We start from the raw sequence: 115,343 nt of genomic DNA, 5'->3' as shown, positions 1-115,343 counted from the left end.
GTCGCCCTGGGCGATCTGGGATTCCAGGTCGAACGTGAAGTCGAAGGCGGCGCGCCATCCGGTGATGTCGCGCTGCAGCGCGTCGGACCCGATCACGGTCTCGTCCTCTTTGATGACGTCGTGGTCCCGGTAGTCGGACGCGAACACCTCGTCGACGGCGCCGAGGTTGCCCCCGGCGGCGATCTCGTGGAAGAACCGGCGGGCGGTTGCGGTGTTCAACTGCTCGTCCCGGACGACGTCGAGATCGGTGAAGGACGGCATCCCGTCGCAGAGCGCCACCATCTCCTGGAAGATCCGGTCGGTCTCCGGGAGGTGGGAGTTCTTCACCGCCTCTTCGTGCGAGGGGAATTCGACGATCTCGACGTAGTGGGAGGCGTCGGACCGGTCCTTGCCGACGACGCTGTGGGTGGCGGTCCGCCTGCCCTTGGTCTGCTCGACCCACTTGTCCATGAGTTCGTTCATGCCGTCGGGCCGCTCGGTCCGGTAATCGATTATCTGTACGAATTTCATGGCGCCTCCCGGGGTGGGTGGGACGCGTCCATTTTAGTGAGGAATGCCCAGTATCGTGCGGTCAGGCCGAACGGTCCCGGGCCGCCGGGTGCACCGGGTCCGCGAACGGCCGGCCGGCCGCGAACCGCGCCACCTCGTCCAGCGCCCGATCGGCCAGGCGGTGCAGTTCGCCGCCCAGGGAACCGGCGATGTGCGGGGTGAGCAGGACGTTCGGCAGGTCGTACAACGGGGAGTCGGGCGGCGGGAGTTCGGGGTCGGTGACGTCCAGGACCGCGTGCAGCCGGCCGGTCGCCAGCTCGGCGAGCAGGGCCGCTTCGTCGACGAGGGAGCCGCGGGCGGTGTTGATCAGGGTGGCGCCGTCCGGCATCAGCGCCAGCTCGCGGGCGCCGAGCAGGTGTCGGGTTGCGGGCAGCTCCGGGGCGTGCACGGTGACGATGGAGCTGTCGGCGCAGAGCGTGTCGAGGGGGACCGGCGCCACCCCCAGCCGGGCGGCCTCGGCGGCGTCGACGTACGGGTCGTACAGCAGGACGCGCAGGTCGAACGGGCGCAGCAGCTCGATGAGGCGGCGGCCGATGCGGGAGGCGCCGACGACGCCGACGGTGCGGTGGTAGTTGCCGTCGCCGGACAGCTCGTGCTGCCAGTCGTGCGGGGCGCGCAGGGCGCGGTAGCGGTGGGCGGCGTGCAGCACCCGCTTGTTGGCGAAGAGGATCGCGGCGAGGGTGAACTCGGCGACCGGCAGCGCGTTGACGGCGGCCGCCGAGGCGACGGCGATACCGCGCTGCCAGCACGCGTCGGTGATGTGGTGCTTGACCGAACCGGCGGCGTGCACGACGGCCCGCAGCCGCGGTGCGGCGGCCAGCACGCGCTCGGTCAGGGGCGGCGCCCCCCAGCAGGTGAGCAGCAGCTCGGCGTCGGCGAGGGCGGCGGCGACGGCGGGCGAGGGGTCGGCCAACTCGTGGGCGACGAGGCGGGAGTCGGTCTGGGCGAGGGCCGCGAGGCGGGCGTGGTGGCGGGCGTCGAGGAGCCGCTCGGCGATACCGGGGCCCATCGACAGCAGCACGTTCGGGCGCCTCGCCGTGCGCTCGGCCGTCCCGGCGGGGGGTGGCGTGGTCATGTGTTCTCCTTCGTGCTCCCTTGACGCCCGGTCGGCCGTACCCGAAGGATGCCCCGGCGGCCGGCCGTCATCCTCCGTCAGAGGGGAACCCATGTCTGCGCGTCACCCCCGCTCCCTCCCCTTCCCGCTGCCGCCCGAGGACCGTCGCCGCAGCCCGTACACCGGCTGGACCCGCGTCCACTGGGAGGCGGTGGCCGACGGCCTGCTGTGCGCCACCCGCCCCTACGCCTCCCCGGGCCTCGGCCTGATCGCCCTCCCCGGCGGCCGCCCCAGTTCCTCCGGCCCCCGCTCGGACGGCCTCGAAGGCTTCGCCCGTACCTTCCTGCTCGCCGCGTTCACCGTCGCCGGCAGCGGCGGCCGCGATCCGCACGCCCACCTCGCCCGTTACGCCGAAGGCCTGGCCGCCGGCACCCGGAACCCCACCGGCGACCGGGAGTCGACATCCGCCGACCCCGACTCCTGGCCCCGTATCGACGCCGTCCGCCAGGCCCGGGTCGAGGCGGCCTCCCTCGCGCTCGGCCTGCGCGTGACCCGCCCGTGGCTGTGGGACACCCTCGACGACGCGGTCCGCGCCCGCGTCGTCGACTGGCTGCTGCCCGCCCTCGGCCCGTCCCCGGTCGACAACAACTGGTGGCTCTTCGGCCTCACCGTCGGGGGCTTCCTGTGCGACGCGGGCATCGAGACCGTACGCGCCCGGGCCGCCGTCGACCGCGCACTGGCCCGCATCGAGGACTGGTACCGCGGCGACGGCTGGTACTCCGACGGCGACAACCGCGCCTTTGACCACTACAACGCCTGGGCGCTGCACTTCTACCCCGTCCTGCACGCCCACCTCGGCGCCGACCGCACGCTCCTGGCCGCCTACGGCGACCGCCTGCGCGCCCAACTGGACGACTACACCCGCCTCTTCGACACCAACGGCGCGCCGCTGCCCTTCGGCCGCTCGCTCACCTACCGCTTCGCCGCCACCGCCGCCCCCTGGCTGGGCGCCCTCACCGGCCACACCCCGCTTGCCCCGGGCGCCGTCCGCCGCCTCGCCTCCGGGGCCCTGCGCCACTTCCTGGACCGCGGTGCCGTCGGCGCCGACGGCCTGCTGCCGCTCGGGTGGTACGGGCCCTACGCGCCGATGCTCCAGAGGTACTCGGGCCCGGGCTCGCCCTACTGGGCGACCAAGGGCTTCCTCGGCCTGCTGCTCCCCCCGGACCACCCCGCCTGGACCGCTCGGGAGGCCCCGCTGCCCGCCGAAGCGGTGGACACCGTCAGGCCGTTGGGCGGTACGGGCCTGCTGCTGCACTCGACCGCGTCCGACGGCCTGGTCCGCGTCCACAACCACGGCAGCAACGCAACGCCCGGCGCCCCCGACCCGTACTACGCCCGCTTCGCCTACTCCACCCGCACCGGCCCCACCAGCGACGAAGCCGCCCTGCCGGACAACCACTTCGCCCTGCTCATCGACGGCCGCCCCACCACGCGGGGCCCGGCCGCACCGTGCGGCCACGGCCCCGACTGGACCGCGTCCACCCACACCCCGCGCCACGCCGACGGCACCGAGCCGGCCGGCATCCGGGTGCTGTCCGCCACCGTCGCCCACGGCCGCGCCGAACTCCGCGCCCACCTGGTCACCGGCGCCGCCCCCGGCACGCCCGTACGCCAGACGGGCTGGGCCGCCACCCCCGGCGGCCCGACCGCCCAACTCCACCCCGTGCACGGCTACGACACCCCGCGCGCCCGCCCCACCCCTACGGGCAGCACCCTCTTCGGCCCCCGTACCGAAACCGCCGTCCTGGAGGGCACCGTCGGCCCGGACGCCGAGGGGACGCTCTTCGTCGCCCTGGCCTCCCTCACCGGGGACCCGGCGCCCGCCCCCGTCCACACCCTGGCCACCACACGCCTCACCCGCCACGGCGGCCGTCACGCCCGCCACGTCCTCCACCTCACGTGGCACGACGACGGCACCACCAGCCACCTGGTCCTGCCCCCGCCCGCCGAAGGGCGCGCACCGGACCGGGCGGCGCGGCGGCGTCCTGGCTAACGGGGCCCGTACTTGCGCCCGGTGCGGGACGCGACCCCGCCCAGCACCGCGCGGGGCACCAGCTTCAGCGCCCCGGTCAGCGCCTTGTACCGCGGGTCGGGGATGGACAGCGACTTGCCCCGCATCAGGTCCTTCATCGCCGCGTCCACCAGCTTGTCCGCGTCCAGCCACATCCATCCGGGGATGTTGTCCGTGCCCATCCCCGCCCGCTGGTGGAACTCGGTGCGTACGAAGCCCGGGCACAGCGCCATCAGCCGCACCCCGCTGCCCGACAGGTCCCGCGCCGCGCCCTGGGTGAACTGCACGACCCACGCCTTGCTCGCGCCGTAGGTGCCGCGCGGCACGAACGCCGCCACCGACGCCACATTGACCACCGCGCCACGGCGCCGCTCCCGCATGCCGCGCACCGCGGTCGTGGTCAGCCGCAGCACCGCCTCGCAGTGCACCTTCAGCATCGTCAGTTCGTCGGCCAGCGGCACTTCGAGATACTCGCCCTTGTTGCCGAAGCCGGCGTTGTTCACCAGCAGATCGACCGGGTGCCTGGTGTCCGACAGGCGCGCCTCGACCGCGGCGATGCCGTCCTCGGTGGACAGGTCGGCGCTCAGCGCCTCCGCCTCGATGCCGTGCCGGTCGTGCAACTCGGTGGCCTGCTCGTGCAGTCGCTTCTCGTCGCGCGCCACCAGCACCACGCTGTGGCCGTCGCCGGCGAGCCGCCGGGCGAACGCCGCCCCGATGCCCGCCGTCGCTCCCGTGATCAATGCAGTCGTCATCGGGTCTCCTTCGTGGATATCCCCGGCTTCAGCCGGGGGAGGGGGTACCTCCCGCTTGCGGGGGAGAAACGAAGCTCCCGCGTGAGCGGGGCAGGGAAAGCCGATTCGCCGTCAGGGCGGATCGGCGCCCACCCGGGGACGAGGTGAGGCAGCCCCCAAAGGTCGGCGGCTCTCAATGTCAGTCCTCCCAGGTAGGTTCAGGGGTATGACGGCAGAAGCGATCACGGAGGCGACCGGGCATGCCCGGTACACCTTCCGTGTGCGTCTGTCGATGTCGGCCCGGCGTCAGCTTGAGGCCGAGTGGGACCGCTTGCGCTGGGTCTGGAATGAGTGCGTCGCCAAGTCCAAGGCCGTACACGTGTACAACCGGGAGACCGGCGAGAAAGCGACGCGTGGTCCGGTGCAGCTTGCGGCGATGCTAACCGAGGCTCGCAAGCGGACGCCGTGGCTGGCTGCGGGCGCGTGCGTGCCGCAGCAGCAGTTGATACGCGACTTCGGCAAGTCCCGCGCCAAGGCACTCAAGGACATCAAGAACCGACTGCCGATGCGGCAGCGGGCCGGGATGCCGAAGTACAAGAAGAAGCGCGAAGCACTGCCGACCCTCGAATACACCAAGCGCGGGTTCCGGTTGAGGGACGGCCGTCTTCACCTGGCGGGCGGGATCGTCGTACGCCCGGTGTGGTCGCGGGACCTTCCCCAGGCGCCGTCCAGCGTGCGCGTGTACCGCGATGCTGTGGGGCACTGGTGGGCGTCGTTCGTCGTGGCCACCATGACCGAACAGCTTCCCGAAACGGGGCGCGTGATCGGAATCGACTGGGGCGTCAAGGAGACCGCGACCACCACCAGCGACGACCACGACCTTCCGCACGCCCAGCACGGGAAGACCGCCGCGCAGAGACTCGCGCGCTATCAGCGGAAGATGGCCCGGCGCCGCCCGGCGAAGGGCCACGCCGGTTCGAGGGGCTACCGCGAGGCGAAGCGGCAGACAGCCAAGCTGTACAAGAAGATCGCGAACCAGCGGCAGGACACCGGCCGCAAGTGGGCCAAGCGCGTCGTGCGGGACCACGACGCCATCGCGGTCGAGGATTTCCGCCCGAAGTTCCTCGCCAGGACATCGATGGCTCGCAAGGCCGCAGACGCTGCCATCAGCGCCGCCAAGAAGGTCCTGGTCGAGATGGGCCGCAAGCACGGCCGGACCGTGCACCTGGTACACCCCGCGCACACCACCATGGACTGCGCACAGTGCGGAGCGAGAACCAAGCACGCACTACCTCTTTCCGAGAGAACGTATGCCTGCACCGCGTGCGGAGCCGTCTCCCCCAGAGACAAGAACTCCGCCCGCGTGATGCTCGTCCGGGCTGGTCTCGTACCCGGCTAGTGCTGATCGTGTAAGACCTGCTGGTCCGCCGGACCGCAGGCGACGTGAGCTAGGAATCCCCCTCGTTCACGAGGGGGAGGAGTCAAACCGGCACGCTATCCGCCCGGACGGCGGCACCCGAGACCCAGGGCGTGTCCGCGCCGACCCCCGCCGACGCCCCGCCGGCCCGGCCGCACCGCGCACCGCCGGCGCCGGACCGCCGGCGTCGCGACCGGGCGGACCGGCCCCCGCCGGCCGCCCGGTCAACCGCCCTGCCGCGCCAGATACTTCGCCACCACCTCCCGCGCCACCTCCGGAAGCGCCTCCCCGGCCTCCAGCAGCCGCGGCAGCAGCTCCCGCCGGGTCGTCAGTGCCCGGAACATCAGCTCGATCGTCACCTCGTGATCGGGGCGGTACACCCGCTCGACGCGGTCCCCGGCGCGGATCTCGCCCGGCTCGATCACCCGGAGGTAGGCACCGGGCACCGCGGCCCGGGTGAACCGCTTCATCCAGCCGCGCTCGCCGAGCCACCCCTGGAACGTGCGGCAGGGGATCCGCGGGCAGCTCACCTCCAGCAGCACCCGCGGGCCGATGCGCCAGCGCTCGCCGATACGGGCGCCGGTGACATCGACGCCCGAGGTGGTGAGGTTCTCGCCGAAGGAGCCGTTGGTCAGCTCGCGGCCCAGCTCCCGCTGCCAGAGGTCCAGGTCCTCGCGGGCATAGGCGTACACGGCCTGGTCGTCGCCGCCGTGATCGCGCAGGTTGACCACCGCGTCGCCGGCCAGCCCGCTGCCCCCGACGCCCGCGGGGCCGGGGGCGCCGACCGCCACCGGGCCCTCCACGGGCCGCTTGTCGATACCCGTGCCGCCCTCGGCGTCGGTGTACTCGGACGGCCGGGGCCGCCCCACATTGACGGTCAGCAGCTTCATACGGTCCTCCGCCGTTGCCGTGCCATGGATCGCGGAGCGCCCGGCCGGCGTCTCCGCCCCTGATCAAAGACCGCCTCGGCCGGGCAGGACAGACCATAGGGGCGCGTCCTGGCCACTCCGCCCAAAAGCGGCATCCTGATTTTCCCCGATCCACCCAAGACTCGCTTATGCTCGAAGCGTGATCGAGGCCCGTCATCTCCGTGTGCTGCGCGCCGTCGCGCGGACCGGCTCGTTCTCCGCCGCCGCGCGCGAGCTGGGCTGCACCCAGCCGGCCGTCAGCCAGCAGATGAAGGCGCTGGAGCAGTCCGCCGGCACCCCGCTGCTGGTCCGCGCGGGCCGCGAGATGCGGCTGACGCAGGCGGGCGCGGCGCTCGTACGGCACGCCGTCGGCATCCTGGCCGGGCTCACCGCCGCCGAGGAGGAGGTCGCGGCCATCGCGGGCTTGCGGGCGGGGCGGGTGCGGCTGGTGTCGTTCCCGTCGGGCAGCTCGACGCTGGTGCCCACCGCCCTGGCGAAGATGCGCGCCGCCCACCCGGGCACCCGGGTCTCGCTGGACGAGGCCGAGCCGCCGCGCTCGATCGAGATGCTGCGCAACGGGGACTGCGAGATCGCGCTGGCCTTCCGCTACCCGGAAGTGCGCGGCGCGGACCCGGAGGCCGCGGCGGAGTGGGACGACCTGGTGGTCCGGCCGATCCTGGTGGACCGGCTGATCGGGCTGGTGCCGGACGGCCACCGGCTGGCGAAGGCCGGCACCGCGGGGTTCGCGGAGCTGGCGGACGAGCCGTGGATCGCGGGCTGCCCGCGCTGCCGCAGGCACCTCGTCGAGGTCTGTGAGAGTGCGGGCTTCACCCCGCGCATCGACTTCGCCACGGATGACTATCCGGCCGTGATCGGCCTGGTGGGTGCGGGGCTGGGGGTCGCCGCGCTGCCGGAGCTCACGCTGGAGTCGGTGCGCCCCAAGGGGGCCACGGCGATACGGATGGAGCCGGCCGTGCACCGCGAGATCGTCGCGCTCACGCTGCCGGATCTGGCCCATGTCCCCGCCGTCGCGGCGACGCTCGATCAGCTGGCGGACGCGGCGGGCCGGAGCGGTCACGCGCGCTGAGGGGTCACGGGGTGCGCCGAGTGGCGGCGAGAGCAGCCCGCACCTCTGCTCCCCGCAGTCGAAGCTGCGAAGGAACGTTTCTTCAGGGAGTGGTCGCGCTCCCTGGGTCAGGCGCCTGAGGTGCCCGAGTTGCCGGTCATGGAGGTCGCGGGGATCAGCCGGTGGCGGGCCCGGCCCATGAGCTCCTCGCGTTCGTCCTCCGTCAGGCCGCCCCAGACCCCGTAGGGCTCGCGGACGGCCAGTGCGTGCGCCGCGCACTCGGCTCGCACCGGACAGCGCATGCAGACCTCCTTCGCCGATGTCTCACGCGCGCTACGGGCCGCTCCGCGCTCACCCTCGGGGTGGAAGAACAGGGAGCTGTCCACGCCACGGCAGGCGGCCAGCAGCTGCCAGTCCCAGAGGTCTGCGTTCGGGCCCGGGAGGCGGGAGAAATCTGCCATTGCTTGTCCCCTCGAAGCGATGCTGATTCGGGCTCGGTGCTCAAGACCGTACATCTACTATCGAAGTAGATGTAAATATGACTCATTGCGAATCTAGTCGCAGTCAACGCGAAAATGGAAGAAAGAGAGCCAAATAGGGCATAGGGTGCACGCGCGGATGCGGGCCGCCCGACGAGTCGTCTGCGTATCCGGCTCCTCACGGAGCGTGCTGAACTCGGTCACCGAAGCCGTAACTCTTTCGAGTGACCGTCGTTGAGTGTGCGGAGGCGATTGGCAGAGGTAGCCCTAGGGCACATGTCCGAGGCGGCCGTCAATCGCACAGGTGACGATATGTACCAGCCTGGAGGCTCAAGGTGACGCGCATCAGCTGCGGAGGGCGGTCATGACTTCCGTCCTCGTCTGCGACGACTCCCCGCTTGCCCGAGAGGCGCTCCGTCGGGCGGTTGCGACCGTACCCGGCGTCGAGCGTGTGACGACCGCGGCCAACGGCGAGGAAGTCCTCCGCCGCTGGGGTGCCGATCGTTCGGACTTGATTCTGATGGACGTGCGGATGCCCGGTCTCGGCGGTGTCGAGACCGTGCGCCGGCTGCTGTCCGCCGACCCCGGCGCCCGGATCATCATGCTCACGGTGGCCGAGGATCTCGACGGTGTCGCGCTCGCGGTCGCCGCCGGCGCCCGCGGCTATCTGCACAAGGACGCCTCGCGCGCCGAGCTGCGGGCGACGGTGACCCAGGCGCTGGCCGACCCGACGTGGCGGCTCGCCCCGCGCCGGCTGCGGTCCGCCGAGATGGGTGCCGCCCCGACGCTCACCGCCCGCGAGATCCAGGTGCTGGAGGGCATGAGCCACGGCCGCTCGAACGCCGAGATCGGCCGGGAGCTGTTCCTGTCGGAGGACACGGTCAAGACCCACGCCCGGCGCCTGTTCAAGAAACTCGGCGCCTCCGACCGGGCGCACGCGGTCGCGCTCGGCTTCCGCTGGGGACTGGTCCGCTGACCTGCTGTGCACACGGGGTTACGGCGCCCGCCCGCGGAAGCGGGTAGCGAACGTCGTAACCCCGCCGCGTCGACGCCCGGCGCCGAAACCTCACGGGATGCCGCATCCTTGGAGGTGTGACTCCTCCCCGGCGGAGGCCGGGGCTTCTCACTCGGCCAGAAGAGACCTCATGACGGACAAGGCCTGCCCGGCGCCGTACGGCACGCAGACAAGCTACCGGCGAGGGCTCGCGGTCGGTATGGGTACAACCCGAACGGGGGAGGCGTGGAACGTGGGCGCTAGCGCGACGGCTCGTAACGGTTCGGGGCACAACGACGGGGGCAGTGCCGCAGATCGTTCGGCACCAAGGCACCATGGACCGATGCGCGATGACGGGAAGCAGGAGATCGGCGATCTCGTCGCACGCGCAGTCGAGGGCGACCAGCGGGCCACCCACGACCTCCTGGCCCATGTGCACCCGCTCGCCCTGCGCTACTGCCGCACCCGTCTGTCGAGGCTGCCGGGTGACGCCCGGCACTTCGTCGAGGACCTGGCGCAGGAGGTGTGCGTCGCGGTGCTCTGCGCGCTGCCGCGCTACCGCGACACCGGCAAGCCCTTCGAGGCGTTCGTCTTCGCCATCGCCGGGCACAAGGTCGCCGATCTGCAGCGGGCCGCGATGCGGCACGGCAGCACGGCCGTGCCGTCCGACGAGATGCCCGAGCAGCCCGACGACTCCCTCGGCCCCGAGGAGCGGGCGCTGCTGAGCAGCGACGCCGAGTGGGCCAAGAAGCTGCTGGCGAACCTCCCGGAGAACCAGCGCGAGCTGGTCCTGCTGCGGGTCGCCGTCGGGCTGACGGCCGAGGAGACCGGCCAGATGCTGGGGATGTCGCCCGGTGCGGTGCGGGTCGCCCAGCACCGCGCGCTGAGCAGGCTGCGGGCGCTCGCCGAGCAGTAGGCGCGGGCCCGAAGGGGCGGCGTGAAGTCGCCGTAGAAATGCACAAGTGACGAGGCCCTCATCGCTCGTGGATTGGGACACTTCTCTAGGCCGTTAGCATGGGAGTCCGCGCTGAGGCAAGAGCATTGGGGAAGGTGTCATGAGTGACAACGTCGACGGTATGCCCGCCAAATTCGCCATGCTCGGGCTGACGTACGACGACGTGCTGCTGCTGCCCGGCGCGTCGGAGGTGCTGCCGAACGCGGTGAGCACCGCGTCCCGGGTTTCGCGCAACGTCACGGTGAACATCCCGCTGCTGTCCGCGGCGATGGACAAGGTCACCGAGGCGCGCATGGCCATCGCCATGGCGCGGCAGGGCGGCGCGGGCGTGCTCCACCGCAATCTGTCCATCGAGGACCAGGCCAACCAGGTCGACCTGGTCAAGCGCTCCGAGTCCGGCATGGTCACCGACCCGATCACGGTCCGCCCGGACGCCGACCTCGCCGAGGCCGACGCGCTGTGCGCCAAGTTCCGGATCAGCGGTGTGCCGGTCACCGACGCCGCGGGCAAGCTGCTGGGCATCGTCACCAACCGCGACATGGCCTTCGAGATGGACCGCCGCCGGCAGGTCCGCGAGGTCATGACGCCGATGCCGCTGGTCACCGGCAAGGTCGGCATCTCCGGCGAGGACGCCATCGAGCTGCTGCGCCGCCACAAGATCGAGAAGCTGCCGCTGGTCGACGACAACGGTGTGCTCAAGGGCCTGATCACGGTCAAGGACTTCGTCAAGGCGGAGAAGTACCCGAACGCCGCCAAGGACGCCGAGGGCCGGCTGGTCGTCGGTGCCGCGGTGGGCGTCGGCGACGCGGCGTACGACCGGGCGCAGGCGCTGGTCGAGGCCGGCGCGGACTTCCTCGTCGTGGACAGCGCGCACGGCCACAGCCGCGGCATCCTCGACATGATCGCCAAGGTCAAGTCCAACATCAGCGTCGATGTCGTCGGCGGCAACGTCGCCACCCGGGACGGCGCCCAGGCGCTGATCGACGCGGGCGCGGACGGGGTGAAGGTCGGCGTCGGACCGGGCTCGATCTGCACCACCCGGGTCGTCGCCGGCATCGGCGTCCCGCAGGTCACCGCGATCTACGAGGCCGCGCAGGCGTGTCACGCGGCCGGGGTCCCGCTCATCGGTGACGGCGGTCTGCAGTACAGCGGCGACATCGCCAAGGCCATCGCGGCCGGCGCGGACACCGTCATGCTGGGCTCGCTGCTGGCCGGCTGCGAGGAGTCGCCCGGCGAGATGGTCTTCATCAACGGCAAGCAGTTCAAGTCCTACCGCGGCATGGGCTCGCTGGGCGCGATGCAGTCCCGCGGCCAGGGCAAGTCCTTCTCCAAGGACCGCTACTTCCAGGACAACGTGCTCTCCGAGGACAAGCTGGTCCCCGAGGGCATCGAGGGCCAGGTGCCCTACCGCGGCCCGCTCGCCTCGGTCGCGCACCAGCTCATCGGCGGTCTGCGCGCCTCCATGGGCTACGTCGGCTCCGCCGACATCCCCGAGCTCAAGGAGAAGGGCCGCTTCGTGCGGATCACCACCGCGGGCCTCAAGGAGAGCCACCCGCACGACGTCCAGATGATCACCGAGGCGCCGAACTACGCACGGCGCTAGCCGCCGACCCTCGGGCCCCGCTCCGCTGGAGAGGGCCCGGCACGGCCTACCGTGGAGCCCGCGGCCGGACCCCGGCCGCGGGCTTCGGCGCGTCGGGGATACTGGAACGGCAGACAAAGAGGGAAAGGCCACACACGTGACTGAGATCGAGATCGGGCGCGGCAAGCGCGGCCGCCGGGCATACGCATTCGACGACATCGCCGTCGTACCCAGTCGCCGCACCCGCGACCCGAAGGAGGTCTCGATCGCCTGGCAGATCGACGCCTACCGCTTCGAGCTGCCGTTCCTGGCCGCTCCCATGGACTCGGTGGTCTCCCCGCAGACCGCCATCCGCATCGGTGAGCTGGGCGGCCTGGGCGTCCTCAACCTGGAAGGGCTGTGGACCCGCTACGAGGACCCGGAGCCGCTGCTCGCCGAGATCGCGGAGCTGGACGGCGTCGCGGCCACCAAGCGGCTGCAGGAGATCTACGCCGCGCCGATCAAGGAAGAGCTGATCGGCCAGCGGATCAAGGAGGTGCGCGACGCGGGCGTCGTCACCGCCGCGGCGCTCTCCCCGCAGCGCACGGCGCAGTTCTCCAAGGCCGTCGTGGACGCCGGTGTCGACATCTTCGTGATCCGTGGGACGACGGTCTCCGCCGAGCACGTGTCGTCGGCCGCCGAGCCGCTGAACCTCAAGCAGTTCATCTACGAGCTGGACGTCCCGGTGATCGTGGGCGGGTGCGCCACGTACACCGCCGCGCTGCACCTGATGCGGACCGGTGCCGCCGGTGTGCTGGTGGGCTTCGGCGGCGGCGCCGCGCACACCACGCGCAACGTCCTGGGCATCCAGGTCCCGATGGCGACCGCCGTCGCCGACGTCGCCGCCGCCCGCCGCGACTACATGGACGAGTCCGGCGGCCGGTACGTCCATGTCATCGCCGACGGCGGTGTGGGCTGGTCCGGTGACCTTCCCAAGGCGATCGCCTGCGGCGCCGACGCGGTGATGATGGGCTCCCCGCTGGCCCGTGCGACGGACGCGCCCGGCCGCGGCCACCACTGGGGCATGGAGGCGGTCCACGAGGACGTGCCGCGCGGCAAGCGGATGGACCTCGGTGTGGTCGGCACGACGGAGGAGGTGCTGCTCGGGCCGTCCACGACGCCCGACGGCTCGATGAACTTCTTCGGTGCGCTGCGCCGGGCGATGGCCACGACCGGGTACTCGGAGCTGAAGGAGTTCCAGCGGGTCGAGGTCACCGTCGCGCCGCGGCGGTAGTCCCCCCGTTCCCCCGCCTCGCAGAGCCCGGTCGCACCACGGTGCGGCCGGGCTTTCGCCTGTGCGGCACGGCGCGCGTCACAGCCGGTGGGCCGCGCCCGTGGGGGTGGCGCCCCGGGTATCCAGCAGGAGCTGGGCCTTCACCGACAGGCCCTGGAGGTCGTAGGTGCGGTGGGGCTGCAGCAGCACCGTCAGATCCGCGGCCGCGGCGGACTCGTAGAGCGAGTCGGCGCGGGGGACGGGGCGGTCCAGGACGGTCCAGCGGGGGACGTAGGGGTCGTGGTAGGTGATGTGCGCGCCGAGTTCCATCAGGCGGGAGGCGATCTCCCAGGCCGGGGAGCCCGCCTGGTCGCCGACGTCGGGTTTGTAGGTGACGCCGAGGAGCAGGATGCGGGCCCCGCGCGCGGACTTGCCGTGCTCGTTCAGCAGGGTGGCGCAGCGCTGGATGACATAGCGGGGCATGCGGCCGTTGACCTCCTGGGCGAGTTCGACCATGCGGAGCGGGTAGCCCAGTGAACGGCCTTTGTAGGAGAGGTAGTTGGGGTCCACCGCGGCGGCGTGGCCGCCGACGCCGGGGCCGGGGCGGAAGGACTGGAAGCCGAACGGCTTGGTCTCGGCGCAGCGGATGACGTCCCAGAGGTCGACGCCGATGTCATGGCAGAAGACCGCCATCTCGTTCATCAGGGCGATGTTGACGTGCCGGTAGTTGGTCTCCAGCAGCTTGGCGGTCTCGGCCTCGCGGGGGCCCCGGGCGCGGACGACCTTGTCGGTGAGGCGGCCGTAGAACGCCGCGGCGGCCTCCGTGCAGGCGGGGGTGAGGCCGCCGATGACCTTGGGCGTGTTGGCGTAGCGGTGGGTGCGGTTGCCGGGGTCGTGGCGGCCCGGGGAGCAGGCGAGGTGGAAGTCGCGTCCGGCGACGAGGCCCGAGCCCGCTTCGAGCAGGGGGCGCAGGAATTCCTCCGTGGCGCCCGGGTAGGCGCTGGATTCGAGGATCACCGTGGTGTGCGGGCGCAGTTGTGCGGCCAGGGTGCGGGCGGCGTCGGCGATGGCGGTGAGGTCCAGGGCGCGGTCCTCGCCCAGTGGCGTGGGCGCGCAGATGACGGCGGTACGGACCCGGCCGAGGGTGGTGGGGTCGGTCGTGGTGCGAAAGCCGGCCGAGAGCAGCCGGCGCAGTTCGGCGGCGGACAGCGGCCCGTCGGCGCCGGTGAGGGCGGCGGCGTGCGGGTCGGGGTCGTAGCCGAGGGTGCCGATGCCGGCGGCGGTGGCCGCCTGGGCGAGGGGGAGGCCGAGGTGACCGAGTCCGATGACGGCGAGATCTGCGGGCATGCTGCGGCCTTCCTTTCCGAGCGACTGCGGGTGGCGTATTCGGATGAGGATGCGGAAAGCGCATGACGGAGATGGATGGTGCATAAGTAGACTAAGCGGATATTTGGCCCAGAATAGGGATTGGTGGATCAAGGTGGCCGGGTGTTGCCACCGTGAGCGGAGGGTGGCTCGCGGCACGTAGCGCGGACAGAATCGACGGACGGGGGCGTGCCCCCGACCACAGTGGCCCCACGGCAACGGGAGGCAGCGGTGAAGACAGCGACACTGGGACCGGCGCAGCGGGCCGAGGCGCTCGCCCGAATGGCGGAGCGGGAGCTGGACATCCTCGTGGTCGGCGGCGGAGTCGTCGGGGCCGGGACCGCTCTGGACGCGGCGACGCGCGGTCTGTCCACCGGGCTGGTGGAGGCGCGCGACTGGGCCTCGGGTACGTCCAGCCGGTCGAGCAAGCTCATCCACGGCGGTCTGCGGTACCTGGAGATGCTGGACTTCGCGCTGGTGCGGGAGGCGCTGAAGGAGCGGGGGCTGCTGCTGGAGCGGCTGGCGCCGCATCTGGTCAAACCGGTGCCGTTCCTCTACCCGTTGCAGCACAAGGGCTGGGAGCGGTGGTACGCGGGATCGGGCGTGGCGCTGTACGACGGGATGTCGGTGTCGTCGGGACACGGCCGGGGGCTGCCCGTCCACCGCCATCTGTCGCACAAGCGGGCGCTGCGGGTGGCGCCCTGTCTGAAGAAGGACGCGCTGGTCGGCGCGCTTCAGTACTACGACGCGCAGATGGACGACGCGCGGTATGTGGCCACGATCGTGCGGACCGCGGCCGCCTATGGCGCGCAGGTCGCCAACCGGGCGCGGGTGGTGGGCTTTCTGCGCGAGGGCGAGCGGGTGGTCGGCGCGCGGGTGCAGGACGTCGAGGGGGGCGGCGACTACGCGATCCGGGCGCGGCAGATCGTCAATGCCACCGGGGTGTGGACGGACGACACCCAGGCGCTGATCGGTGAGCGCGGGCAGTTCCACGTACGGGCGTCGAAGGGGATCCACCTGGTGGTCCCCAAGGACCGGATCCACTCGACGACCGGACTGATCCTGCGGACCGAGAAGAGCGTGCTGTTCGTCATCCCGTGGGGGCGGCACTGGATCGTGGGGACGACGGACACGGACTGGGATCTGGACAAGGCGCACCCGGCGGCGTCCAGCGCGGACATCGACTATCTGCTGGAGCACGTCAACGAGGTGCTGGCGACGCCGCTGACCCGGGACGACGTCGAGGGGGTGTACGCCGGGCTGCGGCCGCTGCTGGCGGGGGAGTCGGACGCCACCAGCAAGCTGTCGCGCGAACACACCGTCGCGCATCCGGTGCCGGGCCTGGTGGTGGTCGCGGGCGGCAAGTACACGACGTACCGGGTGATGGCCAAGGACGCCGTCGACGAGGCGGTGCACGCGCTCGACCAGCGGGTCGCGGAGTGTGTGACGGAGGATGTGCCGCTGGTCGGGGCCGAGGGCTTCAAGGCGCTGTGGAACGCGCGGGCCCGGACCGCGGCGCGTACCGGACTGCATGTGGCGCGCATAGAGCATCTGCTGAACCGGTACGGGTCGCTGACCGAGGAGCTGTTGGAGCTGGTGGTGGCCGACCCCTCGCTGGGCGAGCCGCTGGCGGCCGCGGACGACTATCTGCGCGCCGAGGTGGTCTACGCGTGCACACACGAGGGGGCGCGGCACCTCGACGACGTGCTGACACGGCGGACCCGGATCTCGATCGAGACCTTCGACCGGGGCACCCGCAGCGCCCGCGAGGTGGCCGAGCTGATGGCCCCCGCGCTGGGCTGGGACGGCGACCAGGTCGAAAAGGAGATCGCGCACTACCAGAAGCGGGTGGAGGCGGAGCGCGAATCGCAGCGGCAGCCGGACGATCTGACGGCGGATGCGGCGCGGCTCGGGGCGCCGGACATCGTTCCGCTGTAGGCAGTGGGGGCGCCGAGGACCTCAGCTGCGCCGTCGCGCGCAGAACTCGGCCGTCAGCACGTCGGTGCCGTGCGCCGGGTGGGCCAGTGCGTCGGTGTTGACCCGGTAGCTGACGAGGTGGCGGCCGTCGGCGCTGCCCGCCGTCTGGGCGAAGGAGCCGTTGATGTCGCCGGTGTGCCCCCAGACGGTGACGCCGCAGGGCAGTTCGGTCGCGAAGAGGCCGAGGCCGTAGGCGCCGCCGGTGTGCTTCTCGCTGCGCAGCTGGGCCATCTGGCGCGGCGCCAGGAACTCGCCGCCGAGCAGCGCGGAGTAGAAGCGGTTGAGGTCGCCCAGTGTGGTGACCATCTCGCCGGCCGCGCCGGCCCGGCTGGGGTCCAGGGACGTGGCGTCCACCCGGCGGGCGCCGACGGCGGCGTACGCGCGCCCGTGCGGCGTGGGCAGCACCGGATCGGTGCCGGGGAAGGAGGTGTGGTCGAGGTGGGCGGGGACGACGATGCGGCGGTGGATCTCGGTGGCGTACGGATGGCCGGTGACCGCCCTGATGATCAGGCCGAGCACCAGGTAGTTGGTGTTGGAGTAGGAGTAGCGGGTGCCGGGGGCCGCCACCGGCGGGTGGCTCAGGGCGATCCGCAGCAGCTCGGCCGGGGTGTGGGTGTCGTAGCGGTGGGCGCCGAAGCCCTTGCCTTCGAGCTGCCGGGACAGCCGGGAGTCGTCGGTGTAGTTGAACAGGCCGCTCGTATGGTCCAGCAGCTGGCGGACCGTCACCGTCCGCAGGTCGCCGCGGTCGCCCGGCCCCGTGACCGGTATGTCCTTGGGCAGGTGCGCGGCCGCGGTGTCGTCCAGGGCCAGTCCGCCTTCGGCGACGAGCTGCAGGACCACGGTCGCGACCAGGGTCTTGGTGAGGCTGCCGGCCCGGAAGTGGTCCGACTCGCCCATCCTGCGGCCGCTGCGCAGATCGGCGACGCCGGCCGTGGAGAAGCGCGAGGCGGCGAAGCGGCCGTCGCGGGTGACGAGGGAGGCCGCGCCCGGCGCGCCGTCGGCGACCAGTCGGCGCAGCGCGGGCAGCGTCGTCGCCGACGGTTTCTGGGCGGTTCCCACCGGATGGACGGGGGCGACCTGACCGCGCGCGGCGCAGGCCGCCAGGGCCAGCGCGGCCAGGGCGGTGAGCGCGCCGGGACGCGCCGGCGCGCGGCGGCGGCCGGCCGGCCGCGGCGCCGGGCCGAGGGCGCCGGCCGGAACCGGGCGGGGCGGGCGCATCGTCATCCAGACTCCCGTTCGTCGCGGCCATCATGACGGGTGCGCGACGGTGACCGGCACCGACCCGGGCCTTCCGCACGGCCTCGGATGAGGGAGAATGAAGGCTCTGCCAGGGTGGGTTGTCCGAGTTGGGCCAGTTTGGTGATCGATGTGTCACAAAAGCTGCCAACTCGGCTGGATTGCAGAGGGGATTCAGTGGGCGACAAGGTCGAGATGGACGGCAAGGAGGGCAGGCTGCTCGCCGGCCGGTACCGGCTCGCCGATGTTCTCGGCCGGGGCGGCATGGGCACCGTATGGCGGGCACGCGACGAGGTCCTGGGCCGTACGGTCGCAGTCAAGGAGTTGCGCTTCCCGGGCGGGGTCGAGGAGGACGAGAAGCGTCGTCTGATCACCCGCACGCTGCGCGAGGCCAAGGCGATCGCCCGGATCCGGAACAACGGCGCGGTGACGGTCTACGACGTGGTCGACGAGGACGACCGGCCGTGGATCGTGATGGAGCTGGTCGAGGGCCGCTCGCTCGCCGAGGTCGTCCGCGACGACGGGCCGCTCACCCCGCGCCGCGCCGCGGAGGTCGGTCTCGCCGTGCTCGACGTGCTGCGCTCCGCGCACGGCGAGGGCATCCTGCACCGCGATGTGAAGCCGTCCAACGTCCTGATGTCCGACGACGGCCGGGTCGTGCTCACCGACTTCGGTATCGCCCAGGTCGAGGGCGACCCCTCCGTGACCTCGACCGGCATGCTCGTCGGCGCCCCCTCCTACATCTCCCCCGAGCGCGCCCGCGGCCAGAAGCCGGGCCCGCCGGCCGACCTGTGGTCGCTGGGCGGGCTGCTGTACGCCTGCGTCGAGGGCGTGCCGCCGTACGACAAGGGCTCGGCGATCGCCACGCTGACGGCCGTGATGACCGAGCCGGTCGAGCCGCCGAAGAGCGCGGGCGTGCTGGAGGAGGTCATCTACGGCCTGCTGGTGAAGGACCCGGCGGCCCGGCTGGACGACCAGGGCGCGCGGGCGCTGCTGCTGGACGTCGTGCACGCCCCGGAGCAGACCGTGCCGGAGCCCCCGATGGACGCCACCCGGGCGATGGTGCTGCCCACGGCGCCCGAGAAGCGCGGTGCGGCCAAGCCCAAGAGCACGGCCAAGCCGAAGGCCGCCCCGAAGACACGGGTGACGCGGCCGAAGGCGAAGCCGGCGGCCGGCCCGGTGGCGGAGCCCGGGGCGAAGAGCACGGCGGGTGCGAACGGCCACGGCGCGGCGGGTGCGGCCAAGGCCGCCGCCAAGACGGCGAGCGCTGCGGCGCGCGCACCCGAACGTCCGCGGAAGGCGGCCGAGGGCTCGGCCGCCTCGCGTACCTCGCGCTCCGGTGGCGCGACGGCGGAGGGCACCTCGTCCGCTCGTGGCGGCTTCGACACCGACGCCGCCAAGGAGCGGCTGCGCGGCGCCCTGCAGTCCGTACGCAACGCTGCCGCCGCCGCGGCGGCCCGCTCGGAGTCCAGACCCGGAGACGGGAACCGCCCGTCCACCGCACGCGCGTCGCTGACCGACGTCGTCCCGCGCCGCACGCTGGTCATCGTGGCCGTGGTCGTCGCCCTCGCGGTGCTGGGCACGGTCCTCGCCGTCGCGCTGAGCGGCGACGACGCGGGGGAGAAGGGCGGCAAGGCGTCCGGCGGCGGCGACAAGACCTCCTCCGCCGGCCGGTCCAAGCCCTCGTCCGAATCGGCCAAGGCCGACGACGACGAGAACGCCGGCGGCGACGGTGCGGAGCGGCCCGGCGGGCAGCCCGCCACCCCGGCCGCCGACAAGGGCGGCGAGAACGGCGGCAAGGGCGGCAAGGGCGACGGCAAGGCCGTGCCGGCCGGCTTCGCCGAGGTCTCCAACGGCGGCTTCCACTTCCGTATGGCGATGCCCAAGGGCTTCCACCAGACCGATACCGCGGGGGCGAACTCCGGCGCCATATACAGCGCCTCGGGCGGCTTCCCGCGCGTCCAGGTCGACTACAACGCCAAGCCCGGCGACGACGCCGCGGCGGCCTGGCGCAGCCTGGAGCCGAGCGTGCGCGGCTCCAGCGACGACTACCACCTGATCGGCATCAAGTCGGTGAAGTGGCGGGGCTATCCGACCGTCGCCGACTGGTCGTTCACCCGCAAGCAGAGCGGCCAGAAGGTGCGGGTCCTCAACCGCGGGTTCCGGGCCGACGACCAGCACGGTTACGCCATCATGATCACCTGCAAGGCGGACGCCTGGTCGGACAAGGCGTGCCAGGAGCTGATCGCGACCGCGTTTCGGACCTTCGCGGTGAAGGACTGAGCGAAGGGCGTGGTGGGTGCGGTGCCGGGCGGAGAGGGCGCGCGTCGTTCGGCCGAGCGGGCCGCAACCTCCGGTGCGGGCACGTATCGTGAGACATCTGAGACATCGAGACCGTACGCATCCGCAATCGGCGGGAACACGACCGGAAGTGACCATCGGCTTCGGTGCCGGCGGGCGGCTCCGGCGCGACGGTAGACACAGCGCGCGCTGCGGGGAGGCGTCGTGGACGAGTACGCAGGAAGGGTGCTCGCCGAGCGCTACCGCCTGCCCGCGCGGCCCCCGGGCGACGACGACTTCACCGAGACCCGGGCCTTCGACACCTACAGCGGGCAGGAGGTCCTGATCCGTCAGGTCCCGCTGCCGGAGGTCGTCGAGGCGGAGGTCGTGGGGGCACCGGCGGCCGGACACGCCGAGCAGCGTTCCGGCGGCACCCGCTTCGGCGGCGGGCAACCGGCGGGGGTGGCCGACCGCAGCCCCCGGGACCCCGCCGTGCGACGAGCGCTGGAGGCCGCCACGGCCGTGGCGCAGCTGCCCGACCACCCCCGGCTGGAGCAGGTCTTCGACGTCTTCGCGCAGGACGGCAGCCTGTGGATCGTCGGCGAACTGCTCGCCGCCCGCCCGCTGGCCGCGCTGCTCGCCGAGCGGCCGCTGTCCCCGCACCGCGCCGCGGAGATCGCCGCGGATCTGCTCACCGCGCTGCGGGTGCTGCACGCGGACGGCCGGCCGCACCGCAACATCACCACCCGTACGGTCCTGGTCTGCGACGACGGCCGGGCGATCCTGACCGGTCTGGCGGCGGGCGCGGCCCAGGAGGCGCTGTGCGGATACGATTCGCCGGCCGAGGCCGGGGTGACGCTGACCAAGTCCGCGGCGGCCGGCTCCGCCCCGGGCGGCGGCGCCACCGCCGACGACGGCGAGCCGGCCTCATACGGCCGTCCCACCAGCGCACTCGCCGCCGAGCGCGCGCGGCAGGCGCGGCTGACCGTCATCGGCCCGGTCACCGAGCGCTGGGCGCCGGAGCAGGCCGGACCGGTGCACGAGACATGGCAGTTGGCGCCGCCGGTCGGCCCGGCCACCGATCTGTGGGCGGTCGGCGCGCTGCTGTTCCGCAGTGTGCAGGGGCATCCGCCGTTCCCCGAGGACAGCGCCGTCGAACTGGCGCAGCTGGTCTGTTCCGAGCCGCCCGCGGTCGCCGAGGAGTGCGGGGCGCTGCGTCCGGTGGTGGAGTCCCTGCTGCGTCAGGACCCCGCCGACCGGCCCGACTTCGAGGAGCTGCGCGGCTGGCTGCGCTCGCTGATCCGTACGGCGCCGGAGCCGGCGGGCGGCACCCGGCTGGTGACGATGCCGGCGCTGGAGCAGGGCGGCGATCCACGGCGGCTGCCGATCCTGCGGCGCCGCGGCGAACTGGTCCGCAGGGGGCGGCACAAGAAGGGCCGGACCCCCCGGCGCGCCCAGCCCCACCCGGCGCCCGCCGCCCCGGCGCAGACCCCCGCCGGCGCACCGGTGCCGCCCCGCCGGACGGCGCCGGCCGCCGAGCAGACCTTCCCGCCCCCGAGCCCGAAGGAGCAGGGGGGACCGCCGTCGCCGCCGCCCCGCCTGGCCCGCCCCCCGAAGCAGCCCAAGCCGCTGCGGGAGCCCAGACCGGCCCGCACCGCCCGGCTCGGCAAACCGCCGAAGCCGCCGGGGCGGTCCAGGACCTCCGACCGGGACCTGTACGAGCAGCAGATGCTGGGCCAGGTGGGCGTGGCGGCCGAGGCAAGGCCGGCCCGGCCGCCGCGCGGCGCCCCGCGCAACCTCGGCCGGCTGCTGCTCACCGCGATCCTGCTGCTCCTGGTCTGCGCGGTGATCTACGCGATGGCGTTCCTGCCGAAGGCCGGCGAGGACGCCGGGGCCGGACGGGTCGGCGCGGACCGCACGGCCACGTCCGGCGCGGCGCCCGACGCCGGCCGCACACCGTCCGGCGACCCCGACGGCGGCGCGCCCGGCACCGCGGCACCGGGGACCACCGCGCCGGCGGAGGTCGCCGAGGGCTTCGAGGTGCGCACCGACCCCAAGGGCTTCCAGGTCGCGGTCCGCAAGGGCTGGCAGCGGCGCGGTGCGAACGGCCAGGGCCAGGTGCGCTACGTCGGCGGCGACTACGAGCTGCTGGTCGTGCCCGGCCGCGACACGACGGCGAAGTACGGCGCGGACCCGATGGCGTATCTGCAGAACAAGGAGCCCGAGCTCGCCCCGTACCGCGCCTCCAGCTGGGCCTCGGCCTCCGGCCTGCGGCGGATCGACGTCGGCCGGACGGCGATGGCGGAGGGCACGTTCTCGTGGCGCGACGGCAGCGGCCGCGAGGTCTACGTACGCAACCTCGCGATGATCCACCAGGGCCGCTACCACCTCGTGCTGGTCATCGGCCCGGACGGCGGGCGCCGCGAGGTGGACCGGCTCTACGAGCAGGCGACGAGCGCGTACCGGCCGGGCTGAGCCGCGCGCGTCAGCGGCGCCGCGCCGGCGCGCGGGTGATGGCACGATGGCGATGTGACGACGCAAGACGGGACGACTGCCGAGCGCCGGGCGGCGGATGCCGCGAGCACCTGGCCGGGCGCGGGGCCGATGCACGACGAGCTGCTGGCGGCGCGGGCCTCCGTCTACGACCCGTGCGGATTTCGCTGCTCACGGCCGGTGCCCGAGGCGGAGAGCGCCGAGTACGGTGCGCACGCCTTCACCGTGGACGGCCGGGCCGTCAGGTTCCGGGTGGGCAAGACCACCCCGACGAAGGTCGGCCAGTTCGTCACGGTGTGGAAGCGGTGCGACGGCGGCCCGATCCAGCCCTTCGACGCCGCCGACGCCGTCGACCTCTTCGTCATCAGCAGCCGGGAGGGAGCGCACTTCGGGCAGTTCGTCTTCCCGCGCGAGGTGCTGGCCGAGCGGGACATCGTGTCGCGCGACGGCACCGGCGGGAAGCGGGGCTTCCGCATCTACCCGCCGTGGGTCACCACGACCAGCCGCCAGGCCCGTAGCACCCAGAAGTGGCAGACGGCCCACTTCCTGACCGTCCCGGAAACCGGATCGGTCGATCTTGCCCGGGCCCGGGCGCTGTACCGCGCCTAACAGGTGCCCCCGAGCCGGTCCCGCAGCTCCCCCTTCAGCACCTTTCCCAGGGTCGCCCCGCGGGGCAGCGCGTCCAGTACCTCCAGCTGCTCGGGGAGTTTGTGCGGGGCGAGCCCCTGGGAGCGCAGATGGGACACGACCGCGGTGAGCGTCAGCCGGGCGGTTCCCGGGGGCTGTTCGACGACGGCGCAGACCCGTTCGCCGCGTGCCGGGTCGGGCAGGCCGACGACGGCCGCGCCGGCCACGTCCGGGTGCCGGTGGAGCAGCTCCTCGATCTCCTGGGCGGAGATGTTCTCGCCCTTGCGGATGATGACGTCCTTGAGCCGGCCGGTGACCACGAGGTGGCCGGTGGGGGTGAGCCGCCCGAGGTCGCCGGTGGGCAGGAAGCCGTCGGCGTCGAAGGGGGAGGGCTCGCCGAGGTAGCCCCGGCAGACCGCCGGGCCGCGCAGCAGTATCTCCCCGGTGCCGGGGGCGATCCGGAGCTGCATGCCGGCGGGCGGGCGGCCGGCGGTCGTGGCGAGCCGGCCGGGGCTGTCGAGGGGATCGCCCATGGTCACCATCGGGGCCTCGGTCATGGCGTAGCCGTGGGCGAGCCGGCAGCCGAGGGCCGCGACGACCTCGTGGTACAGCGCGGGCGGCAGCGGCGCACCGCCGCCGGCCAGCAGCCGCAGCGACGGCAGCAGCCGGTGCCCCGGCGGCAGCTTGCGCGCCTCGGCGAGGAAGAGGGAGTAGAAGGCGGTGGAGCCGCCGGCGACGGTGACCTGGTGGCGGCGGTAGGCGGCGAGTGAGGTGGGCGGTTCGAAGCGCTCCAGCAGCAGCGCGGGGATGCCGCGCAGCAGGAGCATGACGGTGTAGTCGGGGCCGGCGACATGGGCGTACGGGAAGGCCATCGAGCCGATGTCGGACGGGCCCAGCCGCAGTGCGTCGGCCAGCTGGCGGCCGGCCGTGCGCAGGCTGCGGTCGGTGTGCAGGACGCCCTTGGGGCCGGCGGTGGTGCCGGAGGTCCAGTAGATCCAGCGGACCTCGTCGGCGTCGGTGGGCGGCGGGGGCAGCACGGCGGGGTCGGCGTCGGGGAGGCTGCCGGGACTCTCGTCGTACGCCGTGACGACGGTGGGCGGGCCGGGCAGGGCGGCGGCCAGACGGTGTGCCATCGCGCCGTGGTCGAAGCCGCGCCGGACGCCGGGGACCAGGTAGAAGGCCGCCGCGGTCCGGCGCAGCACCTGGCCCACCTCCAGGTCGCGGTAGAGCGGGACGACCGGGCTCTGCACGGCGCCGATCCGGGCCAGCGCGAGGCTGAGCAGCACGGTCTCGATACGGGTCGGCAGCTGCCAGACGACCCGGCTCCCGGGCCGTACCCCTCGCTCGTACAGGCCGGCGGCCACCCGTTCGGCGCGCCGGTGCAGCGCGCCGAAGGTGATCCGCCGCTCGTGCCGGGCCGCCGCCGCTCCCTGGACGAGGGCGGCGGCGCCGGGGGTGCGGGCGGCCCGCCACGCCACCAGGTCCCACAGGGTGCCACCGGTCATCCGCCACCCCTTCCGCATGACTGACGGCGCGTCAGATTCGGTGCAGAGGTTAGGGGTCGGCGCCTTGTCGGTCCAGAGGGGGCGGGGCTAGCCTCTTTTCTGACGGTGCATCAGATACGGCTGAACCCGGCCGCCCGGACACGGGGTGAGGGGACAACGATGGGGAACCCGATGGAGCTACCGCGCATCATCAGCGTCGACGACCATGTGATCGAGCCCGCGCACCTCTTCGAGACCTGGCTGCCGAAGAAGTACCGGGACCGGGGGCCCAGGCCGCTGACCGCCGGCATCGGCGACCTCGCGTACGTCGGGGGCAAGTACCAGATCACCATGGACCCGGACGGGCCGCCGGCGGACTGGTGGATCTACGAGGACCTGAAGTTCCCGTACAAGCGCAACATCGCCGCCGTCGGCTTCGACCGGGACGACATGACGCTGGAGGGGATCACCCGCGCGGAGATGCGGCCCGGCTGCTGGGACCCGGCCGAACGCCTCAAGGACATGGACCTCAACCACGTCGAGGCGTCCCTGTGCTTCCCGACCTTCCCGCGCTTCTGCGGCCAGACCTTCGCCGAGGCGCACGACAAGGAGGTCGCCCTGGCCTGCGTGCGCGCGTACAACGACTGGATGGTCGAGGAGTGGTGCGGCGCCAGCGGCGGCCGCCTCATCCCGCTGTGCCTCATCCCGCTGTGGGACATCGACCTGGCCGTCGCGGAGATCGAGCGGAACGCGGCGCGCGGGGTCCGTGCGGTCACCTTCTCCGAGATCCCCACCCACCTGGGGCTGCCCTCGATCCACTCCGGCTACTGGGACCCCTTCTTCGCGGCCTGCCAGGAGACGGGCACGGTCGTGAACATGCACATCGGCAGCAGCTCCCAGATGCCGGCCGCGTCCCCCGACGCCCCGCCCGCCGTGCAGGCCTCGCTCTCCTTCAACAACGCGATGGCCTCGATGATGGACTTCCTCTTCAGCGGGGTCCTGGTGAAGCACCCGCGCCTGAAACTCGCCTACTCCGAAGGGCAGATGGGCTGGATCCCCTACGCCCTGGAGCGCGCCGACGACGTCTGGGAGGAGCACCGCGCCTGGGGCGGGGTGCGCGACCTGATCCCCGAGCCGCCGTCCACGTACTACTACCGGCAGATCTTCTGCTGCTTCTTCCGCGACAAGCACGGGGTGGCGTCGCTGGACGTGGTCGGCCGGGACAACGCGACCTTCGAGACCGACTACCCGCATGTCGACTCGACCTTCCCGCACACCAAGGAGGTCGCCCTGGAGCATGTGAAGGGCCTGGACGACGAGACGGTCCACAAGCTCATGCGGGGCAACGCGATCCGCATGCTCGGCCTGGACCTCGACGACACGGTCCGCTGATGGACCTGGCCTACGCGCCGGAGGAGGAGGACTTCCGGGCGCGGCTGCGGGCGTGGCTGGCGAAGGTGCTGCCGACGCTCCCCGCCAGGCCCGCCGCGACCGACTGGCCCGGCCGGCGGGCGTACGACACCGCCTGGCAGCGGATGCTGTACGACGCCGGATACGCCGGGCTGCACTGGCCGCGGGACGCCGGCGGGCAGGGCGCCACCCCCACCCAGCACCTGATCTTCCTGGAGGAGACCGAGCGCGCCGGCGCCCCCTATGTGGGCGCCGGCTTCGTCGGGCTGCTGCACGCCGGGCCGACCATCGCCGCCGAGGGCACCGCCGAGCAGCGCGCCCGCTGGCTGCCGCCGATCCTGCGCGGCGAGGAGGTCTGGTGCCAGGGCTTCAGCGAACCGGACGCCGGGTCCGACCTCGCGGCGCTGCGCACCACGGCGGTACGCGACGGCGACAGCTACGTCGTCAGCGGCGCCAAGATCTGGACCTCGCACGCAGAGGTCGCCGACTGGTGCGAGCTGCTGGTCCGCACCGATCCCCAGGCGCCCAGGCACCGCGGCATCAGCTGGCTGGCGATGCCCATGGACGCGCCCGGGGTGACCGTCCGGCCGCTGCGCACCCTCGCCGGGTCGACGGAGTTCGCCGAGGTGTTCCTCGACGAGGTCCGGGTGCCGCTCTCCCACCGGATCGGCGCCGAGAACGACGGCTGGCGGGTGACCATGGTGACGCTGTCCTTCGAGCGCGGCACCGCCTTCGTGGGAGAGGTGGTGGCCTGCCGGCGGGTGCTCGGCGCGCTCGCCCGCACGGCCCGCGCCAACGGCCGCTGGGACGACGCCGTGCTGCGCCGCAGACTCGGCCGGCTGAGCGCGGACTTCGCGGCGCTGTGGCGGCTGACCCAGTGGAACGTGAGCGCGGCCCAGCGGGGCGGCGGCGTCCCCGGGACCGGCGGCTCGGTCTTCAAGCTGCGCTACTCGCACGCCCGCCAGGAGCTGTACGACGCGGCGGCCGAGGTGCTGGGCGCCGGGGCGCTCGACGCCGACCAGGAGTGGATCGCCGACCGGCTGTCGTCCCTGTCGTACACCATCGCGGCCGGTACCTCGCAGATCCAGCAGAACATCGTCGCCGAGCGGATCCTCGGCCTGCCGAAGGGGCGGTGAGGCGCCGGTGGACTTCCAACTCACCGACGACCAGCGGGCGTTGCGCGACGGTATGCGGGAGCTGCTGGCCGGCCGGTTCGACCGGGAACGGCTGCGGGCGGCCGTCGACGACCCGGCGCTGGACCGTGCGCTGTGGCGGGAGCTGGGCGCGGCCGGCCTCTTCGCGCTGCGGCTGCCGGAGGCGGCCGGCGGGGTGGGGCTCGGACTGCCGGAGGCGGCGTTGGTCTTCGAGGAGGCCGGGCGGGCGCTGCTGCCCGGGCCGCTGGTGGCGTGCCAGCTGCTGGCCGGGGCGGTGGACGGCGTCGCGACCGGTGAGCGGATCGTCGGGCTGTGCGACGGCGCGCGGGAGCCGGCGCTGTGGGAACACCCGGGCGACTGCGACGAGTTGGTCGTCGTGGCGGGGGACGCGGCCGGCGCGGGAGCGGTCGCGGGGGGCGCACAGGGGCGCACGGCCGGCGCGTACCGTAGCGCGCCGGACCAGGTGTCCTGCGCTCCATTTGCCTCCGTCGATCCGCTCACCCCGCTCGCCCGCATCGCGCACGCCCCGCTCACGGCCCCCCTCGCCGGCCTGGACCTGCCCCGGCTGCGGCGCGAGGCCGCGCTGCTCACGGCGGCCCAGCAGCTCGGCAGCGCGGCCCGCACGGTCGAGATGGCCGTCGCCCACGCCCGCGAGCGGGTGCAGTTCGGCGCGCCCATCGGCTCCTTCCAGGCCGTCAAGCATCTGTGCGCGCAGATGCTCGTACGTGCAGAAATCGCCCGAAGCGCGGTGTATGCCGCGTCGGTCACGGGCGGTGGCGCGGACGTGACGGGCGCCAAGCTGCTCGCCGACGAGGCCGCGGTGCGCAACGCGCGGGACTGTCTGCAGGTCCACGGCGGGATGGGCTTCACCTGGGAGGCCGATGTCCATCTGCACCTCAAGCGGGCCTGGCTGCGGGCCGAGTGCTGGGGCACGGCGGCCGAGGCGGAAGAGGCGCTGGCGGCGGGCCTGATCGGCTGACGGCGGGCGGGCGCGGCGGCGAGGACGGTGAGCGATGGACGGCGATGTCAGACTCTGGCAACCCGTGTGCGAAATGTCGGACCCACCACACAGAAGCGGTCACGGAGGGTCGATATCGGGTTGTGTCCTAGGTGTGACTCGTCACAGGGGGGAGTCGGCGTTCCGCTCGGGTACTCTCCGTTGGGTGCGAGTGGTTCTGTGGCGCAACGAACCCGGTGCCGTCGGAGCGACGGTTCCGGGGTGCGGACTGCGCGCCGCTCGCCTTGGGCAGGGGCCCGGTAATCCCCCTTGTTCGACTCCCCGCAAAGTGCGTCGCACAGTATGCAGCACGCATACTCCCTTGCGCTGGAATATGCCCGAAGCGCTTGTTGGGGTGACTGAACGTCAACCATGCTGTGCTTCACCGGGGTCACGCACCGTGACTCCGTGGAGGCGCGAGGCGATGTTTCCGCCGGTTCGGATGGTGTGAGCGGTGCAGGTGCTTCAGGTGCAGTTGGACGTACGACCCGACCCCGCGGAGGTCGGCAGAGCCCGGCGGTGGGCCCGCTCGCGGCTCGTGGGGTCCGGCATAGGGCCCGATGAACCACTTGCCGAGACGTTGATCCTGCTGATCTCCGAACTCGTCACCAACGCCGTGGTGCACACCGGTGCGGCGGCCGAGCTGCGGATGTGCTTCTCCGGCTCGGGCGCGGTGGTGGGGACGGTCCGGGTGGAGGTGGTGGACGCCAGTGCCCGCCCGCCGCGCCAGCGGCACGCCGACGGCGACGACACCAACGGGCGCGGCCTGGAGCTGGTCGACGGCCTGGCGGACCGCTGGGGTTGGCAGCCCGAGGGTGCCGGTAAGCGCATCTGGTGCGAAGTGGACCGCGGCCGGCCGCTGCTGATGGCGACCGGTACGGATCTGGGGCATTTGAGCCCCATTGCTCCGTGATGAATCCGGATCAAGGTGAATAAATCGGGCACGACGCGCCGAGCTCCGGGAATTTAGTCCAGACCAGGTGTTGACGTGGCGTGCCCAGTTGATCACTCTTGGGTGGAGCGATTCGCAGGAGGGGACGTCGAGGGTGTGGGGGGAATCGGGTGTGTGCCCGGTCCTGGCCTCGGCGAGTGCGGATCGCGGCCTGGTGGGTGGCGGTCCGCGGTGCCGTGCTCGGGGCGCGCATGAGCGCACCGCCACCTGGCCGGCCGGATGCCGGTCGAGCGCCGGGCGGTGTCAGAGGATCGCGACCGGCGCGACCGGTGCGCCGGATCCGCCGACGAACGGCTCGGCCGGCGCCGACAGGAAGAACGCATAGCGCCCCGTCTCCGCGCAGGCCGTCGACAGCTCCTCCAGGTTCCAGTTCTGGCCCTGCAGCATGCCCATCTCGACGAGGTGCAGCGCATGTACCGGCAGCCACAGGTTCTCGATCTCCGGCGGGAAGATCTCGAAGGTCAGGGTGTCGTTGGCGACCGCCGCGACATCGCGCGCACGGAACCACTCCGGGGTGCGCAGCGACAGTCCGGGCGAGGGGAACGCGTAGGCCTGCCGGTCGCCGTCCAGGTAGTGCCGCAGCTGCCCGGTCCGTACCAGGACGATGTCGCCGGTCCGGACCGTCGTGCCGGCCAGCTCCTCGGCGGCGTCCAGGTCCTGCGGGGTGACGGCGTGCCCGCCGGGCAGTCGGTCGGTGCCGTGTGCGCGGGCCACGTCCAGAAGGACGCCGCGGGAGGCGATCGGGGTGGCCTTCTCGATGCCGAGGGCGGTGGCCCCGTGGTGGGCGGTGACCGAGTCGGCGGGGCGGTTGTTGTACAGGCGCCCGGAGTGTGAGACGTGGGTGAGGCCGTCCCAGTGGGTGGCGGCCTGGAGGCCCATGGTGACCGCGTCGTCCGAGGTGGCGACCGTGTCCGGGCCGAAGATCTCCTGGTTGATGGCGGTCATGGTGTGCAGCGGGTTGACCCGGCCCGGGATCATGCCGGTCTGTACGCCGTCCTGCTGGAGCGGGAGGGCGAGGGGGATCCGGCGGCCGCTGCGGACGCAGCCGGCGGCCTCCCGTACGACCTGCTCGGTGATCAGGTTGAGGGTGCCGATCTCGTCGTCCGCCCCCCAGCGCCCCCAGTTGTTCACGCGCTTGGCGATGTCGTGGAAGTCCTGCGGCAGGGGCATGGCGGCCTCCGGGGTCTTGTGTTTGACGCACGGCTGCCCAAAAATCTAACGGTCCGTCAGAAACTGCGGGAAGGGGCGCGGCATGGGGAACTTCTTGGCCGGCAAGGTGGTCGCCGTCACCGGCGCGGGACGCGGCATCGGGCGCGCCGTCGCGCTGGCCTGCGCCGCGCACGGCGCCCGCGTCGTGGTCAACGACTACGGCGTCTCGATCGACGGCGGCGCCCCGAGCAGCGAGGTCGCCGACGCGGTGGTCAAGGAGATCGAGGCGGCGGGCGGGGAGGCGGCCGCGGTCGCCGACGACGTCTCCACCATGGCCGGCGGCCAGCGGATCGTGGACACCGCGCTGGCGCGGTACGGGCGGATCGACGGCGTGGTGTGCGTGGCCGGGATCCTGCGCGAGCGGATGCTGTTCAACATGTCCGAGGAGGAGTGGGACCCGGTGGTCGCCACGCACCTCAAGGGCACCTTCACCGTCTTCCGGGCGGCGGCCGCGGTGATGCGGCGCCAGGGGTCGGGGACCCTGGTGGGCTTCGCCAGCGGCAACCACCAGGGGTCGGTCTCCCAGGCCAACTACGCCTCCGCGAAGGGCGGGATCATCTCGCTGGTCCGCAGTGCCGCGCTGGGCCTGCACAAATACGGGGTGACCGCCAACGCGGTGGCGCCCGTCGCCCGTACGCGGATGTCGGCGAACGTGCCGATGGAGCTGAAGGAGATCGGCGAGCCGGAGGACGTGGCGGCGTTCGTCGTCTATCTGCTCAGCGAACGGGCGCGCGAGGTCACCGGCCAGGTCTACACGGTGGCGGGCCCGAAGATCGCGGTGTGGGCCCAGCCGCGGGAGCTGCGCTCGGTGTACGGGGACGGCGGATGGACGCCGGAGAAGGTCGCCGAGGTGGTTCCCGGGGCGGTGGGGGTCGATCCGATGCCGATGCTGGAGCAACTGGAGCAGATGGCGGCCGCCGCGGCGGCCAAGGCCCGGCCCAACCGGTAGCGGGCCGACCCGTGTTGACGGGTGGCGGGACGGGGCTTTCGACGTCGGGAGGTCGGCGTGGACTTTGAGTTCGGGCGGGCGGACGAGGAATTCCGGGCCGAGGCCCGCGCCTGGCTGGCGGGGCGTCTCGTGGGGCCCTACGAGACGCTGGCGGGCCGGGGCGGCCCCGGCAGCGAGCACGAGGCACCCGCGGCGCGCCGCGCGTGGGAGCGGGAGCTCGGGGCCGGCGGATGGATCGGCATCGGGTGGGACCGCACCCACGGTTCCTACGGCAACCGGGCGGCGAGCCTGACGCAGCAGGTGGTGTGGGCCGAGGAGTACGCGCGGGCCGCGGCGCCCGGGCGGGTGGGCCACATCGGGGAGAACCTGCTGGCGCCGACGCTGATCGCCTGCGGCGACGAGGCGCAGCGGCGGCGGTTCCTGCCGGCCGTCGCCCGCGGCGAGGAGCTGTGGTGCCAGGGCTACAGCGAGCCGGACGCGGGGTCGGACCTGGCGGGGGTGCGGACGGCGGCGGTCCGGGACGGGGCCGCGTACCGGGTCAGCGGGCAGAAGATCTGGACGTCGCTGGCCGGAGAGGCCGACTGGTGCTTCGTGCTGGCGCGGACGGACCCCGGTGAGCGGCGGCACCGTGGGCTGTCGTTCCTGCTGGTGCCGATGGACCAGCCGGGGCGCATCGAGGTGCGGCCGATCCGGCAGATGTCGGGGACGGCGGAGTTCAACGAGGTGTTCTTCGACGGGGCGGTGGCACGGTCCGAGCATGTCGTCGGCGGGGAAGGGGCCGGCTGGCGGGTGGCGATGGGGCTGCTGGCGCTGGAGCGCGGGGTCTCCACGCTCGTCCAGCAGATCGGGTTCGCCGCGGAGCTGGCCGAGGTGATCGCGGCCGCGGTCCGCTGCGGGACGCTGACGGACCCCGTGCTGCGCGCTCAACTCATCGCGCAGTGGGCCGAGTTGAGGGTCATGCGGTGGAACGCGCTGCGGACCCTGGGCGCGGCCGGCGACGCGGGTGCGCCGAGCGTGGCGAAGCTGCTGTGGGGCGGCTGGCATCGGCGGCTCGGGGAGCTGGCGATGCGGGTGCGGGGTGCCGCGGCCGCACGGGGACCCGTCGACTGGACCCCGCACGCGCCGTACGAACTGGACCCGTTGCAGCGGCTGTTCCTGTTCACCCGGGCCGACACGATCTACGGCGGCTCGGATGAGATCCAGCGCAACATCATCGCCGAGCGCGTGCTCGGCCTGCCCAGAGTGGAGCGGTGAAATGACCGGAGTGGAGCGGGGATGAAGGGCGTCATATTCGACGGCGATCGGCCCCGGGTCGTGGACGATCTGCAGGTGCGCGACCCCGGGCCGGGCGAGGTGCTGGTCGGGATCCGGGCGGCCGGGCTGTGCCACAGCGATCTGTCGGTGATCGACGGGACGATCCCCTTCCCGGTGCCGGTGGTGCTGGGGCACGAGGGAGCGGGCGTGGTGGAGGCCGTGGGCGCGGGCGTCGGGCATGTGGTGCCCGGCGACCATGTCGCGCTGTCGACGCTGGCCAACTGCGGGGCGTGCGCGGAGTGCGATCGCGGGCGGCCGACGATGTGCCGCCAGGCGATCGGGATGCCCCGCAGGCCGTTTCGGCGGGGCGGCACCGAGCTGTTCAGCTTCGCGTCGAACTCGGCGTTCGCGGAGCGTACGGTCGTCAAGGCGGTCCAGGCGGTGAAGATCGCCGAGGACGTTCCGCTGACGTCGGCCGCGCTGATCGGGTGCGGGGTGCTGACGGGCGTCGGGGCGGTACTGAACCGGGCCGGGGTGGACCGCGGGGAGTCGGTCGTGGTGACCGGGGCGGGCGGGATCGGCCTCAACGTGCTCCAGGGGGCGCGGATCGCGGGGGCGTCGGTGATCGTGGCGGTGGACGCCAACCCGGCGAAGGAGGCGGTGGCGCGGCAGTTCGGGGCGACGCACTTCGTCGATGCCTCGGCGGTGGCGGACGCCGTCACGGCGGTGAAGGAGATCCTGCCGGCCGGCGCCGACCACGCCTTCGAGTGCGTGGGCAGCACCCGGCTGATCCGGCAGGCGATCGACCTGCTCGACCGGCACGGCCAGGCGGTGCTGCTCGGTGTGCCCCCGGCCTCGGCGGAGGCCTCGTTCCTGGTGTCGTCGATGTATCTGGACAAGTCGATCCTGGGCTGCCGGTACGGGTCGTCGCGGCCGCAGCGGGACATCGCCCTGTACGCCCGGCTCTACCGCGAAGGACGGCTGCTGCTGGACGAGTTGGTGACCCGGACGTATCCGGTGGAGGACTTCGCGAAGGCGGCGGACGACGCACAGCGCGGACGGGTGGCGCGGGCGGTGCTGACCTTCGACTAGGAGTGCCACGCGGTCTCCGAGCCCTGGGCCCTGGGCCCTGGCCCGATCCTGGCGAACCCTGACCTTCTGGCCACTCGTTCGTACGGGTGATCCGGCCGAAGCTGATCCGGTGACCCAGACACCTGAACTCCCCCTACGGGCGGCCGGCTCCCGCGAGGGGAGTGCCCCCGTGCCCGCGCCCGCATCCGCGCCCGTGCGGCGCCGGCGGCCGCACCGCGCCTGGTCCGTCGCCGCCGTCACCTTCCTCACCATCATCGGCGCGGCCGGTTTCGCCTCCCTCCCCGGTCTGCTGATCGACCCGCTGCACGCCGAGTTCCACTGGTCGCGCGCCACCATCGGCTTCGCGGTGTCGGTGAACCTCGCCCTGTACGGGCTGACCGCGCCGTTCGCCGCCGCCCTGATGGACCGGTTCGGCATCCGGCGGGTGGTCGCGGTCGCCCTGGCGGTGATCGCGACCGGCGCCGGCCTGACGGTCTTCATGACGGCGAGCTGGCAACTGGTGCTCCTGTGGGGCGTGCTGGTCGGCCTGGGCAGCGGCTCGATGGCGCTGGCCTTCGCCGCCACGGTCACCGGCCGCTGGTTCACCGAACGGCGCGGGCTGGTCACCGGCATCCTCACCGCGGCCGGCGCCTCCGGCCAGCTGGTCTTCCTTCCGCTGCTGTCCTGGATCGTCGACCGGTACGACTGGCGGCCGGCCGCGGTGACCGTCGCGCTCGCCGCGCTCGCCGTCGTCCCCCTGGTGTGGCTGCTGCTGCGCGACCACCCGGCGGATGTCGGTCTGGCGCCCTACGGGGCGACGGAGTTCGTGCCCAAGCCGCCGCCGCAGCGGGGCGCGGCCCGGCGGGCGCTGCGGGCGCTGGTCTCGGCGGCGGGTACGGGGCCGTTCTGGCTGCTCGCGGGCACCTTCGCGATCTGTGGCGCCACCACGAACGGCCTGGTCAAGACCCACTTCGTGCCCGCGGCGCACGATCACGGCATGCCGATGACGGCGGCCGCCTCGCTGCTCGCGGTGATCGGCGTCTTCGACATCGCCGGAACCATCGCCTCCGGCTGGTTCACCGACCGCTTCGACACCCGCCGGCTGTTGGCCGTCTACTACGCCCTGCGCGGGCTGTCCCTGATGTTCCTGCCGCTGCTGCTGTCCGACACGGTGCATCCGCCGATGGTCTTCTTCATCGTCTTCTACGGCCTGGACTGGGTGGCCACCGTCCCGCCGACCATCGCCCTGTGCCGCGAGCACTACGGCGAGGACGGCGCGATCGTGTTCGGCTGGGTCCTGGCCGCCCACCAGGTCGGTGCCGCCCTGATCGCCTTCCTGGGCGGCCTCGCCCGCGACGTCTTCGGCACCTACAACCCCCTCTGGTACGCCTCGGGCGCGCTGTGCGCCCTCGCGGCCCTGATGGCCCTGGTCATCCGGCGGCGGGGGGAGGCGGGGCGGGTGCGGCCGGCCGTGGCGTAGCCCCCGGTGTCAGGGTGCGTTTCCGGCCACTGGATGATCCCCGTGGGATGCGTCGGACGCGTGAGGGGCGTGCGGCGCGCGAGTGCGGACGGGGAGACGGGCGATGGCGATGACCTGGGACGGGGCGGGAGGGGCCCGGACGGCAGGGGGCGGCGAGTCGCTCCGCGGCGTCTGGAGCGGCCGGGCCCTCGTGGTCTCGATGGCGGCGCTGTTCGCCGAGGCGGCCTGCGCGACGGCCGGGCTGGTGCTGTACGGCTTCACTCTGGAGGCGCCGGTCGGCAATCTGTTCCTGGCCACCCTCGTGTTCCCGGTCGCGCTCGTCGTCGGCGCCCTCCTCGGTCTGGTGCTGACGGCCACCCTGGTGCTGCCCACGCTGACGCTGGCGCGGTGGGCGGCGCGCCGGGCCGGGCGGCAGGGGCGGACGCGGTGGTGGTGGACGGTGGCCGCCGCGCCCGTTTCGGCGGCCGTGGCGACCCTCGCGTACGGGGCGCTCCTCGCGCTGCTCACCCGCTCCGTGGGGCCGCCGGCGCTCTATCTGGCCTGCTGGCCGGCGCTGGCCGCGGCCGCCGTACCGGCCGCTCTGGTGGCCGACATCGCCACCAGGGGCACCGGGGCCCGGCGCACCGTACAGCTGGTCGTCGCCGTCGCGGGCAGCGGCCTGCTGACCGCCTTCGCGCTGGGGGGCCTGGGCGTGGTCGGCATGGCGATCGGGCTGCTGCCGGCGTAGGAGCCGACCCGGGCCGAGCTCGTCGGCGTCTGGAGGGACGACGGCGTCGGCGCTCCCGTCCTGCGCTCCGACAGGGTGGCGTCGGCCCGGCGCATGAGCCGGCCGAAGGACCGCGCGACCCCGACGCATGGCACCGGCACGTGCTGACGCGGAAGTGACCGGGCCGGGCGCTCAGGGGCTGAAGTGCCCGAACCCGCCCCGGTGGAAGAGGAGCGGACCGGCTTCGGCCGCGCCGGGGTCGGTGCCGAGGGCTTCGACGCGGCCGACGACGATCAGGTGGTCGCCGCCGGTGTGCACCGCGTGGATCGTGCAGTCGATCCAGGCGGGGACGCCCGCGAGCCGGGGCGAACCGGTCGCGGGGGCCGGCCCGTAGGGGACACCGGCGAACTTGTCGGCGCCGCTGACCGCGAAGGCGCGGCACAGCCCGCCCTGGCCGGCGCCGAGGATGTTGACGCAGAACACCCCGGCGCGGGCGATCCGCGGCCAGGTCGTCGACGTGCGCGCCACCATGAACGTCACCAGCGGCGGGTCCAGGGAGAGGGAGGCGAAGGACTGGCAGGCGAAGCCGGCCGGTCCGGGCTCCGAGGGGGCGGTGACGATTGTGACGCCGCTGGCGAAGTGCCCCAGCACGGAGCGGAATTCGGCCGCGTCCAGTGGAGCGCGCTCGTCCTCGCGTACGGCGCGCAGCGCGGGCCGCGGGTGGGGTGCGGCGGGCGCGGGTGAGGGGGCCGTGGTCGGTGCGCCGACGGAGCGCAGATACCGCACGGCCGTGGCCGCCATTCCAGCGTGTCCCATCATGCCTTCATTGAATCTGATGGAGCGTCAGTTGTGAAGCCGGAGGAGGCGACGGCCACCCGGACGTGTGGTTTGCCGATCGGTCGGGGCGATCTTCGGTGGATTCGCGGCAGATTGGGTAGCGGATCGCTGATTGTGCGTCGCCCGCATGGGTAGCGTCCACCTCGGCCGCGTCCGTAGCCGAGCACGGGGGAGAGTTCCGGTACATGGCCGATGCGACACCGTCGTCAGCTCCGTCTGCCGCGTCACCCACCTTCGACGAGGTCTTCTGCGGGCTGCTGCCCCGGCTCTACCGAAGAGCGGTGATGCTGGCCGGTTCCCGACAGTCAGCGGAGGACGTGGTGCATGAGGCGTACCTCAGACTCGCCGCCCGCCCGCAGCGCTTCCTCGCCCATCCGGAGCCGTACGCCTACGCCTTCACCGCCGTGTTGAACGTCGCCCGCGACGCCTACCGCAAGGACCGGCGGCAGGTGCTGGTCGACGGCCTGGAGGGGGTGGAGGAGGCGGGGGCGGACGGCGCCGCGGCCGGAACCGGTGCGGCGTCCGGCGGCTGGGACGGCGGGGTGGAGCGGCGGCACGCCGAGATCGAAGCGGTGCGCCTGTTGGGGCGGTTGTCGCACCGGCAGGCCGGCATCGTCATCCTCGTCGACCTCGACGGCTACACCATCGACCAGGCCGCCAAGATCATGAAGGTGCATCGCGGCACCGCCGCCCGGCATCGCGCCCGCGCGCTGGACAGGCTGCGCGCCTACCTCGTTGAATCGGAGCACGGGCAGGCCGGGAGGTGAGCGGCACGGTGGGTGTGGGGCCACGGTTCGACGACGGCGGCGACGTCGGCGGAGCGGGCGGCGGCCCGGGCCCCGGCGGCGGCCGGGGCGACGGGGCCGGCGACGACGCGGAGGCGCTGCTGCGCGCCCGGCTGCGGCTGGCGGACGAGCAGATCGAGACACCGCCGGGCCTGTGGAACCGCATCAAGGAGACCGACCGCGAGCCGTCGCCCGCCGCGGTCGCGCTGCCCCGCCGACGCCCCTACGCGGTCGCGCTGGCGGTGGCCGCGGCGGTGGCCGCGGTGGCGCTGGGGGTGTGGTGGCTGGTGCGACCCGGGCCGGTCGACCTGCGGCCGGCGGGACCGCCCCGGACGGTGAAGATCACGGTCCACAACAGCGAGCAGGCCTGCCGGACGGGCCGCCTACTGGAGTGCGCGCTGCGGCTGGCCAGGGACCCGTACGCCCCCTACGCGGCGCGCGACAACTCCGCCGGCCGGGTCTGGCACGGCGACGCCCTGGCCGCCCGCTGCGTCGTCACCGACGGCCGCATGGTCCGCGACGAAGCCGGCATCACCTCCACCCGCTGGTATCTGGTCACCAGCGGGCAGGGGGTGCGGGGGTGGCTGCCGGGGGTGCGCACGCGCAACACGCGTGAGGTGCCGGTGTGCCCGGCGGAGGTGAGGTAGGCCGGCCTGCCCCCGGCGTCACCGGCCCCGGTAGGACGGGCTGCGCCGCTCCACGAAGGCGGCGACGCCTTCCTGGGCGTCCGCCGTCGTCATGGTGATCTCCTGGGCGGCGGCCTCGGCGGCGAACGCCGCGGCCCGGTCGGTCTCGAAGGAGGCGTTGACCAGCTGCTTGGTCAGGGCCAGTGTGCGGGTCGGGCCGGCCGCCAGCCGCTCGGCCCACTCCCGGGCCGTCTTGGCCAGCTCGTCGTCCGCGACGACCCGGTTCACCAGCCCCAGCCGCTCCGCCTCGGCGGCCGGCACGGCGTCCCCGAAGAACATCAGCTCCTTGGCGCGCTGCGGGCCGATCAGCCGCGGCAGGAGGTAGGCGCCGCCGCCGTCCGGGACCAGTCCGCGCCGGACGAACACCTCGATGAAACGGGCCGATTCGGCCGCCAGCACCAGGTCGCAGGCGAACGCGAGGTGGGCGCCGATCCCGGCCGCGGTGCCGTTGACCGCGGCGATCACCGGCTTCTCGCAGTCCAGCACCGCGCCGATGAACCGCTGGGCGCCGCGTCGGATCATCCGGGCGACATCGCCGGCGACCCGTTCGCCCGCCGGCGCCGAGCCGCGCAGCTCCGCGCCGGCGCAGAAGCCCTTGCCGGTCGCGGTGATCACGACGGCCCGTACGTCCGGGTCGGCCGAGGCGTCGGCGAGCCGGCCGATGATGCGTTCGCGCTGGTCCCAGGTGAGGGCGTTGAGGGCTTCGGGGCGGTTGAGGGTGATCCACGAGACGCCGTTGTCAGTGGCGTGCAGTACCCATGAATCGACGGGGTCGACGGCGGGGCCGGCGGGGCCGGCGGGTCCGTCGTCATCGCCGCCGGCGGCCGGCCCGGCGGGGGGAGTGGAAGCGGGGGGCGGGGAGGACGTCATGGGGGAGCGGCTCCAAAGGCTGTGGTCGGGATGCTTACGGCGGTCGGGCGGGCGGCTGCTTCGGCGGCCGGCGGTGCGGGCGGCGGCGCGTGGGCCGGGGCGAGCGCGGTCAGTGGCAGACGGCGAGCGCGTCGAGGGCCACCGCGCCCTGTCCGCGCGGCAGGACCACCAGCGGATTGATGTCCAACTCCGCCAGTTCACCGCCCATTTCGAGGGCCATCCGCTGCACCCGCAGCACGACCTCGACGAGCGCGTCGGTGTCCGCGGGCGGTGCGCCGCGCACGCCGTCCAGCAGGGCGTGGCCGCGCAGTTCGCTGAGCATCGCGCGGGCCTGGTCCTCCCCGAAGGGCGGCACGCCCACCGCGACATCCCGCAGCACCTCCACGAGCACTCCGCCCAGGCCGACGGTCACGGTCGGCCCGAAGAGGCTGTCGTGGGTGACGCCGACGACCATCTCGACGCCGCGCTCGATCATCTGGCAGACCAGCACACCGTCCAGCGGGAGGTCCTCGTAGCGGGCGATGTCGATCAGTTCGCGGTAGGCGTCGCGGACCTGGCTGGCCGAGGTCAGCGCGACCTTGACCAGGCCGAGTTCGGTCTTGTGCGCCAGCTGCGGCCCGGAGGCCTTCATCACGACGGGGTAGCCGACCTGGCTCGCCGCCCGTACGGCCGCCGCCGCGCTGGTCACCAGCTGCTCGCGCGGGACCCGGATGCCGTAGGCGCGCAGCAGCTGCTTCGCCGCGTGTTCGCTGAGCTGCTGGCCCGGGCGCATCAGTGCCTGCGCCTTGCGCGCGGAGGGGGACAACGTGCGCGGGGCGTCGTCGAAGGGGGAGCGGTAGGCGGCGGCGAAGCGGTGGTGGTCGAGGTAGGCGCGGACGGCCGTGATGCAGTTGGCGAAGGTGCGGAAGGTCGCCACCCGCGAGGAGCCGAGCAGGGTGCTGCGGTAGGCGTCCTCCGTGCCCACCGGAGAGCCCCACACCACACACACCAGCTTGTCCGTCCGCTCCGCCGCGTCCACGAGGTCCTGGGCGAGCTTGTCGCTCATCGGCGGGAACGGGCCGGTGATCGGGCAGATCAGTACGCCGACGGACGGGTCGGCCAGGATCGCGTCGATGATCTTGCGGCCGCGCCAGTCGCCCACGGGGTGCCCGCCGTTGTCGATCGGATTGGCGACGTTGAGGTAGTCCGGTATCCACTGGTGCAGCTCGGCCTGCTTGGCGGCGTCCAGGGTGGGCAGCCGCAGTCCCGCCGCGGTCGCCAGGTCGGAGAAGTGGGCGCCGGTGCCGCCGGAGATCGAATAGACGGCGACGCCCTCGGCGGCCGGCTTCCTGGCACGGGCCAGCAGCGCCGCGGTGTCCTGCAGCTCGTCGAGCCCGTCGACCCGGATCACGCCGAACTGCCGCATCGCGGCGTCCACGACCTCGTCCGCGCCGGTGAGTTTGCCGGTGTGCGAGGCGGCCGTCCGGGCGCCGGTCTCGGTGCGGCCGACCTTGACGGCGACGACCGGGACCTTGTTGCGGGCCGCGCGGTCGGCGGCGAGCAGGAAGCTGCGCCCGTCCTTGAGGCCTTCCACATATGCGGCGATGGCGCCGACCTCGGGACGGGTGGCGAAGTAGGAGAGGAAGTCGGCGGTCTCCAGATCGGCCTCGTTGCCGGTGGGGGCCCAGTGGGAGAGGCGGATGCCCAGTTCCTGGAGCGTGAAGACCGGTCGGCCCTGGTGGCCCGACTGGGTGATCAGGGCGATGGCCGGGCCGTCGAGGTCCGCGCGGAACTCCTCGAAGGCGTTGAGGTTGGTGTTCGGGCCGAGCAGCCGCAGCCCGGAGCGTTCGACGGCCTCGGCGAGCCGGGCCTGGGCGGCCGCGCCCCGCTCTCCGGTCTCGGCGAAGCCGGAGGCGAAGGCCACCGCGAACTTCACCTTGGCCTCGGCGAGTTCCTCGACGAGCGGCAGCGGATCGCCGACCAGCAGCACGGCGAGGTCGACGGGTTCCGGCAGCGCGGCGACGGAGGCGTAGCAGGGCCGCCCGAAGACCTGCGTCCGTCCCGGATTGACGGGGTGGAGCCGGGCGCCGACCCGCTCCGCCCAGGCGATCAGCTGGCGGGTGATGCCGGTGTTGGGGCGGCCTTCGGTGTCCGAGGCGCCGATCACGGCCACCGACTCGGGCCGGAAGAACCGGTCCAGGTCGGGCACCGGAGCGTGCAGCGGACGGCCGCTGACATCCCGGTCGACCGCGGCCCCGGTGTCCGGCCCGTCGCCGCCGCGATGCGGTGCGCTCGTGCTGTGGACGGTGTGTGGTGGTTGCTCCCCACAGGCCACGACGCGGGCCGGCCGGGAGTGCGTGGTGAGGCTGCCGTGAGTCGATCCAAGCATCGCAGACGCCCGCTCCTGTGTGACGGCTCTCAGTTACCTGGCTGTATCCCTGATCCCTGCATTAGCTGACACTTAGTCAGGTTACTGAACTGACGCTGCGTCAGGAATGGGGTTGCGCAGGAAAGCTCGGGCGGCCGCGGCGCCGGGCCGGATCGCATCCGACCCCTTGCGCGGGCCCGCCCCATGGGCTGAACTGACGTACCGTCAGAATTGGTGGAGGGGTGTGCGGGATGCAGACGATCTGGCTCGGCGGGGCGGAGTGGCTGGCCGTGCTCCGCATCGGCCTCGGCCTGTGGTGGCTGGAGAGCTGGCGCCACAAGGACAAGAAGGGCTGGTTCGAGCGCGGTACGGGCATCGCCTGGGCGGCGGAGGTGGCCGGCAAGCACCGCTGGGGTGCGGTGCGCACCGGCTTCGACAAGGTCGTACGGCCCCGGCCCAAGACGATGGCGTATGTCGTGGTCTACGCCGAACTGGCGCTGGGGCTCGGCCTCGTCCTCGGCTTCCTCACGCCGGTCGCCCTGGTGGGCGGCCTGCTGCTCAACCTGCTCTACCTGGTGCTGATGATCCATGACTGGGCCGAGCAGGGGCAGAACGCGATGATGGCCCTGATCTCCCTCGTCGCCCTGTTCGGCATGGGCTGGCAGACCTGGTCGCTCGACGCCGCCGTGGGGGTGTTCTCGTGACGGCCGGTGGCGGCGGGAGCGCGGCGGAGGCGGGTGCGCACGGTGCCGGGCGGGACGCGGCGCACCGTGCGGCGGGGTTCGATCTGCCGGAGGTGGACGCCTTCACCCGGCCGTACTGGGACGCGGCGGCCGAGGGGCGGCTGCTGTTGCGGCGCTGCCGGGCCGAGGGCTGTGGTGCGGCCCATCACTACCCGCGCGAGTTCTGCCCGTACTGCTGGAGCGAGGACGTCGGCTGGGAGCCGGCCGGCGGGCGCGCCACGCTCTACACCTGGTCCGTCGTGCACCGCAACGACCTCCCGCCGTTCGGCGACCGGGTGCCGTATGTCGCGGCCGTGGTCGATCTCGCCGAGGGGCCGCGGATGATGACCGAGATCGTCGACTGCCGGGAGGCGGAGCTGCGGATAGGGATGCCGCTCCTGGTGCGGTTCCGCCGTGCGGGAGCGGGGGCGGCAGTCGGGGACGGTGCCGGTGGCGCGGCCGGCGGCCTCGCCGTGCCGGTCTTCGGGCCCGCGTGACGCCGGCCGGGCCCCACCCCGGCGGCCTCCAGCCGGGCCCGGAGCCGGGGTGAATCCGGTGGCGGTCCGACCGGGGGCCGCGTCATGCTGGGGCCGTGCTGATCCGTGAGGCGACCGCGGCCGACTGGCCCGCCATCTGGCCCTTCTTCCACACCATCGTGGCGGCCGGGGAGACCTACACCTACCCGCGCGACCTCGACGAGGCGACGGGCCGGGAGATGTGGCTGCTGGAGCCGCCCGGCCGTACGGTCGTCGCCGTCGACGACTCCGGGACGGTCCTGGGCACGGCCAAGATGAACCCCAACCACATGGGCGGCTCCGCGCATATCGCGAGCGCCAGCTTCATGGTCGATCCGCGGTACGGCGGACGCGGCGTCGGGCGGGCGCTGGGGGAGCACGTACTGGCCTGGGCCCGGGCCGAGGGCTATCGGGCGATGCAGTTCAACGCCGTCGTGGAGACCAACACCGGCGCCGTCGCCCTCTGGAGGTCCCTGGGCTTCACGATCATGACCACCCTCCCCGAGGGCTTCCGGCACCCCACCAAGGGCTATGTGGGGCTGCACATCATGTACCGGCGACTGTGAGTGCCCCCCGGGGTCACTCCGGCGACGGACCCCGAGCCTCCCGCCCGGTCGCCCCCGGCGCTGCCGCCCCCACCGCCCCCGCCGCCCGACGCCTCACGGCCAGAGCAGCTCCCTGCTCCAACGCCCGTCCGCATAGCGGTAGTGGAGACGCAGATGCCGGCGCCGTGCGTCGCCCTGGAAGAACTCGACCTCCTCGGGGTGCAGTACGTACAGCGTCCAGCTGGGCACCGCCGCGTCCGGTTCCCGCTGCGCACGCTCCCAGGCGGCCTCCGAGGCGCGGGCCAGTTCCTCGACCGAGTCCAGTACCTCGCTCTGCCGGCCGACCAGCGCCGCGGCCAGCGCGCCCGTGGAGCGGCGGTGCAGATCGGCCGCGCTCTCCTCGGGTCCCGCCTCGGTCACCGTCCCCGTAACCCGCACCTGGCGGCCGACCGCCGGCCAGTAGAAGCCGAGCGCCGCCCGCGGCCGGGCCGCCAGTTCGCGGCCCTTGCGGCTGCCGCGGTGCGAGGCGAAGTGCCAGCCGCGCTCGTCGGCGTCGTGCAGCATCAGGGTCCGTACGGACGGGTCGCCGGCCGCGTCCGCGGTGGCGAGGGTCATCGTGTGCGGCTCCGGCTGGCCCGCTTCGGCGGCCTCCCGCAGCCACTGCCGGAACAGCGGCAGCGGCTCGGCCGGCGCCCCCGCCGGGTCGAACGCGGGCAGTTCGCAGTCCCAGACCCGCAGCCCGCGCAGCAGCTCGCGGAACGCGCGGGCGGCGGCGTCCGCCTCGCCGGTGGGGGCGGCGGGGGCGGCGTCCGGTGTGTCGTCCTGGTGCGCGGGGTGATCGCTCATGTCAGGCAGCGTACGTGCGGGTCGCGGCGGCCGGTGCGGGACCGGCCGCGGCACCCGGTGCGCCGTCCGCCGTCCCGCCCTGCGCGGGAACCCGCCCCCGGCCGGGCTGCGGATAGTCCTTGAGCGTGATCGCGCGGGCGCCCCGCTGCACATCCTCCGCGATCTTCTTCGCCACGAGGTTCTTCCACGGCATGTACGGCAGGATCCGCAGCATCAGATGCCGGAGGCGGATCTGCCCCCGGGTGTCCGCCGTCATCTCCTTCACGAACTTCCGCGCCAGCGCGTGATTGACCGCGACATAGCCGCGCATCTCCGCCTCGTAGCGCGCGAAGGCCGCCTCCGGCTCCCCTCCGGCCGCCAGCTCCCCGGCCAGGACGTACGCGCCGACCAGCGCCATCCCCGTGCCCTGCCCCGACGCCGGCGAGGCGCAGTGCGCGGCGTCGCCGAGCAGCACCACCCGCCCGCGCGACCAGCGGTCCATCTCGATCAGATGCAGCCCGTCGAAGTAGAGGTCGTCCGCCTCGCGGGCCGCTTCGAGAAGCCGCGGGACCTGCCAGCCGACGCCCTCGAACGCGTCCTGGAGCAGCGCCAGTTGCGCGGCGCGGTCGCGGTGGTCGTAGGTCAGGCGGGGCGAGCGGAAGGCCAGCAGGCCGGTGGCCCGCGGATCGCCGGCGGAGCTGTAGGCGCAGATCAGCTTGCCCGGTACGGCGTGGTACAACTCCTCGCGGTCCAGGCCGAGTTCGTTCGGCATGGAGAAGGCCGAGAGGTACGCGCCGAGGTGCCGTGCGAACTGCTCCTCCGGGCCGAAGGCCAGGCGCCGGACGGTCGAGTGCAGGCCGTCGGCGCCGACGACGAGGTCGAAGCGGCGCGGGGCGCTCCGCTCGAAGGTGACGTCGACTCCTTCCGCAGCGGTGTCCGGGTGGTCGTCCGGGCGCGGTACGCCGGAGGTGCTCGCGGCCGCGGGCGCGGCGGGGGTGATCGAGGTGATCGAGTCGCCGAAGAGGTACTCGACGTCGGAGCGGGTGCGCTCGTAGAGGATGCGGGCCAGTTCGCCGCGCATGATCTCGTCGTCGCGATCGACCCGCGCGCCGAAGATGTCGGCCGGGAGGGTGGCGATCCGCTTGCCGTCGTCGTCCACGTACGCGCCGGTCCGCATGTCCGCACTGGCGCGCTGGATGTCCTCCAGGATCCCCATCCGCTCGACGACCTCGATCGCGGCGCCCCGGATGTCGACCTTGTAGCCGCCGGTGCGCAGTGCGGGGGCGCGCTCGACGACGGTCACCGCGAATCCGTAGCGGTGCAGCCAGTGGGCGAGCGCCGGGCCGGCGATGCTCGCGCCGGAGATCAGCACGGTACGGGGCGCGGTGCGGGGGCCGGTGCTGGTGCGGGCGTGCGGGGCGGTTCCGGACATGGCGGGGTTCCCTTCGGGCGTGCGGTGGGTGGCGCTCGTGAGTGGGCTGCGTCGCGCGTCGCGGCGCTCGGTCGTGGTGCGCTCACCGACCGATACCTCGACTATACGAGCGTCTTAAACAGATGTCTATGACGACTGTCTATTACGCTTGTATAGATGGGCCCGAAAAACCGTTCGCCCCGTGCCGTCGCCGCTCGCTAGGCTCGCCGCATGCACCACTTCCACCAGATCTACGGCTGACACGGCCGAGGGCGGTCGTCCGCCCCGCCCGCACCCAGGCGTGCCCGGTGCGCCGCCGACCTCCGGTCGGTGCTGCGCGCCGCCGCCCGGGCCGTCGGGCATGCCGTGTTCCCCTCCGTGACTTCTGTGGTGAAGGAAGTGCTCTCCCATGCCCCGTACCGCCCATATCGCCATGCTCGGCTCGCCCATGGCCAGCCATGTGCTGCCCAGCCTGGAGATCATCAAAGAGCTGGTGGCCCGCGGCCATCGCGTCACGTACGCCAACAGCGACCACGCGGCCGCACTGATCGCCCCCACCGGCGCCGAGTTCGTGCGCTGCACCACCACCCTGCCGGTCGTCGAGAACGACTGGCCCCAGGACCCCATCGCCGCGTCCTCACTCTTCCTCGACGAGGCCATCGAGATGCTGCCGCAGCTGCGGGCCGTCTACGACGAGGACCCGGCCGACCTCTACCTCCACGACGTCTGCTCGTTCGCCGCCCGCGCCCTGGCCGAGTCGCAGGGCCGCGACCTCGTCCAGCTCTCCCCGACGTTCGTGACATGGGAGGGCGCACAGGAGGAGATCGCCGCCGCCTACGCCGCACTGCCGGGGGCGCAGGCCTACCAGGACCGGTTCGCCGCCTGGCTCGCCCGGAGCGGGGCGGTGACCACGGACGTGGCGGAGTTCTCCGGCCGGCCGCGCCGGGCGCTGGCGTTGATCCCGCGGGCCATGCAGCCGCACGCGGACCGGGTCGACCCCGACGTCGTGAGCTTCGTCGGGCCGTGCCTGGGCAGCCGTGCGGAGCAGGGCGGCTGGGTGCGGCCGGCCGGCGCGCAGAAGGTGCTGCTGGTGTCGCTCGGCTCGGCGTACACACGTCAGCCGGAGTTCTACCGGCAGTGCGTGGCGGCCTTCGGGGACCTGCCGGGCTGGCATGTGGTGTTGCAGATCGGCGCGTACGTCGACCCGGCGGAGCTGGGGACGACGCTCCCGGCGAACATCGAAGTGCGGTCGTGGGTACCGCAGTTGGCCATCCTGGAGCAGGCGGACGCGTTTGTGACGCATGCGGGGATGGGCGGCAGCGGTGAGGGGCTGTACACCGGGGTGCCGATGATCGCGGTGCCGCAGGGCGCCGAGCAGTTCGTCAACGCCGACCAGCTGGTCGAGCTGGGTGTCGCCCGCCGTATCGACACCGCCGACGCCACGGCGGAGGCGTTGCGTACGGCCCTGGTGGAGCTCACGGCCGATCCGCGGGTCGCCGCGCGTTCGGCCCAGCTGCGGGCCGAGGCCCGCGCGCAGGGCGGGGCCCGCCGGGCCGCGGACCTGATCGAGGAGCGGTTGGGCTGACGGAACCGGGGCGGTCCAGGGCCCGGGGCGCAAACCCGGGGCCCGGGGCCGCCCCTCGCCATCCCGCCCCCTCGTCAGTCCCGTCCCAGCACCACCGTCCCCGACGAGCAGAACCAGCCGCCTGTTCCCGAGGCGACCGCGAGCCGCGGCAGTGCCCCGTCGGCCCGGTGGACCTGGCGCTGCGGCCCGGCCTCGCCGCGGAGCTGGCGTACCGCCTCGACCAGCAGGAACAGGCCGCGCATGCCGGGGTGGCAGGCGGCCAGGCCGCCACCGTCGGTGTTGACCGGCAGCGCGCCGTCCCGCAGCAGCCGCCCCTTCTCGACGAACGCGCCGCCCTCACCCTTGGCGCAGAAGCCCAGGTCCTCCAGTGTCACCAGGGTCATATAGGTGAAGGCGTCGTAGATCTGCGCGAGGTCGATCTCGGCGGGGCGGACACCGGCGCGGTCGAAGGCGAGGCGCCCGGAGACCGCCGCGGGCGAGACGGTGAAGTCGTCCCACTCGGACATGGTGGTGTGGGAGACCGCGGTGCCCGAACCGAGCACCCACACCGGGGGCTTGGCGAGGTCGGGCACGCAGTCCTCGGCGACCAGCAGGACCGCGCAGCCGCCGTCGGAGCGGATGCAGCAGTGCAGCTTGGTGAACGGGTCGGCGATCATCGGGCCGGAGAGGACCTCGTCGACCGTGATCGGGTCGCGGTACATGGCGTCCGGGTTGGCCGCCGCGTTGGCCCGCGCCTGGACCGCGATCTGGGCCAACTGCTCCAGCGTGGTGCCGTACTGGTGCATATGGCGGCGGGCGGCCATGGCGTACTTGGCGATCAGGGTGTGCCCGTAGGGGACCTCGAACTGGAGCGGGCCGCGGGCGCCGAAGGAGAGGTTCGCGGTGCGGCGGCGGGCCTTGATGTCGGCGCGGGCGGTGGAGCCGTAGACCAGGAGCACGGCGCGTGCCTGGCCGGCGGCGATCGCGTCGGCGGCGTGCGCGGCCAGCACCTCCCAGGTGGCACCGCCGACCGAGGTCGAGTCGACCCAGGTGGGGCGCAGCCCCAGGTACTCGGCGACCTCGACGGGGGCGAGGGTACCCAGCCCGGCCGAGGCGAAGCCGTCGATCACCGACCGGTCCAGGCCGCTGTCGGCGAGCGCCCGGCGGGCGGCCTGCGCATGCAGGGCGTACGGGGTGGCCCGGTCCACGCGACCGCAGTCGGAGAGGGCCACCCCGGCTATGGCGACCCGGCGATGCCCCGACGGAACCCTTGATGTCGCTGACGGCGCTGAAGTCACCGACGGACCTGAAGCCGCTGGCGTCACTGGCGGCACGGACGGCGCTGAAGACATGGATCTGACGGTACATCAGATACGCTCGGGCGGGCAGGGCGTATCGGGCACCCCCGGGAATCGGGCAACCCCTAGGAAAGTGCACCCCCCGTCCCTACTATGACGCCCCGTCAGATCGGAAGCCGGGGCCCGTTCGGACCGGACGGGCGTTGTCGCACGGCCGGGAGGAGCCCGCCGATGGATGCCGCGTTCACCGAGGAGCAGCACGAAATCCGCCGTACGCTGCGCGAGCTGCTGCACAAACGCTGCGGCCCGGACGAGGTCAAAGCGGCGGTACGCACCCCGCCGGGCTACGACGAGCAGCTGTGGCGCCAACTCGCCGCACAGTTGGGGCTCCCCGGGCTGGCGCTGCCCGCCGCGTACGCCGGGGTGGGCTGCGGACCCACCGAACTCGCCCTGGCCTGCGAGGAGACCGGCCGCGCCGTACTCCCCTCGCCGCTGATCGCCACCGCGGCGCTGGCCGCCCCGCTGATCCTCGCCCTGGGCAGCGCACGGCAGCGCGCCGAGCTGCTGCGCCCTCTGGCGACCGGGGAACTGACCGGGACCCTGGCCGTACCGGGCGGACGGCTGGCCACCGCGCTGGCCCTGACCGGCGCCAACGACGGCGACTGGGCGGGCGGCGGCCGGGCCGGCGGCATCCAGGCGCGGCGCGTGGCACCGCAGGGCGCGGCACCCGGGCCGAAGGGCGCTGAGGGACCGGGGGCGGGCCCCGGCTGGCGGCTGTACGGGGAGGCCGGGCAGGTGCTGAACGGGCACACCGCGGAGGTACTGGTGGTCGCCGCGCACACCGGCGGCTTCGCGCGCAGCCGCACACTGCTCTTCCTCGTACGGGCGGACGCCGTCGGACGAGCGGACGCCCAGGTGCGCGGCGAGGGGTCGGCCGGCCTCCGGGGGCTGCTGCGGACCCGGCAGACCGCGCTGGACGAGACCCGGCCCCAGGCGCGGCTCGAACTGCGCGATGTCCCGGCGGAGTTGCTGGGCGAGGGAGCGGGCGAGGGCGAAGGGGCCGGGGAGGCCGACGGGGCGGCGGTCGCGCGGGCGCTCGCCGCGACCGGTGCGGTGGCCGCCGCGACGCTGGCCGCCGAGGCGGTCGGGGCCGCCGATACGGCGCTGGCCCGGACCGTCGCCTACGTCCGGGAGCGCGAGCAGTTCGGCCGGCCCATCGGTTCCTTCCAGGCGGTCCAGCACCGGCTCGCCGACCTGTATGTGTCGCTGCAGGCGGCGCGCTCGGCGGCGTACTACGCGGCGTGGTCGGCGGGGCGCGGACAGTCCGGGGAGCACGCCGCCGCCCCGTACGGTCCGCCCGGGGCGGCCGAGCCCGGGGTGGCCGCGCTGGCGCTCGCGCAGGCGCTGGAGACGCTGCGGGCGGTGGCGGCCGAGGCGGTGCAGCTGCACGGCGGCATCGGCTTCACCTGGGAGCACGAGGCGCATCTGTACTTCAAGCGCGCGGCCTGCGACGAACTGCTGCTGGGGCCCGTGCACCGGCTGCGCGCCCGGGCCGCCGAGGAGGCGGGGCTGTTCCCCGGCGGGGCGGGCGCCGTGGACGGCGGCGGTGCGGCCGGGGCCGCACCGCCGGCCGGTGCGCCGGCGACGGGCCGTACCCGAGAGGCGGTCGATGCGTGATGCCGGCAGGTGAGCGGCTGGTGCAGAGGGTCTCGGCGACCCGTGCGTTCGCCCGGGTCGCACCGCACGTCATCCCGGCGCTGGACCGCGCGGTGCACCGGCTGACCCGCGGGAAGGTGCTGCTCAGCGCCCGGATGCTGCCCGGGCTGATCCTGACCGCGACCGGCGCCAGGAGCGGGCGGCCGCGGCGTACGCCGCTGGCCTGCGTGCCGCAGGAGGACGGCGGCTGGCTGCTGGTCGGCAGCAATTTCGGGCGGCCGGGCCATCCGGCCTGGACGGGAAACCTGCTCAGGAATCCGGAGGCGGAGGTGAGTTGGCGGGGTCAGGACATCGCCGTACGGGCCCGGTTGCTCACCGGTGAGGAGCGGGCGCGGGCGTGGCGGGCGGCGCTGGCGTTCTGGCCGCCGTACGCCGCGTACCAGGCGCGGGTGGAGCGGGAGATCCGGCTGTTCCGGCTGGAGCGGCGCTGAGCCCGCCGTACGCGGACCGTTGCTACGCACACACAGCGGGTGCCCCGGCGTACCCCTTGGGGGACGGGCGGCACCCGCTGTGTGTGCGGTACGGCTATGGCAGGACGGAATACAGGACCGATACGGGCCGACGGCGAACCGGCTTGGTCACAACGGCACTTCGGGGCGCGGCTGTTGCCTGGCCGCTCCCTCGGTCGCCGGCGCGGTTGCCTGGTGGTGGTTCCGTTAGGAAGTCCGCTTCATATGGTCCGCTTCATTTGGTGGGCTTCTTGCCCGTGATGCCGAAGTGCACCAGCAGCGCCAGATTCGGCTTGAGCTCGGCCTGCTTGACGCCCCAGCTCTGGAAGCCCTTCTGGTGTCCGGCGACCGCCGCGAGCATCGCGACGATGGAGCCGGCCATGGCCGCCGCGCTCACGTCCTTGTCGACCTTGTTCTTGCTCTGGAGTTCCTGGATGGAGTCCGTGAGCGAGTTGGTGACGGCGTTGAGGATCTTCATGCGGATCTTGTAGAACCGCTTGTCGCCCTCGGCCGCACCCAGGTCGACGACGCGGAGAATCGCGTCGTGCTTGCGCCAGAAGGAGAGGAAACCCTCGACCAGGTCCTCTGCCGCCTGCCAGCCGGACTTGCCCACCCAGGAGCGTTCGGCGACAAGATCGGTCAGAGTGGCGCCTTCCTTGGCCATCTCCTCGGCGATTTCGAGGACGGCTCCCTCGACGTCCGGGAAGTACTGATAGAACGTAGCGGGAGAAGTCCCCGCTTTTCGGGCCACATCGATGACCTTGACGTCCCGGTAGGGGGACGAACTGAGCATTTCACTGAGGCAGTCGAGAAGCTTTTGCCGCGTCGCCTGTCCGCGGCGGCCAGCAACTCTGCCGTCGACGGTTCGAACTTGTCCTGTCATGCCGTCAGCTTACCGAGGGGTGATCGGAGCGCGATTTGACTGCCTGCAAATGGGGATGGGGAGTTAGGGGTGCGCGCTCCCCGGCGAGTGCGCTGGTGGCGGGCCTGCTGAGGGTGGTGGATTCGGTGCGGAGGCTTGATCCGAAGCGGTGAATGGCCTTATCAACAGGCTGTGGACAACTTTGGTGGATAAGCGGTCACTGTCCGTGCATGAAATAGGCAATCGCGGACGCCAGTTGGGCGCCCGGCGCATATATCGCGTAACGCCTCCGCTTTCTCGCGCGGAATCGACCAGTATCCACCGGAATCGAGTTCGTGTTCGATTGATTGTGTTTGATTACTCGGCGAGCGCGCGACGCGAACCGGCGCTAGCTTGGACATATGGCCACCACGGCGGCCGGCGATAGCCCCTGCGCGGACGGCGATCGCCACACCGCGCGCGTGTTCTGGTGCCGAAGTGGCCCGCGGCGGCGCAGAATTGAGACGTCGGGCAGGGGAGGGTGACGGGGGGCGACGAGGGGTAACGGCGGGGGCATGGCCGGCCGGCCGTCGAAACGGAGCGGTGAACGTCCGTATATCGGGCGGTGTCGCGCCCGGGGGGAAGCGGCAACTCATCGGTAACCCCCAGGTGGCCACCCGTCGGCGGACGTATCGGAGCACGTCAGGCCAGGTTGGGTTACGTCGGGTAACGGGCCTGTTGCGGGTCGCGGGGGGTATGCCATGACACGGCGGACAGGCCCCGGGTTCGCAACCGTCGGCTCGGCCAGGAAGAATCACCACGCGGACGGCCGTTTCGGCCAGGCGGTGAGACGCTGCATCGGGGCAGTGGCTCTCGGCGGCTCGTGGCTTTTGAGAGTCTCTTTTTTTACGCCCCACGGGGAGGTGGCAGGCAAGTGGTGGAGCAGCTGAAGCAGCTGACGCAGCACGATCCCCGGCGGATCGGGCCGTTCGAGGTGCTCGGCCGTCTCGGGGCCGGCGGCATGGGACTGGTCTATCTGGCGCGCTCGGCGTCCGGCCGGCGTGTGGCGATCAAGACGGTGCGTACCGAGCTCGCCGAGGACCAGCTGTTCCGGGTCCGCTTCACACGCGAGGTCGAGGCGGCCCGCGCGGTCAGCGGCTTCTACACCGCGGCGGTGGTCGACGCCGATCCGCGCGCCGCGGTGCCCTGGCTGGCGACGGCGTACGTCCCCGCGCCCTCCCTGGAGGAAATAGTCAATGAGTGCGGGCCGCTGCCGGCCCAGGCGGTGCGCTGGCTGGCGGCCGGCATCGCCGAGGCGCTGCAGTCCATCCACGGCGCGGGTCTGGTCCACCGCGACCTGAAGCCGTCGAACGTGCTGGTCGTCGAGGACGGCCCCCGGGTGATCGACTTCGGTATCGCCTCCGGGGTGTCCAACACCCGGCTGACGATGACCAACGTGGCCGTCGGCACGCCTGCCTACATGTCGCCCGAGCAGGCCAGGGACTCGCGCAGCGTCACGGGCGCGAGCGATGTCTTCTCCCTCGGCTCGACCCTGGTCTTCGCCGCCACCGGGCATGCCCCCTTCCACGGCGCCAACCCCGTCGAGACCGTCTTCATGCTGCTGCGGGAGGGCCCCGACCTGACCGGGCTGCCGGACGAGCTGCGTCCGCTCCTGGAGTCCTGTATGCAGATGGAGGCCGGCCACCGCCCGTCCCCCGCCGATCTGCAGTCCCAGCTCGCCCCGCACCTCTTCGGCTCCGGCAGCGACGACAGCGGTACGGCCTCGGCCTGGCTGCCGCCCGGTGCGGTGGCGCTCATCGAGGGCCGGCGCGGCGGGCGCTCCGCCGTCCCGAAGGACACCCAGCGGGCCGGCTCCGGGCGCGCCGCCAACCGTCCGGCACCCGTGCCGCCGTCGGCTCCCCCGATGCCCGCACCCCGGCCCGTACAGGTGCCTCCGCGGCCCGAGAGCGCCCCCGCGGGTGCCGCCGCGGAGTCCGGCTGGCCCGGTCGGATCGGCGCCGGTCCCGGTGCGGCGCACCGCGGCGGCGACCCGAGGGGCAACCCCGGCCCGATGCCGCAGCCCGCGGCGCTCGGCCCGGACATCTCCACGGCCCGCATGACCCCGGTCTCCGCGGCGCCGCCCGCCGCCGCGCCGCCCGCTGAGGGCGCCGCCGGTCCCGTACACCTCGGCGGCTCGCCCGCCCCGATAGGGCCGGGGCCGCGCGCCGACGCCCGCGAGCCGCAGCCGCGCGGCCAGGCCGGTGCCGCGACGAACTGGGTACGGCCTCCCGGTGGCGGCCCGGCGGCCGGTGCGGGGCAGCAGGACGCCCCGGCGGCAGAGGGCGCCGCGCCGCAGCCCGCCACCCCGCCCGAGGCGCCGTCCGCCGAGCCGGGCCGCTGGCGCCCCTGGCGGTTCCGGATGTCGAACGATGTGTGGGGCACCCCCGCCGTGGACGGCGATCTGCTCTACGTCACGTCCTTCGAGGTGCACGCGCTCGATGTGGCCAGCGGGCGCCGCAGGTTCAAGACCCGTGACGTCGCCTGGGCGATGGCGGTCGCGGACGGGCGGATCCACGCCTCGGACGGTCCGAGCCTGTACGCGCTGGACGCCGTCGACGGCACCGAGCGCTGGCGCCTGAACACCGAGGGCTGGGTCTACGCCCTCAAGGTCGACCGCGGGACCGTCGTCACCAGTACCCGCGGGGGCGGTGTCCAGGCGTGGGAGGCCGCCACCGGCGAGCTGCTGTGGGAGATCGGTGGCGTCCAGACCGACTTCGAGACCGCCGAGGCCGGCCCCGTGGTGCACGAGGGCACGGTGTTCGTGTGGGCCGACGCGCGGCTGAAGGCGCTGGAGGCGCGTACCGGCGCCGAGCGCTGGTCGTACCCGGTGGGCGACGTGGCGGCCTGCGGCGGGGTGCCGATGCGGCTGCTGCCTGCGTCGGACGGCGCGGTCTACGTCGTGGCGGGGACGCGGGTGCTGGCGATCGACATCGCGCGTGGCGAGGTGCGCTGGCACTTCGAGGCACCCGCGGTGTTCCTGAGCCCGCCGGCCTTCGCCCCCGGACCGGCCGTCACCGGCGGCGGGGTCTATCTGGCGGACTATCTGGGCACGGTCTACGCGCTGGACGCGGCGGACGGCCGCGACCGCTGGCGGATCGCCACCGAGGCCCGGCAGTCCGTCGAACCGGTGCTGGTCGCGCACGGCGCGGTCCACCTGGGCAGCGGCAAGGCGCTCTACACCCTGGACGCGGTGACCGGCACCCCGCGCTGGCGCTTCCAAGCCGGCGCGGAGGTCGTCGGCGCACCGGTCGTCGCCGAGGGCCGGGTGCACTTCGGCTCGGCCGACCACTGTCTGTACACGCTCGATGCGATGGGCGGCCAGCTGCGCTGGAAGCTGGAGACCGGCGGCGAGATCACCGGCTCGCCGGTGGCCGTCGGCGGGGTCGTCTACGCGTGCAGCAAGGACCGCTGCGTGTACGCGCTGGACGCGGCCAAGGGGACGGGGCTGGCGCGACGGGCGTCGCCGACGTAGCCGCGCGAGGGGGGAATACGGCTCCGCCCTCGTCTGGTTGTGGCCCCGCAGGGGGCGTCCGCGTCCCCTAGGGGATGTGTTCGCCCCCGCCCTAGGGTCCCCCCGCGCCGCGACGCCCCGGAGCCCGCGCCTCCCGGACCCTCGTTTCCCGTCGCCCCGCCCCGCCCCGCCCCGCCCCGCCCCGCCCCGCCCAAGCCCGTCTCCCCGCCCCTACTCCCGCTCCTCCGGGGGCGGTTGGGGCCTGTCGCGTTCGGGTTTCCAGGGTTGCTGCGGCTGTTGAGGCTGCGGCCGGCGGTACTCCTGGCCCCATTCCACCGGGGGCGTGGGAGGCAGCCGGCGGGACGACATGGTCGGCGGTGGCTCCTGGGGTTGCTGCTGAGGCCGTTGCTGGGGCTGTTGCTGGGTGTGTTCCTGGGGCCGTTGCTGCCGGGGCCGCGGAGAGAAGGGCCGCCGTTGCCGTTCGGTCGGGGGCGGCTCGGTCACCGGCAAGGGGGCGGTCGGAGTGTCGCCCTGCTCCCGGTAGGGATCGCCGGCGCTGCCCGCAGGCGGTCCGGGCGGGCCCGCGGCGTACGGCTCGGGGTCCCACTCCTCCGCGCCCGGGCGGCCCGCGTCCCACGGTTCGGGCGTCCCCGGCGGGTAGGCGGCCGGCGGAGCGGGCCTGCGGCTGTCGTAGGGGGCGTCGGGTCCGTAACGGCCGTAGTACCCGTCGTCGTACTGCCGGTCGTCATAGCGCCGGTCGTCGTAGTACCGGTCGTCGTGGCGCCGGTCGTCGTCCCGCCGGTGGGCGCCGCGGCCGTATCCGACGCGGTCGCGGCCCCGCATGATCAGGGCGCCGAGCAGCAGCAGCGCACCACCGCCCAGCGCGTTGGCCACGCCCACGCCCAGCCCGCGGGCCCCGGCGGTCAGCTCGCTCGCGGCCTGCCCCTGGCGGACCATCCACAGGATCGTGAAGCCCAGGACGACCAGGCCCGCGAGGGCGACCAGCAGCCGGGAACGCAGGGCGACGCCGATCAGGGTCAGCAGCGCGGCGAAGGCCATGGGAAGCAGGACGGAGCCGAAGAGGGGGGCGGCTTGGGGGGTGATGCCGTCGAAGAGATCCTCGATCCGGATGTCTCTGCCGTGACGGCCGTCGTACCAGGGACGGAAGGGGCTCCAGACGGCGGCCGTCGCTCCGACGAGGGCGATCAGGGACCCGAGAACGTTGCGCACCACGGGCGTCGCCTCGCTTCGGATTGTCCTGTTCGTCCTCCGTGACCGACGCTACGCCTGCCCCTCTGCACTCGCTAGACAAGTACGGCCACCCGCGTAGCAGGGGCCTGCGGGGGCTGTCACCGGCTCTTGCTAGGGTGCCGTGCACGCGTCAACCCATGGGGTGGCGGAGCTCAGAGGTTTCCACGGGGGACGGTCGGATGAAGCAGCGCACACGCACAGGCATGGGCATCCGCGGCGGTGCCCGTACGGGTATCAGGGTGACGGTCGCTGGCGGGCTGGTGCTGGCCACGGTCGCCACGGTCAGTGGCTGTATCAGCAGGCCACGGGTTCACGTGCCGACGAACCTGTCGAGTCCGTCGTCCTCCAGCAGTTACGACCCGTACGGCTCGACCCCTACGGGATACCCGTCGGACACCTACTCGCCCTCGCCGACCCAGGAGACCTTCGACCCCGACGGGCGGAACGACGTCAGCGGCAGCAACTGCGACTTCTCGAACTCGCTGCGCCAGTTCACGTACACGGTCTCCATCACCAACCCGTCGTCCACCGACAGCTTCTCCTACGACATGGCCGTCAACTGGATGAAGGCCAGGCCGGCCGACGGCAAGGCGTACGGGCTGCACGAGCGGTCCATCATCGTGGGCCCCGGCGACACCGAGACCTACACCGCCAAGTACACGGTGAACCAGTCCTCCATCGGGCAGTTCTGGTACACCTGCCAGATCACCCGGGCGCAGAAGACCCGGATGTGACGGGTCAGCGGGCCGGGTCCCGCTTCCGGGCGGCGAACAGCTCCGCCTGGCGCTCCGGGGGCAGACTGCCCAGCGCGATCAGCTGAGGGGCGTGCGCCAGGGCCTGCGCTCTGGCCGCCTCCTTCGCCGCCCAGAGGGCGCGTACGGTGCCCTGGACGGCCCCGGTCGGCTGCGCGGCGACGACGGCCGCGCGGCGCAGCGCCACCTCGGCCGCGGCGCCCGGTGCGGTCACCTCGGAGACCAGGCCGATCTCGTAGGCGCGGGCGGCGCCCAGCCGCTCGGCCGTGCCCATCAGGGACAGCCGGGCGATCTCGCCCAGGGGCATCCGCTGCGCCATGTGGATGGACTCGTACGCGCTGACCATCCCGTAGGTGGTGTGCGGGTCGAAGAAGGTGGCGGTCTCGGAGGCGATGATGAACTCGGCCTCGCCCAGGAGGTAGAAGGCGCCGCCGCAGGCCATTCCGTCGACGGCGGCGATGACCGGCTTCCACAGGTCGTTGGCCTTCGGGCCGATGCGCAGCAGCGGGTCGTCGAGGGAGTAGGGGGAGGGCGGCTGGGGGACGTCGACCGAGCGGTCGACACCGGTGCAGAAGGCCCGGCCGCCGGCGCCGGTGACCACCGCCGCCCGTACGGAGTCGTCGAAGCGGAACGCCCGCCAGGTAGCGGCGAGTTCCGCGGCGGTGTCGAGGTCGATCGCGTTGTGCCGCTCGGGCCGGTCGAGGGTGACCAGCGCGACGCCGTCGGTGGTCTCGATGCGCACCGTCACGGCCGCTCCAGGGTCCAGCGGGGCACGGTCACGCCGCCGGGCATGGCGTGGAAGACGGCCTTCACTGGGGCGCCGATGCGCAGCCGCGACGGGGCGACGGAGTTGAGGGGGGCGTCCGCGCCGGTGACGAGGTTGCCGACGAGGCGGATGCGGGGGGCCTCGGCCAGCTCCACGATGATCGCGTTGTAGCCCGGGAGCGCGGCGTAGGCGGGCAGCAGCGGCGGGTGCGGCAGCACATAGGACCAGATGCGGCCGCGGCCGGTCATCCGCTGCCAGTGGGCGGCGAAGGACTGGCAGTGCGGGCAGCAGGGCCGGGGCGGGAAGCGCGGTTCGTCGCAGTCGGAGCAGGCCTGGATGCGCAGTTCGCCCCTGGCGGCGTACTCCCAGAAGGGTGCGCCGTCCTCGTCGGGGACGGGAAGCAGCAGGTCGGCGTGGTCGCCGGGGCCGTTGTCAGTGGCGGGTGCCACGCTGGGTGTCATGGACCTACGAACGGACTCGGGTGCACTCATCGCGCCTCAACTCCTCAGCAGCAGGGCCGAGGTGGGGACGCCCTCGCCCGCGGTGACCAGGCAGGTGGTTGCGTCGGGGACCTGCGCCGTGCTGGTGCCGCGCAGCTGTTTGACGCCCTCGGTGATCAGGTTGAAACCGTGTACGTACGCCTCGGAGAGGCCGCCGCCGCCGGTGTTGAGGGGGAGCCGGCCGCCGATCTCCAGCGCGCCGCCTTCGGTGAAGGCCGCTCCCTCGCCGCGTCCGCAGAAGCCGTAGCCCTCCAGGGAGAGGGGGATCAGGGGGGTGAACGCGTCATAGATCTGGGCCACGTCGACGTCCTGCGGGCCGAGGTCGGCGCCCTTCCACAGGTGTCGGGCGGCGGTCCAGGCGGGGCCGGTGAGCGGGTCGTCGTTCCAGTAGTTGACCATGCCGTGGTGCTGCGCGGGCAGGCCCTGGGCGGCGGAGTGGAGGTAGACGGGCCGCCGGCGGCAGTCCCGGGCGCGCTCGGCGGAGACCACGACGCAGGCCAGCGCGCCGTCCGTCTCCAGGCAGTTGTCGAAGAGGCAGAGCGGCTCGCTGATCCAGCGGGCGGTCATATACATCTCGCGGGTCAGCGGGCGGTCGTACATGATCGCGGCCGGGTTCTGGTTGGCGCGGTTGCGGCAGGCGAGCGCGACGTTGAAGAGGTGGTCGCGGGTGGCGCCGTATTCGTGCATATAGCGGCGGGCCAGCATGCCGATCTCGTCGGCGGGGCGCAGCAGTCCGAAGGGGCGGGTCCACTGCCCCGGGGTCGGCAGCTGGACCTGGGTGTTCTTCCAGGGGCGCGGTCCCGAGCCGCGTTTGCGGGACCGCCAGGCCACTCCGACGCTCGCCTGACCGGTGGCGATGGCGGCGGCCAGATGGGCCACCGTCGCGCAGGAACCGCCGCCGCCGTAGCCGACCTTGGAGAAGTGGGTGACGTCCCCGGCGCCGATGGCCTTGGCTATCTCGACCTCGTCGGTCTCCTCCATGGTGTACGAGGCGAAGGCATCCACCTGGGAGGGGGCGATCCCGGCGTCGTCCAGTGCCGCGACGATCGCCCGGCAGGCCAGGGTCTTCTCGGATTCGGGCAGTCGCCTGGCGAACGGGGTCTGCCCGATGCCGGCTATCGCCGTAGCGTCCTTGAGGGTCGCTGCCATCGCCACCTCCGTGGCCGGTCGCCAGTGCTGACAGCGGAGGAGGCTACCGCTAATCTGACGGACAGTCAGCTAGTGGTGGTCGGCTCTTTGGCGGGAGGCAGTGCGATGCACGACGACGTGGACGCGCGGGCGGACCTGGCGTACGGCGTCATCCCCCGGCTGGTGCGCGAGGCCGCCCGGCGCCACGGCTCCCGGGAGGCCGTCGTCGAGGGCCGCACCCGGGTCTCCTACGCCGAGCTGGGCGAGCGGGTGGAGCGGGCCGCGGCCGCCTGCATCGCCTCCGGAGTCGCGCCCGGCGACCGCGTCGCCGTATGGGCACCCAACACCCTGGACTGGATCGTCTCCGCCCTCGGGGCGGTGACCGCCGGCGCCGTCCTGGTCCCCGTCAACACCCGCTTCAAGGGCGCCGAGGCCGCCTACGTCCTCGCCCGCACCCGCGCCAAGCTGCTCTTCGTCACCGGCACCTTCCTCGGCACGTCCTACGTCGCCTCGCTCCGCCGCGCCGCCCAGGAGGGCGGCGGACACGGCCCGCTGCCCGGACTGCCGCACCTGCAAAAGGCCGTGGTGCTCTCCGGCGACGCCCCGGCCGGCTTCGTCACCTGGCGGGACTTCCTCGCCGGCGGCGCCGCCGTCCCCACCGGGGCGGTCCGCGACCGGGCCGACGCCCTGCGCCCCGAGGACCCCTCGGACATCGTCTTCACCTCCGGCACGACCGGGCACCCCAAGGGCGCCGTGATCACCCACGCCCAGACCCTGCGCGCCTACGACGTCTGGAGCGAACTGGCCGGCCTCCAGGAGGGCGACCGCTACCTGATCGTCAACCCGTTCTTCCACACCTTCGGCTACAAGGCCGGGGTCATCGCCTGCCTGCTGCGCGGCGCGACGATGGTTCCGCAGCCGGTCTTCAGCGCGCAGACCGCACTCGCCAACATCGCCGCCGAGCGGATCTCCGTCCTCCCCGGGCCGCCCACCCTCCATCAGCAGCTCCTCGACCACCCCGACCGCGCCCTGCACGACCTGTCCGCGCTGCGCCTGGTGGTCACCGGCGCCGCCGTCGTCCCCCTGGAGCTGGTCGAGCGGCTGCGCGGCGAGCTGAAGATCTCCACCGTGCTGACGGCGTACGGCCTTTCGGAGAGCTCGGGCATCGTCACGATGTGCCGCCGCGGCGATCCGCCCGGCGTGATCGCCGCGACCTCGGGCCGCGCCCTGCCCGGCACCGAGGTCCGGGTCGTCGACCCCGAGGGCCGGCCGACGGCGCCCGGAGACCCCGGCGAGGTGCTGGTCCGCGGCTACCACGTGATGTCCGGCTACTTCGAGGACCCGGCCGCCACGGCCCGCGCGATCACCCCCGACGGCTGGCTGCGCACCGGCGACGTGGGCACCCTGGACGCGGCCGGCAACCTCCGGATCACCGACCGCATCAAGGACATGTTCATCGTCGGCGGCTTCAACGCCTACCCCGCCGAGATAGAGCAACTCCTCGGCCGCCACCCGGACATCGCCGATGTCGCCGTCGTCGGCATACCGGACCCCCGCCTCGGCGAGGTCGGCAAGGCCTACGCGGTCCGCCGCCCCGGCTCCTCCCTCACCGCCGACGACCTGATCGCCTGGTCCCGGCGGGAGATGGCCAACTACAAGGTCCCGCGCGAGGTCGCCTTCGTCCCCGAACTCCCGCGCAACGCCGGCGGCAAGGTCCTCAAGACCCGGCTGCGCGACGGCGCCCCGGGCCCCGCGCCCGCCTGACCCGCCCGGCTCCGTCCCGAAGAGGCACGCCCTACGACGCCGGTGGCGTCCAGTCCGGCCGGCGGCCGCTGAGCGCCACCACCTTGGCCAGGAGCGGGGCGTCCCCGGGCACCGCGACCACCGCGCCGAACAGCGGCCCGCCCGCGCCCTCGGCCCAGGACGACAGCAGCGCGTGGGAGACCTGGAGGCTGTCCGCGTCGGGCGCGTAGTCCTGGCCGGTGGCGCGCGCCAGGTCCCAGCCGTGCACGACGAGCTCATTGAGCGCGATCCGGCCCGCCACGGCGCCCGGCAGGGGCACACCGCCCGCCTCGGTCTCGCCCTGCCACGCCTCCGGGGCGCGCCAGGACTGGGCCATGCCATCGAGGTTCCGGTCCAGTTCGGCGCGCCAGCCGGGCCCGACATCCGGCCGGAACGCGTCGGGGGAGGTGCCGGTCGTCGGCCCGAGCTCCTTGCGCGCCACGTCCTGGAAGGCGGCGGCCAGCCCGACGAGATGGCCAAGGAGGTGGCGTACGGCGTACTTCTCGCACGGTGTGGGCGCCTGGAGCTGCTCCTCGGTGGTGTGCGCCGCGAGCTGCGACACCAGCCGGGTCTGCGCGCCGAAGTCGATCATCTCGGTCATCGTCCCTGGTTCCTTCCGCCCTGGGGGCCTGCACTACGGTCCGGGGCCGTCCCTGCCGGCCCCGCCCCTGTTAGTGAAGACTCCGCGGCCTCGCGGAACTCATCGCCGCACCGCCGAAGACCCTCGCGCGGAGCACCGGCTACGGGACAGCCCTTAGGGGGTGTCCGCAAAGGGGGTATACCGCTCCCGCAGCGCCGCCTTCAGGACCTTGTTCAGCGGGCCGCCGCGCGGCAGCTCCTCGGTGATCTCCAGCTGCTCCGGCAGCTTCTGCGTCATCAGCCCGGCCGCCCGTAGATGCGCGGTCAGCGCGCCGAGCGTGAGCGGTGGGGCGGCCGGATCGGCGGGCGTGACCACCGCGCACACCCGCTCGCCGCGTTCCCGGTCCGGCAGCCCGATCACCGCGGCCTGCGCCACCGCCGGGTGGGTGTGCACCAGGTCCTCGATCTCCTGCGCGGAGATGTTCTCGCCCTTGCGGATGATGATGTCCTTGAGGCGCCCGGTGAGCACCAGGTGGCCGTCGGGCCGCAGTCGCCCCAGGTCACCGGTGTGGAAGTAGCCGTGTGCGTCGAAGGCCTCGGCGGTCAGCGCGGGGTCGGTGTACCGCCGCAGGAGCATCGGCCCCTTGAGCGTCACCTCGCCGGTCTCGCCCGTCGCGGCCTCGCTCCCGTCCGCCCGGGCGATGCGTATCCGCGCCCCCGCCACCGGCCTGCCCACCGTCCGCGCCAGCTGCTCGTCGCTGTCGTACGGCGTCCCCATCGCGATCATCGGGCACTCGGTCATCCCGTAGCCGTGCACGATCGCGCACTGAAGCTCCCGCCCGGCCGCGGTATACAGCTCCGGGGCCATCGGCGCCCCGCCGCCGGACAGCAGCCGCAGCGAGGGGATCAGCCGCCCGGCGTTCGGCTGCTCCTTGCGGTAGCGCCGTGACTCGTCCGCGAACGCCTGGTAGAAGGCGGTGCTGCCGCCGGCCATGGTGACGCCCCGGCGCCGGTAGACGGCCGCCGCCCGGCCCGGCTCGAAGCTGTCCAGGATGACCGCGGGGAAGCCGCTGACCAGCATGGCGATGACATAGTCCGGGCCGGCGATATGCGCGTAGGGGAAGGCGATCGAGCCGATGTCCCGCGTGGACATGCCGAGCGCGGTGGCCAGGCCCACCCCGCCGGCGATGAGCGTGGCATCGGTGTGCTCGACGCCCTTGGGCGACGAGGTGGTACCGGACGTGTAGTAGATCCAGGTCGTGCGGCCGTCCGCGCTCGCCGGCGCCGCCGGGCCCAGCCCGCCCGGATCGCCCACCGGCAGTCCGCCCGCCACCGAGACCACCCGCACCCCGTCCCCGGCGAGGTCGCGCACCATCGCGGTGTGGTCGAACCCCCGCCAGGCGCCCGGCACCAGGACGTACTCCGCCGCCGACTCCGCCAGGACGAAGCCGACTTCGCGCTCCCGGTGGAGCGGGATGACGGGCGTCTGCACGGCTCCGAGCCGGGCCAGCGCCAGCGAGGCGACCACGGTCTCGATCCGGGTCGGCAACTGCCACGCCACCCGGGTCCCGGCCCCTATCCCCAGCTCCCGGAACCCGGCCGCCACCCGCAGCGCCTCGTCGCGTACGCCGTCGAAGGTGACGGTCCGGCCGTCCCCGTCGAAGAACATCGGCGCCCCGCGCGAGGCCCGCGCCCGGTACTCGACCAGTTCCCAGAGCGTCTGCACACGAGCGGTTTCGAACACGGCGCGCCTCCTGACTGCGAGCAGGGCGGTACGGGCCCGGCCGGGGCCCTCGCCGGGCCGGGTGGCGCGACTGTACCAACGAAACTGACGGAGCGTCAGAGTCAGGGGGAGGGGGGTGCGTGGTGCCGCGTGCCGTGAGGCGATAGGGGAGTGGTGGGGAAAAGCGACGGCAGCGGGGCCATGCCCTGGGCATGGTCTCGCTGCCGGCTCGCTGTGCGGATGGGTGCCGAAGTGCCCGGTGGATCAGGCGTGGTGGCCCTCGGGCGCGATGTCCTCGGCGGTGCCGAGGTTCCCGGTGATCGGCACGTGGTGATCGAAGGTGGAGATCTCGCCGGGCCGGGCGTGGTGGGAGTCGGCCGTCGCCGGTGCCGCGGCCGCGGCCGCGGCGGCGAGGGTGAGTGCGGCGAGGACAACAGCCTTGCGTGTGCGGGTCATGCCGGTTCCTCCGTGACGGATGGCGTGCTGGTGCGTGTTGTGCGTAGAGAGTAGAGAGCGACCGGCGCTGCACGAGCGTGTGTTCGAACGCGTGGCCGGAAAGTGCCGTGGCTCGGCCGGATGCCGAATTCCGCGCGGATACGCCGCAGGGGCCGCTTTCGATGGCTCCCCTCCATGCCATCGAAACGGCCCCTGCGATCCCCCGAACCTTGTTGCGGTTCTTACTTGGGCTCGCCCAAGGCATCGCCGAGCGGCTTGCCGATGGGCTGGTGGTGGTCGAACGTCGTGATCTCTTCCCCGGGCGTCACCGGCTGGTCCTTCTTGCCGGCGATACGGCGCCCGTTGGGGCCGAGGACGGGCTGGTGGTGGTCGAGCGGCTTGATGATGTCCCGCTCGTCCGGCTGCTGGGTGTTCTCGGTGGCCAAGCTGATCAACTCCAGTGTTTGGGCGCTTGATACCGGTACACCCAGCCGGCGACTCCCCCGTGGGTCGCCGGTCAGGTGCATCGGGGCCGAACACCATAACGGTGGGGCCAACTCACCGAACCGCTTGCCCCCCGAGGCGGCGGGTCGGTAAGTAGAGATTGGCGTGACGCGATGAACGATCGATAAACGTCCGCGTCTACCTCCGCCGCCGACCGCCCGTGCCGGCGTCGTTGCTGGTCATACGGTCGCGACGGGGCGCAGCAGGTCCTGCACCACCGCGCACTCCGCAGAGCCCAGACGCTCGAAGACCGCCAGCGCCTCCTGCCAGCACACCCGGGCCCGCCCGGACTGCCCGACTCCGTCCAGCGCCCGCCCCAGCAGCGTGAGGACGTTGGCGTGCCACCACTCGCCGCCGATGGCGCGCAGGGCGGTGAGCGCCTGCTCGGCGTGGTTGGCGGCCTGCGCGGGGTGACCGGCGGTCAGCTCGGTCTCCGCCAGCCGGAAGTAGGTCATGCCCTCCCAGAAACGCTGCCGGCTCGCCTGGAAGATGGCCAGGGCCTTGTTCAGCTGCTCGGTGGCGTCCTCCAGCCGCTTGGCGCGGGTGAAGGCCAGACCGAGCGCGTACATGCCGTTGGCGAGCCGGCGGGTGGCGCCCAGTTCCCGGTAGATCGCGATGCCGTCCTGCGCCAGCCGGACCGCGGTGTCCACCCGGTCCGTGGCCAGGTGGACCCGGGAGAGGTTGCACAGGGCGCTGGCTTCCGAGGGCTTGTTGCGGTCCGCGCGGAAGGCGGTCAGCGCCTGGGTCAGGTAGGCCTCGGCGTCGGCGTGGCGGTTCTGCGAGTTGGCGATGATGCCGCGGTCGTTGGGGGCGTAGGAGGAGGCGAACGCGTCGTCGGTCGCCAGTCCGAGGAGCATGGCCGACTGGGCGTGCTCGTCGGCCTTGTCGAACCGTCCGGCCAGGGTGTGGACGTTGGTCAGCGCGACGTGGATGCGGGCCTGGGCGCGCTGGTCGTCCATCGTGCGCGCGGCGTCCAGCAGCGCCATGTTGACCTGCTCGTACTGCCGGGAGTCGGCCCCCGACTCGGCGAGGTCCTGCGCCAGCAGCAGCAGGTCCGCCGCGCGCCGCAGGGTGGCGGGCCCGGCGGACTGCTGGGCGCAGGCCATCAGGCACCGGGCCTCCCCGAAGAGCCATTCCAGGGCCCCTATGCGGTCGGTGAAGACCAGTCCCGCGTACTGCGGGCGCGCCATGTGGTCGGCGAGCCGGTCGCCCGGACGCTCCAGGGTGTAGACCTCCTTGGCCGTGGCCAGGTAGAAGTCCAGCAGCCGGGAGAGCGCCGCGTCCCGCTCCGCCGGCGGCTGCTCGTCGCGTTCGGCGCAGGCCCGGGCGTAGAGCCGGACCAGGTCGTGGAAGCGGTAGCGGCCGGGGGCGGCGGACTCCAGCAGACTCGCGTCGACGAGGGACTCGATGAGGTCCTCCGCGGACTCCAGGTCCATGTCCAGGAGGGCGGCCGCGGCGGCGAGCGAGATGTCCGGGCCGTCGGCGAGGCCCAGCAGCCGGAACGCGCGGGCCTGGTGGGGCTCCAGCTGGCCGTAGCCCAGTTCGAAGGTGGCCGTGACGGCGAGGTCGCCGGCGCGCAGCTCGTCCAGCCGGCGTCGCTCGTCGGCGAGCTTGCGGGCGAGGGTGGAGACGGTCCACGTACGGCGCGCGGCCAGCCGGGAGGCGGCGATACGGATGGCCAGCGGCAGGAAGCCGCAGGCGCCGACGACGGCCATCGCGGACTGCCGTTCGGCGCTGACCCGCTCCTCGCCGACGATGCGGGTGAAGAGGTTCAGCGCTTCCTCGGGGCTCATCACATCGACGTCGATCAGGTACGCGCCCGCCAGGTCGATCAGCCGGGCGCGGCTGGTGATCAGTGCCGCGCACCCCTCCTGCCCCGGGAGCAGCGGCCGCACCTGGGCGGCGTCCCGGGCGTTGTCGAGCAGCGCCAGCACCCGCCGCCCGGCCAGTGTGGAGCGGTAGAGCGCCGAGCGCTCCTCCAGGCCGTCCGGGATGGAGGCGTCGGGGGTGCCCAGCGCACGCAGGAAGGCACCCAGCACCGCTTCCGGTTCGGAGGGGGTGTGGCCGGCTCCCTGGAGGTCGACGTAGAGCTGGCCGTCGGGGAAGTGTTCGCGGGCGGCGTGGGAGACGTGCACGGCGAGGGTGGTCTTGCCGACGCCGCCGATGCCGGTGAGCGCGGAGACCGCCATCACGCTGCCCTCGGCGGTGGCGAGCTGCCGGCCGAGTTCGGAGACGAAGGCGCTGCGCCCGGTGAAGTCGGCGACCGTGGCCGGGAGTTGCTGGGGGCGTACGACGACACGGTCGGCGGCGTCCGGCCCGTCGATGACGACGGGCGGCGCGTCCAGGTCGGCGTCCGCCCGCAGGATGCGCTGCTGGAGGTCGGAGAGCGAGGCGCAGGGGTCGACGCCCAGCTCGTCGGCGAGGAGCCGCCGGGTGTCGGCGTAGACGGCGAGCGCCTCGGCCTGCCGGCCACTGCGGTACAGCGCCAGCATCAGCAGTTCGCGCAGCCGCTCGCTCAGCGGGTGGGCGGCGGTGAGCGCGGTCAGCTCGGAGACCGCCTCGGTGTGGCAGCCGGCCTCCAGGACGAGTTCGAGGCGGGTCTCGGTGAGGGACAGCCGCCATTCCTGCAGGCGGGTGCGCTGGGTCTCGGCGTACGGGCCGGCCAGTCCGGCCAGCGGCTCGCCGTCCCACAGTGCCAGCGCCTTGTCCAGGAGTTGCCGGGCGCGGCTGCGGTCGCCGGAGGCCTTGGCCTTCTCCGCCTCGGCCGCGTAACTCTCGGCGTGGTCGTGGTCGAGGTCCAGGGGGCGGCCGTCCACCGGCCGGATCGCGTAGCCGCCGGACTCGCTGACCAGTGTCTCGGCGTCCTCGCCCAGCGCCTTGCGGAGGCGGGAGGCGTAGGTGCGCAGCGCGGCCAGCGCGGCGTGCGGCGGTTCGTCGCCCCACAGGGCGTCGACGAGCTCGTGCGCGGTGGCGGTGCGTCCGCCGCGCAGCAGTAACGCGGCGAGCAGTGCGCGCTGCTGCGGGGAGCCCGCTGCCAGCGGCGTTGCGCCGCGCCAAGCCCGTACGGGACCGAGCACGGTGAAGCGGAGCCGCTCCCGACCCGGACCGTCGTCCATGGTGTCCCCCTGCCCTGTGCCAAATTGACCACGCTGTATGCACGTTCTCGCTGTGTGCAACGGCCAGTCTGCCTTGTCACGCCCGCTTCCGTCAGTAGGGGTCCGGACCGTGCACAAAGCCTCCTCGGCTGCTGGGGGCGGGGGCGGGGCGGCGCACGGCGGGGTGGCGGAGCCGTGACTTCCGCGCTCCTCGCCGTTCCCCGGCGGCGGCCCGCAGTTTACTGACGGATCGTCAGATCGGCGCTACGGTATCGGGTATGGCGACCTTCCCCAAGATCATTTCGGTGGACGACCACACGGTGGAGCCCCCCAACGTCTGGCGGGACCGCCTCCCGTCGAAGTACCACGACATCGGCCCGCGCATCGTTCGCGCCCCCCTGAAGGAGATGACCTTCGTGGGCGGGAAATTCGCCCCCAAGATGGGCGCCCCGGGTGACGACGGGCCGATAGCCGACTGGTGGGTCTACGAGGACCTGCACCGCCCCCTGACCCGGCTCGACACCGCCGTCGGCTACGACCGCGACGACATCAGACTGGAGGGCATCACCTACGAGCAGATGCGCCCGGGCTCCTTCAGCGTCCCCGAGCGCCTCGCCGACATGGACGTCAACCACGTCCAGTCCGCCCTGTGCTTCCCCACCTTCCCCCGCTTCTGCGGCCAGACCTTCACCGAGGCCAAGGACCGCGAGCTGGGGCTGTTGGGGGTGCGGGCGTACAACGACTGGATGGTGCAGGAGTGGTGCGGCCCGCAGGCCCGGGGCCGCCTGATCCCCCTCACCCTCATCCCGCTCTGGGACGCGGAACTGGCCGCCGCGGAGGTGCGGCGCAACGCGGCCCGCGGCGTACGCGCGGTCTGCTTCAGCGAGATCCCGCCGCACCTGGGCCTGCCCAGCATCCACACCGACTACTGGGACCCGTTCCTGCGCGCCTGCGACGAGACCGGCACGGTCGTCGCGATGCACATCGGCTCCTCGTCGAGGATGCCGTCGACCTCCGCCGACGCCCCGCCCGCCGTGGGCTCCACCATCACCTTCGCCAACTGCTGCTTCTCGATGGTCGACTGGCTGATGAGCGGCAAGTTCGACCGCTTCCCCGGCCTGAGGATCATGTACGCCGAGGGCCAGATCGGGTGGATCCCGTACATCCTGGAGCGCGCGGACGTGGTCTGGGAGGAGAACCGCGGCTGGGGCGGCGTCGCGGACAAGGTCCTGCGCCCACCGTCCGAACTCTTCGCCGAGCACGTCTACGGCTGCTTCTTCGACGACGCCTTCGGCCTGCGCAACCTGGACGCGATCGGCGCCGGCAACGTCCTGTACGAGACCGACTACCCGCACTCGGACTCGACCTGGCCCAAGTCCAGGCAGGTCGGCGAGGCCCAGATGGGCCACCTCCCGCCGGACGTGGTGCGGCGCATCGTCCGGGGGAACGCGATCGAACTGCTCGGGCTCACGCGGGACGGGCTGTGGGGGCCGTCGGCGCCGGTGGCATGACCCCTCCTGGCTGCCGCCCATGGGCGAGGGGCAAGTCGGGCGACCGCGCCTCTCCCGGTCCGCGGCCCGCTTAACATGTCCAGGTCAACTGATCACGGCGGGGGGAACGGGGGAGAGCGGTTGGCTTTCTTCACCCCCGCGGCCGAGGCACGCCGCATCCGGTCGGCGGCCCCTGCCCGGCCACATCTGCAAAGGAACGTCATGCGTTTCCATCGAACACTCGCCATCGTCGGAACCGCCGTCGCCCTGGCATCGGTCTCCGCCTGCGGGCTGCCCTCCGCGGACTCGCCCCAGGGAGCGGGGGAGTTCCTGAAGTCGGCGCTCGGCTGCAAGGTCGTGGACATCGCCTCGCCCCACGAGGTGCAGCAGGTCGAGGCCATGGGGATGACGGGCATCAACGGCGGCGGCGAGTGCGACGACCCGGTGGGCGGCGGCGGTGACGTCGACTTCCTGACGGTCGAGGACATGGAGGCGTTCCAGACCGCCATCAAGGGCGACGAGGACGAGCAGGACGACCTCATGATCGGCGACGACTTCGCCGTCGACCCGGGCAGCGACGAACAGCGCCACAAGCTCCTCAAGGCCGGGCTGCTGTTCCTCAACTGCACCTCGGACTTCAAGGCGCCGGAGGGCGTATCGGTCGACGACGGCGAGATCGACGGCTGCGTCACGACCGACTACTCCAAGGACCTCGACTGAGGTCCTCTCGCCCGGGGCCGCGCCGTCAGCCGCAGGTGGGCCGGGCCGGCGGGGTGGTCCCCACGTAGCGGCGCCATTCGGCGTCGGTCAGGCCGCGGCCCCCGGCGATCCGGCAGAGGCCGTCGATCCAGGAGTCCACGGAGAAGTCCCAGGACAGCACCTCGCCGCCCTCGGTGGCGGTCCACAGCGTGCCCGCGTCGTCCACCACGAACCCGGTGTGCTCGCCGATGCCGCGGTTCCCCGACAGCGTGCGGGGCGGGATCGGAATCTCGGGGCCGCCCATCCGGTCGCCGGTGTCGACGTCCCAACGGGTCAGGGTGCCGCTGTCGGTCAGGGTCGCGACCGTACGGCCGTCCCCGCTCACGGCCACCCGGACCCCGTTGGGCTCGTCGCTCTGCCAGCGCAGCCGCCGCTCGTCCAGGTCCCAGCGGGCGAAGGTGTGCTCGGCGCCGTCGAGGAACAGCGAACGGCCCTCGGTGGTCAGCGCGAAGGAGTCCACCGCCTCTCCCGGCAGGCGCGCCGTCTGCACCTTGCGCCCGGTAGGGAGGGCGTAGACGTCGATGGCGCCCTCGGCGTTCTGCACCGCGGCGCCCCGCCCATCGGCGCTCAGCGAGGACAGCCGCGGCCGGGAGGGATCGGCGGATCCCGGCGGGACCACGATCCGGGTGCGACGCGCCGACGGGTCGGCGAGGTGCACCGCGCCGTCGGCCGTGGTCACGGCCAGGGCGCCCGCCCCGAGCGGGGCGATCTCGCGGGTGGCGTCGTGGACGCCCTCCCCCGCCCCGGAAAGGGCGATCGTGCGCCGCTTCTCCAGGCGCCTGCCCACGATCCGCCATTCCTGGATCTCACCGTCGGTCCCCGCGTAGAGCGTGCGCCCGTCGCTGCCGAAGGCGACGCACTCGTAGTACAGGGCGTCCCCGCCGACGGCGATGCCGCCCTTCGGGCTCCAGACGTGCAGGTCCTCCTTCGGGTCGGACTCCGGCTCGCTCTCCAGCCGGTTGCTCCAGGCGATCCGGCCGCCCGGACCGGTGGCCAGCGGTGGAGCGACTGCCATGTTCTGCATGTCGACGAGGGAGAGCCCGTGCGTGTGCGCGATCCGGGACGCCTGACCGAGGTTCCACAGCGCGGCCGTCCGACCGTGCGCGGAGGCGAGCCTGCCGCCCGTGGCGGAGAACTTCAGCAGCGTGGGCCGGCCGACGCCGGTGAGCCTGCGGACCTGGTTGGGCTGCCCGTCGGTCTCCCCGTCCTCCTCGCCGTCGGCCTCACCGTCGACCACCGTGATGCCGGACGCCGTCCCGACGGCCATCCGGCTGCCGTCGGTCAGCGCCAGCATCTGCGCCTCCTCGTTGGGGAGAACGGGGAACTTTCCGCAGGTGTCGGCGAGAGCCTCGTGACCCTTGGCCTTCGGCAGCCCCGTGCTGGTGAAGATCCCGTATTTGAGGTATCCGAAACAGTGCCCCCCGGAGGACACGGCCACCGCGGCCTGATTGCCCGGCAGCATCAGCTCCCTGCTGTCCATGAGCGTGCGCAGGTCGGGCACGGTGTACAGGGCGCCGCCGCCGACCGCGTCGCGGACCAGCAGATAGCTCTCCTGGTTCTGGAAGACGACCAGGCTGCCCCGGTGGCCGGTGCGCTTCGAACGGAACCTCTTTCGGGCCTGCTCGTAGAGCGTCACCGTGCCGTCCTCGTCCGCGACGGCCAGATTCCCGCCCATGCCGAACTGCAGCGAGGACACCGCCGTCGGCATCGGCGCGAGCCGCCGCAGCTCCTTGCCCGCCAGGTCGTAGACCCCCAGATTGCCCTTGCCGTCGCCGACGGCCAGGCGCCTGCCGTCCTCGCTGAAACCCGCCGCCGTGATCCGGCCGGGCAGCGCCGTACGGGCGCGCACCGCGCGGCCGTCGCTGCTCCACACCGTCACCGCGCCGCCCTCGTCCCCCACGGCGACGGCACTGTCGTCCCCGCTGAAGGCCAACGCGCCGATGTCCTTCGCGCTCGAGACCGTCCTCACCAAGTACGGGCTGTCGGTGGCGAGCCGGTTCAGCGCGGCGATGGCCTCGGGCGACTTCTCCATGCGGTACGCCTCGATGCCCAGCAGCGAGGCCAGCCTCAGGTTCCCGTCCTTGAGGTTCAGCGCGGTGGCCGCCAGCTGCCGCGAGGTCGCCAGCCGGGCCTGCCTGCGGGCCTCGTCCCGCTGCAGCACCGCCACCACCGACGCCGCGCCGGCGAGCACGGCGAGCGTGGTGATGACGGCGAGCGCGCCCCGCGCCAGCCGCCGGGTCTTGCGGTGCTGGGCGACGTCCGCGCCGATCAGGTCCTCTTTGGGACGGCCGTGCAGGGGCGCCGCCAGATCGGCCACACACTGCTGGAACCGGGGGTCGCGGAGTGAGCCGGGGTCCTCCTCCGACATCCAGCGCAGATCGACCCAGCGCGGTTCGTCGGTGAACATGCCCGTCATGGTGCGCGGCAGACACGTGGTGCGCTCCCAGTCGAAGTCCCCCCGCGCGTGGTCCCACACAAGCTCCCCGCCGGTGACGGCGATGAGCATCTTCCGCGGCCCCAGGCCGGTACGCCACCAGTCGACCTCCTTCTGCACCCACACCGAGTCGGCCGAACCCGGGCAGGCCAGCAGGACGAAGGCGCCGGAATCGGCGAGCTGACGCTCGATCTCCGGCCACAGCCCCGGATTCGCGGACAGCGAGGCCTTGTCGAGAAAGACGCGCAGCGCGCGCAATTGCCGCCAGCTGCGGGCGAAATTCTGCAGCCCGCGCCGCAGATGGGCGGCCTTCGCGCTGTCCGACGCATGGTGATAGGAAATGAAGGCATCATTCCGGTACGGCCGCTCCGCCGCGTTCCCGTCTCCCATTCCCTCTCCCCCGTCCGTCGGACCGCCCCGGCCCGCCGCCGGAGTCCGGTCGCCGCATCATCCTCATCACTGGATGCGCCCGCAACGGGGCATGGGAGGCAGGTGGTTGATGTGGAAGCGCTCCGTGCCGCCCGGTGCCCGCGAGGCCGCGAGGACGTCCGCCGTCCGACCGTGGCCCGTAACCTCACCATTCCCCGCCCGAACGCCCCCGATCGCCTCTAGACTCCTCACTCCTCCGATATTTCGGACGCATGCTGCGAGTGCGAGGGGCGGGCGGGGCTGCGGATGAACGAGGTGCGCACACTCGGCGACGGGGACTTCCCGGCAGTGTTCCGATCGGCGGACACCGCTTCCCTCTCGGGGCAGCGGCGCTATATGACGGGCACGAAATGGCGACTGCTGCTGGCGATCGCCGCCGCGGCCTGCGCGGTGTCGAGCGCGGACGCGGCGGTGGCGATGGTGCTGCTGGCGTTCCTGGCGACCGTCTATTTAGAGGTCTGGATGCTCACCGACCGGCCGGAGCGGGCCTGGTACGACGGGCGGGCCCTGGCGGAGTCGGTGAAGACGCTGTCGTGGCGGTACGCGGTGGCCGGCGACCCGTTCCCGGTCACCCTGCCCTCGACCGACGCGGAGCGCAGGTTCCACGAGCGGCTGGAGGTCCTGCTGCGGGAGGCGCCGAGCGACAGCCTCGTCCCGGTCGGCTCGATGGCCGCGACCGAGACCATGGGCGAGCTGCGCCGAAGCCCGTTCGCGGTCCGCAAGCAGGCGTATCTCACCGGGCGGATCGCCGATCAGCAGGACTGGTACGGGGCCAAGGCGGCCATGAACATCACGCTCGCCCGCCGCTGGCGGATCGGCCTGATCACCGTGGAGGCACTGGGCGTGCTCGCCGCCGTACTGCGCCTGTTGGAGATCGTCACCTTCGACCTGCCCGGTGTGCTGGCGGCCGTGCTGGGCGCCGGGGCCGCATGGTTCGCGGTACGGCAGCACGAGTCGCTGGGCCGGGCCTACACCTTCGCCGCGACCGAACTGAGCATCGTGCACCAGCGGCTGTCCGTGGTGCACGACGAGTCGGAGTGGGCCCAGGAGATCGCCGACGCCGAGGAGGCGATCAGCCGCGAGCACACGATGTGGCGGGCGTCCCGCGGCGCGGTGTAGGCGGGCCGGTTCGCAGCACGTGCCCGGTGGGCCCTGACCAGGTCGAACGGCCCCTCCAAAGCCGCGTCGGAGCCCACGTCGTGCCGCTCCACCTCGTACGGCGCCCCGGCCCGCGGCATCCATGACCTGACCCGTGATCCGCGGGGCGAGACGCCCCGCAGGAGTGGCATCGGGTCCGCCCCTCCCTGGCTCTTGCTTGATGGCAGGGAAGGCACGACCATGTCCCGGCGAGCGATATGACGGTCCGTCAGGTATGGCTGGAGGGCACGTGGGCGGCGACATGAGCGGTGTGGGACAAGGCGTGTGGCGGCCCGAGCGGGGGCGGCTGGCGTACGGGATGCAGCTTCCGGTGCAGTCGCAGAGCACGCTCTACGCGGAGGGCTGGGAGGTCGCCGCGGGGCCCGCCGATCTGGTCGAGATCGCGCGGGCCGCCGACCGGCACGGGTTCGCCTACCTCGCCTGCTGCGAGCACATCGCGATCCCGCGGCGGCTGGCCGAGGCGATGAGCACCGTGTGGTACGACCCGGTCGCCACGCTCGCGCACCTGGCCGCCGTGACGGAACGGGTGCGGCTGCTGAGCCACGTGGCGGTGGTCGGGCTGAAGCATCCGCTGGTCACGGCCAAGCAGTACGCGACGCTCGATCACCTCTCCGGCGGGCGGCTGATCCTCGGGGTCGGAGCCGGGCACGTCCGGGAGGAGTTCGAGGCGCTCGGCGTGGACTTCGCACGGCGTGGGGCGGTGCTGGACGAGACGGTGGACGCGCTGAAGGCGGCGCTGGGGACCGAGGAGTTCCCGACGTTCGCCGGGGAGCGGTTCGCGTTCGAGGGGCTGGGCCAGGCGCCGCGGCCCGCGCAGCGGCCGCGGCCGCCGATCTGGGTGGGGGGATCCTCGCCCGCCGCCGTACGCCGGGCCGCGGAGCGCGCGGACGGCTGGCTGCCGCAGGGCGACCGGCGCGAGCAGCTGCCCGGGCAGATCGCGAAGCTGCAGGGGGCGAGGGAGGCGGCCGGAATCGAGGAGCCGGCCGTGATCGGGGCCATCGTCGAGCCGGTGTACGTGGGCGCGCCGGGGTGGGAGGTCGGGCGGCGGACCCTGTCCGGGGAGCCGGAGCGGATCGCTGCGTCGCTGCGGGAGTACGGCGCGATGGGCGTGCACCAGATCCAGGTGCGGTTCAGGTCCCGCAGCCGTGGCGAACTGACGGACCAGATGGCGGCGTTCGCGGCCGATGTCGCGCCTCACCTGGAGTGAGCGGTCACGCGCGCCAACAATCCACACCTGAACCGAGTGGCCAGGGAGGCTGCCATGGGAAAGCTGGACGGACGCGTCGTCATCGTCACCGGCGCGGCGCGTGGGCAGGGCGAGCAGGAGGCGCGGCTCTTCGCGGCCGAGGGCGCGCGGGTGGTCCTCGCCGACGTTCTCGACGACCAGGGTGCGGCCCTGGCCAAGGAGATAGGGGAGGGGCGGGCCGCGTACGTCCACCTGGACGTGAGTCGGGAGGACGACTGGCGGGCCGCCGTCGCCGCGGCCAAGCGGGCCTTCGGGAAGGTCGACGGGCTGGTCAACAACGCCGGCATCCTGCGCTTCAACGAGCTGACCAGCACCCCGCTCGACGAGTTCCAGCAGGTCATCCAGGTCAACCAGGTCGGCGCCTTCCTCGGTATCAAGAGCGTCGCGCCCGAGATCGAGGCGGCGGGCGGCGGGACCATCGTGAACACCGCCTCGTACACGGGCGTCACGGGCATGGCGTACGTCGGCGCGTACACCGCCACCAAGCACGCCATCGTGGGCCTGACGAGGGTCGCCGCGCTCGAACTCGCCGCCAAGGGGATCCGGGTGAACGCGGTGTGCCCGGGGGCCATCGACACCGCGATGAGCAATCCGGCACAGCTCGATCCGGAGGCGGACGGCGAGGCGGCCGCGCAGGCCCTCGGCGAGCTCTACGCCAAGCTCGTGCCGCTGGGGCGGGTCGGGCAGCCGGAGGAGGTCGCCAGGCTGGCGCTCTTCCTGTCCTGCCAGGACTCGTCGTACATCACCGGGCAGCCGTTCGTCATCGACGGGGGATGGCTGGCGGGGGTCAGCGTCCTGTGACGGCGGGGCAGCTCGCCCAGGCACGGAACTGACGGTTAGTCAGTTATCCCTGCGGCGGCTATTGACGCCCCTGGCGCGCGATGGAACAGTCGGCTCACACATCCAATCTGACGCTTCGTCAGAAACAGCTCGGGACGGTGAACCTCCTTGGAATTCGGGCTCTTTGTACAGGGATACGTGGGCAAGCGGGCCGAGACCGACCCGCTCGCGGAGCACAAGGCGCTGATGGAGGAGACCGAGTACGTCATCCAGGCGGACACCTCCGGCTTCAAGTACGCCTGGGCGTCCGAGCACCACTTCCTGGAGGAGTACTCGCACCTCTCCGCCAACGACGTCTTCCTCGGGTACCTGGCGCACGCGACCGAGCGGATCCATCTGGGCTCGGGGATCTTCAATCCGCTCGCCCAGGTCAACCACCCCGTGAAGGTCGCCGAGAAGGTCGCCATGCTCGACCACCTCAGCGAGGGGCGGTTCGAGTTCGGCAGCGGGCGCGGCGCCGGGTCCCACGAGATCCTCGGCTTCCTCCCCGGCATCACCGACATGAACCACACCAAGGAGATCTGGGAAGAGACCATCGCCGAGTTCCCGAAGATGTGGCTCCAGGAGGAGTACCCCGGGTTCCAGGGCAAGCACTGGCAGCTGCCGCCGCGCAAGATCTTCCCCAAGCCGTACGGGGCCTCGCACCCGGCGATGTGGTACGCGGCCGGGTCGCCGTCCTCGTACGCCATGGCGGCCAAGAAGGGGCTCGGCGTACTGGGCTTCAGCGTCCAGAAGGTCTCCGACATGGAGTGGGTGCTGGAGCAGTACAAGACGGCCGTCCGGGACGCCGAGCCGGTCGGCGACTTCGTCAACGACAACGTGATGGTGACGTCGACGGCGATCTGCGCCGAGACGCACGACAAGGCGGTGGAGATCGCCGTCAACGGCGGGCTCAACTACCTTCAGTCGCTGGTCTTCCGCTACCACGACACCTTCCCGCGGCCCGAGGGCATCCCCGAGTGGCCCGAGCTGCTGCCCGACTACACCGCCGAGATCATCGAGCTGCTGATCGCCGAGGAGCTGATGATCTGCGGCGATCCGGACGAGGTGCTCCGGCAGTGCAAGCGCTGGGAGCAGGCCGGCGCCGACCAGCTGAGCTTCGGGCTGCCGATCGGGGTGTCGTACGAGGACACCATGAACACCATCAAGCTCATCGGCGAGCACGTGATCCCGAAGATCGACACGGATCCGGTCCATCGGACGACCCGGTTCCGGCAGGCGGCCGGCGACTGAGCCGTCCGGGGCGCCGCCACGGCGGGGACAGAGGTGTCTGGGGCGCCTGGGGCGTCGCCGCGGTGACCGAGGCGACCGAGGCGTCCGGGTGCGTCCGCGGCGTCAGGCGCCCGGCCCGGTCACCCGAAAGGCTCGGCAACAGTAGGGCTCGGCAACAGAAGGGCTAGGCAACAGAAGGGCTAGGCAACCGAAGGGGAGGCACCGCCGCCATGCTCGACCACCTGATCAAGGGCGCGACCGTCGTGGACGGGACGGGCGCGCCCGGGTACGTCGCCGACGTCGGGATACGCGACGGGCGCATCGCCGTCGTCGCCGGGCCCGGGACGGTGCGCGAGGAAGCCGCGACGAGCGAGGACGCCCACGGCCGGATCCTCGCGCCCGGGTTCGTCGACCCGCACACCCACTACGACGCCCAGCTCTTCTGGGACCCCTATGCCACGCCCTCGCTCAACCACGGCGTGACCACCGTCGCGGGCGGCAACTGCGGCTTCACCCTGGCCCCGCTGAACCCCGCGCGGCCCGAGGACGCCGACTACACCCGCCGGATGATGTCCAAGGTGGAGGGCATGTCCCTGGTGGCGCTGGAGGAGGGCGCGCCCTGGAACTGGAGCTCGTTCGGGGAGTACCTGGACGCGCTGGAGGGGCGGATCGCCGTCAACGCGGGCTTCATGGTGGGGCATTGCGCGCTGCGCCGCTATGTCATGGGCGCGGACGCGGTGGGCGGACAGCCGAGCGAGCAGCAGATGGCGCAGATGCTCGCCCTCTTCCACGAGGCGATGGAGGCGGGGGCATGGGGGCTGTCCACCACCCAGTCCTCCACCCACTCCGACGGCGACGGCGAGCCGGTCGCGTCCCGGCACGCGAAGCCGGCCGAGCTGCTCGCCCTGTCGCGGGCCGTCGCCGAGCACGAGGGCACGCAGCTGGAAGCCATCGTGGCCGGCTGCCTCGACCAGTTCAGCGACGCGGAGATCGAGCTGTTCGTGGAGATGAGCGCGGCGGCCGGGCGGCCCCTGAACTGGAACGTCCTCACGATCGACGCCGCCGTCCCCGAACGCGTGCCCCGCCAGCTCGCGGCCGGCGAGCGGGCCCGGAAGGCCGGCGGCCGGATCGTGGCGCTGACGATGCCGATCCTGACGCCGATGAACATGTCGCTGGGCACCTTCTGCGCCCTGAACCTGCTCCCCGGCTGGGGCGAGATCCTCGGGCTGCCGGTCGACGAGCGGATCGCCAGGCTGCGCGACGCGGACGTGCGCGCCGAGATGCTGCGGCGCGCGGCCAGCAAGGAGGCCGGCGTCTTCCGGCGGCTCGCCGACTTCGGCCGCTACGTCATCGGCGACACGTACAGCGAGGTCAACGAGGGCCTGACGGGACGGGTCGTGCGGGACATCGCCGCCGAGCGCGGACAGGAACCGTTCGCCTGCCTGGTGGAGATCTGCGCCAACGACCGGCTCCGCACGGTGCTGTGGCCCATGCCGACCGACAACGACCCGGAATCCTGGGCCCTGCGCGCCGAGACCTGGCAGCACGAGGACGTACTGCTGGGCGGCTCGGACGCGGGCGCGCACCTGGACCGGATGTGCGGGGCCCCGTACACGACCCGGTTCCTCGGCGACTGCCTGCGCGGCCGCAAGCTGGTCGGCCTGGAGCAGGCCGTGAAGATGCTCACCGACGACCCCGCGCGGCTCTTCGGCCTGCGGGAGCGAGGACGCGTCCAGGAAGGCTGGCACGCCGATCTGGTGCTCTTCGACCCGGAGACCATCGACGCGGGCAAGGCGACGCTCGTGCACGACCTGCCGGGCGACAGCCCCCGTCTGGACTCCGCGGCGATCGGCGTCAACGCGGTATGGGTCAACGGCGTCGAGGTGATCCGTGACGACGCGGTGACCGGCGCCGTGCCGGGCAGGGTGCTGCGGTCGGGGCGGGACACCATGACGGTGGCCACCCAGTGACGGCGGGCGAGCGCCTGGTGGCCACCGGGGGCACCAAGTGACGTCCGGCGAGAGCCAAGCGGCGACAGGGGAGCACCAAGTGAGGGCCGGGGGCGCCAAGTGGCGACAGGGGGGCACCAAGTGACGCCCGGGGGCGCCAAGTGGCGACAGGGGGGGCACCAAGTGAGGGCCGGGGGCGCCAAGTGGCGACAGGGGAGCACCAAGTGACGGCCGGGGGTGCCAAGTGACGGTTGTGGACGGGAAGTTGTTCATCGGTGGTGAGTGGGTCGAACCGGCCGGCGGGCATTACGAGGTGATCGATCCGGCGCGCGAGTCGGTCGTCGGGCGCGCGCCGGAGGCGTCCCGGGCGCAGGTGCACGAGGCGGCCACGGCGGCGCGCGAGGCCTTCGCGGCCTGGTCCCGCACCCGGCCGGAGGAGCGCGCTGCGATTCTCGACCGGGCCGCGGACGTCATCCAGCGCGACTTCGCCGCGAACGCCGAGCTGGCGCAGGCCGAGAGCGGCGCGACGACCGCGACCGCGCGGGGCATGCAGGTCGGGGTGGCGGTGGCGCGCTTCCGCCGCTACGCCAAGGGAGCCTTGGAGCCGGTCGAGCAGGCCCTCGTGCCGCAGATCAACGAGGCCGGGCCGATGGGCGGGGCGGCGGTGATCGGAGCGCTCGCGCTGCGCCAGCCGGTCGGCGTCGTCACCTGCATCACCTCCTACAACAACCCCTGGGCGAATCCGGCGGGCAAGGTGGCCCCGGCCCTCGCCATGGGCAACACGGTCGTGGTCAAGCCCGCCCCGCAGGATCCCCTGTCGGTGTACCGGATGGCGGCCGCGCTGGCGGAGGCGGGCGCGCCGCCGGGTGTGGTGAACGTGGTGAGCGGCGCGTCGGTGGAGGTCGGTGAGGCGGCCGTCGACTCGCCGGACGTGGACATGGTCAGCTTCACCGGCTCCACGGCGGTCGGGCAGCGCATCGGCGAGGTCTGCGGGCGGGGCATGAAGCGCCAGCTCATGGAGCTGGGCGGCAAGGGCGCGGCGGTGGTCTTCGACGATGCGGATCTGGAGTCGGCCGTCCGGGGCATCGGCACGACCTTCTCCTTCTACAGCGGGCAGATCTGTACGGCGCCGACCCGGGTGATCGCGCAGCGGGGTGTGTACGACGCGCTGGTGGACGGGCTCGCGCGGTACATCGGCCACCTCAAGGTCGGCGATCCGAGGGAGCCGGGCACGGTCGTCGGGCCGGTGATCTCGGCCGCGCACCGGGACCGGGTCGAGGCGTACGGGGAACTGGGCCGGAAGGAGGGCGCCCGCCTGGTCGCGGGCGGTGAGCGGCCCGCGCAGGAGAAGGGGTTCTATGTGGCCCCGACGCTCCTCGCCGACTGCACCCGCGAGATGCGCGTGGTGCAGGAGGAGATCTTCGGCCCGGTCGTCGTGGTCCTTCCCTTCGACGAGGAGGACGAAGGGGTGGCCCTGGCCAACGACAGCGACTACGGCCTGATCGACTACGTCTGGTCGGGCGATGTGGCCCGCGCCTTCCGGGTGGCCCGGCGGCTGCGGGCCGGCGGGGTCGGGGTGAACACGATCGGCCGGAACATGGAGGCGCCGTTCGGCGGGTTCAAGAGGAGCGGGGTGGGGCGGGACGTGGGCTCGTATGCGCTGCATGCGTACAGCGAGCTGCAGGCGATCGTGTGGCCGGGGTGAGGCGGTGAGGCGGTGAGGCGGTGAGGCGGTGAGGCGGAGCGGGGCGGTCGGGGCGGGGCCGTGGGGTGTGGCCGTCGGGGTGTGGGGCCGGCGGGGCCGCGGGGGGCTCCGGGGCGCGGGCCGCGGGGCGTCACGGCGTCGGGCGCTCGTGTTGCCCCAGACACCGGCCGCCCCCCTCCGATGCCCGGGCCGCTTTAGGCACCTGCCTCACCTCCGGCGCTAGCGCTGCCTCAGATACCGGCCGCAGCTCCGGAGCCCGCGCCACCTCGGACACCGGCCTAACCTCCGGCGCTCGTGCCGCCTCAAATACCTGCCCACCGCCGATGCCTGGGCCGCCTCCGACACCTGCCTCACCTCCGATGCCCGGGCCACCCCCCCGACACAGGCCTCACCTCAGCGCCTGCACCGCCTCAGACATCCCACATTCCTCAGGCCTCTCGCCGTCCCAGGAAGACCGGGTTGGTCATGGCCGCCATCGGGCCCGGGAGGCCCACTGTGGTCGGTGGGTGGCGGACTTCCGGGCGTATATAGGCGGCGTAGTCCGGGGTGGTCTGCCAGGTGACGGTGGCCTCGCCGGACGGCGGAAGCGGGGTCGCGTACAGCCGGCCCTGGTCGGTGACGAAGGAGACCGTGCAGCCGGGGGTGCCGGAGACCTTCAGCCGTGCGGTGACCCGCGTCGTGCGGGAGACCTCCAGGCGCTCGCCGATTCCGGCGTGTTCGCCGCGCTCGCCGGTGACGGAGAAGGCCAGGTCGACCTTCGAGGATTCGGCGATCCAGACCCGGCCCGCCCGTATGCCGTCCTGCAGGGCGCGGCGGGAGAGATCGTCGGCGAGCACCACGGTCTGCGGCAGACCGACGACGTCCGGGTCGCGGTGGGCGTCGCTGTGGCCGACGGCCGGCAGCCAGTCGGCGCGGCCCTGGGCGTGCGCGACCAGTGTGTTGTCCCACTCGGCGAGGGTGACCTCGTCATCGGGGGTGTACGGGCCGTTCCAGACCTCCACCGCGTCCGCTTCGTTCAGCCCGAACTTCCAGTTGCAGCCGATGCATGTGGCGTGCGGATGCGCCGGGATGACCAGCCCCCCGGCCCGACGGATGGCACGCGCGAACTTCCCGAAGGCGTTGTCGCGCGCCCGGTAGCGCCAGTCGACGAAGGCCTCGGGGTCGGTGCCCATCGCCACCACATGCCCGTTGCGGGTGGTCACCTCCTCGCCGGTCATGATCAGCAGGTCGTCGCCCCACAGGCCCTCCCAGGCGCGGTGCGCGGAGGTGGTGTTGTGTTCGGAGGTGTTGATGAAGTCCAGGCCGGCGGCGCGGGCCAGCGCCGCGATCTCGGCGGGTTTGCGCTTGCCGTCGGAGTGGACCGAGTGCAGATGGCCGTCGCCGCGATACCAGGCGCGTCCGCGGCCCCGGGCACGCTCGGGCGGGTAGACGGGCGCCGGGGTGTGCCCCCGCGGGCCGTACCGCAGGGTGATCGTGACGTCGTAGGACAGCCCCTGCGGAGCGACCGTGTACGGGCCGAGGGCGAGGTGCCAGGTGCCGGCGTTGACGGGGCCGGGGAGGTACCCCGGGGTGGCCTCGTCGGCCCGCAGGAAGAACTCCGAACGCGCGCCGCCCGACCAGCCGCGGAAGCCGGGGCCGCCCAGCTCCGTACCCCGCTCGTCGAAGATGCCGATGTCGCAGGCGTTGCCCGCCGTGCCCTCCGGCACAGGCGGCTTGTCGTAGCGGTAGGAGACGGCGATCTCCCTTACCCCGCGCGGCACGTCGACCGGCAGATAGACGAAGTCCGGAGCGCCTGTCGGCAGATGGCCGGTGACCCGGCGGGTCTGCTCGCCCGGCCCGCCACCGGGGTGCCCGGCCGCCGGCTCCGCGTCGGCGAAGCTCACACGTCCGAGCGTAAGCGCGCCCGTCGCGCCCGCAACCGCCGAAAGTCTCAGAACATCGCGTCGTTCCATACCCGCCCCCCGCGTCGTCTCGTGCCGTCTCGTGTCCAGCGGTCTCGTACCGCTGCGCGGTCGGTTCGTCGCACCGCGTGAAAACTGTTGTACGCGGCTGTGACGCGGAGGGAAAGGCCTGTGGATAACTGTCGGGCGCTGAGGCAACATGCCGTCACCCACACGCCTGACGGAGGTGTCCACAGATGCAGATCGCGACCACGATCTTCCTGACCGACGAGACGATCAGGCCGGACCGGCTCGCCCGTGAGCTGGAGCAGCGCGGATTCGCCGGCCTCTACCTCCCCGAACACACGCACATCCCCGCCAGCCGCGAAACCCCCGCGCCCATGGGCGAGCCGCTGCCCCGCGAATACGGCCGCACCCTCGACCCGTTCATCGCCCTGGGGCAAGCCGCTGCTGTCACCGAGCGCCTCGCCCTGGGCACCGGCATCACCCTCGTCACGCAGCACGACCCGGTCGACCTCGCCAAGCAGATCGCGACCCTGGACTTCCTCTCCGAGGGCCGCTTCACGCTCGGCATCGGCTACGGCTGGAACGTCGAGGAGGCCGCCGACCACGGGGTGGAGTGGTCGACCCGGCGAGAGCTGACCCGCGACCGGATGGCATTGATGCGCGCCCTGTGGGCGGACGAACCAACGGCCTACAAGGGGGAATTCGGGTCCGTACGGGCGTCCCTGGCCTACCCCAAGCCGGTGCACGGCGCGCCGCGCACACTGCTCGGCGGCGCGGCCGGCCCCAAGCTCTTCGGGCAGATCGCCGAGTACGCGGACGGCTGGCTGCCGATCGGCGGCCGAGGGCTGACCGAGACCCTTCCGGTACTGCGGCAGGCCTGGTCGGACGCGGGGCGCCCGGGCGAGCCGCTGGTGGTGCCGTACGGAGTGCGGCCGTCGGCCGGAAAGCTGGCCCACTACCGCGACCTGGGCCTGCGGGAAGTGGTCCTGCAACTGCCCGCCGCCGAGGAGACGGAGGTGCTGCGGACGCTGGACGAGTTCGCGCGGTACCTGTGACCGGTAGCGCACCGGGAAGCCGCCGCGAGCAGCACCCGTGACGTTCAGGAGCGCGCCGTGCGGGGTGGGTAACGGGTGAGTGGGCCGAGGCACGTGCCCGGGGGAGAGCGGGGGCCTCGGCCTGCCCTAGGACCATCGGCGTACGGCCCGGTACCGGCCCGGCCGGTACCGCAGACCGATCCGCGCCCGGCCCCGCGGTCGTACCGTCGAAGGTGAAGGACCCGCAGATCCACGGTCCGCAGGAGATCGATCACCGGTCCCCGAGACCGGCGGCCCGAGCCGATCCAGGGGCTCACGGGGCGCCGCCGGTCACCGGACCACAAAGATCAAGGAGATCCCAGATGCCTCGCCTCGACCACACGATCGTGCAGAGCACCGACCGCTTCGCCTCCGCCCGCTTCCTCGCCGATCTGCTGGGAGTGCCCGAGCCAAAGTCGTTCGGACCCTTCGCCGCCCTCAAGCTGGACAACGGGGTGGCCCTCGATTACGCCGAGCATCTCGCCGGCAGCGGTGAGTTCGTCCCCACGCACTACGCGTTCCTGGTCACCGAGGACGAGTTCGACGCGATCCTGGGCCGCATACAGGCGCGCGAACTGCCCTACTGGGCCGATCCTCTGCACCACAAGCCCCAGGAGATCAACACCCTGGACGGCGGCCGCGGCGTCTACATCAACGACCCCGATGGTCACAACATGGAGTTCCTGACCCGGACGTACTCCGACGAGCTGCTGGCCAGCATGTAGGCATGCCGGGAACCGCCGCCGGGGAATTGCCCGCTTTGGGCGCGGACATAACCTCCGTCCGCAGTGATCAGTGGCACACCGGCCACCCCTGTCTCCGGCTGGGGCGCTGTCGGCGGGCGCTCGTATGCTCGGGGAATGACTACCAGCGCGCAGGGACCTGACCAGGCATCCGACCAGGTGACCGACCAAGGGACGAGCGCCGGGTCCACCCAGGGCCGCCCCACCGCGAATGCGATGCGCCGCGCGCTGAAGCGGGCCCGCGACGGCGTGACGCTGGACGTCGGCGAGGCCGCGGTGCTGCTGCAGGCTCGCGGCGAGGACCTCAAGGACCTGTGCGCCTCCGCGGCCCGGGTGCGGGACGCCGGCCTGGAGGCCGCGGGCCGCCCCGGCGTCATCACGTACTCGCGCGGTGTCTTCATCCCCCTGACGCGCCTGTGCCGGGACAAGTGCCACTACTGCACCTTCGTCACCGTCCCCGGCAAGCTGCGCCGTGACGGCCACGGAATGTTCATGTCGCCCGACGAGGTGCTGGACATCGCGCGCCGCGGCGCGGAAATGGGCTGCAAGGAAGCCCTGTTCACCCTGGGGGACAAGCCCGAGGACCGCTGGCCGGAGGCCCGTGAATGGCTGGAGGCGCATGGCTACGACGACACGATCTCGTACCTCCGCGCCATGGCCATCCGCGTCCTGGAGGAGACCGGACTGCTGCCGCACCTCAACCCCGGGGTGATGTCCTGGACGGACTTCCAGCGCCTCAAGCCGGTGGCCCCGTCGCTGGGGATGATGCTGGAGACGACCGCCGAGCGCCTGTGGAGCGAGCCCGGCGGTCCGCACCACGGATCGCCTGACAAGGAGCCCGCCGTCCGGTTGCGTGTCCTGGAGGACGCCGGCCGCTCCAACGTTCCCTTCACCAGCGGGCTGTTGATCGGTATCGGCGAGACCTACGAGGAGCGAGCCGAGTCCCTCTTCGCGCTGCGCCGCATCCAGCGCGCGTACCACGGCATCCAGGAACTGATCATGCAGAACTTCCGCGCCAAGCCGGACACGGCGATGCGCGGCATGCCAGACGCCGAACTGGAGGAGCTGGCCGCGACGATCGCGGTGGCCCGGCACATCATGGGCCCCTCGACCCGTCTCCAGGCCCCGCCCAATCTGGTCGACGGCGAATACGCGCTGCTCATCGACGCCGGGATCGACGACTGGGGCGGCGTCTCCCCGCTGACCCTCGACCACGTCAACCCCGAGCGCCCCTGGCCGCAGATCGAGGAGCTGACCGAGCGCTGCGCCACCGCCGGCTTCGAGCTGCGCGAACGGCTCCCCATCTACCCGGAGTTCATCCAGCGCGGCGAACCCTGGCTCGACCCCCGCCTGCTGCCCCATGTGCGGGCCCTCGTCGACCCGGAGACGGGACTGGCCGTCGAGGACGCCCCGGTGGTCGGCCGCCCCTGGCAGGAGCCCGACGAGGGCTTCGCGATGCACTCCACGGGCCGCACGGACCTGCACCGCACCATCGACACCGACGGCCGCACCACCGACCGCCGCGATGACTTCGACGAGGTCTACGGCGACTGGGAGGTGCTGCGTGAGGCCGCCGCCCCGGGGATGGCGCCGGAGCGGATCGACGCCGACGTACGGCAGGCCCTGTCGCAGGCCGCCGACGATCCCACCAAGCTGACCGACCCGGAGGCGCTGGCACTGCTGCACGCCGACGGGCCGGCGCTGGACGCCCTCTGCAAGATCGCCGACGAGCTGCGCCGCGCAACGGTTGGCGACGATGTCACCTACATCGTCACCAGGAACATCAACTTCACCAACGTCTGCTACACCGGCTGCCGCTTCTGCGCCTTCGCCCAGCGCCGTACGGACGCCGACGCCTACACGCTCTCCCTCTCCCAGGTCGCCGACCGCGCCCAGCAGGCCTGGGACGTGGGTGCGGTGGAGGTCTGTATGCAGGGCGGCATCCACCCCGACCTGCCCGGTACGGCGTACTTCGACATCGCCCGAGCCGTCAAGGAGCGCGTCCCGGGCATGCATGTGCACGCCTTCTCGCCCATGGAGGTCGTCAACGGCGCGACGCGCACCGGCATGTCCCTCCGCGAGTGGCTCACCGAAGCCAAGGCCGCCGGCCTGGACAGCATCCCCGGGACGGCCGCCGAGATCCTCGACGACGAGGTCCGCTGGATCCTCACCAAGGGCAAGCTGCCCACCGCCACCTGGGTCGAGGTCGTCAAAACCGCCCATGAGCTGGGCATCCGCTCGTCGTCGACGATGATGTACGGCCATGTCGACCAGCCGCGGCACTGGCTCGGCCACCTCCGCCTGCTGGCCGAGATCCAGCAGTCCGCGCTGTCCCACAACGTCGGTGGTTTCACCGAATTCGTCACCCTTCCCTTCATCCACACCAACGCCCCCGTCTACCTCGCCGGTATCGCCCGTCCCGGCCCCACCACCCGCGACAACCGCGCGGTGACGGCCATGGCCCGTCTCCTGCTCCACCCGCACATCACCAACATCCAGACCAGTTGGGTCAAGCTCGGCGCGGACGGCGCCGCCGAGATGCTCCGCTCGGGCGCCAACGACCTGGGCGGCACCCTGATGGAGGAGACCATCTCCCGGATGGCGGGATCGAGTTACGGCTCCTACCGTTCCATCCAGGATCTGATCGCCATCGCCGACCAGGCCGGCCGCCCCGCCCGCCCCCGCACGACGACCTACGGCCCAGTGCCGCAGGAACGTCACCGCGCGGCCCTCGCGTCGGACGGCCATCTGCCGGAGCTGCTGCCGGTGGTGGAGTAGGGGTGGAGCAGACGGTGGACTGAGGCTGACGACGTCGACGAGGCCGACCAGGCCGACCAAGCCGAAGAAGTCGACGCTCCCGACGCTCCCGACGAACTCGCCAGCCTCCATGCGCACTCCGCGCGCACTCCACGCGCGCGGCGAACTTGGTTGCCTCCACCGTGAGTTGACCAGGTCACATGCCGGTGGCGGACCGACAGGACGCCGCCCCGCTCGGAGTTATCCACAGCCCCCGACGCTCGACTCCGCCGAAGGCTAATCTGCGTGAGCAGGGCGGCAAAGGCCGTCAGGACCGGCAGACGCTGACGCGGAGGGGGGAGGCGTGGACCGCAGCAGGATGTCGCGGCAGGAGTTGATCCGGCTGCGACGGCGGGAGGGTTTCGTCGGGCGGCAGGGCGAGATCGCGGCCTTTCGCGACAATTTCGCACGGGCGGTGGAGGACCCGGCGTTCCAGTTCCTGTTCCATGTGCACGGTCAGGCGGGCGTCGGCAAGACCTCCCTGATCCGGCAGTTCGAGAACACCGTGCGCGAGCGGGGCGCGCCGACCGCGTACATCGATGAAGCGGTGCACGGCGTGCCCGAGGCGATGGCCGCCGTGAGCAGCCAGCTCGCCGCGCAGGGCAGCCCCTTGAAGGCGTTCGACAAGCTGTTCGCGACCTACCGGCAGCGACGGCACGAGGTCGAAGCGGCGGCCGTGGCCGCGCAGGAGGGGCCGCCCGGGGCGGTGGAGCCGGGCGATGCGCAGGAGCCCGGCCCCTCGCCAGGCAGCCTGATCGCGGCCCAGGCCGGTCTGACCACCCTCAATCTGGTGCCCGGCGTCGGAACCGTCACCGGATCCCTGGACGCCCGCCAGGTGGCCCGCGGCGCGGAACGGCTGCGCGGTCTGCTCAGCGCCCGGCTGCGCAACCACGACGATGTCCAGCTGGTGATGTCGCCGCTGGAGGTTCTGACCCCGGTCTTCGTTCGTGAAGTGAGCGCCGTCGCCGACGAGATGCCCTGGCTCGCCCTCTTCTTCGACACCTACGAACGGACCGGGCCACTGCTGGACGTCTGGCTGCGCGACGTCCTGGTCACCGACCGGTACGGCCCGCTGGCTCCCAACGTGGTGGTGACGCTGGCCGGACAGACATCCTTGGACCGCCGATGCTGGGCCGACTACCTCGACTGTGTGGCGGAACTGCCGCTGGACGCCTTCACCGAGGCTGAGGCGCGGCAGTTCCTGGCGACAAGGGGCATCGTCGACGAGCGCATCGTCGAGGTGATCCTCCGGCTGTCCGGCGGACTGCCGGTACTGGTCTCCACCCTCGCCGAGAACCGCCCGCGTGCGGCCGAGGCCGTCGACGATCCCAGCGACACGGCCGTCGAGCGCTTCTTGAAGTGGGAGACGGACCCGATCCGCCGGGAGGCGGCACTGGCGGCCGCCCTGCCACGCCATCTGGACGAGGACATCTTCCGGGCGGCGGTGGACACGGACGCCGCCGAGCAGTTCGGCTGGCTGTGCGGACTGCCCTTCGTCGCCGACCGGGCCGGGCGGTGGCAGTACCACGAGGTGGTGCGTACGGCGATGCTGCGCCTCCAGCGGCGCCGATCACCGCAGACCTGGACGGCCCGGCATCGCCGTCTCGCCGAGGCCGCCCGGCGCCGCCGTACGGAACGCGCCGTCGACGCCGACCCGGAGCGGTCCTGGACCGACGAACGCTGGGTGGAGTACCGACTGCGGGAGACCTATCACCTGCTCTGCGCGGATCCACAGCAGGCTCTGCCCCAGGCACTGGCCGCCATCTTGGATGCGGCCGAGCACGAGCGGCCCGTCGTGCGCAGAGCGGCGGACAGCCTGCGTCAGGCCGGAGAGGATGCGGGCGCGGCCGAGACCCGGGCATGGGGTGATCGACTGGTCGCCGCACTCACCGAAGACGAGGACGGCCTCATCGCGGTGCTCACCGCGCTGCTCGCCCGGCCCGGCCTGGAGGTGGCCGAGCAGGCCCGTATTCACCGGATCCGGGGCCGGGAGTACCGCAAGTCCGAAGCCTGGCCGCAGGCGTTCGCCGACTTCGACCGCTGCCTGGAGCTGGCGCCGCACAACGTACCCGCGCTGCTCGGCCGAGGGCTGACGCATCGTTACATGCGTTCCTTCGAGCGAGCTGCCGAGGACTACGCCCGTGCCCTGGACATCGACCCGGACTCGGTGGACGCCGCCTCCCAGCTCGGTGAGGTCTACCGCCTCATGGGCCGCTTCGAGCAAGCCGTCACCGAATTCGACCGCGCCCTGGCCGGCCGGCCCCGGCACGCCTTCACCATCGCCAGTCGCGCCGTCTGCCATCGCCGCCTCGGGCGCCATGAGGAGGCACTGGCGGGCCTGGAGCGCGCCATCGAAATCAACGCGGAGTACGCCTGGGCGATGGCCGAGCGCGGTGCGACCTACCGGGACATGGGGCAGTACGCCCTAGCCCTCGCGGAGTTCGACCGCGCCCTGGCGATCAATCCCCACTACGTGTGGGCCTACGCTCGCCGCGGCCTCACCCTGCGCGTGATGGGCCGCTACGAGGAAGCGCTGACCGCCTTCGGGCGCGCGGCCGAACTCCAGCCTGATGACCCCTGGATATGGGGGGAGCGCTGCAACACCTACCTGGAAATACAGCGTTACGAGCAGGCGCTCGTGGAGGCCGAACGGGCCCTCGGCGTCGACCCGGCCTACGGCTGGGCCCATATGGCCCGTGAGGTCGCTCGGTGCGCGGCCCGGGGGAGAGCCAACCTGCTCACGGGGCGACTGGCGGAAGCGCTGGCGGACTTCGACCGGATCATCGAACTCGGCGCGGAACGGCCGCCCGGCGGTGCCTCCGCCTTCGTCCAACGCGGCAAGGTCCATCTCCTGCTCGGCGACGATCTCCGTGCCTTGGCCGACGTCGATCGGGCGCTCGTCGTGGCCGGGCCGACCGAGGCACTCCTGGCCCTCAAGGCCGGCTGCCTACGCCGCCTCGGACGCCTGGAGGAGGCACAGGAGGCGGTCGGCGCGGCGACGCAGTCGGCCGGTGCGCACGCCGGCCCGATGGTTCGCTACGAAGCGGCGCTGTTGGCCGGGACGCTGAGCGGGGTGGGCGCAGCCGGGTCGGCGTCCGCCTGGGAAGACTTGCGGTCCGACGGGATACGCCCCGCCCCCGAGCCCAACGGCAGCGATCTGAACAGCAACGGGCTGAACGACAGCAATCCGAACGACAGCAATCCGAACGGCAGCGATCTGTATGCGCTGAACCGGTTCATGGGTGCGGCTGCCGTGGCGGTCGTCAGTCGCTGCGCTCTTGGGGACTGGACGGGTGCCGAAGGAGCCGTAGCGGAGCTGCTGGATGGTGGTGCTTGGGAGCCCATAGCCGAAACCGAGTTGGGGGTGCGTGAGCTGGCTCGGCTTCCGGGGGCGGACGCCGAGCGGCTGGAGGCGATACGCGAGGCGCTGATACATGGGATGGCAACCGCGGTGGGACGACCCGGCTGAGCGACAGGGGCCGCCTTCGACCCGGCGAGGCGAGGCGGCAGCCCGCACCATGCCTGGGCGATACGGCCCGAGTCGCTCCTGGGGCGGCGGCCCGCGCCATGCCCGAGCCGTGCGGCCGAGCTACTCCTGAGCGGGGCGGCCCCCGCGTCACTCGCCTTCGTACTCGGCCTCGTGCTGGAGGATGCACTGCTGCCACTGCGACAGGGCCTCCTCGCGGTCGCCTCCGCTGTCCTGGGCGGCGACGATCAACGCGTCGGCGGCCATGGCGGCGAGCCGTACCGCGATGTGGCAGACATCGCGCTGAGGGAGCGGCCGAAGGAGTTCCACCGCGCCGTCGCTGTCTCCGGAGAGCGCGGAGGCGACGACAGCCATCGTGGTGCGATCCCACTCGTACTCGGACATGGGGAGAGCATGCCCAGCGGGCGCCCTCGCCATCATCGAATGGATGAGCGGCCCGGCGGCGAGGCATGGGACGCCGACGGGAGGCGTCACGACGGCGAGGGGAGGCGTCAGGACGTCCAGGCGGCGAAGGAAGGCATCAGGACGGCCAGAGGGCGAGGAGGTATCGGGCGGCGGAAGGGAGGCGGGGGCGGGGGGGAGGAGCCGGGCCGGGGCCGGCGCGGGGTGGTGCCGGAGCCGCCCGTGTCCGCTCGTGGCCGCTCATCGCCGCTTGGTCGGGCGGCTCCGTCAGCCCAGTTGCCGGATCGGGCTGCCGTGCAGGAAGGCGGTGATGTCCTCGACGGCCTGCTGGAAGTAGCCCTCGTAGTTGCGGCGGGTGACATAGCCGAGGTGGGGGAGGGAGAGGACGTTCGGGAGGGTGCGCAGGGGGTGGTCGGCGGGCAGTGGCTCGTGGTCGTAGACGTCCAGGCCGGCGCCGGCGAACCAGTTCTCGCGCAGTGCCTGGAGCAGTGCGGGCTGGTCGACGATGGCGGCACGGGAGGTGTTGATGAGGTAGCCGGTGGGCCGTATCCGGCGGAGTTCGTCCGCGCCGAGCAGGCCGCGGGTGCGGTCGCTGAGGACGAGGTGGACGGAGACGTAGTCGCTGGTTTCCAGCAGTTCTTCCTTGGTGGCGGCGAAGCGTACGCCCGCCTCCCCGGCGCGCTTAGCGGTCAGGTTCTGGCTCCAGGCCACGACGTCCATGCCGAAGGCCTGTCCGATCCGGGCGACCCGGGTGCCGATCTTGCCCAGACCGAGCAGTCCGAGCGTACGACCGTGCAGGTCGGCGCCGAGCGTGCTCTGCCAGGGGCCGCCGGCGCGCATCGCGGTGTTCTCGGTGACGAGGCTGCGGGCCAGGCCGAGGATCAGCGCCCAGGTCAGTTCGACGGGCGGTTCGGTGTTGCTGGCCGTGCCGCAGACGGTGACGCCGTGCCGGGTGGCGGCTTCCAGATCGATGGCGGCGTTGCGCATCCCGGAGGTGATCAGCAGCCGGAGGCGGGGCAGCCGCGCGAGGAGCGAGGCGGGGAACGGGGTGCGCTCGCGCATCGCGACGACGATCTCGCAGTCACCGATCGCCGCGACCACGTCGTCCTCGGAGCGGAACGGTTCCCGCAGCGTACGGACGTCCACGGCGCCGGCCAGGGGGGACCAGTCGGCCATGGTGAGGGCGACGCCCTGGTAGTCGTCGAGTACGGCGCACCGCTGGGTCATGCGATTCTCCAGAAGGCAGAAGGCAGAAGGCAGAAGGCAGAAGGCAGAAGGCAGAAGGCAGAAGGCAGAAGGCAGAAGGCAGAAGGCAGAAGGCAGAAGGCAGGAGCCCGGCCACGGGCACGGGCACGAATCGAGGGCACGGGCAGTAGCAGGGCGGTGGCGAACGGTGCATGTCGTCGCGCCCTCCCTATCCGGACCGTACCGCCCAAAAGCCTCCTAGCCAGTGACTGTTCGCATACTCACCTGGCCTGAAATTGATCAATCCTGGTCGATTACAGTGCTGCGCCAGGGGCCCCACAAGGCCCCGGCACGTAGTGAGCTTCGGGAGGGCGCAGTGAGCGAGCGCAGCGAGCATGCGATTCAGGGGTGCGCGCCGCGCGAATGCGAGGCCGAGCGGAGCGAGGTGTCGCCATGAGCGCAGCGGGAGGCGGCGGCGCCATCTGGGGCCGCGCGGAACAGCAGGACTTCCGCAGCCGGGTACGCGGCTGTCTGCTCGGCGGCGCCATAGGCGATGCCCTCGGCGCCGGGATCGAATTCCAGTCGCTCGACGCGATACGCGAGGCACACGGCCAGGACGGCGTGACGGATCTTGTGCCCGCCTTCGGGCGGCGCGGCGCGGTCACCGACGACACACAGATGACCCTGTTCACCGTCGACGGGCTGATCCGGGCGCAGGTGCGCCGTGACACCGGCGCCTGGCACCCGCCCACCGACGTACACCGCGCCTACCTGCGCTGGGCCGCCACCCAGCACGACTGGGGCCCGGACGAGCGCAGGAAGGACGACGGCTGGCTCGCCCGCGAGGAGTGGCTCTACTCCCGCCGCGCCCCCGGGAGGGCCTGCCTGTCCGGGCTCGGCGACGAGGTGATGGGCACGCTCGAGAAGCCCAAGAACCCCGATTCGAAGGGCTGCGGCGCGGTGATGCGCTCCGCGCCGTTCGGGCTGCTGGTCGGCTGGGAGCCGCAGCTGGTCTTCCAGCTCGCCGTCGAGTGCGCGGCGCAGACGCACGGCCACCCCACCGGCTATCTGGCGGCCGGCGCGCTCGCGGTCATCAGCCACTCGCTCGCCCGCGGCGAGGACCTCGACAGCGCCGTGCAGAAGGCCCTGGCGCACCTTGCCACCCGCCCCGGCCACGAGGAGACCACCGACGCCCTCAAACGCGCGCTCGGCGCCGTACGGCAGGGCATGCCGACTCCCGCCCGGGTGGAGTCGCTGGGCGAGGGCTGGACGGCCGAGGAGGCGCTGTCGATCGCCGTGTACTGCGCGCTGGTCGCCGAGGACATCCGGCACGGCCTGCTGCTCGCCGTCAACCACAGCGGCGACAGCGACTCCACCGGCGCCATCTGCGGCAATCTGCTGGGCACACTGCACGGCGAGACGGCGCTGCCGCCGGTGTGGCTGGTCGAGCTGGAGGGCCGGGAGACGATCCTGCAGCTGGCCGACGACTTCTCCATGGAGATGACGCAGGGCGCCGCGCTGCACGGTCCGGCCGGTTCGTCACCGGGGTGGCTCGCCCGTTACCCACGGGCCTGAGCCACCCGCCTTCTCCTCACCCGCCTTCCCCTCACCCACCTACCTCTCACCCACCCGCGCCTCCTCGTCGACGATGACGCACCCGGCGCCCAGCAACCGGCTCGGCCGGATCCCGAACGTGGCGTGAAACGTGCTGCTCAGGTGGGACGGACGGCGAAGCCCGCTTCCGCGGCCGCCGCGGCCAGGATGCCGTTCATGGCCGACATGACGATTCCTCTCACGCCCCCATCGGCCTTCACACCCCCACCGCCCCTCACGCCCCCATCGCCCCTCACGCCCCCACCGCCCCTCACGCCCCCATCGGCCCCGTGCCCCCATCGGCCCCCGCGCCCCCCTGGCCCTCAGCCCGGGCATGTCCCCTACGTTGACCGCCGTGCAGATCGTCTTCGCGCTCTTCTTCCTCGTGATGGGGCTGGGCGGGCTGGCCGCCCCCGCCCGGGTGCTGCGCCCGTTCGGCATCGCCCTGGAAGGGGCCACGGCCCGTACCGAAGTCCGGTCCGTCTACGGCGGGTTCGGGCTGGCGATGGCCGGGCTGCTCGGTTGGTCGGCCGTCGAACCGGCGGATCCGCTGCGGCGCGGCGCGGTGCTCGCGGTCGCCGTCGCGATGCTGGGGAGGGTCGGCGGACGGCTCGTGGCCCGCCTCGTCGAACCGCCGGAATCCTGGTACCCGTCATGGTTCTACTTCTGGGTGGAGGTGTTCGCCGGGAGCGCGTTACTGGCCACCGTCACGGTGACCTGAGTCCCGCGTCCGGCACCTCGCCCGTACCGTCTCCCCGCGCCGGAAGCCCACCAGGCCCACCGTCTCCCTGCGCGGGGACCACCCTCGCCCCCGCGGCGCCCACCCCGCCACCGTCGTCGTCATCGTCCCCGGAGTTGATCCGCGCCAGCACCGCATCCCGCTCCGCCGTGTCCTGCGGCCGTACGAGGCCGATCACGACGAAGAGCACGAGCGAGGTGGCGACCGGCGAGACGATCTGGATCTGCAACTGGACGCCGCTCAGCCCATAGTTGGTCAGCCAGAAGGCGAACAGGCCGGCCGCCCAGGACCCCAGCGCCGCCGTGGGCCCGGACCTGCGGAACGTCGGCACCATGCCGAGCAGGAACGGGATGGAGATCGGGCCGACCAGGCCCGCCACCCACTTGATGACGACGGTGATGATGTCCTTGAACGTGGGCGAGTCGACCTGGGTCGCGATCGCCATCGACAGGCCCAGGAAGGCGATCGTCGACAGCCGCGCGGCCAGCAGCCCGGCCCGGTGCGACCAGCCGCGCGCCTTCGCCGAGAGCGCCGGTGCGATGTCGCGGGTGAACACCGCGGAGATGGCGTTGGCGTCCGAGGAGCACATGGCCATCGTGTGGGAGAAGAAGCCGACGACGACCAGGCCCAGCAGACCGTGCGGCAGCAGCCGTTCGGTCAGCAGGGCGTACGCGTCGGAGGCGTCCGGCTTCTCGGCCCTGACCAGCAGCGGCGCGACCCACATGGGGAAGAACAGCACCGCGGGCCAGACGAACCACAGCGCGGCCGACAGTCGGGCCGAACGCCTGGCCTGCCGGGCGCTGTTGGTGGCCATGAAGCGTTGGGCCTGGTTCCACATGCCGCCGCTGTACTCGAAGGTCTTGATGAAGAGGTAGGCGAGCAGGAAGGTCAGGGTGTACGGGCCGACGGTCGGCTCGGTGTGGCTGTCCGGCAGCCTGTCCCACACAGTCCACAGCGCGCTGACGCCGCCCAGTTCGCCCATGACGGTGACCAGCATCGCCACACCGGCCAGCAACTGGATGACGAACTGGCCCAGTTCGGTCAGCGCGTCCGCCCACAGGCCGCCGACCGTGCAGTAGACACCGGTGATCAGGCCCGTGAGGAGAATGCCCTGGTTGAGCGAGATGCCGGTGAAGACGGACAGCAGGGTGGCGATCGCGGCCCACTTGGCGCCCACGTCCACGATCTTCAGCAGCACCCCGGACCAGGCCAGCGCCTGCTGCGTCGGCAGGTTGTAGCGGCTCTTGAGGTACTCCAGGGGGGAGGCGACACCGAGCCGCGACCGCAGCCGGTTGAGCCGCCCGGCGAACAGCTGCGCCCCGATGGCGATGCCGATCGCGATGGGGAAGGACCAGGTGACGTAGGAGGTGACGCCGTATTGGTAGGCGATACCCGCGTACCCGGTGAACATCACGGCGCTGTAGCCGGACATGTGGTGGGAGATGCCGGACAGCCACCACGGCCTCCTGCCGCCCGCGGTGAAGAAGTCGCCGACATCGTCCACCCGCTTGTGCGACCACACCCCGATCGCCACCATGACGCCGAAGTAGCCGATGAGCACGGCCCAGTCGAGACTGTTCATGCCCCCTCCAGGGGTCCGCCTTGTGAACGTGCGGATGACGTTCCGCATCAGGAATCACTTCGCCGTGACGTCCTGTGGGGCGTGATGCCCCCGTGCGGGAAGGGGGACTTCGGGGATTGAACCGTCAGTCGAGCAGGCCGGTCAAGGCTTCTCAGGTCATGAGTGTGAACTGCGATCAGTGAAGCGAACGATTTTGTGCTCCCTTGACCAATCAAGCCGTTGTCCGGGCCGTGCCGCCGACCCACGATGAACACACTTCGCCGGGCTCCGTCGGCCGTGACGCAGCAGCCGCACGGGAGCGGGGTCCCGTGCGGCCGCCATGGGCCGAGGCGGACGCGAGGGCGCAGGTGAACAGGGGAGGGAAGAGGGAGGGAAGAGGGACGTGAGCCGGGGCTACCGCATCAACTCGCCCGCGTTGACCAGCAGCGACTGGCCCGTGATGGCGCGCGCCCGGTCGGAGGCCAGGAAGACCGCGGTCTCCGCCACGTCCGCGTCCGTCGCCAGCTCGGGCAGCGCCATCCGCTCGGTGAGCCGGGCGAGCACCTCGGACTCCGGGACGCCTTCACCGTGCGCCTGGAACCGTACGTACGCCTCGACGGGCGGGCCCCACATCCAGCCCGGCTGCACGGTGTTGACCCGAATCCGGTCCGGGCCCAGCTCCCGCGCCAGCGAGTACATCGCCGAGACCAGCCCGCCCTTGGACGCCGCATACGCCGCCTGCTGCACCTGTGAAGGTGCGGCGACCGACGACTGGGTGCCGATCATCACCACCGACCCGCCGCCGCGTGCCGTGAGCGACGGCAGGCAGGCCCGGGTCATCCGCAGCGTGCCGAAGAGGTTGACGTCCACGACGCCGCGCCAGGAGTCGAAGTCGGCCTCGCGCAGGCCGCCGAAGAGCGAGTCCAGCGCGGCGACATGGATCACCGCGTCGATGCCGCCGAACCGCTCCACGGCGAGCGCGGCCAGCGCCTCGCACTGCGCCTCGTCGCCGATATCGGTGGCCCGCCAGGCCGTACGCCCGCCCGAAGGGTCGATCCGCGCCGCCGACTTGGCGAGATGGGCCTCCGTGCGGGCCCCCAGCACGACCGAGGCGCCGTCTCGCACACAGGCCGCCGCGACCTGATGGCCGAGTCCGGCCCCGACGCCCGAGACGACGACGGTCTTGTTCCGCAGCAGCATGTCCGCCTCCCGGCCGGGCCGCCCAGCGCGCTCCTGACGGTGCGTCAGGGTAGGGGCGGGGGCCCGGAAAGGCCATAGCGCGCGCTCACCGGGCTCCGGCCGGCCCTACTGGGCTCACCCGTTGCGGTGTGCGCCCTCCAGCGCCGTCCGCAGCCGGTCCAGGCCCTCGCGAATCTCCTCCGGGGAGTGCGTCACGAACGACAGCCGGACGGCCGTGGCGTCCGGGGTGCCCGCGAAGAACGGCGCCCCGGGGACATAGGCGACGTCGTGCCGTACGACCTCGGGCAGCAGGGCCGTGGCGTCGTAGCCCTCGCACAGCGTCGCCCAGACGAACATGCCGCCCGCGGGGCGATTCCATCGTGATCCCTCGGGGAGCGCCGCGGCCAGCCCGTCGACCAGGGCGTCCCGCCGCTCGCGGTAGGCGCCGCGCACCCGCGCCAGATGGGCGTCCAGGTCCGCGACCGCCAAGTACCGCGCCGCGGCCGCCTGGTCGACGGTCGAGGTGTGCAGATCGGCGGCCTGTTTGGCGATGACGCAGGCGCGCCGCAGCGCGGCCGGTACCCGCAGCGTGCCCAGCCGCAGCCCGGGCGCCATCACCTTGGAGAACGAGCCCAGAAGTGCCGTACGGTCCTCGGCCCCGGGGAAGGACGCCACCCACGGCATCGCCTCGCCCTCGAAGCGCAGCTCCCCGTACGGGTCGTCCTCGGCGATCCACAGGCCGCGGCGGGCGGCGACCTCGGCGACCGCGGCCCGTCGTTCGGCCGGCAGGGTGCGGCCGGTCGGGTTCTGGAAGGTGGGGATGACGTAGAGCAGCTTGGGCCGCTCGCGCGCGGCGATCTCGTCGAGCGCGGCCGGGTCCAGCCCCTCGTCGTCGGTCGGCACCGGCACCACCCGGGCACCGGCGAGCGAGAAGATCTGCAGCGCCGCGAGGTAGCAGGGGTCCTCGACCAGCACCACGTCACCGGGCTCCAGCAAGGTGGTGGCCAGCAGCGACAGCCCCTGCTGGGAGCCGGTGGTCACCAGCAGGTCGGCGGCGTCCGTGGGCAGCCCGCGTGCGGTGTAGCGGGCCGCGACGGCCGCGCGCAGCGCCGGATCCCCCTCGCTGGTGGAGTACTGCAGCGCCCGCCGCGGTTGTTCGGTCAGCACCTGCCGGAAGGCGTCGGCTATCCCCGCCGCGTCGAACAGCTCGGGCGCGGGCAGCCCGCCGGCGAACGAGATGACCTCGGGCCGGGCGGTGAGCGCCAGGATGTCGCGTACCGGCGAGCTGCCGGTACGCGCCGCGCGCGCGGCCAGCTCGGGGACGGGGGTGCGGGCATCGGCAAGGATCGCGTCCGGCATGGCGGCTCCCATCGCTCAGGTCTGCGATTAACCGTCGTTAGCTGCAGACGCCAGGCATCTTAGGTGCGGCGGGAGGCGGTGTGCAGCGGTGCCCGCATGGTGAACGCGCGCGGCACACCTCCCTCTTCTGTGCGCGGCGCACCCCTCCCCTTCTGATGGTGTGTCAGCTACACCTGTCTGTCATGACCACAGACACGACCGCAGATACGGCCGCAGACGGCGAGGGGGCTCCGGAGGCCGCGGCCGCGGCCTCCGTCGACACCCGGGCTGCCACCTACGCCGAGCTGGCCGCCGTCGGCCCCTACGGGGTGCGCCCCGGCCATGCGCTGATCACCATGGTCGAACCGCATCCGGGCCACGAGTACGCCTACAACCGCTGGTACGAGGACGATCACTACATCGCCGGCGCGATGGCGATGCCCTGGATGTTCGCGGGCCGCCGCTGGGTCGCCACCCGCGAGCTGCAGTTGCTGCGCTACCCGGAGGAGTCCGCCGTCGCCCAGCCGGTCACGGCCGGCTGCTACCTCTCCACGTACTGGCTGACCGAAGGCCGCTACGACGAGCACATGAAGTGGACCGTCGGCATCAACAAGCGCCTCAACCGGGACGGCCGGGTCTATCAGGACCGCACGCATGTCTTCACGGCCTTCCAGGACCATGTGGCGACGGTCTACCGCGACGGTGCGGCGGGTCCCCGGGACTTCCATGCGCTGGACCACCCGTACGCGGGGTTGGTGCTGGAGGTGATCGACGCGGACGGCGCGGAGGGGCGGGCCGCACTGCTGGAGTGGCTGCGCGCCCGGCATCTGCCGCGGCGGCTGGCGGGTTCGCCGGCGGCGATGGTCACGGTCTTCCGGCCCACTCCGCTGCCGGGGGACCGGATGGCGTACGTGAAGCAGGTCGAGGGCGTCGACACCCGGCTGACGCTGCTGTGGTTCCTTCAGCAGGACCCGCGCGAGGGCTGGGCCGCGCACTTCGCCGGACTGGGGGAGGAGGTCGCGGAGTCGGGGCTGGGGCGGGTGGAGCTGGTGGCGCCGTTCCTGCCGACCGTGCCCGGCACGGACCGGTACGTGGCCGAATTGCGCTGAGGTGTGCTCACGGCGCGTGGGCACGCGGGCATGGCCGAGCCCCCTCGGCCGGGACGGCGATCCAGTCGAGAGGGCTCGTATCTGCGGGGTGCGCGAACCGTGAGGGGTCAGGTCACGCCACGTCGAACGCGCCGTCGGCGACGTCCGACACGAAGCGGCTCCAGGACGAGTTGTCGAACGTGAGGCGGGGACCCTCGGGGTCCTTGGAGTCGCGCACCGCGATGGCTGCGGTGGTGGGGACGGCGATCTCCACACACGCGCCATTGCCACCGGAGTACGAGGACTTGGTCCAGGAGAATGCGGAATTCGGCTGCACGGCCATGTTCACTCCAGCTCACTCTGAGTTACCGCGGATTCGGTAGTGACGACGCTACGCGCCAACATCACTAGCCGCAGAGGCCGTTCACCCGTCCGAATGGCATATTCCTTGATCTCTTTTCATGGAACAGGCCGCAGGTGTACCGTGCGAACCCGGTTTCCGGAATCTCGCATTCCGCCCTATTTGTCCCCTGGTCGGAGCCCACCTTCTTTCCTGGTCGGAGCTCATCCTCTTCCGTGGCCGGGGCTCACCCCATCGCGTCCGCATGGGATTTCGCCGCGGCGGCGATGAACTCCCGGCTCTGTTCCGCGCTCAGCGCCTGTGCGCGCAAATGCTCGTACATGATCGTGTATTTGTGCACATCATTGGTTTTCTCCAGATAGAGGTCGCTGGTGACCCCCTCGATGTACACCACGCTGGAATCGGAGGCGTCGTCGAATTCCAGGATGGAGAACGTTCCCGACATTCCGGCATGCGCGCCCGTGTCGTAGGGAAGAATCTGAACCGTCACATGCGGCAAATTGCTCATCTCGACGAGATGGTCGAGTTGCTCGCGCATGATCAGATGACTGCCGACCACGCGCCGCAGCGCGCTCTCGTCCAGTACCACCCACAGCCGCAGCGAGCGCTCGGGGTCGTTGACCCGCTCCTGGCGTCGCATCCGTACCTGGATCCGCTTCTCCAGGTGGTCCGGCGCCAGCTCGGGGACCGTGCCGGGAATGACCGCCTCGGCGTAGCCGGGGGTCTGTAGCAGGCCGGGCACCAGCAGCGACTCGTAGATCCGCAGCGAGGCCGCCTCGGTCTCCAGGCCGATGTAGACGCTGTACGGGATGTCGCCGAAGGCGTGCCACCAGCCCTGCTGACGGGAGTCCTTCGCCATCTGCATCAGCGAATCGACTATCCGGTGGTCCTCGACCTCGTAGACCCCGCAAAGATCGCGGACATCGCGCTGACTGATGCTGCGGCGGCCGTTCTCGAGTCTGCTGATCTTCGATTGTGAGACCAGCAGCCGCTCGGCCACCTCTTCCGCCGTCATGCCCTTGAGCTCACGGAGCCTGCGAAGCTCCTGGCCCAAGCGGCGTCGCCTGACGGTGGGATTGACATTGGACGCCACGGGAAGTGCACCTCCGGCTCCGTACTGCTGTCGTTTCTGGTCAGCAGACTGCCACTCCGAGGTCACACCGCGCAGTGAAACGCACACAGAAGGCGAGCGAGCATGTGCGCGGGGTGGCGGGCGGGCCGTCGTCCAGAACGGCCGGCCCGCCACCCCGCGCTCCTTGCTGCGGCTCCCGAACGGGATGGTGGGGACGGTGGTGCGGGTGGTGATGCTGCGAGCGGTGCGCGCGCCGCAGCGCGCCGTGGTGCGCGCGTCGCGTCGCGGCGTGGTGCGAGCGCCGTACGGCGTGTCGTGGGGCGTACGGCGGTGGTGCGGGGCGTCGCACGGCGCGTGCCGGGTCCTACGGCACGTCGTGCGGCGCTTCTACGGCGTCAGCGGGCGCCCACGCGGGCCATCCTGCTGTGGCCGCCGTGCCGCGACTGGCCCGGCGCGCCGGCCGGTTCCGCCGTGGCACGGGACGCGGGTTGCCGTACGGCTCCCGCGCCGGCGGCCTGCGACCGCCGGGGTTGCGCCGCGGCACCGTTCTGTACGTCCATGACGGCGTGCGCGACCAGCCCGCCCATAGGGTCGTGCCGGATCAGATCCCGGAGACGGGAGCGCGATGACCGCCCCTCGTTGCCCGGGTAGAGGTGCTTGCCGAGTCCGACCGCATGGGCCAGCGCGGCGAGTGCCGCGGTCCGCGGGTCCGGGGGTACGCCGGTGCGGATCGCGTTGTCCAGCCGGGTCCTGATTTCCCGGCTGATGGCCGTCTCCGTCGCCTGGTAGCGCGTCGTCGGCAGTACTCCGCACATCTGTCCCGCCACGGCATGGACCATGCCGCACCGTTCGAGATGCGTGAGGTAGGTCTGGCGCAGCCCCAGTCGGGGCCCGCCGATCCAGTGGACCGCGCGCACCGGACTGCCGCGTCGGCGCAGCAGTTCGAGCGCGGAGTCCAGAGTCGGATCTCCTGTCGGCCGTGCCATCACCACGGCGATACGATCCCCGTCTGGGGCTATCCGTCCTGCCAGAGCCAGCTCTACTAGCTGGGCCCCGGCCAGGCCGAGGTCGAGCGACTGCGGCTGCGCTGTGGTTCCCGTTGTCGGGTCCAAAGCGAGCAGCAGAAGCTCCTCCGGAATTGTTCTGCGGCTCCTGCCCATCCATGCCTCCCCGCGTGGATGAATGACAGGGTGACCCCTCTCACATTCATCTGTCGAGAGTGCGTGGGGGGTTCGGTAGGGAACCGGTAGGTATGTCGTTCTCGTCTTGCACGTCGGCGACAGCTATCCGTGCGGTGCGGCGGGTACCGGTTCGCGTGGCGGCAAGGTGGCGCCACGCGTACACAGGACACTTGGGAACACTTGGCCAGGCAGCAGTGCGACGTATGAAGGAGACATCGGTGGCGGGCGAGTCCCCCGACAAGTCGGACAAGAAGCAGTCGTCGGGGAAGACGGCGCGGAGCGAACGCGATCCGCGCCTGTCCGTTTTCCGAGGGGAGCCGGACGAGCCGGCGAAGGAATCGGGCGGGAAATCGGGCGGGAAGCGGACGCCGGAGTCCGATGGCAAGCCCGATGGGGAGTCGGCAGGGAAGTCCGCAGGGAAGGCCGATGCCGAGTCCGGCGGGAAGTCCGGGGCGAAGGCCGACGCGGAGTCCGGGGCGAAGGCCGATGCGCAGTCTGGGACTGCGGACGCGGCCGAGTCGGAGGCGGAGGCGTCTGAGGGGACTGAGGAGGCCGCTGGGGACGGCGAGGGTGCCGAGGGCGGCGACGACCGCCTGCGGGCCGCTGTGGCCGCCTGGGTCGCGGAGAAGGGCGATGGGGACGGCGCGGACGGCGCGGACGGCGATGCCGACGCTGACGCCGATGTCGCTGACGCGGCCGACGAGGTCGACGAGGTCGACGAGGTAGCGAACGACGCTTCTGAGAAGTCGGAGCCGGGGCCGGAGTCGAAGTCGGAGGAGCGGTCGGGCGCGCCGGGCAAGGTCGACGCGAAGCCGAAGGGCGAGGGGAAGGCCAAGGCTGAGTCCAAGGCCGAGCCCAAGACCGCGCCCGAGCCCGAGTCCACGGCCAAGCCCAAGGTTGTTGATCAGCCGACTGCCGTCTTCAAGGCCGTCGGGCCGCAGAAGGGCAAGCCCGACGAGGCTCATGCCGATGCCGATGCCGATGCCGATGCCGAAGCGGACGAGTCGGCGGTGGATGACGCGACTCGCGTGTTTGCTGTCGCGAAGGCAAAGGTGAAGGGTGCGTCGGCCGAGCCCGTCGACCAGGCGACCACCGTCTTCAAGATCCCGCCGTCCGCCAAGGACAAGGCCACGGCCGAGTCGAAGCCCGAGGACGAGCCTGAGGCCAAGCCCGAACCCAAGGGCCAGGGCAAGGGCAAGGGCGCGGGCAAGGAAGAAGCCGCCGAAGCCAAGAACGATGCCAAGAGCGGCGCCAAGACCGAGGCCAAGACCGAGGCCAAGGCCGAGGACAAGGACGGCGCCAGCGCCAAGGTCGAGAGCAAGGCCGCTCCCGAGCGGGACGCCGAGCGGACCAGTCAGTTTGTCGCGCTGAAGTCGGCGGACGACGGCACGGCGGGCAAGTCGCTGGGCAAGACGGCGCCCAAGACGCCGGCCCGTACGTCCGACAAGGCGTCGGAGCAGGCCGCGGAGAAGCTTGCGGAGAAGCCGGCCGCAAAGCCGGCCGCAAAGCCGACCGCAAAGCCGAGTGCAAAGCCCGGTGAGCCCGCGGACAAGGCGTCCGATGGCGCGACCGCCGACAAGGCCTCGGGCTCTCTGCCGGCGGCCGCCCCCGCGAAGCCGACCGCGTCCCCCCGACCCACCGGCCGGCCGGGCGCCATGCCCCCCGCCGCTACGGGTGCCACGCCCGGGGCCGGTCCCGCCGCGCTGCCCGAGTCCGAGCGGACCAAGCAGCAGCCCCTGCCGCCGCTCGACCTGCTGGCGAAGCTCACCAACACCCCGCCGCCGCCCGAGACCACGCTGCGCACGGTCGTCCGCCGGTTCAAGATCTGGACCCCGCTGGCGGTGCTGCTGGCGATCATCTTCGTGATCGTCCAGGCGGTGCGCCCGCTGCCCGCCCCGGCGGTCGTCCTCGGCGACGCCAAGTCCTCGTTCACCTTCGAGGGCGGCAAGCTCTCCATCCCGTGGCCCGAGCACGGGCAGGCGGCCATCAAGGTCGTGGGCTCCGGTGACGTGGGGACGTTCGGCGAGCAGAAGCCGGTGCCGACCGCGAGCGTCGCCAAGATCATGACGGCCTACGTCATCCTCAAGGAGCACCCGCTCAAGAAGGACGAGAAGGGCCCGCAGATCGAGGTCGACGACAAGGCGGTGACCGAGGGCGGCTCCACGGACGAGTCGCGGATCGCAGGGCTCCGGGCGGGGCAGAAGTTCAGCCAGCAGGACATGCTCAAGATGCTGATGATCCCGTCCGGCAACAACATCGCCCGGCTGCTGGCCCGTTGGGACACCCAGTCCGCCAACGAGGGGGCGTTCGTCAAGAAGATGAACGCCGCCGCCAAGGACCTGGGCATGAAGGACACCACCTACACCGACCCCAGCGGCCTGGACCCCAAGACCGTGAGCACCGCCGTCGACCAGATCAAGCTGGCCGAGGCCGTCATGAAGTTCGACGCCTTCCGGCCGATCGTCGCCATGACCAACGCCGAGATCCCGGGCCTGCCGGGGCGGATCAACAACAACAACGACAACCTGCTGCTGGAGCCCGGGCTGAGCATCAAGGGCATCAAGACCGGCTCCAGCACCGCGGCCGGCGGCACGCTGTCCTGGGCGGCCTACAAGACGGTGGACGGCAAGGACCGCCTGATACTCGGCGCGATGATGGACCAGCACTTCAAGGGCCTGGACCCCAACGCCGAGAACAGCCTCACCATGGTCAAGAGCAACAGCCAGAAGGTCATCGCGGCCGTACGCGAAGCGCTGACCTCGGCCACGGCGGTGAAGAAGGGGCAGGTCGTCGGCTATGTCGACGACGGCCTGGGCGGGCTGACGCCGGTCGTCGCCACCAAGGACCTGAAGGCCGTCGGCGTCTCCGGCCAGAAGCTGAAGTTGAGCATCGGCGACGGCGGCAAGGCCGTCGCGCACGAGGCGAAGGCCGGGACCACCGTCGGTGTGCTGACGGTCGGCAGCGGCCAGCGGGCCCAGAAGGTGCCGGTGGCCCTGCAGAAGGACCTCGTCGAGCCGTCCTTCGGAGCGAAGCTGACCCGGATCGGGTGAGTGGACCGGGGCTCCGGGCCGGCGGGCGTCGACACCGCCGTGCCGGCCGGAGCCCCGGCACCCTGCGCTGCTGCTCCGTTCCCCCCGGTCCCCTCCGTCACCGGAGCCCGTCATCGACGTAGCGCAGGTACAGCAGGCGGCGTCACAGCAGCCGCAGGCGGCGGCGTGCGCGCCCGCCATGACCCCCGGCCGCGCGCGGCTGGCGCAGGGCGCGGTGGTGCTGCTGCCCTCCGGGCTGATGCTGCTCCTGGGGGCGTGGGGCATCCGCCGGCAGGACGCCGTCTGGCGGGACGAGGCGGTCACCTACGACATGGCGCACCGCGGCCTGGCCGACCTGTGCCGCACGCTGCAGCACGTCGACGTCGTGCACGGCCTGTACTACGCGCTGATACACCTCTGGTTCCGCCTCTACGACACCACCCTCGGCGACGTCCTCGGTGCCGCGGTCGGCCTGCGGCTGCCGTCCGTGGCCGCGATGACGCTCGCCGCGGCGGGCGTCGCCCTGCTGGGGCAGCGGCTGGCCGGACGGCGGGCGGGTCTGCTCGCGGGCCTCACCTTCGCGCTGATCCCGGTCGTGCAGCAGTACGCGCAGGAAGGGCGCTCCTACGCGACGGTCTGCGCCCTGGTCGTCTGGGCCACGCAGCTGCTGCTGCGCAGCGCCGCCCGTCCGCGCCGCAGGCTGTGGCTCGGGTACCCGGTGCTGATGCTGTGCGCCTGCCTGCTGCACGAGTTCGCGTGTCTGGCGTTGCCCGCACACGGCGCCGCGGTGATCCTTGCGCGCCTGCCGCGTCGCGTGCTGCGCGCCTGGGCCCTGTCCGCCGTCGCCGTCCTCGCCGGCCTGGCCCCGCTCGCGGTGCTCAGCACCCGGCAGTCCGCGCAGATCGGGTGGCTCATGTGGCCGGATCCCCTGCAGCTGCTGACCTTCGCCGTGCTCGCGGTCCTCGGCCTGGCCTGTGCCCGCGTCCCGGTGCGCTCCCGCGGCCCCATCGGCCTGCGCGCCCTGGGCATCCCGCTGCTCCTCCTGCCCACCCTCCTGCTGCTCCTGCTCTCGCACGTCGAACCGGCCTACGTCGACCGCTATGTCCTCTACTACGTCGTCGGCTTCGCGCTGCTCGCGGGTGCCGCGCTGGCCCGGCTCCTCCGCCCGGCGGGTGAGCCGGGCCGGACCCGGCCGCGACGGCTGCGCCGGGCGCTGGCCTTGGCCGCGGTCCCGGCCGCGCTGCTCCCCGTCGATGTCCATCTGCGCAGCCCCGACAGCCGGGTCGACGACGTCAGCGCGGTCGCCCGGGCCGTACGGGAGATCGCCGAGCCGGGCGACGGCCTGCTCTTCATGCCGTCGCGGCGCCGCATCTGGATGGCGACCCGGCCGCACGACTTCACAGGCCTGAGTGACCTCGCCCTGGCCAGGAGCCCATCGGCGTCCCACACCCTCTACGGGACGGAGCTGTCCGGCGACGCGATCCGCGCGCGGATACTGGCCAGCCGCCGCATCGTGGTCGCCGGGGACCCGGCCGGGCAGCCGGCGGACGCCAGCGACCAGGAGATCGCCAAGCGGGCCACGCTGCGCTCGGCGTTCGTGGAGTGCGAGGTCACGCAGGTGCGGGGGGCCCGGATGGCGCTCTACGCACGGGCGGGTGGCACGGACGACGGGGGCGCGGGGGGCTGCTGAGGCGCGACGCCTGTGCTCCTGGGGCGCCGGCCGTGCCCGCCAGATGGGGGCGGCGCTCGGTCCAGTCGAGGCGGCCGCGGGCCTGCGGGCGGCGGCCGGTGCGCAGTGCGGTGGGGGCGATGCCCAGCTCGGCGACGTGCGGGCGTGGGGGTACCGCCCGCGCCCTCAAGGCGTGGGGGACGGCTGGACGTAGCGATGGCGGCCCTGGCGCCGTTCGACGAGCAGTCCGCCCTCGGTCAGCCGGGTCAGATGCTCGCTCGCCGTCGAGGGCGCGACCTGCGCATACGCGGCCAGCTCGCCGGCCGTCCAGGCGCGGCCGTCCAGCAGCGCCAGACAGAAGGAGGCACGGGTGCGGTCCGCGAGCAGCGCGGCCGGCCGCGCGAGCTCGGTGCTGTACGCCGGAGTGGTCATGACTCGATTGTCCGCCGCGAGTCTTCGGTGCCTACCGAAGCAAGACATGCCTACGGTGCCCGTATGAGTGCCTCCCCGGAGTACGCCACCTTCCATTTCCACGCGCTGCACCATGCCGACCAGCCGCTGCTGCTGCCCAACGCCTGGGATGTCGCCTCGGCCGTCGCGCTCGCCGGGGCCGGGTTTGCGGCGATCGGCACGACGAGCCTGGGGGTCGCCGCGGCCCACGGCTATCCGGACGGGCGCGCCCTCGCCGAGGTCCGGGATGCCACCCTGGCCCTGGCGCTGCGCCTCAACGGCCGGCTGGCCTGTCCGTACACCGTCGACATCGAGGGCGGGTTCGGCGGCGATCCGGCGCAAGTCGCCGAACTGGCCGGTGAGTTGGCGGAGGCCGGTGCCGCGGGGCTCAATCTGGAGGACGGGCTGCCCGGTGGCGGAGGGCTGCAGGATCCGGTCCGTCAGGCCGAGTTGATCAGCGCGGCGAAGGAGCGCGCTCCGGGGCTGTTCCTCAACGCCCGGATCGACACCCACTGGCTGGTGGACGCTCCGCCGCCGCTGTCGGTGACGCTCGCGCGCGCCGAGAGCTATCTGGCGGCGGGCGCGGACGGCATCTTCGTGCCGGGCGTCGTTGCCGACGACGAGGTGTCGGCGCTGGTCAACGGGGTTCCCGCGCCGCTGAACATCCTCTTCGCGCCCGGGCGGCACACCGTCAGCCGACTGGCGGAGCTCGGAGTACGCCGCATCAGCACCGGCTCGCTGCTCTTCCGTACGGCCCTGTCGGCCACCCTCGGGTCGGCGGATGCCATCCGTGCGGGACGGGAGCTGCCGGATGTGACGGGAGGGGGCGGTGCGCTGCTGGGATACCAGGAGGTGCAGCGGTTGCTGGGGGAGTAGCGGCCGGCGGTCGGCCGCGGGCCCGGCGGCTCAGGCCTGCGGGCTGCGGGCCCCGTGGCGGCGCCGGTGTACGGCGACGACGGTGCCGGCCACGCCCAGCGCGCCCGCACCACCCAGCAGCCCCGCCTTGGGCAGGTGGCCTGCCTTCTCGGCCAGTCCGGCCAGCCCGTTGTCGGGCAGCATGATCGACGTGCGGCTCTCCGTGGGCGCGGTGGAATCGGCGGCGGAGGCGGCGCCCGCGGGAAGCAGCAGGACGGCCAGCGCGCCGGTCGCGACGGTGACGGTACGGATCACGGTGCGGCACTGGGCCCGCATGGGTACTCCTCGTCGGGGCGGCTCGGATCGGGCCGCCGTAGGGGCGTGGTAACGACACAGCACGTTACGGAGCGTCCTTAACGGCGATCCATACGTTGTGTAACAGTCAGCGGGATCTCTGGGATCGGTCCTGTGACGGGGCGTCCGCTACGGCCCGGTCAAAGACGACAAAGGCCGCCAAGGCGTCTTTGCGCGTCGCGCGGCGGGATCGGCGGCGCCGCGCCGTCGGAATGGCCGCGCTGAAGATTCCCCCTCCCGCCACCTTGGATAGCGTGGTGCCGCAGGGTCAGTTGATTCCCGTTCACGGTGTTGCGCGTGTGGGGTGGGTGCGCGTGCGGAGTCCAGGGAGGCGGTGGCGATGCCATGCGACGGTGGCGATACCGCGTGCGGCGGCGCGCGGTGCCACCCGCGGTGGTGGCGCCCCCGCGCGCCGCTGACCGGCCGGGGCCCGCGTGTCGCGCGTGCCGTGCCGGCCGCGCTCGCCGTGCTCTGCCTCCTCGGCGGCTGTGCCGGCCTGGAGGGCCTGCAGAACGACGGGCGCGCCAGGGACGTCAGGGCGCCGCTCGCGCTGTGGCCGCAGTACACGCCGGCCCCGCTCGGCCGGGACGACAACCCCACGGCGCTCAAGCCCGTCCGCGGGGTCCCGCGCATCCCCAGCGGCAGCATGGCGGACGCGGACGCGCTGGCCGTCCTCGACGCGGACTTCACCGCGGAGGGCCGGCGTCCGCCCGCCCCGAAGACCGTACGCAGCCCTCGCCTCTACGACGTCACGCACGACGGCCGACCGGACCTGATCACGGTGATCGACCTCGACCCCCGCAACAGCGAGCTGCGGGTCTACAGCGCCCGACACGGGGTGGTGACCCGGGTCCTGGCGCTGCCCGGTGTGCTCGCGGGGGTGGAGCTGGCGGCCGGTCACCTCTCCATCCGTGAGCCCACGAAGGACCCGCGCTATGTCGCCGTCACCGACTACGTCTGGGACGGCGACTCGCTGGCCCTGTGGGACCTCACCCTGGACGAGCCCCGCAAGCGGCCGACCGCGCACACCGGCGGCGGCAGCCCGTGAGGCGCCCGGCGGTCTCCCTCCGCTGGAAGATCGCGCTGACCGTGATGGCGGTGAGCTGCGCGGTCGCCGCGGCCCTCGGTGTCCTGGTGCACAACGCGGTGGCCCGCCAGACCGTCGGCCAGCTGCGCAAGGAGACCCGCGCCCACCTCGACACCGCCCTGGACGCCTTCGAGTACGGCACCTCGCGCGAGGGCGTCAACTCCGTCCTCGACCCAGTGGAACTGCCGGACGAGCTGCGGGAGTTGGCGCGTTCCGGCCGCCGCGGCAGCATGGTCGGCACGTATCGGGGCCGTCCCGTCATGTGGGCGGCGGCCCCGGCCGACAGCCAGGTGATGGCCGTCTGGTCGCCGTACGGCACCACCCGCGGCTCGCTGGAGACCCTCGACACCGCCATCCTCGGCTCGGCCGTGCTCGCCGCCACGGCCGTGGCCCTGGCCGGACTCTTCCTCGCCCACCGCATCAGCCGCCGGCTGACCACCACGGCGGCGGTGGCGCGCCGGATCACCGCCGGCGACCTGGACGCCAGGGTCGGCAACGTTCCAGGTCGGGGGGCCGGTGCCGGCCCCGCGGGGCAGGACGAGGTGGCGGCGGTGGCGGCCGCCCTGGACTCGGTGGCCGGTTCGCTGCAGAGCCGGCTACGGGCCGAGCAGCGCTTCACCGCCGATGTCGCCCATGAACTGCGGACGCCCCTCACGGGCATCCTCGCCTCGGCCGAGCTGCTCCCGGAGGGCCGGCCCAAGGAGATGATCAACGACCGGCTGCGGGCGCTGCACCGTCTCACCGAGGACCTGCTGGAGATCTCCCGGCTGGACTCCGGCACCGAGCACGCCGACCTGGCCGCGTACGAGCTGGGCGCGCTGGTCGAACGCTCGGTACGCGCCACCGGCCTCGACACCGAGATGCGGATCGGCTCCGACACGGTCGTCGACACCGATCGGCGCCGCCTCGACCGCATCGTCGTCAACCTCGTCCTCAACGCACACCGGCACGGCCGGCCCCCGGTCGTCGTCACCGTCGATTCCCCGCCCGGCGGCCCTCCGACCATCGAGGTGCGCGATCACGGGCCGGGCTACCCGCCCGATCTGCTGCACCACGGGCCGCAGCGCTTCCGCACCGACGCACCCGGGCGCGGCAAGGGCCACGGCCTGGGCCTGACCATCGCGGTCGGTCAGGCCGCCGTGCTGGGCATCGACCTGCGGTTCTCCAACGCCCCCGACGGCGGCGCCCGTGCCGTTCTGCGACTACCGCAGGGCGCCGCGGACGCCCCCTGACCTACCGGTGCCCACCGGCCCGCCTACCAGTCGATGTCGTCCGGCGGCTCCGGCAGCGCCTCGTCCTCCTCCGGCTCCGGCTCCGTTGCCGCAAGGCCGCCCCGGGCCGGCGCGCCGACCGTCGCGCCCCCCGCGGGGTCCGTCTGCCCTCCCCCTCCTTCTCCTGCTCCTTCGCCGTCCCGCCCCGCCAGCACATCCAGGATCTGCTCGCCGTACTTCGCGAGCTTGTTCTCGCCGACCCCGTTGACCGTGCCCAGCTCGGCGGCCGTCGTGGGCCGGACGGTGGCGATCTCCCTGAGCGTCGCATCGTGGAAGATCACATACGCGGGCACGCCCTGCTCCTTGGCCGTACGGCCCCGCCAGCCGCGCAGCGCCTCGAAGAGCGGCAGCGCCTCCTGCGGCAGGTCCACCGGCGCCCGCTTGGCCTTCGCCTTGGCCTTGGCCGCCCGCGCGGCCTTCTCCGGCTCCCGGCGCATCGGCACCTCGCGCTCACTGCGCAGCACCTCGCCGCTGGTGTCCGTGAGCACCAGCGTGCCGTAGTCGCCCTCGACGGCGAGCAGGCCCTGCGCCAGCAACTGCCGTACGACACCCCGCCATTCGGCTTCCCGGAGGTCGGCCCCGATCCCGAAGACGCTCAGCCCGTCATGATCGAACTGGATGACCTTGGCGGTCTTCCGCCCCATCAGGATGTCGATGATCTGCCCCGCCCCGAACTTCTGCCCCCGCTCCCGCTGCAGCCGCACGACCGTCGACAGCAGCTTCTGCGCGGGGACCGTGCCGTCCCAGGTCTGCGGCGGGGCCAGGCACGTGTCGCAGTTGCCGCAGGCGGTGCTCTGCTGTCCGAAGTAGGCCAGCAGCCGCACCCGACGGCACTCCACCGCCTCGCACAGCGCCAGCATCGCGTCGAGGTGGGCCGACAGCCGGCGCCGGTGCGCCTCGTCCCCCTCCGATCCGTCGATCAGCTTCCGCTGCTGCACCACGTCCTGCAGCCCGTAGGCCAGCCAGGCCGTCGACGGCTGGCCGTCCCGCCCGGCGCGCCCGGTCTCCTGGTAGTAGCCCTCCACCGACTTCGGCAGGTCCAGATGCGCCACGAAGCGCACATCCGGCTTGTCGATGCCCATCCCGAACGCGATCGTGGCCACCACGACCAGCCCGTCCTCCCGCAGGAACCGGGCCTGGTTCGCGGCGCGGACACGGGCATCGAGCCCGGCGTGATACGGCACCGCTTCGATGCCGTTGTCCACCAGGAACTGGGCGGTCTTCTCCACCGACGCACGCGACAGGCAGTAGACGATCCCGGCATCGCCCGCATGCTCGGTCCGCAGCAGCTCCAGAAGCTGCTTCTTCGGCTCGCTCTTCGCCGCGATCCGGTACTGGATGTTCGGCCGGTCGAAGCTCGCCACGAAGTGCCGGGCGTCCGCCATCCGCAGCCGTGAGGTGATCTCGGTGTGGGTGGCCTCGGTCGCGGTGGCGGTCAGCGCGATCCGCGGCACCTCGGGCCAGCGCTCGTGCAGCATCGACAGGGCCAGATAGTCCGGCCGGAAGTCGTGGCCCCACTGCGCGACACAGTGCGCCTCGTCGATCGCGAACAGCGAGATCTTCCCCCGGTCGAGCAGGCTCAGCGTCTGCTCCACCCGCAACCGCTCCGGCGCCAGATACAGCAGATCCAGCTCCCCGGCCAGGAACTCGGCCTCGACGAGCCGCCGCTCTTCCAGATCCTGTGTCGAATTGAGGAACCCGGCCCGCACGCCGAGCGCCCGCAAGGCGTCGACCTGGTCCTGCATCAAGGCGATCAGCGGGGAGATCACGACCCCCACACCGCCCCTGACCAGCGAGGGAATCTGATAGCAGAGCGATTTGCCGCCGCCGGTCGGCATCAGGACGACGGCGTCCCCGCCCCCTATGACGTGATCGATGATCTCCTGCTGGCTGCCGCGGAACGCCTCATACCCGAACACCCGGCGCAGCACCTGCACCGCCTCGTTCGCCTCCGAAGCGCCTTCCACATCCATGTCCACGACCACTTCCACGTCCGCCAGAGCCATTCCAGAAGCCTACGAGGTTCTGCGGGCGCGCCGCCGGGCCTGTGGATAACTCCTGTCATGCACGGTGCCGGGCCGTACCGGTCCGGTGGGCGCGCACAGGCGCCTCAGCGTCTCAGGGCTGGTCGAAGGAGAGCAGCGGCAGCGCGTGCAGCGCCACGGCGAGGTCGGCGGTCGCGCGGGGGTCCTTCAGGGAGCGCCCGGTCAGCTCCTCCAGTCGGTGCAGCCGGTAGCGCACGGTGTTGCGGTGGCAGTACAGCAGCTCCGCCGCGCCGGCCGTCGAGCCGGCCGAGGCGAACCAGCACTCCAGGGTCTGCAGCAGGCGGTCCCGCTCGACCGCCGGCAGCTCCAGTACGTCCGCGAAGACCGCCCGCGCGATCCGCCCGGCCTCCTCCGGGGCCGCGGCGACGAGCAGGGCGGCCGGGCTGTCGTCGAACCGCGCGATGCCCGCCGGCCGCCCGCGCCCGCCCGCCAGCGCCAGCCGGGCCAGGCGCAGCGCCCTGGGGGTCTCCCGCAGGTCGCGGTAGGCGGGGCTGACGCCGACCCGGGTGGCGGCGGACCGCCCCAGCACCCGCAGGACGGCCTCCTCGGCCCCCGGATGGTGCACGGCGATCACACCGACCTGGAGGTCGGGCAGCAGGCGCCAGGCCGACCGCAGCTGCTCGGCCAGGAGGCGCGCCTCGATCCCGGGGATTGCCTCCCGGCCCGGGGCGGGCACCTCGGCCGCCACGACGACATGTGGCCCGACGGTCGGCAGGCCGAGCACGTCCGCGGCCTCCCACAGGGTCGTGCGATCGGTGAGCATCCCGGTGAACAGCGCCTCGACCAGGGCGGATCGTTCGCGCTCCCGCTGGAGCACCAGCTCGGACGCCTCCTCGCGGTAGGCGTCGCTGGCCGCCGCCGCGAGGCCCTCGTTCACCCACCACGAGGCCAGGGAGACGATCGTGTCGGTGGTGACGCCCTCGGCGGAGCGGGCTTCCTCGGCCAGCTCGGACCACAGGAACTCGGACCCGACCCGGTAGGCGTGCAGCATCTCGGCCAACGGCTCTCCCTGGCGGGCCCGTTCGCGTCCGGTGTCCTGCGCGGTGGTCATGTCGGAGGTGTCGCAGCCGCTGATGAGGCTCTGGAAGACCAGCTCGGCGTTGCCGAGACAGGAGGCCCTCAGCACCTCGAACGGCACCCGCTCCTCATTGCCGTAGTACGTCACCTCGGCGCGGATACGGCGGGCCATCCGCTCGCTCAGTTCCGGTGCGCGGCCCAGCAGCGTGGCCGCTATGGGGGAGATTTCGGCAGGCGGGACGGGTACGCGGGGCATGAACCGCAGATTACAAAGACCGGCCCGCAGATGAACGGGGGTTGTGCCCGGGGACAACGGGGACGGTGGTGCTGCTGTGCGCCGGCACATGGCTCGTACGGCGGGTGGCCGCAACGATGTCGGAGACGTTACCGGCCGGTATCGGATCCTGCTTCCGTCTCGCTGTCACCTCAGGGGGAACTGTGCCCAGAGCCGTCACACCCAGCACTGCGAACACCGACGCACCACACAGCACTGCGAACACCCGCGCACCACAGAGCACCGCACACGCCAAGAAGTGGTCATCCGCCCTGGCCGGCGCCGCGCTCCTGGCCGCCACCCTCACCACCGGCGTCTCGCCCGCCCACGCCGCGGACACCGCCGGGACCGGCAAGTATGTGGCGCTCGGCGATTCCTACGCCGCCGGTGCCGGGGTCCTGGCGCAGTCCGCGGGCCTGTGCATGCGCTCCGACCGCAACTACGGCCATCTCGTCGCCGCGGCGCTCGCCCCGTCGTCGTACGTGGACAAGACCTGCGCCGGAGCGAAGGTGAGCGCGCTCACCGAGCCCCAGAAGGACGCCGGGATGGTGGTCAACGGCCCCCAGCTCGACGCCGTCACCGCGGACACCTCCCTGATCACGCTCACCATCACCGGCAACAACCTCGGCCGCTCCGACTTCGGCTTCGGCGATGTCGCGGTCGTCTGCTCGGCCGTGACCCTGACCAACCCCTTCGGTACGCCCTGCCGCGACCTGTACAAGGACACGCTCAGCACCTGGCTGGACTCCGCGACCGCCCGGCTGGCCAAGGACCTCGGCACGATGCGCGCCAAGGCCCCGAAGGCCAGGGTGCTGGTCGTCGGCTACCCGTCCGTGCTGCCCGACGACCCGACGAAGTGCCTGGGCAAGATGCCCGTCACGACCGGGGATCTGACGTTCCTGCGCTCCGTACTCGGCGAACTCAACGACAAGGTCGCCAAGACCGCCACCGCCGCCGGCGCCACGTACGTCGACACGCTCGGCCCGACCAAGGGGCACGACAGCTGCTCGGCGGACAAGTGGGTGGAGGGCCTGATCCCGACCTCGCCGGCCGTACCGCTGCACCCCAACGCCACCGGCGAACGCGCCATGGCCGACGCGGTGTTGCACGCGCTCGGCCGCTGATCCGGCCGCGCGCCGGCGCCGTCCGGGGGGGGGGGGGGGGGGGGGGGGGGGGGGGGGGAAGAAGCGAACCCACGAGGAGGAGGAGGGAGGAGGGGAGGGGGA

At 72.6% G+C, this 115,343-nt stretch carries 89 protein-coding genes and 2 pseudogenes (1 of these 91 running past the window's edge); 52 read left to right on the top strand and 39 right to left on the bottom strand.

Annotation, left to right across the window (positions count from 1 at the left end; translation table 11 throughout):
- Positions 1-510, bottom strand: the 5' portion of a protein-coding gene (locus ACZ5XZ_RS19040; RefSeq protein WP_468979370.1) for an ester cyclase. The gene continues 183 nt to the left of window position 1, outside the view; only the first 510 of its 693 coding nucleotides appear in the window; its start codon is at positions 508-510; its stop codon lies beyond the left edge, outside the window.
- Between the two features lie 61 nt (positions 511-571).
- Complete coding sequence (locus ACZ5XZ_RS19035; RefSeq protein WP_468979367.1) at positions 572-1,624, bottom strand: hydroxyacid dehydrogenase; 1,053 nt, start codon at positions 1,622-1,624, stop codon at positions 572-574.
- Positions 1,625-1,715: 91 nt separating this feature from the next.
- On the opposite strand from ACZ5XZ_RS19035, the gene ACZ5XZ_RS19030 reads away from it, so the two are divergent.
- Complete coding sequence (locus tag ACZ5XZ_RS19030) at positions 1,716-3,656, top strand: DUF2264 domain-containing protein (protein ID WP_468979365.1); 1,941 nt, start codon at positions 1,716-1,718, stop codon at positions 3,654-3,656.
- On the opposite strand, the gene ACZ5XZ_RS19025 is transcribed toward ACZ5XZ_RS19030, so the two are convergent.
- A complete protein-coding gene (locus tag ACZ5XZ_RS19025) occupies positions 3,653-4,426 on the bottom strand; it encodes an SDR family NAD(P)-dependent oxidoreductase (RefSeq protein WP_468979363.1) in 774 nt (257 codons plus the stop codon). The genes ACZ5XZ_RS19030 and ACZ5XZ_RS19025 overlap by 4 nt on opposite strands.
- A gap of 205 nt (positions 4,427-4,631) precedes the next feature.
- Between ACZ5XZ_RS19025 and ACZ5XZ_RS19020 the strand changes: the two are divergent.
- Positions 4,632-5,829, top strand: a pseudogene (locus ACZ5XZ_RS19020) (RNA-guided endonuclease InsQ/TnpB family protein); the annotation flags it as partial.
- Between the two features lie 217 nt (positions 5,830-6,046).
- Here ACZ5XZ_RS19020 and ACZ5XZ_RS19015 read toward each other — a convergent pair.
- Positions 6,047-6,712 carry an MOSC domain-containing protein gene (locus ACZ5XZ_RS19015; RefSeq protein ID WP_468979361.1) on the bottom strand — a complete coding sequence of 222 codons (666 nt, stop codon included), beginning with the start codon at positions 6,710-6,712 and terminating at the stop codon, positions 6,047-6,049.
- A gap of 178 nt (positions 6,713-6,890) precedes the next feature.
- On the opposite strand from ACZ5XZ_RS19015, the gene ACZ5XZ_RS19010 reads away from it, so the two are divergent.
- Positions 6,891-7,817 (top strand): LysR family transcriptional regulator, encoded by a 927-nt coding sequence (locus ACZ5XZ_RS19010; RefSeq protein ID WP_468979359.1) that lies wholly within the window; start codon positions 6,891-6,893, stop codon positions 7,815-7,817.
- A gap of 107 nt (positions 7,818-7,924) precedes the next feature.
- Here ACZ5XZ_RS19010 and ACZ5XZ_RS19005 read toward each other — a convergent pair whose 3' ends face one another.
- Entirely contained in the window at positions 7,925-8,257 is a 333-nt protein-coding gene (locus ACZ5XZ_RS19005) for a WhiB family transcriptional regulator (RefSeq protein WP_384430026.1), read from the bottom strand.
- A 382-nt stretch (positions 8,258-8,639) separates the two neighbouring features.
- Between ACZ5XZ_RS19005 and ACZ5XZ_RS19000 the strand changes: the two genes are divergently transcribed.
- From ACZ5XZ_RS19000 to ACZ5XZ_RS18985, 4 genes are all read left to right on the top strand, one after another.
- Positions 8,640-9,251: a response regulator transcription factor gene (locus ACZ5XZ_RS19000; RefSeq protein ID WP_003948568.1), complete on the top strand. Its 612-nt coding sequence runs from the start codon at positions 8,640-8,642 to the stop codon at positions 9,249-9,251.
- A gap of 361 nt (positions 9,252-9,612) precedes the next feature.
- Positions 9,613-10,185, top strand: coding sequence for a sigma-70 family RNA polymerase sigma factor (locus ACZ5XZ_RS18995; protein ID WP_393487483.1), 573 nt, complete (start codon positions 9,613-9,615; stop codon positions 10,183-10,185).
- A 139-nt stretch (positions 10,186-10,324) separates the two neighbouring features.
- Positions 10,325-11,827: an IMP dehydrogenase gene (guaB, locus tag ACZ5XZ_RS18990; RefSeq protein ID WP_384430030.1), complete on the top strand. Its 1,503-nt coding sequence runs from the start codon at positions 10,325-10,327 to the stop codon at positions 11,825-11,827.
- A gap of 136 nt (positions 11,828-11,963) precedes the next feature.
- The gene (locus ACZ5XZ_RS18985; protein ID WP_468979355.1) at positions 11,964-13,079 is read left to right on the top strand and encodes a GuaB3 family IMP dehydrogenase-related protein; all 1,116 of its coding nucleotides are present in this window, start codon (positions 11,964-11,966) and stop codon (positions 13,077-13,079) included.
- Positions 13,080-13,157: 78 nt separating this feature from the next.
- On the opposite strand, the gene ACZ5XZ_RS18980 is transcribed toward ACZ5XZ_RS18985, so the two are convergent.
- Positions 13,158-14,405, bottom strand: a complete 1,248-nt coding sequence (locus ACZ5XZ_RS18980) for a nucleotide sugar dehydrogenase (RefSeq protein WP_468979353.1) — start codon at positions 14,403-14,405, stop codon at positions 13,158-13,160.
- Positions 14,406-14,654: 249 nt separating this feature from the next.
- On the opposite strand from ACZ5XZ_RS18980, the gene ACZ5XZ_RS18975 reads away from it, so the two are divergent.
- Positions 14,655-16,361, top strand: a complete 1,707-nt coding sequence (locus ACZ5XZ_RS18975; protein WP_468979351.1) for a glycerol-3-phosphate dehydrogenase/oxidase — start codon at positions 14,655-14,657, stop codon at positions 16,359-16,361.
- A 21-nt stretch (positions 16,362-16,382) separates the two neighbouring features.
- Here the strand turns inward: ACZ5XZ_RS18975 and ACZ5XZ_RS18970 are convergent, their stop codons facing one another.
- The gene (locus ACZ5XZ_RS18970) at positions 16,383-17,624 is read right to left on the bottom strand and encodes a serine hydrolase domain-containing protein (RefSeq protein WP_468979349.1); all 1,242 of its coding nucleotides are present in this window, start codon (positions 17,622-17,624) and stop codon (positions 16,383-16,385) included.
- A 189-nt stretch (positions 17,625-17,813) separates the two neighbouring features.
- On the opposite strand from ACZ5XZ_RS18970, the gene ACZ5XZ_RS18965 reads away from it, so the two are divergent.
- From ACZ5XZ_RS18965 to ACZ5XZ_RS18955, 3 genes are all read left to right on the top strand, one after another.
- Entirely contained in the window at positions 17,814-19,919 is a 2,106-nt protein-coding gene (locus tag ACZ5XZ_RS18965) for a serine/threonine-protein kinase (RefSeq protein WP_468979347.1), read from the top strand.
- Between the two features lie 222 nt (positions 19,920-20,141).
- On the top strand, positions 20,142-22,391 hold the full coding sequence (locus tag ACZ5XZ_RS18960) for a protein kinase (protein WP_468979345.1): 2,250 nt from the start codon (positions 20,142-20,144) through the stop codon (positions 22,389-22,391).
- A 129-nt stretch (positions 22,392-22,520) separates the two neighbouring features.
- A complete protein-coding gene (locus tag ACZ5XZ_RS18955) occupies positions 22,521-23,018 on the top strand; it encodes a MepB family protein (protein ID WP_468979427.1) in 498 nt (165 codons plus the stop codon).
- Here ACZ5XZ_RS18955 and ACZ5XZ_RS18950 read toward each other — a convergent pair.
- The gene (locus ACZ5XZ_RS18950) at positions 23,015-24,541 is read right to left on the bottom strand and encodes an AMP-binding protein (protein ID WP_468979342.1); all 1,527 of its coding nucleotides are present in this window, start codon (positions 24,539-24,541) and stop codon (positions 23,015-23,017) included. The genes ACZ5XZ_RS18955 and ACZ5XZ_RS18950 overlap by 4 nt on opposite strands.
- A 171-nt stretch (positions 24,542-24,712) precedes the next feature.
- On the opposite strand from ACZ5XZ_RS18950, the gene ACZ5XZ_RS18945 reads away from it, so the two are divergent.
- From ACZ5XZ_RS18945 to ACZ5XZ_RS18930, 4 genes are all read left to right on the top strand, one after another.
- Entirely contained in the window at positions 24,713-25,912 is a 1,200-nt protein-coding gene (locus tag ACZ5XZ_RS18945) for an amidohydrolase family protein (protein ID WP_468979340.1), read from the top strand.
- A complete protein-coding gene (locus tag ACZ5XZ_RS18940; protein ID WP_468979339.1) occupies positions 25,912-27,066 on the top strand; it encodes an acyl-CoA dehydrogenase family protein in 1,155 nt (384 codons plus the stop codon). The genes ACZ5XZ_RS18945 and ACZ5XZ_RS18940 overlap by 1 nt, the downstream gene beginning before the upstream one ends.
- A gap of 7 nt (positions 27,067-27,073) precedes the next feature.
- A complete protein-coding gene (locus ACZ5XZ_RS18935) occupies positions 27,074-28,063 on the top strand; it encodes an acyl-CoA dehydrogenase family protein (RefSeq protein ID WP_468979337.1) in 990 nt (329 codons plus the stop codon).
- A gap of 472 nt (positions 28,064-28,535) precedes the next feature.
- Complete coding sequence (locus ACZ5XZ_RS18930) at positions 28,536-28,994, top strand: ATP-binding protein (protein ID WP_384430062.1); 459 nt, start codon at positions 28,536-28,538, stop codon at positions 28,992-28,994.
- 282 nt (positions 28,995-29,276) lie between these two features.
- Here ACZ5XZ_RS18930 and ACZ5XZ_RS18925 read toward each other — a convergent pair whose 3' ends face one another.
- Entirely contained in the window at positions 29,277-30,203 is a 927-nt protein-coding gene (locus ACZ5XZ_RS18925; RefSeq protein WP_468979336.1) for a cyclase family protein, read from the bottom strand.
- An 82-nt stretch (positions 30,204-30,285) separates the two neighbouring features.
- Here ACZ5XZ_RS18925 and ACZ5XZ_RS18920 point away from each other — a divergent pair, with 82 nt between their 5' ends.
- From ACZ5XZ_RS18920 to ACZ5XZ_RS18900, 5 genes are all read left to right on the top strand, one after another.
- Complete coding sequence (locus tag ACZ5XZ_RS18920; RefSeq protein ID WP_468979335.1) at positions 30,286-31,191, top strand: SDR family oxidoreductase; 906 nt, start codon at positions 30,286-30,288, stop codon at positions 31,189-31,191.
- A 57-nt stretch (positions 31,192-31,248) separates the two neighbouring features.
- The gene (locus ACZ5XZ_RS18915) at positions 31,249-32,445 is read left to right on the top strand and encodes an acyl-CoA dehydrogenase family protein (RefSeq protein ID WP_468979332.1); all 1,197 of its coding nucleotides are present in this window, start codon (positions 31,249-31,251) and stop codon (positions 32,443-32,445) included.
- A 21-nt stretch (positions 32,446-32,466) separates the two neighbouring features.
- Positions 32,467-33,537 carry a Zn-dependent alcohol dehydrogenase gene (locus ACZ5XZ_RS18910; RefSeq protein WP_468979330.1) on the top strand — a complete coding sequence of 357 codons (1,071 nt, stop codon included), beginning with the start codon at positions 32,467-32,469 and terminating at the stop codon, positions 33,535-33,537.
- Positions 33,538-33,646: 109 nt separating this feature from the next.
- A complete protein-coding gene (locus ACZ5XZ_RS18905; protein ID WP_468979327.1) occupies positions 33,647-34,996 on the top strand; it encodes an MFS transporter in 1,350 nt (449 codons plus the stop codon).
- Positions 34,997-35,099: 103 nt separating this feature from the next.
- Complete coding sequence (locus ACZ5XZ_RS18900; RefSeq protein ID WP_468979326.1) at positions 35,100-35,723, top strand: hypothetical protein; 624 nt, start codon at positions 35,100-35,102, stop codon at positions 35,721-35,723.
- A gap of 171 nt (positions 35,724-35,894) precedes the next feature.
- Here ACZ5XZ_RS18900 and ACZ5XZ_RS18895 read toward each other — a convergent pair whose 3' ends face one another.
- Entirely contained in the window at positions 35,895-36,503 is a 609-nt protein-coding gene (locus ACZ5XZ_RS18895; RefSeq protein ID WP_468979425.1) for a flavin reductase family protein, read from the bottom strand.
- 221 nt (positions 36,504-36,724) lie between these two features.
- On the opposite strand from ACZ5XZ_RS18895, the gene ACZ5XZ_RS18890 reads away from it, so the two are divergent.
- Together ACZ5XZ_RS18890 and ACZ5XZ_RS18885 are read left to right on the top strand one after the other, a co-directional pair.
- The gene (locus tag ACZ5XZ_RS18890) at positions 36,725-37,306 is read left to right on the top strand and encodes an RNA polymerase sigma factor (protein WP_468979325.1); all 582 of its coding nucleotides are present in this window, start codon (positions 36,725-36,727) and stop codon (positions 37,304-37,306) included.
- The gene (locus ACZ5XZ_RS18885; RefSeq protein ID WP_468979323.1) at positions 37,303-37,971 is read left to right on the top strand and encodes a hypothetical protein; all 669 of its coding nucleotides are present in this window, start codon (positions 37,303-37,305) and stop codon (positions 37,969-37,971) included. Before ACZ5XZ_RS18890 ends, ACZ5XZ_RS18885 begins: the two co-directional genes overlap by 4 nt.
- A gap of 18 nt (positions 37,972-37,989) precedes the next feature.
- Here the strand turns inward: ACZ5XZ_RS18885 and ACZ5XZ_RS18880 are convergent, their stop codons facing one another.
- Both ACZ5XZ_RS18880 and ACZ5XZ_RS18875 read right to left on the bottom strand, forming a co-directional pair.
- Positions 37,990-38,880 (bottom strand): enoyl-CoA hydratase/isomerase family protein, encoded by an 891-nt coding sequence (locus ACZ5XZ_RS18880; RefSeq protein ID WP_468979320.1) that lies wholly within the window; start codon positions 38,878-38,880, stop codon positions 37,990-37,992.
- 109 nt (positions 38,881-38,989) lie between these two features.
- On the bottom strand, positions 38,990-41,248 hold the full coding sequence (locus tag ACZ5XZ_RS18875; RefSeq protein ID WP_468979318.1) for an acetate--CoA ligase family protein: 2,259 nt from the start codon (positions 41,246-41,248) through the stop codon (positions 38,990-38,992).
- Between the two features lie 230 nt (positions 41,249-41,478).
- Between ACZ5XZ_RS18875 and ACZ5XZ_RS18870 the strand changes: the two genes are divergently transcribed.
- The 3 genes from ACZ5XZ_RS18870 to ACZ5XZ_RS18860 all read left to right on the top strand — a co-directional run bounded on the left by ACZ5XZ_RS18870 (position 41,479) and on the right by ACZ5XZ_RS18860 (position 43,030).
- Positions 41,479-41,931 carry a DoxX family membrane protein gene (locus tag ACZ5XZ_RS18870; RefSeq protein ID WP_468979317.1) on the top strand — a complete coding sequence of 151 codons (453 nt, stop codon included), beginning with the start codon at positions 41,479-41,481 and terminating at the stop codon, positions 41,929-41,931.
- Between the two features lie 83 nt (positions 41,932-42,014).
- Positions 42,015-42,446: a Zn-ribbon domain-containing OB-fold protein gene (locus ACZ5XZ_RS18865; protein ID WP_468979423.1), complete on the top strand. Its 432-nt coding sequence runs from the start codon at positions 42,015-42,017 to the stop codon at positions 42,444-42,446.
- 95 nt (positions 42,447-42,541) lie between these two features.
- Positions 42,542-43,030, top strand: a complete 489-nt coding sequence (locus ACZ5XZ_RS18860) for a GNAT family N-acetyltransferase (RefSeq protein ID WP_468979314.1) — start codon at positions 42,542-42,544, stop codon at positions 43,028-43,030.
- A 93-nt stretch (positions 43,031-43,123) separates the two neighbouring features.
- On the opposite strand, the gene ACZ5XZ_RS18855 is transcribed toward ACZ5XZ_RS18860, so the two are convergent.
- Both ACZ5XZ_RS18855 and ACZ5XZ_RS18850 read right to left on the bottom strand, forming a co-directional pair.
- Positions 43,124-43,855, bottom strand: a complete 732-nt coding sequence (locus ACZ5XZ_RS18855; protein ID WP_468979313.1) for a pyridoxine/pyridoxamine 5'-phosphate oxidase — start codon at positions 43,853-43,855, stop codon at positions 43,124-43,126.
- 1 nt (position 43,856) lies between these two features.
- Positions 43,857-45,266 carry an FAD-dependent monooxygenase gene (locus ACZ5XZ_RS18850; protein WP_468979311.1) on the bottom strand — a complete coding sequence of 470 codons (1,410 nt, stop codon included), beginning with the start codon at positions 45,264-45,266 and terminating at the stop codon, positions 43,857-43,859.
- 388 nt (positions 45,267-45,654) lie between these two features.
- Here ACZ5XZ_RS18850 and ACZ5XZ_RS18845 point away from each other — a divergent pair, with 388 nt between their 5' ends.
- Entirely contained in the window at positions 45,655-46,830 is a 1,176-nt protein-coding gene (locus tag ACZ5XZ_RS18845; protein ID WP_468979310.1) for a macrolide family glycosyltransferase, read from the top strand.
- A gap of 74 nt (positions 46,831-46,904) precedes the next feature.
- Here the strand turns inward: ACZ5XZ_RS18845 and ACZ5XZ_RS18840 are convergent, their stop codons facing one another.
- Positions 46,905-48,017: a thiolase C-terminal domain-containing protein gene (locus ACZ5XZ_RS18840; RefSeq protein WP_468979421.1), complete on the bottom strand. Its 1,113-nt coding sequence runs from the start codon at positions 48,015-48,017 to the stop codon at positions 46,905-46,907.
- A gap of 321 nt (positions 48,018-48,338) precedes the next feature.
- Here ACZ5XZ_RS18840 and ACZ5XZ_RS18835 point away from each other — a divergent pair, with 321 nt between their 5' ends.
- Positions 48,339-49,784, top strand: coding sequence for an acyl-CoA dehydrogenase family protein (locus ACZ5XZ_RS18835; protein ID WP_468979309.1), 1,446 nt, complete (start codon positions 48,339-48,341; stop codon positions 49,782-49,784).
- On the top strand, positions 49,784-50,254 hold the full coding sequence (locus tag ACZ5XZ_RS18830) for a nitroreductase family deazaflavin-dependent oxidoreductase (protein WP_468979308.1): 471 nt from the start codon (positions 49,784-49,786) through the stop codon (positions 50,252-50,254). Before ACZ5XZ_RS18835 ends, ACZ5XZ_RS18830 begins: the two co-directional genes overlap by 1 nt.
- Positions 50,255-50,507: 253 nt before the next feature.
- On the opposite strand, the gene ACZ5XZ_RS18825 is transcribed toward ACZ5XZ_RS18830, so the two are convergent.
- Entirely contained in the window at positions 50,508-51,155 is a 648-nt protein-coding gene (locus ACZ5XZ_RS18825; protein WP_384430115.1) for a TetR family transcriptional regulator, read from the bottom strand.
- 892 nt (positions 51,156-52,047) lie between these two features.
- Here ACZ5XZ_RS18825 and afsK point away from each other — a divergent pair.
- Entirely contained in the window at positions 52,048-54,645 is a 2,598-nt protein-coding gene (gene afsK / locus ACZ5XZ_RS18820) for a protein serine/threonine kinase AfsK (protein ID WP_468979305.1), read from the top strand.
- Between the two features lie 210 nt (positions 54,646-54,855).
- Here afsK and ACZ5XZ_RS18815 read toward each other — a convergent pair whose 3' ends face one another.
- Positions 54,856-55,857, bottom strand: a complete 1,002-nt coding sequence (locus ACZ5XZ_RS18815) for a hypothetical protein (RefSeq protein ID WP_468979304.1) — start codon at positions 55,855-55,857, stop codon at positions 54,856-54,858.
- Between the two features lie 197 nt (positions 55,858-56,054).
- Here ACZ5XZ_RS18815 and ACZ5XZ_RS18810 point away from each other — a divergent pair, with 197 nt between their 5' ends.
- Positions 56,055-56,609, top strand: a complete 555-nt coding sequence (locus ACZ5XZ_RS18810) for a hypothetical protein (RefSeq protein ID WP_468979302.1) — start codon at positions 56,055-56,057, stop codon at positions 56,607-56,609.
- 4 nt (positions 56,610-56,613) lie between these two features.
- Here the strand turns inward: ACZ5XZ_RS18810 and ACZ5XZ_RS18805 are convergent, their stop codons facing one another.
- The 3 genes from ACZ5XZ_RS18805 to ACZ5XZ_RS18795 are packed head-to-tail and all read right to left on the bottom strand — an operon-like array spanning position 56,614 to position 59,042.
- Positions 56,614-57,375, bottom strand: a complete 762-nt coding sequence (locus ACZ5XZ_RS18805) for an enoyl-CoA hydratase/isomerase family protein (protein ID WP_468979300.1) — start codon at positions 57,373-57,375, stop codon at positions 56,614-56,616.
- Positions 57,372-57,854: a Zn-ribbon domain-containing OB-fold protein gene (locus ACZ5XZ_RS18800; protein ID WP_468979299.1), complete on the bottom strand. Its 483-nt coding sequence runs from the start codon at positions 57,852-57,854 to the stop codon at positions 57,372-57,374. Before ACZ5XZ_RS18800 ends, ACZ5XZ_RS18805 begins: the two co-directional genes overlap by 4 nt.
- Positions 57,855-57,890: 36 nt before the next feature.
- Positions 57,891-59,042, bottom strand: coding sequence for a lipid-transfer protein (locus ACZ5XZ_RS18795; RefSeq protein ID WP_468979296.1), 1,152 nt, complete (start codon positions 59,040-59,042; stop codon positions 57,891-57,893).
- A 105-nt stretch (positions 59,043-59,147) separates the two neighbouring features.
- Between ACZ5XZ_RS18795 and ACZ5XZ_RS18790 the strand changes: the two genes are divergently transcribed.
- Positions 59,148-60,785 (top strand): FadD3 family acyl-CoA ligase, encoded by a 1,638-nt coding sequence (locus tag ACZ5XZ_RS18790; RefSeq protein WP_468979295.1) that lies wholly within the window; start codon positions 59,148-59,150, stop codon positions 60,783-60,785.
- Positions 60,786-60,816: 31 nt separating this feature from the next.
- Here ACZ5XZ_RS18790 and ACZ5XZ_RS18785 read toward each other — a convergent pair whose 3' ends face one another.
- The 5 genes from ACZ5XZ_RS18785 to afsR all read right to left on the bottom strand — a co-directional run bounded on the left by ACZ5XZ_RS18785 (position 60,817) and on the right by afsR (position 67,160).
- On the bottom strand, positions 60,817-61,404 hold the full coding sequence (locus ACZ5XZ_RS18785; RefSeq protein WP_468979294.1) for a TIGR03086 family metal-binding protein: 588 nt from the start codon (positions 61,402-61,404) through the stop codon (positions 60,817-60,819).
- Between the two features lie 153 nt (positions 61,405-61,557).
- Positions 61,558-63,126 (bottom strand): class I adenylate-forming enzyme family protein, encoded by a 1,569-nt coding sequence (locus tag ACZ5XZ_RS18780; protein WP_468979292.1) that lies wholly within the window; start codon positions 63,124-63,126, stop codon positions 61,558-61,560.
- A 243-nt stretch (positions 63,127-63,369) separates the two neighbouring features.
- Positions 63,370-63,561 carry a hypothetical protein gene (locus ACZ5XZ_RS18775; protein WP_468979290.1) on the bottom strand — a complete coding sequence of 64 codons (192 nt, stop codon included), beginning with the start codon at positions 63,559-63,561 and terminating at the stop codon, positions 63,370-63,372.
- Between the two features lie 221 nt (positions 63,562-63,782).
- Positions 63,783-63,986 carry a hypothetical protein gene (locus ACZ5XZ_RS18770; protein WP_468979288.1) on the bottom strand — a complete coding sequence of 68 codons (204 nt, stop codon included), beginning with the start codon at positions 63,984-63,986 and terminating at the stop codon, positions 63,783-63,785.
- 237 nt (positions 63,987-64,223) lie between these two features.
- Positions 64,224-67,160: an SARP-family global regulator AfsR gene (gene afsR / locus ACZ5XZ_RS18765; RefSeq protein ID WP_468979287.1), complete on the bottom strand. Its 2,937-nt coding sequence runs from the start codon at positions 67,158-67,160 to the stop codon at positions 64,224-64,226.
- A gap of 257 nt (positions 67,161-67,417) precedes the next feature.
- On the opposite strand from afsR, the gene ACZ5XZ_RS18760 reads away from it, so the two are divergent.
- Together ACZ5XZ_RS18760 and ACZ5XZ_RS18755 are read left to right on the top strand one after the other, a co-directional pair.
- A complete protein-coding gene (locus ACZ5XZ_RS18760; protein WP_468979284.1) occupies positions 67,418-68,650 on the top strand; it encodes an amidohydrolase family protein in 1,233 nt (410 codons plus the stop codon).
- A 201-nt stretch (positions 68,651-68,851) separates the two neighbouring features.
- Positions 68,852-69,349 (top strand): hypothetical protein, encoded by a 498-nt coding sequence (locus tag ACZ5XZ_RS18755; RefSeq protein ID WP_468979282.1) that lies wholly within the window; start codon positions 68,852-68,854, stop codon positions 69,347-69,349.
- A 25-nt stretch (positions 69,350-69,374) separates the two neighbouring features.
- Here the strand turns inward: ACZ5XZ_RS18755 and ACZ5XZ_RS18750 are convergent, their stop codons facing one another.
- The gene (locus ACZ5XZ_RS18750) at positions 69,375-72,212 is read right to left on the bottom strand and encodes a toll/interleukin-1 receptor domain-containing protein (protein ID WP_468979281.1); all 2,838 of its coding nucleotides are present in this window, start codon (positions 72,210-72,212) and stop codon (positions 69,375-69,377) included.
- Positions 72,213-72,497: 285 nt separating this feature from the next.
- On the opposite strand from ACZ5XZ_RS18750, the gene ACZ5XZ_RS18745 reads away from it, so the two are divergent.
- From ACZ5XZ_RS18745 to ACZ5XZ_RS18720, 6 genes are all read left to right on the top strand, one after another.
- Positions 72,498-73,370: a DUF4231 domain-containing protein gene (locus tag ACZ5XZ_RS18745; RefSeq protein ID WP_468979278.1), complete on the top strand. Its 873-nt coding sequence runs from the start codon at positions 72,498-72,500 to the stop codon at positions 73,368-73,370.
- A 280-nt stretch (positions 73,371-73,650) separates the two neighbouring features.
- Positions 73,651-74,616 (top strand): TIGR03619 family F420-dependent LLM class oxidoreductase, encoded by a 966-nt coding sequence (locus ACZ5XZ_RS18740; RefSeq protein ID WP_468979420.1) that lies wholly within the window; start codon positions 73,651-73,653, stop codon positions 74,614-74,616.
- A 54-nt stretch (positions 74,617-74,670) separates the two neighbouring features.
- Positions 74,671-75,456: an SDR family NAD(P)-dependent oxidoreductase gene (locus tag ACZ5XZ_RS18735; RefSeq protein ID WP_468979276.1), complete on the top strand. Its 786-nt coding sequence runs from the start codon at positions 74,671-74,673 to the stop codon at positions 75,454-75,456.
- Between the two features lie 147 nt (positions 75,457-75,603).
- Positions 75,604-76,728: an LLM class flavin-dependent oxidoreductase gene (locus ACZ5XZ_RS18730; protein ID WP_468979275.1), complete on the top strand. Its 1,125-nt coding sequence runs from the start codon at positions 75,604-75,606 to the stop codon at positions 76,726-76,728.
- A gap of 209 nt (positions 76,729-76,937) precedes the next feature.
- Positions 76,938-78,677 carry an N-acyl-D-amino-acid deacylase family protein gene (locus ACZ5XZ_RS18725; protein WP_468979273.1) on the top strand — a complete coding sequence of 580 codons (1,740 nt, stop codon included), beginning with the start codon at positions 76,938-76,940 and terminating at the stop codon, positions 78,675-78,677.
- Between the two features lie 223 nt (positions 78,678-78,900).
- The gene (locus ACZ5XZ_RS18720; RefSeq protein WP_468979272.1) at positions 78,901-80,361 is read left to right on the top strand and encodes an aldehyde dehydrogenase family protein; all 1,461 of its coding nucleotides are present in this window, start codon (positions 78,901-78,903) and stop codon (positions 80,359-80,361) included.
- Positions 80,362-80,789: 428 nt separating this feature from the next.
- Here the strand turns inward: ACZ5XZ_RS18720 and ACZ5XZ_RS18715 are convergent, their stop codons facing one another.
- Entirely contained in the window at positions 80,790-82,313 is a 1,524-nt protein-coding gene (locus tag ACZ5XZ_RS18715) for a CehA/McbA family metallohydrolase (RefSeq protein WP_468979270.1), read from the bottom strand.
- 185 nt (positions 82,314-82,498) lie between these two features.
- Here ACZ5XZ_RS18715 and ACZ5XZ_RS18710 point away from each other — a divergent pair, with 185 nt between their 5' ends.
- From ACZ5XZ_RS18710 to ACZ5XZ_RS18695, 4 genes are all read left to right on the top strand, one after another.
- The gene (locus ACZ5XZ_RS18710; RefSeq protein WP_468979267.1) at positions 82,499-83,323 is read left to right on the top strand and encodes a TIGR03619 family F420-dependent LLM class oxidoreductase; all 825 of its coding nucleotides are present in this window, start codon (positions 82,499-82,501) and stop codon (positions 83,321-83,323) included.
- A 341-nt stretch (positions 83,324-83,664) separates the two neighbouring features.
- On the top strand, positions 83,665-84,066 hold the full coding sequence (locus ACZ5XZ_RS18705) for a VOC family protein (protein ID WP_468979265.1): 402 nt from the start codon (positions 83,665-83,667) through the stop codon (positions 84,064-84,066).
- A gap of 135 nt (positions 84,067-84,201) precedes the next feature.
- Positions 84,202-86,862, top strand: a complete 2,661-nt coding sequence (locus tag ACZ5XZ_RS18700) for a bifunctional FO biosynthesis protein CofGH (RefSeq protein ID WP_468979263.1) — start codon at positions 84,202-84,204, stop codon at positions 86,860-86,862.
- Positions 86,863-87,184: 322 nt separating this feature from the next.
- On the top strand, positions 87,185-90,349 hold the full coding sequence (locus ACZ5XZ_RS18695) for a tetratricopeptide repeat protein (protein ID WP_468979260.1): 3,165 nt from the start codon (positions 87,185-87,187) through the stop codon (positions 90,347-90,349).
- A 147-nt stretch (positions 90,350-90,496) separates the two neighbouring features.
- Here the strand turns inward: ACZ5XZ_RS18695 and ACZ5XZ_RS18690 are convergent, their stop codons facing one another.
- Together ACZ5XZ_RS18690 and ACZ5XZ_RS18685 are read right to left on the bottom strand one after the other, a co-directional pair.
- Positions 90,497-90,751 carry a hypothetical protein gene (locus ACZ5XZ_RS18690; protein ID WP_033271241.1) on the bottom strand — a complete coding sequence of 85 codons (255 nt, stop codon included), beginning with the start codon at positions 90,749-90,751 and terminating at the stop codon, positions 90,497-90,499.
- A gap of 285 nt (positions 90,752-91,036) precedes the next feature.
- Complete coding sequence (locus tag ACZ5XZ_RS18685) at positions 91,037-91,996, bottom strand: D-2-hydroxyacid dehydrogenase family protein (RefSeq protein WP_468979257.1); 960 nt, start codon at positions 91,994-91,996, stop codon at positions 91,037-91,039.
- Positions 91,997-92,407: 411 nt separating this feature from the next.
- Here ACZ5XZ_RS18685 and ACZ5XZ_RS18680 point away from each other — a divergent pair, with 411 nt between their 5' ends.
- Positions 92,408-93,529 (top strand): ADP-ribosylglycohydrolase family protein, encoded by a 1,122-nt coding sequence (locus ACZ5XZ_RS18680; RefSeq protein WP_468979254.1) that lies wholly within the window; start codon positions 92,408-92,410, stop codon positions 93,527-93,529.
- 373 nt (positions 93,530-93,902) lie between these two features.
- Complete coding sequence (locus ACZ5XZ_RS18675; RefSeq protein WP_468979252.1) at positions 93,903-94,268, top strand: DUF4345 domain-containing protein; 366 nt, start codon at positions 93,903-93,905, stop codon at positions 94,266-94,268.
- Here ACZ5XZ_RS18675 and ACZ5XZ_RS18670 read toward each other — a convergent pair.
- The 3 genes from ACZ5XZ_RS18670 to ACZ5XZ_RS18660 all read right to left on the bottom strand — a co-directional run bounded on the left by ACZ5XZ_RS18670 (position 94,255) and on the right by ACZ5XZ_RS18660 (position 98,385).
- A complete protein-coding gene (locus ACZ5XZ_RS18670; protein WP_468979250.1) occupies positions 94,255-95,868 on the bottom strand; it encodes a sodium:solute symporter family protein in 1,614 nt (537 codons plus the stop codon). The two genes, ACZ5XZ_RS18675 and ACZ5XZ_RS18670, sit on opposite strands and share 14 nt — an antisense overlap.
- A gap of 393 nt (positions 95,869-96,261) precedes the next feature.
- Positions 96,262-97,047, bottom strand: a complete 786-nt coding sequence (locus tag ACZ5XZ_RS18665) for an SDR family oxidoreductase (RefSeq protein WP_468979248.1) — start codon at positions 97,045-97,047, stop codon at positions 96,262-96,264.
- Between the two features lie 114 nt (positions 97,048-97,161).
- Entirely contained in the window at positions 97,162-98,385 is a 1,224-nt protein-coding gene (locus tag ACZ5XZ_RS18660; RefSeq protein ID WP_468979245.1) for an aminotransferase-like domain-containing protein, read from the bottom strand.
- Positions 98,386-98,567: 182 nt separating this feature from the next.
- On the opposite strand from ACZ5XZ_RS18660, the gene ACZ5XZ_RS18655 reads away from it, so the two are divergent.
- Entirely contained in the window at positions 98,568-99,473 is a 906-nt protein-coding gene (locus tag ACZ5XZ_RS18655) for a hypothetical protein (RefSeq protein ID WP_468979243.1), read from the top strand.
- 112 nt (positions 99,474-99,585) lie between these two features.
- Here the strand turns inward: ACZ5XZ_RS18655 and ACZ5XZ_RS18650 are convergent, their stop codons facing one another.
- The 3 genes from ACZ5XZ_RS18650 to ACZ5XZ_RS18640 form a co-directional block, all read right to left on the bottom strand.
- On the bottom strand, positions 99,586-99,795 hold the full coding sequence (locus ACZ5XZ_RS18650) for a DUF397 domain-containing protein (RefSeq protein WP_384430218.1): 210 nt from the start codon (positions 99,793-99,795) through the stop codon (positions 99,586-99,588).
- Between the two features lie 244 nt (positions 99,796-100,039).
- A complete protein-coding gene (locus tag ACZ5XZ_RS18645; RefSeq protein WP_384430221.1) occupies positions 100,040-100,906 on the bottom strand; it encodes a helix-turn-helix domain-containing protein in 867 nt (288 codons plus the stop codon).
- A gap of 374 nt (positions 100,907-101,280) precedes the next feature.
- Positions 101,281-102,045, bottom strand: a complete 765-nt coding sequence (locus ACZ5XZ_RS18640) for a GOLPH3/VPS74 family protein (RefSeq protein WP_468979239.1) — start codon at positions 102,043-102,045, stop codon at positions 101,281-101,283.
- Between the two features lie 239 nt (positions 102,046-102,284).
- Between ACZ5XZ_RS18640 and ACZ5XZ_RS18635 the strand changes: the two genes are divergently transcribed.
- The gene (locus tag ACZ5XZ_RS18635; protein ID WP_468979232.1) at positions 102,285-105,116 is read left to right on the top strand and encodes a D-alanyl-D-alanine carboxypeptidase family protein; all 2,832 of its coding nucleotides are present in this window, start codon (positions 102,285-102,287) and stop codon (positions 105,114-105,116) included.
- A gap of 178 nt (positions 105,117-105,294) precedes the next feature.
- Complete coding sequence (locus ACZ5XZ_RS18630) at positions 105,295-106,785, top strand: glycosyltransferase family 39 protein (protein WP_468979230.1); 1,491 nt, start codon at positions 105,295-105,297, stop codon at positions 106,783-106,785.
- On the opposite strand, the pseudogene ACZ5XZ_RS18625 reads toward ACZ5XZ_RS18630, so the two are convergent.
- Positions 106,706-107,196: pseudogene (locus ACZ5XZ_RS18625) on the bottom strand (winged helix-turn-helix domain-containing protein). The gene ACZ5XZ_RS18630 and the pseudogene ACZ5XZ_RS18625 sit on opposite strands and share 80 nt — an antisense overlap.
- Positions 107,197-107,259: 63 nt before the next feature.
- Here ACZ5XZ_RS18625 and ACZ5XZ_RS18620 point away from each other — a divergent pair.
- Positions 107,260-108,090, top strand: coding sequence for an isocitrate lyase/PEP mutase family protein (locus ACZ5XZ_RS18620; protein WP_468979228.1), 831 nt, complete (start codon positions 107,260-107,262; stop codon positions 108,088-108,090).
- A 30-nt stretch (positions 108,091-108,120) separates the two neighbouring features.
- Here the strand turns inward: ACZ5XZ_RS18620 and ACZ5XZ_RS18615 are convergent, their stop codons facing one another.
- A complete protein-coding gene (locus ACZ5XZ_RS18615) occupies positions 108,121-108,405 on the bottom strand; it encodes a hypothetical protein (RefSeq protein ID WP_468979226.1) in 285 nt (94 codons plus the stop codon).
- Between the two features lie 358 nt (positions 108,406-108,763).
- Between ACZ5XZ_RS18615 and ACZ5XZ_RS18610 the strand changes: the two genes are divergently transcribed.
- Together ACZ5XZ_RS18610 and ACZ5XZ_RS18605 are read left to right on the top strand one after the other, a co-directional pair.
- A complete protein-coding gene (locus tag ACZ5XZ_RS18610) occupies positions 108,764-109,471 on the top strand; it encodes a hypothetical protein (RefSeq protein ID WP_468979224.1) in 708 nt (235 codons plus the stop codon).
- Positions 109,468-110,742, top strand: a complete 1,275-nt coding sequence (locus tag ACZ5XZ_RS18605; protein WP_468979223.1) for a sensor histidine kinase — start codon at positions 109,468-109,470, stop codon at positions 110,740-110,742. Before ACZ5XZ_RS18610 ends, ACZ5XZ_RS18605 begins: the two co-directional genes overlap by 4 nt.
- A 23-nt stretch (positions 110,743-110,765) precedes the next feature.
- On the opposite strand, the gene recQ is transcribed toward ACZ5XZ_RS18605, so the two are convergent.
- Together recQ and ACZ5XZ_RS18595 are read right to left on the bottom strand one after the other, a co-directional pair.
- The gene (gene recQ / locus ACZ5XZ_RS18600) at positions 110,766-112,787 is read right to left on the bottom strand and encodes a DNA helicase RecQ (protein ID WP_468979222.1); all 2,022 of its coding nucleotides are present in this window, start codon (positions 112,785-112,787) and stop codon (positions 110,766-110,768) included.
- Positions 112,788-112,899: 112 nt separating this feature from the next.
- Complete coding sequence (locus ACZ5XZ_RS18595) at positions 112,900-114,099, bottom strand: PucR family transcriptional regulator (protein WP_468979220.1); 1,200 nt, start codon at positions 114,097-114,099, stop codon at positions 112,900-112,902.
- Between the two features lie 182 nt (positions 114,100-114,281).
- Between ACZ5XZ_RS18595 and ACZ5XZ_RS18590 the strand changes: the two genes are divergently transcribed.
- Positions 114,282-115,241: an SGNH/GDSL hydrolase family protein gene (locus tag ACZ5XZ_RS18590; protein ID WP_468979217.1), complete on the top strand. Its 960-nt coding sequence runs from the start codon at positions 114,282-114,284 to the stop codon at positions 115,239-115,241.
- Positions 115,242-115,343 lie beyond the last annotated feature (102 nt).

The organism is Streptomyces sp. NPDC033270, assembly GCF_055576575.1.
This window is presented reverse-complemented; position numbering and strand designations above follow the sequence as displayed.

Bases quoted from the DNA above. Each gene is read 5' to 3' on its own strand.
- ACZ5XZ_RS19035 (WP_468979367.1), bottom strand. From the start codon at position 1,624: ATGACCACGCCACCCCCCGCCGGGACGGCCGAGCGCACGGCGAGGCGC.
- ACZ5XZ_RS19030 (WP_468979365.1), top strand. From the start codon at position 1,716: ATGTCTGCGCGTCACCCCCGCTCCCTCCCCTTCCCGCTGCCGCCCGAG.
- ACZ5XZ_RS19025 (WP_468979363.1), bottom strand. From the start codon at position 4,426: ATGACGACTGCATTGATCACGGGAGCGACGGCGGGCATCGGGGCGGCG.
- ACZ5XZ_RS19015 (WP_468979361.1), bottom strand. From the start codon at position 6,712: ATGAAGCTGCTGACCGTCAATGTGGGGCGGCCCCGGCCGTCCGAGTAC.
- ACZ5XZ_RS19005 (WP_384430026.1), bottom strand. From the start codon at position 8,257: ATGGCAGATTTCTCCCGCCTCCCGGGCCCGAACGCAGACCTCTGGGAC.
- ACZ5XZ_RS19000 (WP_003948568.1), top strand. From the start codon at position 8,640: ATGACTTCCGTCCTCGTCTGCGACGACTCCCCGCTTGCCCGAGAGGCG.
- ACZ5XZ_RS18995 (WP_393487483.1), top strand. From the start codon at position 9,613: ATGCGCGATGACGGGAAGCAGGAGATCGGCGATCTCGTCGCACGCGCA.
- guaB (WP_384430030.1), top strand. From the start codon at position 10,325: ATGAGTGACAACGTCGACGGTATGCCCGCCAAATTCGCCATGCTCGGG.
- ACZ5XZ_RS18980 (WP_468979353.1), bottom strand. From the start codon at position 14,405: ATGCCCGCAGATCTCGCCGTCATCGGACTCGGTCACCTCGGCCTCCCC.
- ACZ5XZ_RS18970 (WP_468979349.1), bottom strand. From the start codon at position 17,624: ATGACGATGCGCCCGCCCCGCCCGGTTCCGGCCGGCGCCCTCGGCCCG.
- ACZ5XZ_RS18955 (WP_468979427.1), top strand. From the start codon at position 22,521: ATGCACGACGAGCTGCTGGCGGCGCGGGCCTCCGTCTACGACCCGTGC.
- ACZ5XZ_RS18950 (WP_468979342.1), bottom strand. From the start codon at position 24,541: ATGACCGGTGGCACCCTGTGGGACCTGGTGGCGTGGCGGGCCGCCCGC.
- ACZ5XZ_RS18945 (WP_468979340.1), top strand. From the start codon at position 24,713: ATGGAGCTACCGCGCATCATCAGCGTCGACGACCATGTGATCGAGCCC.
- ACZ5XZ_RS18940 (WP_468979339.1), top strand. From the start codon at position 25,912: ATGGACCTGGCCTACGCGCCGGAGGAGGAGGACTTCCGGGCGCGGCTG.
- ACZ5XZ_RS18925 (WP_468979336.1), bottom strand. From the start codon at position 30,203: ATGCCCCTGCCGCAGGACTTCCACGACATCGCCAAGCGCGTGAACAAC.
- ACZ5XZ_RS18920 (WP_468979335.1), top strand. From the start codon at position 30,286: ATGGGGAACTTCTTGGCCGGCAAGGTGGTCGCCGTCACCGGCGCGGGA.
- ACZ5XZ_RS18910 (WP_468979330.1), top strand. From the start codon at position 32,467: ATGAAGGGCGTCATATTCGACGGCGATCGGCCCCGGGTCGTGGACGAT.
- ACZ5XZ_RS18900 (WP_468979326.1), top strand. From the start codon at position 35,100: ATGGCGATGACCTGGGACGGGGCGGGAGGGGCCCGGACGGCAGGGGGC.
- ACZ5XZ_RS18895 (WP_468979425.1), bottom strand. From the start codon at position 36,503: ATGGCGGCCACGGCCGTGCGGTATCTGCGCTCCGTCGGCGCACCGACC.
- ACZ5XZ_RS18890 (WP_468979325.1), top strand. From the start codon at position 36,725: ATGGCCGATGCGACACCGTCGTCAGCTCCGTCTGCCGCGTCACCCACC.
- ACZ5XZ_RS18880 (WP_468979320.1), bottom strand. From the start codon at position 38,880: ATGACGTCCTCCCCGCCCCCCGCTTCCACTCCCCCCGCCGGGCCGGCC.
- ACZ5XZ_RS18875 (WP_468979318.1), bottom strand. From the start codon at position 41,248: ATGCTTGGATCGACTCACGGCAGCCTCACCACGCACTCCCGGCCGGCC.
- ACZ5XZ_RS18870 (WP_468979317.1), top strand. From the start codon at position 41,479: ATGCAGACGATCTGGCTCGGCGGGGCGGAGTGGCTGGCCGTGCTCCGC.
- ACZ5XZ_RS18855 (WP_468979313.1), bottom strand. From the start codon at position 43,855: ATGAGCGATCACCCCGCGCACCAGGACGACACACCGGACGCCGCCCCC.
- ACZ5XZ_RS18850 (WP_468979311.1), bottom strand. From the start codon at position 45,266: ATGTCCGGAACCGCCCCGCACGCCCGCACCAGCACCGGCCCCCGCACC.
- ACZ5XZ_RS18845 (WP_468979310.1), top strand. From the start codon at position 45,655: ATGCCCCGTACCGCCCATATCGCCATGCTCGGCTCGCCCATGGCCAGC.
- ACZ5XZ_RS18835 (WP_468979309.1), top strand. From the start codon at position 48,339: ATGGATGCCGCGTTCACCGAGGAGCAGCACGAAATCCGCCGTACGCTG.
- ACZ5XZ_RS18830 (WP_468979308.1), top strand. From the start codon at position 49,784: ATGCCGGCAGGTGAGCGGCTGGTGCAGAGGGTCTCGGCGACCCGTGCG.
- ACZ5XZ_RS18825 (WP_384430115.1), bottom strand. From the start codon at position 51,155: ATGACAGGACAAGTTCGAACCGTCGACGGCAGAGTTGCTGGCCGCCGC.
- ACZ5XZ_RS18810 (WP_468979302.1), top strand. From the start codon at position 56,055: ATGAAGCAGCGCACACGCACAGGCATGGGCATCCGCGGCGGTGCCCGT.
- ACZ5XZ_RS18800 (WP_468979299.1), bottom strand. From the start codon at position 57,854: ATGACACCCAGCGTGGCACCCGCCACTGACAACGGCCCCGGCGACCAC.
- ACZ5XZ_RS18795 (WP_468979296.1), bottom strand. From the start codon at position 59,042: ATGGCAGCGACCCTCAAGGACGCTACGGCGATAGCCGGCATCGGGCAG.
- ACZ5XZ_RS18790 (WP_468979295.1), top strand. From the start codon at position 59,148: ATGCACGACGACGTGGACGCGCGGGCGGACCTGGCGTACGGCGTCATC.
- ACZ5XZ_RS18785 (WP_468979294.1), bottom strand. From the start codon at position 61,404: ATGACCGAGATGATCGACTTCGGCGCGCAGACCCGGCTGGTGTCGCAG.
- ACZ5XZ_RS18775 (WP_468979290.1), bottom strand. From the start codon at position 63,561: ATGACCCGCACACGCAAGGCTGTTGTCCTCGCCGCACTCACCCTCGCC.
- afsR (WP_468979287.1), bottom strand. From the start codon at position 67,160: ATGGACGACGGTCCGGGTCGGGAGCGGCTCCGCTTCACCGTGCTCGGT.
- ACZ5XZ_RS18760 (WP_468979284.1), top strand. From the start codon at position 67,418: ATGGCGACCTTCCCCAAGATCATTTCGGTGGACGACCACACGGTGGAG.
- ACZ5XZ_RS18755 (WP_468979282.1), top strand. From the start codon at position 68,852: ATGCGTTTCCATCGAACACTCGCCATCGTCGGAACCGCCGTCGCCCTG.
- ACZ5XZ_RS18750 (WP_468979281.1), bottom strand. From the start codon at position 72,212: ATGGGAGACGGGAACGCGGCGGAGCGGCCGTACCGGAATGATGCCTTC.
- ACZ5XZ_RS18745 (WP_468979278.1), top strand. From the start codon at position 72,498: ATGAACGAGGTGCGCACACTCGGCGACGGGGACTTCCCGGCAGTGTTC.
- ACZ5XZ_RS18740 (WP_468979420.1), top strand. From the start codon at position 73,651: ATGAGCGGTGTGGGACAAGGCGTGTGGCGGCCCGAGCGGGGGCGGCTG.
- ACZ5XZ_RS18735 (WP_468979276.1), top strand. From the start codon at position 74,671: ATGGGAAAGCTGGACGGACGCGTCGTCATCGTCACCGGCGCGGCGCGT.
- ACZ5XZ_RS18725 (WP_468979273.1), top strand. From the start codon at position 76,938: ATGCTCGACCACCTGATCAAGGGCGCGACCGTCGTGGACGGGACGGGC.
- ACZ5XZ_RS18715 (WP_468979270.1), bottom strand. From the start codon at position 82,313: ATGGAACGACGCGATGTTCTGAGACTTTCGGCGGTTGCGGGCGCGACG.
- ACZ5XZ_RS18710 (WP_468979267.1), top strand. From the start codon at position 82,499: ATGCAGATCGCGACCACGATCTTCCTGACCGACGAGACGATCAGGCCG.
- ACZ5XZ_RS18705 (WP_468979265.1), top strand. From the start codon at position 83,665: ATGCCTCGCCTCGACCACACGATCGTGCAGAGCACCGACCGCTTCGCC.
- ACZ5XZ_RS18700 (WP_468979263.1), top strand. From the start codon at position 84,202: ATGACTACCAGCGCGCAGGGACCTGACCAGGCATCCGACCAGGTGACC.
- ACZ5XZ_RS18690 (WP_033271241.1), bottom strand. From the start codon at position 90,751: ATGTCCGAGTACGAGTGGGATCGCACCACGATGGCTGTCGTCGCCTCC.
- ACZ5XZ_RS18685 (WP_468979257.1), bottom strand. From the start codon at position 91,996: ATGACCCAGCGGTGCGCCGTACTCGACGACTACCAGGGCGTCGCCCTC.
- ACZ5XZ_RS18680 (WP_468979254.1), top strand. From the start codon at position 92,408: ATGAGCGCAGCGGGAGGCGGCGGCGCCATCTGGGGCCGCGCGGAACAG.
- ACZ5XZ_RS18670 (WP_468979250.1), bottom strand. From the start codon at position 95,868: ATGAACAGTCTCGACTGGGCCGTGCTCATCGGCTACTTCGGCGTCATG.
- ACZ5XZ_RS18665 (WP_468979248.1), bottom strand. From the start codon at position 97,047: ATGCTGCTGCGGAACAAGACCGTCGTCGTCTCGGGCGTCGGGGCCGGA.
- ACZ5XZ_RS18660 (WP_468979245.1), bottom strand. From the start codon at position 98,385: ATGCCGGACGCGATCCTTGCCGATGCCCGCACCCCCGTCCCCGAGCTG.
- ACZ5XZ_RS18655 (WP_468979243.1), top strand. From the start codon at position 98,568: ATGACCACAGACACGACCGCAGATACGGCCGCAGACGGCGAGGGGGCT.
- ACZ5XZ_RS18650 (WP_384430218.1), bottom strand. From the start codon at position 99,795: ATGGCCGTGCAGCCGAATTCCGCATTCTCCTGGACCAAGTCCTCGTAC.
- ACZ5XZ_RS18640 (WP_468979239.1), bottom strand. From the start codon at position 102,045: ATGGGCAGGAGCCGCAGAACAATTCCGGAGGAGCTTCTGCTGCTCGCT.
- ACZ5XZ_RS18630 (WP_468979230.1), top strand. From the start codon at position 105,295: ATGACCCCCGGCCGCGCGCGGCTGGCGCAGGGCGCGGTGGTGCTGCTG.
- ACZ5XZ_RS18620 (WP_468979228.1), top strand. From the start codon at position 107,260: ATGAGTGCCTCCCCGGAGTACGCCACCTTCCATTTCCACGCGCTGCAC.
- ACZ5XZ_RS18615 (WP_468979226.1), bottom strand. From the start codon at position 108,405: ATGCGGGCCCAGTGCCGCACCGTGATCCGTACCGTCACCGTCGCGACC.
- ACZ5XZ_RS18610 (WP_468979224.1), top strand. From the start codon at position 108,764: ATGCCATGCGACGGTGGCGATACCGCGTGCGGCGGCGCGCGGTGCCAC.
- recQ (WP_468979222.1), bottom strand. From the start codon at position 112,787: ATGGCTCTGGCGGACGTGGAAGTGGTCGTGGACATGGATGTGGAAGGC.
- ACZ5XZ_RS18595 (WP_468979220.1), bottom strand. From the start codon at position 114,099: ATGCCCCGCGTACCCGTCCCGCCTGCCGAAATCTCCCCCATAGCGGCC.